This is a genomic window from Vibrio sp. 10N.239.311.G01 (genome assembly GCF_041465805.1).
Classification (GTDB): Bacteria; Pseudomonadota; Gammaproteobacteria; order Enterobacterales; family Vibrionaceae; genus Vibrio; species Vibrio crassostreae_C.
In genome coordinates this window covers 25,279-133,296 of sequence record NZ_JBFSRM010000005.1, presented here as the reverse complement: position 1 = coordinate 133,296, position 108,018 = coordinate 25,279, and the positions used below count along the sequence as shown (strand labels likewise).

At 43.9% G+C, this 108,018-nt stretch carries 78 protein-coding genes, 1 tRNA gene and 3 pseudogenes; 53 read left to right on the top strand and 29 right to left on the bottom strand.

The genetic code is table 11. The features are described 5' to 3' along the window. From AB6D06_RS05805 to AB6D06_RS05745, 13 genes are all read left to right on the top strand, one after another. Positions 1-968 (top strand): chemotaxis protein CheW (locus tag AB6D06_RS05805; RefSeq protein ID WP_372110029.1); only part of this gene is annotated, 968 nt, incomplete at its 5' end. Positions 969-1,040: 72 nt separating this feature from the next. Beyond that, on the top strand, positions 1,041-1,535 hold the full coding sequence (locus AB6D06_RS05800; RefSeq protein WP_017064109.1) for a chemotaxis protein CheW: 495 nt from the start codon (positions 1,041-1,043) through the stop codon (positions 1,533-1,535). After that, positions 1,535-2,047: a DUF2802 domain-containing protein gene (locus AB6D06_RS05795; RefSeq protein WP_372110028.1), complete on the top strand. Its 513-nt coding sequence runs from the start codon at positions 1,535-1,537 to the stop codon at positions 2,045-2,047. Before AB6D06_RS05800 ends, AB6D06_RS05795 begins: the two co-directional genes overlap by 1 nt. A 278-nt stretch (positions 2,048-2,325) precedes the next feature. Then, positions 2,326-2,943, top strand: a complete 618-nt coding sequence (ccmA, locus tag AB6D06_RS05790) for a cytochrome c biogenesis heme-transporting ATPase CcmA (protein WP_017060659.1) — start codon at positions 2,326-2,328, stop codon at positions 2,941-2,943. A 1-nt stretch (position 2,944) separates the two neighbouring features. Next, positions 2,945-3,613: a heme exporter protein CcmB gene (ccmB, locus tag AB6D06_RS05785; protein WP_017060658.1), complete on the top strand. Its 669-nt coding sequence runs from the start codon at positions 2,945-2,947 to the stop codon at positions 3,611-3,613. Positions 3,614-3,761: 148 nt separating this feature from the next. Next, the gene (locus AB6D06_RS05780) at positions 3,762-4,502 is read left to right on the top strand and encodes a heme ABC transporter permease (protein WP_372110027.1); all 741 of its coding nucleotides are present in this window, start codon (positions 3,762-3,764) and stop codon (positions 4,500-4,502) included. 14 nt (positions 4,503-4,516) lie between these two features. Then, complete coding sequence (gene ccmD / locus AB6D06_RS05775) at positions 4,517-4,723, top strand: heme exporter protein CcmD (protein ID WP_009848525.1); 207 nt, start codon at positions 4,517-4,519, stop codon at positions 4,721-4,723. Further along, positions 4,720-5,202: a cytochrome c maturation protein CcmE gene (ccmE, locus tag AB6D06_RS05770; RefSeq protein ID WP_017064106.1), complete on the top strand. Its 483-nt coding sequence runs from the start codon at positions 4,720-4,722 to the stop codon at positions 5,200-5,202. The genes ccmD and ccmE overlap by 4 nt, the downstream gene beginning before the upstream one ends. Then, entirely contained in the window at positions 5,199-7,169 is a 1,971-nt protein-coding gene (locus tag AB6D06_RS05765; protein WP_136979573.1) for a heme lyase CcmF/NrfE family subunit, read from the top strand. Before ccmE ends, AB6D06_RS05765 begins: the two co-directional genes overlap by 4 nt. 5 nt (positions 7,170-7,174) lie before the next feature. Then, a complete protein-coding gene (locus AB6D06_RS05760; protein ID WP_017060653.1) occupies positions 7,175-7,726 on the top strand; it encodes a DsbE family thiol:disulfide interchange protein in 552 nt (183 codons plus the stop codon). Beyond that, positions 7,723-8,214, top strand: coding sequence for a cytochrome c-type biogenesis protein (locus AB6D06_RS05755; protein ID WP_372110026.1), 492 nt, complete (start codon positions 7,723-7,725; stop codon positions 8,212-8,214). Before AB6D06_RS05760 ends, AB6D06_RS05755 begins: the two co-directional genes overlap by 4 nt. Further along, positions 8,214-9,434, top strand: a complete 1,221-nt coding sequence (gene ccmI / locus AB6D06_RS05750; protein ID WP_372110025.1) for a c-type cytochrome biogenesis protein CcmI — start codon at positions 8,214-8,216, stop codon at positions 9,432-9,434. Before AB6D06_RS05755 ends, ccmI begins: the two co-directional genes overlap by 1 nt. A gap of 124 nt (positions 9,435-9,558) precedes the next feature. Beyond that, positions 9,559-10,344 (top strand): VacJ family lipoprotein, encoded by a 786-nt coding sequence (locus tag AB6D06_RS05745; protein ID WP_132942091.1) that lies wholly within the window; start codon positions 9,559-9,561, stop codon positions 10,342-10,344. Positions 10,345-10,433: 89 nt separating this feature from the next. Here AB6D06_RS05745 and AB6D06_RS05740 read toward each other — a convergent pair whose 3' ends face one another. The 4 genes from AB6D06_RS05740 to AB6D06_RS05725 all read right to left on the bottom strand — a co-directional run bounded on the left by AB6D06_RS05740 (position 10,434) and on the right by AB6D06_RS05725 (position 14,869). After that, positions 10,434-11,738, bottom strand: coding sequence for an outer membrane protein transport protein (locus AB6D06_RS05740; protein ID WP_372110024.1), 1,305 nt, complete (start codon positions 11,736-11,738; stop codon positions 10,434-10,436). A gap of 295 nt (positions 11,739-12,033) precedes the next feature. Beyond that, the gene (locus tag AB6D06_RS05735) at positions 12,034-13,302 is read right to left on the bottom strand and encodes an outer membrane protein transport protein (RefSeq protein WP_372110023.1); all 1,269 of its coding nucleotides are present in this window, start codon (positions 13,300-13,302) and stop codon (positions 12,034-12,036) included. A gap of 297 nt (positions 13,303-13,599) precedes the next feature. Then, positions 13,600-14,328 (bottom strand): DUF3379 domain-containing protein, encoded by a 729-nt coding sequence (locus AB6D06_RS05730; protein ID WP_372110022.1) that lies wholly within the window; start codon positions 14,326-14,328, stop codon positions 13,600-13,602. Beyond that, positions 14,321-14,869 (bottom strand): sigma-70 family RNA polymerase sigma factor, encoded by a 549-nt coding sequence (locus tag AB6D06_RS05725; RefSeq protein WP_017060646.1) that lies wholly within the window; start codon positions 14,867-14,869, stop codon positions 14,321-14,323. The genes AB6D06_RS05730 and AB6D06_RS05725 overlap by 8 nt, the downstream gene beginning before the upstream one ends. A 552-nt stretch (positions 14,870-15,421) precedes the next feature. Between AB6D06_RS05725 and fadI the strand changes: the two genes are divergently transcribed. Continuing rightward, positions 15,422-16,729, top strand: a complete 1,308-nt coding sequence (gene fadI, locus AB6D06_RS05720; protein WP_017060645.1) for an acetyl-CoA C-acyltransferase FadI — start codon at positions 15,422-15,424, stop codon at positions 16,727-16,729. Then, positions 16,729-18,945 carry a fatty acid oxidation complex subunit alpha FadJ gene (fadJ, locus tag AB6D06_RS05715; RefSeq protein ID WP_102332825.1) on the top strand — a complete coding sequence of 739 codons (2,217 nt, stop codon included), beginning with the start codon at positions 16,729-16,731 and terminating at the stop codon, positions 18,943-18,945. The genes fadI and fadJ overlap by 1 nt, the downstream gene beginning before the upstream one ends. Before the next feature lie 303 nt (positions 18,946-19,248). Here the strand turns inward: fadJ and AB6D06_RS05710 are convergent, their stop codons facing one another. Next, on the bottom strand, positions 19,249-22,026 hold the full coding sequence (locus AB6D06_RS05710) for an insulinase family protein (protein ID WP_102320194.1): 2,778 nt from the start codon (positions 22,024-22,026) through the stop codon (positions 19,249-19,251). Between the two features lie 305 nt (positions 22,027-22,331). On the opposite strand from AB6D06_RS05710, the gene sixA reads away from it, so the two are divergent. Then, the gene (gene sixA / locus AB6D06_RS05705) at positions 22,332-22,796 is read left to right on the top strand and encodes a phosphohistidine phosphatase SixA (protein WP_017064097.1); all 465 of its coding nucleotides are present in this window, start codon (positions 22,332-22,334) and stop codon (positions 22,794-22,796) included. Positions 22,797-22,907: 111 nt separating this feature from the next. On the opposite strand, the gene smrB is transcribed toward sixA, so the two are convergent. Beyond that, a complete protein-coding gene (smrB, locus tag AB6D06_RS05700; protein WP_372110021.1) occupies positions 22,908-23,438 on the bottom strand; it encodes an endonuclease SmrB in 531 nt (176 codons plus the stop codon). 62 nt (positions 23,439-23,500) lie between these two features. On the opposite strand from smrB, the gene prmB reads away from it, so the two are divergent. The 10 genes from prmB (at position 23,501) to hflX (ending at position 35,760) form a co-directional block, all read left to right on the top strand. Continuing rightward, positions 23,501-24,433 carry a 50S ribosomal protein L3 N(5)-glutamine methyltransferase gene (prmB, locus tag AB6D06_RS05695; protein WP_017060640.1) on the top strand — a complete coding sequence of 311 codons (933 nt, stop codon included), beginning with the start codon at positions 23,501-23,503 and terminating at the stop codon, positions 24,431-24,433. Between the two features lie 253 nt (positions 24,434-24,686). After that, positions 24,687-25,328: a LysE family translocator gene (locus AB6D06_RS05690; protein WP_061024970.1), complete on the top strand. Its 642-nt coding sequence runs from the start codon at positions 24,687-24,689 to the stop codon at positions 25,326-25,328. A 478-nt stretch (positions 25,329-25,806) separates the two neighbouring features. Further along, entirely contained in the window at positions 25,807-27,264 is a 1,458-nt protein-coding gene (locus tag AB6D06_RS05685) for a protein adenylyltransferase SelO (protein WP_372110020.1), read from the top strand. A gap of 157 nt (positions 27,265-27,421) precedes the next feature. After that, the gene (locus AB6D06_RS05680) at positions 27,422-28,150 is read left to right on the top strand and encodes a response regulator (protein WP_017076788.1); all 729 of its coding nucleotides are present in this window, start codon (positions 27,422-27,424) and stop codon (positions 28,148-28,150) included. 72 nt (positions 28,151-28,222) lie between these two features. Next, positions 28,223-29,668 (top strand): ATP-binding protein, encoded by a 1,446-nt coding sequence (locus tag AB6D06_RS05675; protein WP_017076787.1) that lies wholly within the window; start codon positions 28,223-28,225, stop codon positions 29,666-29,668. Positions 29,669-29,779: 111 nt separating this feature from the next. Further along, complete coding sequence (locus AB6D06_RS05670) at positions 29,780-31,027, top strand: ABC transporter substrate-binding protein (protein ID WP_004736057.1); 1,248 nt, start codon at positions 29,780-29,782, stop codon at positions 31,025-31,027. A 181-nt stretch (positions 31,028-31,208) separates the two neighbouring features. Further along, positions 31,209-32,147 (top strand): carbohydrate ABC transporter permease, encoded by a 939-nt coding sequence (locus AB6D06_RS05665; RefSeq protein WP_372110019.1) that lies wholly within the window; start codon positions 31,209-31,211, stop codon positions 32,145-32,147. Continuing rightward, complete coding sequence (locus tag AB6D06_RS05660; RefSeq protein WP_372110018.1) at positions 32,144-33,001, top strand: carbohydrate ABC transporter permease; 858 nt, start codon at positions 32,144-32,146, stop codon at positions 32,999-33,001. The genes AB6D06_RS05665 and AB6D06_RS05660 overlap by 4 nt, the downstream gene beginning before the upstream one ends. A gap of 6 nt (positions 33,002-33,007) precedes the next feature. Beyond that, positions 33,008-34,120 (top strand): ABC transporter ATP-binding protein, encoded by a 1,113-nt coding sequence (locus AB6D06_RS05655; RefSeq protein ID WP_372110017.1) that lies wholly within the window; start codon positions 33,008-33,010, stop codon positions 34,118-34,120. Between the two features lie 272 nt (positions 34,121-34,392). Further along, positions 34,393-35,760, top strand: a complete 1,368-nt coding sequence (gene hflX, locus AB6D06_RS05650) for a GTPase HflX (RefSeq protein ID WP_102513119.1) — start codon at positions 34,393-34,395, stop codon at positions 35,758-35,760. 97 nt (positions 35,761-35,857) lie between these two features. Here hflX and pfaD read toward each other — a convergent pair whose 3' ends face one another. The 4 genes from pfaD to AB6D06_RS05630 are packed head-to-tail and all read right to left on the bottom strand — an operon-like array spanning position 35,858 to position 53,354. Then, a complete protein-coding gene (gene pfaD / locus AB6D06_RS05645) occupies positions 35,858-37,495 on the bottom strand; it encodes an eicosapentaenoate synthase subunit PfaD (protein WP_372110016.1) in 1,638 nt (545 codons plus the stop codon). Positions 37,496-37,525: 30 nt separating this feature from the next. Beyond that, entirely contained in the window at positions 37,526-43,474 is a 5,949-nt protein-coding gene (locus AB6D06_RS05640; protein WP_372110015.1) for a beta-ketoacyl synthase N-terminal-like domain-containing protein, read from the bottom strand. Continuing rightward, positions 43,471-45,528, bottom strand: coding sequence for a PfaB family protein (locus tag AB6D06_RS05635; protein ID WP_372110014.1), 2,058 nt, complete (start codon positions 45,526-45,528; stop codon positions 43,471-43,473). The genes AB6D06_RS05640 and AB6D06_RS05635 overlap by 4 nt, the downstream gene beginning before the upstream one ends. Continuing rightward, positions 45,528-53,354, bottom strand: coding sequence for a phosphopantetheine-binding protein (locus AB6D06_RS05630; protein ID WP_372110013.1), 7,827 nt, complete (start codon positions 53,352-53,354; stop codon positions 45,528-45,530). The genes AB6D06_RS05635 and AB6D06_RS05630 overlap by 1 nt, the downstream gene beginning before the upstream one ends. A gap of 721 nt (positions 53,355-54,075) precedes the next feature. Between AB6D06_RS05630 and AB6D06_RS05625 the strand changes: the two genes are divergently transcribed. After that, positions 54,076-54,888 carry a 4'-phosphopantetheinyl transferase superfamily protein gene (locus AB6D06_RS05625; protein ID WP_371724570.1) on the top strand — a complete coding sequence of 271 codons (813 nt, stop codon included), beginning with the start codon at positions 54,076-54,078 and terminating at the stop codon, positions 54,886-54,888. 75 nt (positions 54,889-54,963) lie between these two features. Here the strand turns inward: AB6D06_RS05625 and AB6D06_RS05620 are convergent, their stop codons facing one another. Next, positions 54,964-55,371 (bottom strand): thioesterase family protein, encoded by a 408-nt coding sequence (locus AB6D06_RS05620; protein WP_004736070.1) that lies wholly within the window; start codon positions 55,369-55,371, stop codon positions 54,964-54,966. 346 nt (positions 55,372-55,717) lie between these two features. On the opposite strand from AB6D06_RS05620, the gene AB6D06_RS05615 reads away from it, so the two are divergent. The 3 genes from AB6D06_RS05615 (at position 55,718) to AB6D06_RS05605 (ending at position 58,897) form a co-directional block, all read left to right on the top strand. Continuing rightward, positions 55,718-56,713, top strand: coding sequence for a TRAP transporter substrate-binding protein (locus tag AB6D06_RS05615; protein WP_016788636.1), 996 nt, complete (start codon positions 55,718-55,720; stop codon positions 56,711-56,713). 64 nt (positions 56,714-56,777) lie between these two features. Continuing rightward, positions 56,778-57,533: a TRAP transporter small permease gene (locus tag AB6D06_RS05610; protein ID WP_029235189.1), complete on the top strand. Its 756-nt coding sequence runs from the start codon at positions 56,778-56,780 to the stop codon at positions 57,531-57,533. Positions 57,534-57,535: 2 nt separating this feature from the next. After that, positions 57,536-58,897, top strand: a complete 1,362-nt coding sequence (locus tag AB6D06_RS05605; RefSeq protein WP_017060625.1) for a TRAP transporter large permease — start codon at positions 57,536-57,538, stop codon at positions 58,895-58,897. A gap of 54 nt (positions 58,898-58,951) precedes the next feature. On the opposite strand, the gene AB6D06_RS05600 is transcribed toward AB6D06_RS05605, so the two are convergent. The 3 genes from AB6D06_RS05600 to AB6D06_RS05590 all read right to left on the bottom strand — a co-directional run bounded on the left by AB6D06_RS05600 (position 58,952) and on the right by AB6D06_RS05590 (position 62,403). Next, on the bottom strand, positions 58,952-59,125 hold the full coding sequence (locus AB6D06_RS05600; RefSeq protein WP_017060624.1) for a hypothetical protein: 174 nt from the start codon (positions 59,123-59,125) through the stop codon (positions 58,952-58,954). Between the two features lie 78 nt (positions 59,126-59,203). Next, positions 59,204-60,553, bottom strand: coding sequence for a sigma-54-dependent transcriptional regulator (locus tag AB6D06_RS05595; RefSeq protein ID WP_372110012.1), 1,350 nt, complete (start codon positions 60,551-60,553; stop codon positions 59,204-59,206). Positions 60,554-60,582: 29 nt separating this feature from the next. Next, complete coding sequence (locus AB6D06_RS05590; protein ID WP_372110011.1) at positions 60,583-62,403, bottom strand: ATP-binding protein; 1,821 nt, start codon at positions 62,401-62,403, stop codon at positions 60,583-60,585. A 163-nt stretch (positions 62,404-62,566) separates the two neighbouring features. On the opposite strand from AB6D06_RS05590, the pseudogene AB6D06_RS05585 reads away from it, so the two are divergent. The 8 genes and pseudogenes from AB6D06_RS05585 to AB6D06_RS05550 all read left to right on the top strand — a co-directional run. Further along, positions 62,567-62,749, top strand: a pseudogene (locus AB6D06_RS05585) (hypothetical protein); the annotation flags it as partial. Between the two features lie 294 nt (positions 62,750-63,043). Then, positions 63,044-64,342, top strand: coding sequence for a trigger factor (gene tig / locus AB6D06_RS05580; protein WP_017060621.1), 1,299 nt, complete (start codon positions 63,044-63,046; stop codon positions 64,340-64,342). A gap of 105 nt (positions 64,343-64,447) precedes the next feature. Further along, positions 64,448-65,074 (top strand): ATP-dependent Clp endopeptidase proteolytic subunit ClpP, encoded by a 627-nt coding sequence (clpP, locus tag AB6D06_RS05575; protein ID WP_004736080.1) that lies wholly within the window; start codon positions 64,448-64,450, stop codon positions 65,072-65,074. A gap of 81 nt (positions 65,075-65,155) precedes the next feature. Continuing rightward, positions 65,156-66,436, top strand: coding sequence for an ATP-dependent protease ATP-binding subunit ClpX (gene clpX, locus AB6D06_RS05570; protein WP_009847283.1), 1,281 nt, complete (start codon positions 65,156-65,158; stop codon positions 66,434-66,436). Positions 66,437-66,568: 132 nt separating this feature from the next. After that, on the top strand, positions 66,569-68,920 hold the full coding sequence (gene lon, locus AB6D06_RS05565; protein ID WP_017060619.1) for an endopeptidase La: 2,352 nt from the start codon (positions 66,569-66,571) through the stop codon (positions 68,918-68,920). A gap of 168 nt (positions 68,921-69,088) precedes the next feature. Further along, complete coding sequence (locus AB6D06_RS05560; RefSeq protein ID WP_012604504.1) at positions 69,089-69,382, top strand: HU family DNA-binding protein; 294 nt, start codon at positions 69,089-69,091, stop codon at positions 69,380-69,382. 218 nt (positions 69,383-69,600) lie between these two features. Beyond that, positions 69,601-71,466, top strand: coding sequence for a peptidylprolyl isomerase (ppiD, locus tag AB6D06_RS05555; protein WP_372073000.1), 1,866 nt, complete (start codon positions 69,601-69,603; stop codon positions 71,464-71,466). A 224-nt stretch (positions 71,467-71,690) separates the two neighbouring features. Beyond that, on the top strand, positions 71,691-71,990 hold the full coding sequence (locus AB6D06_RS05550) for a helix-hairpin-helix domain-containing protein (RefSeq protein WP_017060617.1): 300 nt from the start codon (positions 71,691-71,693) through the stop codon (positions 71,988-71,990). Here the strand turns inward: AB6D06_RS05550 and rrtA are convergent. Continuing rightward, complete coding sequence (gene rrtA, locus AB6D06_RS05545; RefSeq protein WP_017060616.1) at positions 71,981-72,529, bottom strand: rhombosortase; 549 nt, start codon at positions 72,527-72,529, stop codon at positions 71,981-71,983. The genes AB6D06_RS05550 and rrtA overlap by 10 nt on opposite strands. Before the next feature lie 9 nt (positions 72,530-72,538). On the opposite strand from rrtA, the gene AB6D06_RS05540 reads away from it, so the two are divergent. Then, positions 72,539-73,138, top strand: a complete 600-nt coding sequence (locus AB6D06_RS05540; RefSeq protein WP_017060615.1) for a tRNA-uridine aminocarboxypropyltransferase — start codon at positions 72,539-72,541, stop codon at positions 73,136-73,138. Positions 73,139-73,164: 26 nt separating this feature from the next. Here AB6D06_RS05540 and AB6D06_RS05535 read toward each other — a convergent pair whose 3' ends face one another. After that, entirely contained in the window at positions 73,165-74,508 is a 1,344-nt protein-coding gene (locus AB6D06_RS05535) for an anti-phage deoxyguanosine triphosphatase (RefSeq protein WP_017060614.1), read from the bottom strand. 55 nt (positions 74,509-74,563) lie between these two features. Beyond that, a pseudogene (gene yfbR, locus AB6D06_RS05530) lies at positions 74,564-74,923 on the bottom strand (5'-deoxynucleotidase); the annotation flags it as partial. Positions 74,924-75,232: 309 nt separating this feature from the next. Here yfbR (AB6D06_RS05530) and AB6D06_RS05525 point away from each other — a divergent pair. The 5 genes from AB6D06_RS05525 to AB6D06_RS05505 all read left to right on the top strand — a co-directional run bounded on the left by AB6D06_RS05525 (position 75,233) and on the right by AB6D06_RS05505 (position 83,211). Next, positions 75,233-76,180, top strand: a complete 948-nt coding sequence (locus AB6D06_RS05525) for a ComEC/Rec2 family competence protein (RefSeq protein ID WP_372110010.1) — start codon at positions 75,233-75,235, stop codon at positions 76,178-76,180. Continuing rightward, a complete protein-coding gene (locus tag AB6D06_RS05520; RefSeq protein ID WP_372110009.1) occupies positions 76,174-77,490 on the top strand; it encodes a hypothetical protein in 1,317 nt (438 codons plus the stop codon). The genes AB6D06_RS05525 and AB6D06_RS05520 overlap by 7 nt, the downstream gene beginning before the upstream one ends. Beyond that, on the top strand, positions 77,483-77,944 hold the full coding sequence (locus tag AB6D06_RS05515) for an ABC-three component system middle component 1 (RefSeq protein WP_372110008.1): 462 nt from the start codon (positions 77,483-77,485) through the stop codon (positions 77,942-77,944). The genes AB6D06_RS05520 and AB6D06_RS05515 overlap by 8 nt, the downstream gene beginning before the upstream one ends. Beyond that, complete coding sequence (locus AB6D06_RS05510; RefSeq protein WP_372110007.1) at positions 77,944-80,862, top strand: AAA family ATPase; 2,919 nt, start codon at positions 77,944-77,946, stop codon at positions 80,860-80,862. Before AB6D06_RS05515 ends, AB6D06_RS05510 begins: the two co-directional genes overlap by 1 nt. Positions 80,863-80,937: 75 nt before the next feature. Further along, positions 80,938-83,211 carry a hypothetical protein gene (locus tag AB6D06_RS05505; RefSeq protein WP_372110006.1) on the top strand — a complete coding sequence of 758 codons (2,274 nt, stop codon included), beginning with the start codon at positions 80,938-80,940 and terminating at the stop codon, positions 83,209-83,211. Between the two features lie 73 nt (positions 83,212-83,284). Here AB6D06_RS05505 and AB6D06_RS05500 read toward each other — a convergent pair whose 3' ends face one another. Continuing rightward, positions 83,285-84,454, bottom strand: a complete 1,170-nt coding sequence (locus AB6D06_RS05500; protein WP_372110005.1) for a hypothetical protein — start codon at positions 84,452-84,454, stop codon at positions 83,285-83,287. Between the two features lie 530 nt (positions 84,455-84,984). Between AB6D06_RS05500 and AB6D06_RS05495 the strand changes: the two genes are divergently transcribed. After that, the gene (locus AB6D06_RS05495) at positions 84,985-85,827 is read left to right on the top strand and encodes a DNA sulfur modification protein DndB (protein ID WP_372110004.1); all 843 of its coding nucleotides are present in this window, start codon (positions 84,985-84,987) and stop codon (positions 85,825-85,827) included. Positions 85,828-85,962: 135 nt separating this feature from the next. Here the strand turns inward: AB6D06_RS05495 and AB6D06_RS05490 are convergent, their stop codons facing one another. From AB6D06_RS05490 to AB6D06_RS05460, 7 genes and pseudogenes are all read right to left on the bottom strand, one after another. Then, on the bottom strand, positions 85,963-87,246 hold the full coding sequence (locus tag AB6D06_RS05490; RefSeq protein ID WP_372110003.1) for a site-specific integrase: 1,284 nt from the start codon (positions 87,244-87,246) through the stop codon (positions 85,963-85,965). Between the two features lies 1 nt (position 87,247). After that, a complete protein-coding gene (locus tag AB6D06_RS05485) occupies positions 87,248-88,351 on the bottom strand; it encodes an AraC family transcriptional regulator (protein ID WP_280601914.1) in 1,104 nt (367 codons plus the stop codon). Next, positions 88,348-90,285 carry a tyrosine-type recombinase/integrase gene (locus AB6D06_RS05480; RefSeq protein WP_372110002.1) on the bottom strand — a complete coding sequence of 646 codons (1,938 nt, stop codon included), beginning with the start codon at positions 90,283-90,285 and terminating at the stop codon, positions 88,348-88,350. Before AB6D06_RS05480 ends, AB6D06_RS05485 begins: the two co-directional genes overlap by 4 nt. Further along, on the bottom strand, positions 90,282-92,135 hold the full coding sequence (locus AB6D06_RS05475) for a hypothetical protein (RefSeq protein ID WP_280601916.1): 1,854 nt from the start codon (positions 92,133-92,135) through the stop codon (positions 90,282-90,284). Before AB6D06_RS05475 ends, AB6D06_RS05480 begins: the two co-directional genes overlap by 4 nt. A gap of 8 nt (positions 92,136-92,143) precedes the next feature. Then, positions 92,144-92,743, bottom strand: coding sequence for a 5'-deoxynucleotidase (gene yfbR / locus AB6D06_RS05470; RefSeq protein ID WP_017085779.1), 600 nt, complete (start codon positions 92,741-92,743; stop codon positions 92,144-92,146). An 89-nt stretch (positions 92,744-92,832) separates the two neighbouring features. Beyond that, positions 92,833-93,063, bottom strand: a pseudogene (gene yfbR / locus AB6D06_RS05465) (5'-deoxynucleotidase); the annotation flags it as partial. Between the two features lie 331 nt (positions 93,064-93,394). Next, positions 93,395-94,627: a pyridoxal phosphate-dependent aminotransferase gene (locus AB6D06_RS05460; protein ID WP_017060166.1), complete on the bottom strand. Its 1,233-nt coding sequence runs from the start codon at positions 94,625-94,627 to the stop codon at positions 93,395-93,397. 296 nt (positions 94,628-94,923) lie between these two features. On the opposite strand from AB6D06_RS05460, the gene AB6D06_RS05455 reads away from it, so the two are divergent. From AB6D06_RS05455 to AB6D06_RS05425, 7 genes are all read left to right on the top strand, one after another. Then, complete coding sequence (locus AB6D06_RS05455; protein WP_065583685.1) at positions 94,924-96,231, top strand: isochorismate synthase MenF; 1,308 nt, start codon at positions 94,924-94,926, stop codon at positions 96,229-96,231. Next, complete coding sequence (gene menD / locus AB6D06_RS05450; protein ID WP_372099415.1) at positions 96,228-97,952, top strand: 2-succinyl-5-enolpyruvyl-6-hydroxy-3-cyclohexene-1-carboxylic-acid synthase; 1,725 nt, start codon at positions 96,228-96,230, stop codon at positions 97,950-97,952. The genes AB6D06_RS05455 and menD overlap by 4 nt, the downstream gene beginning before the upstream one ends. Positions 97,953-97,961: 9 nt before the next feature. Further along, the gene (gene menH / locus AB6D06_RS05445) at positions 97,962-98,759 is read left to right on the top strand and encodes a 2-succinyl-6-hydroxy-2,4-cyclohexadiene-1-carboxylate synthase (protein WP_017071715.1); all 798 of its coding nucleotides are present in this window, start codon (positions 97,962-97,964) and stop codon (positions 98,757-98,759) included. 105 nt (positions 98,760-98,864) lie between these two features. Beyond that, positions 98,865-99,731, top strand: coding sequence for a 1,4-dihydroxy-2-naphthoyl-CoA synthase (gene menB, locus AB6D06_RS05440; protein WP_017064079.1), 867 nt, complete (start codon positions 98,865-98,867; stop codon positions 99,729-99,731). 75 nt (positions 99,732-99,806) lie between these two features. After that, positions 99,807-100,814 (top strand): o-succinylbenzoate synthase, encoded by a 1,008-nt coding sequence (gene menC / locus AB6D06_RS05435; RefSeq protein WP_017060171.1) that lies wholly within the window; start codon positions 99,807-99,809, stop codon positions 100,812-100,814. Positions 100,815-100,878: 64 nt separating this feature from the next. Further along, positions 100,879-102,312, top strand: coding sequence for an o-succinylbenzoate--CoA ligase (gene menE / locus AB6D06_RS05430; RefSeq protein ID WP_372110001.1), 1,434 nt, complete (start codon positions 100,879-100,881; stop codon positions 102,310-102,312). A gap of 165 nt (positions 102,313-102,477) precedes the next feature. Beyond that, complete coding sequence (locus tag AB6D06_RS05425; RefSeq protein ID WP_048664248.1) at positions 102,478-102,645, top strand: hypothetical protein; 168 nt, start codon at positions 102,478-102,480, stop codon at positions 102,643-102,645. Positions 102,646-102,778: 133 nt separating this feature from the next. Here AB6D06_RS05425 and AB6D06_RS05420 read toward each other — a convergent pair whose 3' ends face one another. The 3 genes from AB6D06_RS05420 to AB6D06_RS05410 all read right to left on the bottom strand — a co-directional run bounded on the left by AB6D06_RS05420 (position 102,779) and on the right by AB6D06_RS05410 (position 106,328). After that, on the bottom strand, positions 102,779-103,699 hold the full coding sequence (locus tag AB6D06_RS05420) for a YeiH family protein (RefSeq protein WP_017060176.1): 921 nt from the start codon (positions 103,697-103,699) through the stop codon (positions 102,779-102,781). Positions 103,700-103,845: 146 nt separating this feature from the next. After that, positions 103,846-105,720, bottom strand: a complete 1,875-nt coding sequence (locus AB6D06_RS05415) for an MFS transporter (protein ID WP_102320179.1) — start codon at positions 105,718-105,720, stop codon at positions 103,846-103,848. Positions 105,721-105,737: 17 nt separating this feature from the next. After that, positions 105,738-106,328: a TetR/AcrR family transcriptional regulator gene (locus AB6D06_RS05410; RefSeq protein ID WP_048613073.1), complete on the bottom strand. Its 591-nt coding sequence runs from the start codon at positions 106,326-106,328 to the stop codon at positions 105,738-105,740. A 196-nt stretch (positions 106,329-106,524) separates the two neighbouring features. Between AB6D06_RS05410 and AB6D06_RS05405 the strand changes: the two genes are divergently transcribed. Beyond that, positions 106,525-107,433 carry a Tim44 domain-containing protein gene (locus AB6D06_RS05405; RefSeq protein WP_372110000.1) on the top strand — a complete coding sequence of 303 codons (909 nt, stop codon included), beginning with the start codon at positions 106,525-106,527 and terminating at the stop codon, positions 107,431-107,433. Positions 107,434-107,924: 491 nt separating this feature from the next. Here the strand turns inward: AB6D06_RS05405 and AB6D06_RS05400 are convergent. Further along, positions 107,925-108,009: transfer RNA gene (locus AB6D06_RS05400), tRNA-Tyr, on the bottom strand. Positions 108,010-108,018: the final 9 nt, after the last annotated feature.

Here is a 108,018-nt window from a genome sequence, read left to right as displayed (position 1 = left end):
ATCCAGAGCCAGAGCCAGAGCCAGAGCCAGAGCCAGAGCCAGAGCCAGAGCCAGAGCCAGAGCGCCAATTTTCGAGTCACCACTCAAGCTACGCAGAAATACGCGCGGCTGAGTTTGAGGTTCCTAACCTTGAGGATGTTCAGAAACTACTGAGTCGTTTAGAGGCGACCAATGTTGTTGATGAACTGAACCTTGATGAGTTGATGGATCAGAACACCCGGAAAATCGCCCAGCAAGCTGACATGCAAATGTTTGATGCTGCGGTTGAGTCTGTTCAAGTGTTTGAAGAGCCAGAGATTCAAGATTGGAATCTTCCAGAACCCGATTTATCAATTGTTGTAGAGCCACCTGTTGAATCGCAGCAAATTGAAGAGTTACAAGCTGAATCGCTGGAGACGGAACAAGTAGAAGTTAAGGCTGTTGAGCCTGAACTTGACGTTCCTGATCCCGAGACAGTTATTGAACCCGAAACTCAAGCCGGAGGTGCTGACCAGTTTACCTCTTGGGAAAGTACGGTTCGCAAAGAAGACTTTCAAGTCTTGTATTTTGATGTAAACGGCGTGACCTTTGCGGTGCCACTTGATGAGCTTGGCGGCATCCATCGCCTTGAAGAGTTAAGTCATATCATTGGTAAGCCAGCTTGGTATTTAGGTTTACAAACCAACCGTGATAGTCAGCTAGATGTGGTCGACACCGCAAAATGGGTGATGTCTGAGAAACTATCAGGTGACGAATACAAAGAAAACTATCAATATATAGTGATGCTTGGAGAAAGCTTGTGGGGCCTTGCGGGCACAGAGCTCAAAGGCACCGAGCTACTTAATACAGACAAAGTACGTTGGCGAGAAATGGCAGGGAAACGCCCATGGCTCGCTGGTATGGTAAAAGAAAAAATGTGTGCTTTGATTCATGTTGAAGCATTAATCGCCATGCTAAACGCAGGGCTAGATGTAAAAGCATTAAGCTAGTAATAAGCATTGGGCTAACAATAAGCATCAAGTTAATAATAGTGGTCGGTAACGACGGCAAGAGGATTATCTATGTCTCATATGAGTGAAGTTGAAGTAAGAAAAGAGCAAACGAATGATGAAGTACTTCAATGGGTGACTTTCCAGCTAGAAGAAGAAACTTACGGCATCAACGTAATGCAAGTACGTGAAGTACTACGTTACAGCGAAATTGCTCCAGTACCGGGTGCTCCAGATTACGTTCTAGGTATTATTAACCTACGTGGTAACGTTGTTACTGTTATCGACACTCGTTCTCGCTTTGGTTTGATGCAAGGTGAAATCACAGACAACACTCGTATCATCGTTATTGAATCTGAGCGTCAAGTAATTGGCATTCTAGTAGATAGCGTTGCTGAAGTGGTTTACCTGCGTTCTTCTGAAATCGACACAACGCCAAGTGTTGGTACTGATGAAAGTGCTAAGTTCATCCAAGGTGTAAGTAACCGAGATGGCAAGCTACTTATCTTAGTAGATCTAAACAAACTACTAAGCGAAGACGAATGGGATGAGATGGCTCACCTGTAATGTTTGAAGCGCTTCCTTTAAGCCCTGTCGCTCTGATATCAGGCGTTGGGGTTTTTACGTTATTTATCCTGATTTTGATTAGCAAAGTAAAACGTGCGATTCAAAAGCAGCTCGATAAGTCACGCCTGCAAGTTCGTAACTTGGACAAAGAGCTTCAAAAATCGAGTAAGCAATTACTTGAGGTTCGCTCTGTTGTGGTTGGCCTTGGCCAGAAAGTGACTGAACAACAAGATCTTATCAAACATTTGAATGAACGTATTGTTGAGCTGGAACATGCGGATACCGATGGACGTTTGTACACACGTGCAACGAAAATGGTTCAGCTTGGCGCTGGGATTAACGAGTTAATTGAAGAATGTGAATTACCCAAAGCAGAAGCTGAGCTGATGATGTCTCTGCAGAACAAGCTTGCTGGTAAAGAGAAAATTCCTTCATTACGAAGCGCCCCTTCATCGTACGATCAGCACCCCGATGCCTCTCGCGATCGCAGAGCCCCGCCTCGACGTCGTTAAATTGAGCGCTTAATTCGTATTGAGCAATTGATGTTTATTACGTATTCCTCTTAAAAGAAGCTTCGGCTTCTTTTTTTATGCCTGCCCGGTCTATATAGAACGATGTTTATAAGTGCTTGTATCTACGACAATATCTTGTTTGTTGATGAAAATGTGTAAATTGTGATGAGGTGGTAACAGTTTCTTACCGACTTTGTTCTATCGAAAACGCCTAGTCCTGTTTTGTCACCATGTTGGTGTGCTACTATAGCGCTCTCATTACTCGACTAAATTTACCTATGCTAGAAGTCTCAAATTTAACTGCTATTCGTGACGACAGGATTCTGTTTGAATCGTTGTCTTTTCAATTGAAACCAGGTGAGCTGGTTCAAGTTGAAGGTCGTAACGGTACCGGGAAAACGACACTCCTTAGGATTATTACTGGCTTAGGCGATCGCGATGACGGCACTATCTCTTGGGATGGTGAGTCTATTGAATCGAGTCGAGATGTTTATCATCAAAATTTACTTTTTCTTGGTCACCAAACAGGCGTAAAGCGCGAGCTTAGTGCTTATGAGAATCTGAGCTTTTATCAGTCGATTCACAGTGGCGGTACCAGCAAAGAAGAGCTTTACCACGCGCTGGCTCAAGTCGGGCTTGCGGGCAGAGAAGACGTACCTGCGGGGCAACTTTCAGCAGGCCAACAACGCCGAGTTGCGTTGGCTCGCCTTTGGTTGAGCAAGCAAATGTTGTGGATTCTTGATGAGCCGCTGACTGCCATTGATAAGCAGGGCGTGAAAGTTCTCGAATCTCTTTTTTCTCAGCATGCAGACAACGGTGGCATTGTGTTGTTAACCACACACCAAGATATGTTTGCTGATAGCCCGAAACTAAGAAAAATAAAGTTGGGTGAGTAATATGATCTCTTCAATGACCACGATTATCCGACGCGAACTGCTTATCGCGTTTCGACGTCAAGCGGATATCTTTAACCCTTTGTGGTTCTTCATCATTGTTATCACGCTTTTCCCTTTGAGTATTGGCCCAGAGCCAAACCTACTTGCGCGTATTGCTGCGGGTATTGTTTGGGTGGCCGCTTTGCTCTCTGCATTGCTCTCTTTAGAGCGTCTTTTCCGTGATGATTTTCAAGATGGCGCCCTTGAACAGATGATGCTGATGCCAATCCCGTTGCAGTTGGTAGTATTGTCCAAAGTCATAGCACACTGGTTGTTGACCGGGTTACCATTGATTTTAATCAGCCCATTATTGGCTGTTTTGTTGTCTTTAGATTTTGATACATGGCTCTCAGTTGTGTTGACCTTGCTGGTAGGAACACCCGCATTGAGTTTTATTGGTGCGATTGGTGTTGCGTTAACCGTTGGGTTACAGAAGGGCGGAGTCCTGTTAAGCCTGTTAATCTTGCCGCTTTACATCCCCATTTTAATCTTCGCGACGTCAGCAATTGACGCTGCGGCTTTGGGCGTTGCATACAACGGTCAATTGGCGGTGCTTGGGGCAATGTTAATGGGTGCGATGACTATGACGCCTTTTGCGATCAGTGCCGCACTTAGAGTAAGTGTGAACTGATTGGGGTTCCGTTATCGTATAGCCAATGTGAACCAAATGTGTCGATTGGACTCATAGAGTCAATAAAACTGAAAGCAAGACAAATAAAATTATTATAATTATAGCTTTAATAGCTGTAAGCAATATGAAGTAAGAGTGAGATTACAACATGTGGAAATGGCTCCATCCCTATGCCAAAGCAGAAACCTCTTATCAGCTTGCTGGTAAACTTTTGCCATGGTTTTCGATCCTAGCGCTATTGTGTCTATCCGTCGGTACCGTGTGGGGGCTTGCATTTGCGCCTTCTGATTACCAACAAGGCGATAGCTTCCGTATCATCTACATCCATGTTCCGTCTGCAATCTGGTCGATGGGCGTTTACATGTCGATGGCGATTGCTGCCTTTATCGGTTTGGTATGGCAGGGAAGGCTATCAGACATGGCCGCACTGGCGATGGCACCGATTGGCGCTGTGTTTACCTTCATTGCGTTACTAACTGGCGCAGTTTGGGGTAAACCAATGTGGGGTGCTTGGTGGGTTTGGGATGCGCGTTTAACCTCAGAGCTGATTCTTCTATTCCTATACTTGGGTGTGATCGCACTACACCACGCTTTTGACGACCAAAAAACAGCAGCGAAAGCGGCGGGTATCTTGGCTATCGTAGGCGTGATTAACCTCCCTATCATTCACTTCTCTGTAGAGTGGTGGAATACACTTCATCAAGGCGCGACCATTACTAAGTTCGCAAAACCTTCGATCTCAAGTGACATGCTATGGCCGCTTCTTCTTAACATCTTCGGCTTCGCCTTTTTCTTTGGTGCTGTGACTATGGTTCGTTTCCGTAACGAAATCATCAGTAAAGAGAGTCACCGTCCATGGGTTCGCAAGCTTGCGGCCGAAAAAGCGTAGTAGGGTAGGTAATTATGTATTTTGAATCTTTGAGTGATTTCTTTGCCATGGGGGGCTACGCCTCATATGTATGGAGTGCATTTGGAATCACATTTCTCGCGATGATCATTTTACTGGTCGTAAGCGTTCGTCGTGGTAAGCAATTACTAAATGAAGTACAAGCTAAGATTGATCGTCAGGCTCGTATCGATGCAGCAAAAAATATGGAGAACACTCTATGAACCCAAGACGTAAAAAGAGGCTGGGCATTGTCTTAGCGATCTTTTTTGGTATCAGTGCGACTGTTGGATTGATGGTTTACGCACTTAACCAGAACATGGATCTGTTCTACACACCAACTGAGCTGGTCAACGGCAAAGATGGTAAAAAACCTGAAGTTGGTCAACGCCTACGTATTGGTGGCATGGTCGTAGTCGGCTCTGTAAGCCGTGACAATGAATCACTACGTGTAAGCTTTGATTTGCAAGATGTAGGCCCTAAAGTAACGATTCTATACGATGGCATCCTTCCTGATCTTTTCCGTGAAGGCCAAGGTATTGTTGCTCAGGGTGTCCTTAAAAATGCAACGACAATCGAAGCGTTTGAGGTGTTGGCAAAGCACGATGAAGAGTACATGCCTTCTGAAGTTGCGGAAGCAATGAAGAAAACCCATGAGCCTTTGCAATACACGACTGAACAAAAAGAAGGAAATGCTCAATGATAGCCGAGATCGGCCATTTTGCGATGATCCTGTCCTTGGGACTTGCATTGCTGCTAAGCGTGCTCCCATTGTATGGAGCCGCTCGAAATAACACATTATTGATGAACAGCGCACGACCGTTGTCGTGGGGTATGTTCGGATTCTTAGCGATTTCGTTCTTTATCTTGTGTTACGCGTTCTACACCAATGATTTTACGATTCAATACGTAGCAAGTAACTCTAATAGCCAACTGCCTTGGTACTACCGAATTACGGCGGTTTGGGGGGCTCACGAAGGGTCATTACTGCTTTGGGTTCTTATCCAAGCGGGTTGGACAGTTGCAGTAGCGACGTTTAGCCGTGGTATGCCTCAAGAGTCTGTGGCTCGCGTTTTGGCTATCATGGGTCTGATTACTGTCGGCTTCTTGCTGTTCATTATCGTGACGTCTAACCCGTTCTTACGTACATTGCCTTTCTTCCCTGTTGATGGCCGTGACCTGAACCCACTACTGCAAGATCCGGGTTTGATTATTCACCCGCCAATGCTTTACATGGGTTATGTAGGTTTCTCGGTAGCGTTCTCTTTCGCCATCGCTTCTCTAATGAGTGGTCGTTTAGATACGGCATGGGCTCGTTGGTCTCGTCCTTGGACAATCGCAGCTTGGTTATTCCTAACAGTAGGTATCGCACTAGGCTCTTGGTGGGCTTACTACGAACTTGGCTGGGGTGGCTGGTGGTTCTGGGATCCAGTAGAAAACGCTTCATTCATGCCTTGGTTGGCTGGTACTGCGCTGATGCACTCACTAGCGGTAACAGAAAAGCGTGGCACATTTAAAGCTTGGACAGTATTGCTGGCTATCTCTGCATTCTCGCTAAGCTTACTAGGTACATTCTTAGTTCGTTCAGGCATCTTGGTATCGGTTCACGCGTTTGCGTCGGATCCTGCTCGCGGTATGTTTATCCTAGGTTTCCTAGTCTTCGTTATCGGTGGTTCACTGCTGTTGTTTGCTATTAAAGGCGCATCGGTTCGTGTTCGCGGTAACTTCGATCTGGTTTCTCGTGAAAACGCACTGCTTGGTAACAACATCTTACTGATTGCAGCGCTTGTCGTTGTGTTAGTAGGTACGCTACTGCCATTAGTTCACAAACAGTTAGGCTTGGGCTCGGTATCTATCGGTGCACCATTCTTTGATATGTTGTTCTTCTGGTTAATGATCCCGTTCTCGTTCCTGCTTGGTATCGGTCCTCTGATCCGATGGAAACGTGACAACCTGTCTAAGCTTGTTAAACCAATGCTGATTTCAGGTGCACTCTCACTTGGCTTGAGTGCGCTAATGGTTGCTCTACTGGCTGACCGCTTCAGTGGTACTGCGTTTGCTGGTTGGGTAATGGCGTTCTGGATCATCTTCATGCACGGCTTTGAGCTGCATGAGCGTGCGACTCACCGTCATACATTCTTGAAAGGTCTAACTAAGCTACCTCGTAGCCACTGGGCAATGATGTGTGGTCACATAGGTTTAGCCGTGACAGTGATTGGTATCGCGATGGTGCAAAACTACAGCATCGAACGTGATGTACGTCTGGCGCCAGGTGAAAGCTACCAGCTTGAAGAATACAGCTTCCTGTTTACAGGGGTTCGTGACAAAGATGGTCCTAACTACGATGGTTACATTGCTGACTTTGAAATTACTAAAGAAGGCAAATACATCAACACGCTTCACGCTGAAAAACGTTTCTACACCACAGCTAAGTCTATGATGACAGAAGCAGCGATTGACCGTGGCGTAACGCGCGACCTTTACATTGCAATGGGTGAACGTTTAGACGACAACAAATCTTGGGCTGTACGTATCTACTACAAACCATTTGTACGTTGGATCTGGGCAGGTTCTTTGATTATGTCGATTGGTGGCGCTATTGCTATCAGTGACCGTCGTTACCGTTTCCGTAAGCCAATCAAAAAGTCGGCTGAAGAGCAGGAGGCTTAATTCGAATGAACAAGAAGATTTTATTCATTCCATTGATTGCGTTCATGGTTCTAGCTGGAATCTTTGCAACGCAATTAATGCGCAACCAGTCGGGCGATGACCCAACTAAGCTAGAATCCGTATTGATTGGTAAGCCTGTTCCTGAGTTTGGTCTAGAAGACTTAGAACAACCAGGTAAGTTTCATGATCAAGCGATCTTTAAAGGCGAGCCACTGCTTCTTAACGTGTGGGCGACTTGGTGTCCTACTTGTTATGCAGAGCACTCTTACCTGAACAAGCTTGCGGATCAAGGCGTTAAGATCATTGGTCTTAACTACAAAGATGATCGCAACAAAGCGGTTGGTTGGCTAAAAGAGTTGGGTAACCCGTACCTAATTAGCCTGTTTGATGGTAATGGCATGCTAGGTCTTGACCTCGGCGTGTATGGCGCACCTGAAACTTTCCTAATTGATGCTAACGGTGTGGTTCGTTACCGCCATGTTGGTGATGTGAACCCGACCAACTGGGCATCGACGCTTGAGCCGATGTATCAAGAGTTGTTGGAGGAATCGAAATGATTAGAAAGGCATTGATTACTCTATTTGCTACGTTCGCAATCTCAGCGACGGTTTCTGCTGCACCTATCGAATTTCATGAATTTGATACCGTAGATCAAGAGCAGCAGTTCAAAGAGCTAAGCAATACATTACGCTGCCCTAAATGTCAGAACAACACGATTGGTGATTCGAACGCTGAGTTAGCGGTCGACTTACGTCAAAAAGTGTACGAGATGACAAAAGACGGTAAGTCGAAGCAAGATATCATTGATTACATGATTGCTCGTTACGGTAACTTTGTAACGTACAACCCGCCACTGACCTTAGCTACATCGATCCTTTGGATTGGTCCGTTTGCGGTTGTTGTGTTTGGATTTGGTTTGATTATTTTACGAAGCAGAAAGTCAAAATCAAAAGCAGCAGTAGAGTCAGATAAAGGCTGGGATGCAGACAAAGAAGCTCGCTTAAAAGCGTTACTCGATGAAGAGAACGACGGAGATAAGAAGTAATGACTCTATTTTGGATTTCTACCATTATCCTTTCGCTAGCGGCAATTTTCTTAATTGTTCTGCCTTTCATTAACAAGAAGGCAAACAATGACGAGATGCTTCGCGACGAGTTGAATAAAGCGTTCTATAAAGACCGTCTTGTCGAGTTAGAAGTAGAAGCAGAGGAAGGTCTTGTTGATAACCAACAAGAACTGATCGCTGATTTGAAACAGTCTCTGCTTGATGATGTTCCTGCACAAGAAGAGATGAAGAAAACTCAAATCTCTACGCTTGGTGTGGTTGTACCGTCGATCATTCTTGTCGTGGCTGTGACTTATGGTATGTACTTTAAGTTCGGTGCATTGGACAAAGTTCAACACTGGCAAGAAGTGAGCTCGAACCTTCCTGAGTTGTCTAAAAAGCTAATGTCATCGGAAGGTGGTGCACTAACGGATGATGAACTGGAAGATTTGACTCTGGCGCTTCGTACTCGTCTGCATTACCAACCAAAAGATTCAACAGGTTGGTTACTACTCGGTCGTATTGCACTGGCTAACCGTGATGCTGAAACAGCAAAAGATTCTATGGAGCGAGCTTACAAGCTTGAACCTAAGAATGAAGATGTTCAGTTAGGTTTCGCACAAGCACTGATGCTTTCACCTGATGAAGCGGATCAAAACCAAGCTCGTTTGATTTTGAGCCGTTTGATTCAAAACGATTACGTCGACCTTCGTGTGTTCTCACTGCTAGCGTTCGATGCATTTGAGCGTCAAGACTACCCGGGTGCTGTGAAGTACTGGAGCATCATGCAACAGATGATTGGTCCACAAGACAGTCGCTATGAAATGCTTTCGCGCAGTATTGAAAGTGCTCAGAAGAAAATGGGCGACATTATGGGTGTCGACCAAGGTAAGACTGTTGCTGTAACGCTCGATCTATCTGCAGACGTGAATGCTGACCCTAACTCAGTGTTAATTGTGTCAGTACACAGAGCTGATGGTTCTCCAATGCCTATCGCAGCGGCACGCTACCCACTAGGGACTTTCCCTCGTACGGTTGTGCTAGATGACGGCAACAGCATGCTGGAAGGGCAAGAGCTGTCTAGCCTTGAAACACTGATGGTTAGAGCTAGGCTTGATACAGATGGTAACGTTTCAACTCGCGATGGTGATTGGTACGGTGAAAGTGAAGTGGTTGAACTGGGTGCTCCAGTGACCATTAATATAGATAAGCAATATTAATCATCACTTTGCATAGGTGTTAGCTATTCCGATTTGCAGATAAACGGTATAGACTTAGCCAAACAATTGAGGCCAGCGATTGCTGGCCTTTTTTATTATTTGAATTCCTTATGGAAAAGGTGATATGTCTGTCAGTGTTTTAAGACTCTCGAGTTTACTTTTTATCGCAAGCTTAACGGTTGGGTGTTCAAGTGCGCCGGACGAAAGTGTTAACGATGATAACCTCGAAACCTCTGAATACGTCGAAGAGTCCCACCCGAATGATCCTTTTGAAGGTTTCAACCGAGCGATGTGGGATATCAACTACGAATATCTAGATCCTTATTTAGTTCGCCCTGTTTCCCTCGCTTATGTTGACTACACCCCTGTGCCAGTACGTTCTGGTATATCCAATTTTCTAGCCAACTTAGACGAACCATCAAGCATGGTGAATAACCTTATTATGGGCAATGGTGAAAAAGCACTCGACCATTTCAATCGTTTTTGGATTAACTCAACGATTGGTTTGTTAGGCTTAATCGATATTGCCAGCGAAGCGGGGATCACCAAATACGATGATAAGTCGTTCTCTGATGCGATTGGTCATTACGGGGTAGGGAATGGTCCCTACTTCATGGTGCCGGGTTATGGCCCAATAACAACGCGTGAAGTAACTGAAACCGTTGATGGTATGTATGTGCCTCTGTCTTTCTTGAACTTCTGGGCTAGCTTAGGAAAGTGGGCATTCGAAGGCATGGAAACTCGTGCTCAGTTAGTGTCACAAGAAGCGCTGTTGGATGACTCGCCAGATCCATATGCGTTAACGCGAGATGTTTATATTCAACGTCGTGACTTTAAAGCCGAGATCGAGCCTGAAGAGGTCGACCTTGAAGAAGAAGATTTGATCGATGGTTATCTAGAAGATTACTAGAAACATGATTTAGAAAATCGATAAAAGAAAGGCTCGATGTTGATGCAACATCGAGCCTTTTTAATGCTTTCTACTTTTAGGGAGGTAGATTAGAAGCGGTAGTTAGCTTGGATACCTACTAGCCAGATGCTACCTGTTACTTCACCTTCGAAGTCACCACCAAATGGTGCAGAACTTGCGTCATCTTCAACCATTTTTGCGTCTTTAGCTAGAATGTAAGTGAAGCCAGCATCTAGAGTTAGTTGCTCAGACCATTGATATCCAGCACCAATGCTTAACCAAGTGCGGTCTGTTTCTGGGATCGTTGCCGTACGGTGCTCATCGCTTACCGCTGAAGTATCGTATGCGATACCAGAGCGTAGAGCTAACTTAGGCGTCATTTGGTAAGTAGTACCAAGAGCAAATCGGTAGTTATCTTCCCAGTTCTCTTGCTTGATATCTTGAGTTCGAGCAGGACCGAATTCAGGGATGTCAGCTACTAGTTCTTTAAAGCTGCTCCAGTTAGTCCAGTTAACGCTCGCATGTACAGCGACCTTATCTGATAGTTGATGGAAGCTTGCTAGCTCGGCGGTAGCTGGCAATGCAAGTTGCATTGAGCCGTTATATTTTGACTTCACAGGAGTACCTAAAGCGCCAGCAACAGCATCAAAAGCGACACCATTTGCGTGGCCTTCAAGCGTTAGGTCTACTTCTGACTTGTAGGTAAAACCAAGGCGGTTGTTTTCATTGATCTGCCAAGCGGTACCAACTTGCCAGCCCCACGCTGTGTCATCACCTTCCATGTATTTTAAAGCTGTACCTTGAGGCATAGGAACTAGAGAGTTAACTGTAGATACCGCTCCAAAGCTACCTTCAGCCATGATGTAACGAATACCACCACCAATAGATACGCTTTCAAGTACTTGGTAAGCCGCGTTTAGGTTTAGCTCCATCGTAGTAACACTTGCTTCGTTACCGTGGTTTGCGCCACCAAAGTCTTTACCTAGGTCTGTTTCCATACCGTAGTTAGTGCCAGCAGCAAAGCCTAATGCGAACTTGTCGTTGTACTTATGAGAAACATAAAAGTTTGGGATTACTGCACTGTGCGCAAAATCGCTAGAATTTGACGAAGTAGATTGTCCCATCATGGACGTAGAAGTACCCTCGATATCGATGTTAGGGTCAACATAGATAGCGCCAACAGAAACTTGTGTGCCTTCTAGGTAAGTCAGCATTGCAGGGTTACGCCATTGAGCATCTGCACCGTCTGCCATTGCAGCTTCACCAGCATACGCGCGGCCTAAGCCTGTTGCTGAGTATTCTGCTAGTTGAAAACCTGCCGCGTGAGTTACGGTAGAAGTCGAAAGTAGTCCAACTGTCACTGCAGCAGATAGAAGAGTCTTATTCATTTTCATTATTATGTTCGCTGAATCATAAGTATTTAGTGTCGTGATTCTACGTTTAGAGTTATTACTTTAAAAATGAAATTCGAATAAAACAGTGTTTTAGGGATTAAATGAGTAAATGTGTTTAAGAATTAGAGAAATCATCCAAATGTTTCGGCTGTGTTGCGAAGTTTGAGCGTACACTTGTAGGCATATTTTGCCTCTGCAGGCTACAGCTGTAAGCTTAAATTGATGTTGGTCAGTGGGTTATGCAATAAAAAAGGGTCGCATAATGCGACCCTTTGGGATTATTACTTCGATTATATTAGAAGCTACGGCTGTACTGCAGACCCAGTAGGATTGCATCAGCGTGTGTAGTACCAGTAATTGATGAAAGGTATTGTGGTTGACCTGGTGCACCAAAGAATGGGTTTTCAGTCTTCTCTTCTACGTCAACATCATCACCCATTAGGTAAGTGAAACCAAAGTCGATGTTCGACTTTTCGTCTAGGTGATATGTGAAGCCTGCAGAGAACCATTGACGATCTGAGTCTGGAACTGAAATTGAAGTTAGCTCATCCTGTGCGCTTGTGTCGTACATGTAACCCGCACGTAATGTCCAAGTTTGGTTTAGGTAGTATGTACCACCGATGGCATAGTGCATACCGTTTTGCCATTCGTAGTCATTCAATACGCCAGCATCTTTAGCTTCTAGCTTGTCAAAAGAGCTCCAGCCGATCCATTGAACAGAGTAGTGTACTGCAAATTTTGTATCTTCAATGCGGTGGTAACCAGAGAACTCAAGAAGATCTGGTAAAGGCATGTACAACGTGTCGTCTTTGTACTCAGTACCTAAGTAAGAGATATCGCCTTCAGCTTCTAGCTTCGGAGAGTAATGATAAGCTAGACCGAAACGGTTGTTCTTATCTAGCTCAAATACGGTACCTAAGTTAAAGCCTAGAGCCCAACCATCTGCATCGACATTTAAAGCATCGCCTTGCATGCCCAGAGGGTTTGGTCGCTGAAGCTCGCCTTTTCCGTAAATTAGGTCAAGGCCAGCACCAAAGCTCCATTGTTCGTTCAGACGGTATGAACCAGCAAGGCCAAAGTTAACACTTTGTACATCTGTTAGACCGCCATACTCGTTACCAGCGTAATCTGAAGAGAACTCAGTTTTAGTGCCGAAGTTAGAGTAAGCGTTGATACCCCATGCAAACTTTTCATTAACAGGAACAATAAGGTGGATGTTTGGAGCGATAGAAGTATCACCAGCATCATCGTAGTTTGCATTTGAAGACAAAGGAGAAGAAACTCCACCTGGATTGTAGCTAGCGTCTTTAACTTCAATCATAGAAGTGATGCTTTCAAAACCAAGAGATAGTTCAGTTTTGTCAAACAGTGCCATTGCCGCAGGGTTACGTGCCATTACTGACGCGTTATCTGCGATTACTGCATCACCAGCGAAAGCACGGCCGATACCGGTAGCTGATTGTGCGTTAAGTTGGAAACCTGCTGCCATCGCTTGCGAAGACGCCAGTGTAATTGTTACTGCTAAAAGAGACTTTTTAAACAGACGCGTGTTGTTGGTAGTCATTCATTTATTCCTTTATATATCCGCCTCTACAGGGCGATTAATTTGAGCAATTGCTCAATGGTGGCTGATCCTATTCGCAAGTATACGATATACAAATCCGACCATTGGGAATTTTGAGTGGAAAATTATGGAAATGACGCCTATCTGGCACGAAAATGGTGTGAAATGCTGTTTTTTAGAGTTTTAACTCTAGAGGTATTGGTGGTGTGAATGGTTTTGTGGTTTATTTATAAATAAAGCCCAGCAATATCAGTAATATAATTGCTGGGCCTTTTGTGACGGGGCTTTAAGAGCGAATCAGCTCATTGGTTTGATCATTTTTGTCAGCTTTTCGGCGATTTTGGAAACATCCTCACCATTTTCACCCACAAGGATTAAGCTGCTGCCATCTACGGGTGTTACCGAGCCGGACATGCCTTTTTCATCAAAATCGATAGGTTTGTCTGTTGGAATACCGGTTAAAAACAGTGTTACTTTGCCTTTTGCGCCTTGGAAGACCATATGTACTGCGTTGGATTTACCAAAGCCACAGTGGTTTAGGTAATAAACATGGTAAGGGAAAGCGTCATCAAGCTGAAAAGCAAATGGGTTCATTTTTGCGTTGATCTGCTGCGATGTAACCTGTTCATCGATGCTACTAACAAAGCTCTTCTCATCAACAACATGCTTCATCGCTGTATCAACTAAACTAGCTTGCGCAGGTGAAACGAATGCATTTCCCCAATTCACTTGGCCAACTAATAAACCTGCAACGAATGCTACTGAGGCGGCCATTGCCATTGCTCGTCTCGCAAACGTTGGCCTTACTACTTTGCTTTCTTCGCTTGAGGTCTGATTGAACAGAATACGATCAGCAAGATCGTCTGGCACATCCACATTCATCGCAGAGTGGATCTGTTTATCAAGCGCTAGTACATCGTCTAAGAAGTTACTATTGGCTTCGCTATTCGCGGTCGCATCAACAATATCTTGTGTACGTTGTTTAGGTTCCGACAATACACGACGACGAAATTCCAAATCATCCATTATGTTGCCCCCTCTCTGCCTCTTCTGTATCCAACAGCTCTTTCAACTGATTTCGAGCTCTGAATAAACGTGTCATCACCGTGTTTTTGTTGAGATCGAGAATATCGGCAATCTCATCACCACTAAAACCACCAATCACTTGCAAGAAGAGAGGTTCACGGTAATCAATTTCAAGTTTCATGATCTGGGCTTGCAACCACTGATGCTGATGGTGCGGGTCATCACTGACACTAGCATCGTTACCGTGATCGTCGATATCAACCAGATCAAACTGTTTGCGTTCAAAACGTCGAGCGTTCTCGCGTCTCAAGATGGTAATCAGCCAAGATTTGGCGGCTTTTTCATCTTGAAGGCTATCGAGTGACTTCCATGCACGAAGGCAAGTTTCTTGAACTAAGTCTTCGGCAATGCTTTTGTCTTTGCATAACCAATAGGCGTAGCGAAAGAGGTCACGATGATAGGCGCGCACAAGTGCTTCGTATTTTCTTTGTTTGTCCATATCAGAGTTGACCGGACGCTTGGCTGTTTTCTTTCCAAACATTTTTATTATTGACACACGAGCCTCCATAATTGCTCTGCGTATAGCTGTCCTCTATACGTTGTGCTTCGTTTTTATATTTTTAGAGCTAACGATCGGCAGGAAATCGTAAAATCACATTAAAATTGATCTACTTCAAAATCTAAGGCCTCGAACTCGTTATAGTACACCTTGTCGTCTAGTTAGTCATTCGTGGCTAGCATGTTGAGCAAGACGACACTTCCTTTTGAAGGCTGACTTTACTTTCTCCTAATCAGGAAACTGATTATTTCAATTGGCGCTAAGTTAATTGCTTTATATACATTCCGACCACACAGCTTTGTGTGGTTTTTTTTTGCCTCAAGAAAACCATTCCCTACACAGCGATAACAGTCTTTGCTTACAATAGTTTAGTCTCTTACGACAACCTTTCCCCCAAAAAGGTTCGCCTGAATGCGCAGTTATATTTTCAAACAGTGAGATACTCGTATCACGTTTATTTAAACGCTCGTTTGATTTAATTAACAACTTCTTTACAATGCTTCAGGTCAGACCTCTTAACTTTAAGGAGAAACCATGGGCAAACAGGAAGTCAAAACGCGTTCTGGAGAACGTGTTGCCGTTGTCGCTGGATTACGAACCCCATTTGCTCGTCAGAGCACAGAATTTAGCCAAGTGCCTGCGGTTGACCTAGGCAAAATGGTTGTGAGCGAAATGCTTGCAAGAACGGATGTCGATCCTGCGCTTATCGAACAAGTTGTGTTCGGCCAAGTAGTGCAAATGCCAGAAGCGCCGAACATTGCGCGTGAAATCGTGTTGGGCACAGGCATGAACATCAATACCGATGCCTACAGTGTCACACGAGCATGTGCGACCAGCTTCCAAGCGGCAGTTAACGTGACCGAAAGCATTATGGCTGGCACGATTGATATCGGTATTGCGGGCGGTGCGGACTCTTCTTCTGTATTGCCTATCGGTGTTTCGAAAAAGTTAGCGGCAAATCTATTAGCGCTGAGTAAAACGAAAACTATGGGTCAAAAGCTGAAAATTCTTAAAACACTTTCCGTAAAAGATTTGATGCCAGTACCACCTGCAGTTGCTGAATACTCGACCGGTTTATCCATGGGACAAACGGCTGAGCAAATGGCTAAGACGCATGGTATTACTCGCGAAGCTCAAGATGCACTTGCTCACCGTTCTCACTCTTTGGCTTCTCAGGCATGGAAAGAAGGCAAGATTAAAGACGAAGTGATGACGGCATTCCCGGCACCTTACAAAAAGTATCTAGCGGAAGACAACAACATTCGCCACGACTCAACGGTTGAAGGATACGCCAAGCTGCGTCCTGCTTTTGATAGAAAGTACGGCAGTGTAACGGCAGCCAATGCTACGCCTCTTACCGATGGCGGTGCAGCAGTGATGTTGATGCGCGAAGGTAAAGCGAAAGAACTAGGCTTAGAAGTGCTTGGTTATATTCGTGGTTATGCGTTCTCAGCGATTGGTGTTGAAACAGATATGCTGATGGGCCCGACTTACGCGACCTCACAAGTATTAAAGAACACCGGTTTAGAGTTGTCAGACCTAACACTGATCGAAATGCACGAAGCATTCGCTGCCCAAGTTTTGGCTAACGTGAAAATGTTCGCAAGCGATGAGTTTGCACAGAAGAATCTTGGCCGCGATAAAGCGATCGGTGAGATTGATATGGAGAAGTTCAACGTGCTGGGTAGCTCGATTGCTTACGGACATCCGTTTGCAGCGACTGGCGCACGCATGATGACTCAAACATTACGTGAACTGAAACGTCGCGGTGGCGGCTTGGCACTGAACACAGCGTGTGCGGCTGGTGGTTTAGGTGCAGCAATGATCTTGGAGGTAGAATAATGTCTACGACTCTTGATGCAACAACAGAAAAAGAAACAGTCGCTCAACCAGATTCAACCTCTGCGACTGAATCAACCAAAAAGAAAGCGACAGCATTTACTCTCAATATCGATGAGCAAGATATTGCTTGGTTAGCGATTGATGTACCAAACGAGAAAATGAACACGCTGCAAGCGGCTTTTGCTGAAGAAATGAAAGCCATCTTCGAGCAACTCAAAGAAAAGCAAAGCCGAGTTAAGGGCCTAATCGTTCATTCTCTTAAGCCAGATAACTTTATCGCTGGTGCTGATGTAAGAATGCTTGATGCGTGTAAAACGGCTGACGAAGCACAGTCTCTGGCTCGCCAAGGGCAGGAGATGTTCCAAACGCTTTCTGAACTACCGTACCCAGTAGTCGCAGCGATTCACGGCCCATGTTTAGGTGGTGGTTTAGAGCTTGCACTGGCGTGTGATTACCGTGTATGTACCGATTCAGATAAGACTCGCGTTGGTCTGCCAGAAGTACAGTTAGGTCTGTTACCAGGCTCTGGCGGTACACAGCGTCTACCTCGCCTTATTGGTTTGTTGCCATCTCTTGACCTAATCCTTACGGGTAAGCAACTGCGCGCTAAGAAAGCGAAATCGCTCGGTGTTGTCGATGCTTGTGTGCCTGAAACTATCCTGCTTGAAGTCGCTAAAAGCTTTGTTGAAAAGAATACGGGCAGTAAAAAAGGTAAGCGCCTTGCGTCGAAAAGCCAAGCGTCGACCAAAGAAAAGCTGATTTCACGTAACGGCCTTGGTCGTAAAGTGATTTTTGAACAAGCTTCTAAGAAGACCAATCAGAAAACACGCGGCAATTACCCAGCAGCGGATGCGATTTTAGACGTGATTCGTTATGGCCTTGAGAACGGCTTTGATAAAGGTCTTCAGTATGAAGCGAAGCGTTTCTCAGAACTGGTTATGACTTCAGAGTCTAAAGCCCTTCGTTCGATTTTCTTTGCAACCACGGAAATGAAAAAAGAACACGGCGCAGACGCAGAACCCAAAGCGGTTAAGCGTGTTGGTGTGCTAGGCGGTGGTCTTATGGGCGCAGGCATCAGCCATGTCAGTGTTGCTAAGGCGAAAGTGCCTGTACGCATTAAAGACGTATCAAATGAAGGTGTACTGAACGCGCTTAACTACAACTTCAAGTTGTTCGATAAGCAGCGTAAACGTCGCATTCTGAGCCGAGCGGGCCTTGAAAGTAAGATGCTTCAACTGTCTGGTGGTATCGACTTTACGAGCTTTAATCACACCGATGTGGTGATTGAAGCGGTATTTGAAGACCTCGACCTTAAGCAGTCAATGGTTGCGGACATCGAAGCCAATGCCAAGCCAGAGACTATTTTCGCGACGAATACGTCTTCATTGCCGATCCATAAGATTGCGGAGAAGGCGCAGCGACCAGAAAACGTGGTCGGTCTTCACTACTTCAGCCCAGCCGAAAAAATGCCGCTAGTAGAAGTTATCCCTCATGAAACTACGTCAGAAGAGACGATTTCTACGGTTGTTGCATTAGCGAAGAAGCAAGGTAAAACGCCGATTGTTGTGAAAGACACGGCTGGTTTTTATGTGAACCGTATTCTTGCTCCGTACATGAACGAAGCAGCGCATTTACTGCTAGCGAACGAGCCGATTGAAAAGCTCGACAGCACGTTATTGGACTTCGGTTTCCCGGTTGGTCCTATCACTTTATTAGATGAGGTGGGTGTTGATATCGGTGCGAAGATCATTCCGATTTTAGTGAATGAGCTTGGCGATCGTTTCCAAGGTCCTGATGTGTTCGATATTCTTTTGAATGACAATCGTAAAGGCCGCAAGAGTGGTAAAGGTTTCTACACTTACAAAGGCAAGAAGAAGGAAGTGGATAAGTCAGTTTACAAGCTGCTTAAGCTGCAACCAGATCCTAAGTTGAGCGATAACGATATCGCGATGCGCTGTGTGTTACCTATGCTAAACGAAGCGGTTCGTTGTCTAGACGACGGCATTATCCGCAGCCCTCGTGATGGTGATATCGGTGCGATTTTCGGTATCGGTTTCCCGCCATTCCTAGGTGGTCCGTTCCGTTATATGGATCAAATCGGCATTAAGTCACTGGTTGAGATGATGAACGATTTCGCTAAGAAGTACGGTGATCGTTTCGCGCCATGTGATGGCCTACTGACACGTGCTGGATTGGGTGAGTCTTTCTACAAGTAACTCTCTAACTCATTGATTAAGAAGCCCGTATCAAGCAATTGATGCGGGCTTTTCTGTTTTATGAACGAGTGTGAAAGGAATGAGATTCCCGACTCAGTCGTTCCTCCTTCTCGGGAATGATGATTGAGAGATAAAAAGTAAGTTATTGCGTTGATTAGAAAGGTGGTCAAACACACGTCAATCAAAACTACCGTCATCTCCTAAAGCGACGAAGGAGCGTAATAGGAGATCTGCTTTTGGGCTGCATCCAATAAAAAAGGTTGATGCTTTCACATCAACCTTATGATTTTCATTCCAGCTTTATCAGCCTAGCTCAGTATCTTTCGGGCGTAACTGAAACTCATCAATAGAGCCAATTTCAACACCTGCTGACAGCTTCTCTTCCTCATTATGAGCATTACCGTGAGCATGCATAATCAGGCGATTTGCCGTGCGTGGTTTTAGCTGGCTAACCACAAAACGCATCATGTCTGAGCGAGTTAACCCCTTAAGGTCTTCCAATACGCGCTCTCTCTGGTTGAACTCAACATCCTTATTGCCTATCGCAACCCATAAGCGCTGAGCTCGCCCTCGCAAAGTCGTATCTGGTGCCGAAATCTGATTCCAGAGACCGCGCTTACTGCTGTGCCATTGATAGTCGTTAAGCTCCAACAGCACCATGTAAAAGGCATTGAGGAACTCATCTATTGAAGCTAACAAGTCAGCAGGGGCGGCATTCGGTGATTGCACATACAACACAATACCAGGGTGTCGGTTGAGCGGCATATTGCCAGTACCGACCATGTAACCTAGCTGCTGCTTGGTTCGTATCTCATGGAAGAAAGTGGCCGACATCAAATGGTTTGCCAATGAATACAGCGCGATATTTTTAGGTGAAATATCAGGGCATTGGTAATAAACCACAATTGCTGAATCATCTTGGTTACACACCACTTCACGTTGGAAGCTGCCGTTTTCACCGAGCATGATGAGCGGACGCAGTGATTCTTCGTAAGCCTGATCTTGAACACGCAGTGCATCTTTTAGCGTTTCAGCCATCTTGTGTGCATCGGCTTTTTTCCAGTCGCCATACACAAACATCTCAACATGAAGTTCCGCCAAGATTGCTTGAACAAAAGAGGAGAGCTCATCGACCTCTATCGTTTCTAGGGCTTCAATTAACACGGAATAAGGCGGGTTATTTGGTTGAAGTATCCCAGTCATTGCATTAAACAACTGCGAAATAGGGCGATCTTGCGACGCGTTGTTCCAGTTTCTGAGCAATTGATGCTTGATGGTTTCGAAGCGTGTTGGACTAAAGTCGCGTGCTTGGAAACGTTCAAGAATCATATTGAGCAGTTGTGGCTGTTTCTCGCTAAACCCGGACAGAGTGAGCGTTACACCGCCCTGATGGGTGTACATGTTGTAGCCCATTCCGGCGATTTCAGCCTGATACGTATCTTTTTCGAGTGAGTCTAAGAACATCTCTACGCACAAGCGTGTTTTAACGATATTTCTTGGGCTAGCAACTGAGTGCGGGCTATCGATAGCGACATACACCACACCTTTAGGAACTCGAAATTGATGGTCTTGCAGGTGCCACAGCTTAAAGCCGTCGAGCTCTTCTAACAGTTGTGGGAACTTAGCGTCACCTTCCAGTTCAGTCGGGTCTAGATCGTAGCAAATAAACGGGTTTTTGCTTGGGAGTTCAAACTGCCAACCGGGGTTAATGCACGTAAAGCATTGAACTTGTTCAGCGCTAAAAGGTGTGACCGAGTAGGGAGTAAAGTACCACTTCGCTTCCCTGTCATACTCGAATCCCTGAGCAACAATGGTCGCTCGCATGTTGTCTACGGTTAAGTAAGGCAGCAAAGAACGCTGTAATTCGTCATCGAAATGCGACATTTTGTAATCGCCATACACCACATCTTGCTCTTGGTAGTGCTGCATGTTGATGACGAGGTGGCTGACGACATCAAGCGGTCTTGCTGGCTCTTGAAAGCGGAAAGCAGACTCTAAAACGGCGCGTTTTTCTAGGTAGCGCCACTCTTCTATGCCTTGTTGTTCGACTAACTTGATGTACTGAAATATCGCTTGGATGATGTTATCGGTTTTGGTTAAACCTTCTATGGTCAATGAGCAACTGACTGTGAAATCACGGTAGTTACTGCCACTCGCGCCACCACCTGCAGAGAGAGATGTTATCCAGCCTTTCTCTTTGAGTTGCATCATCAAACTGCCTTCACCTTCGTAACCTAAAAGGTGGGCAAAGAACGACAAAGGCTTAACGCCGTAGTGTTCGTCCATGCTTGGCATCGGGAAGGTTAAGATCAGTTTGCGTACTTCTTTAATTGGCTCAACACGCACTTGTACGCCTGTGCTCAACTCGCCAACAATCGGTACTTCAACCTTTTTGCCTTGTAGGTTGTGATTGGTGATCGAGCTAAAGCGATCCTCAACCCAGCTTTGCATCTCATCTAATGACTGATTGCCAGACAGTGTCAGGGTCATTAAGTCAGCAGAGTATTGTTGCTGGTGGAAAGCTAAAATCTCTTGTCGAATCGTCTCGCCGTTTCTGTCGCCCAACGTATCGATATTACCGACAGAAAACTTCGAGAATGGGTGATTGTGATTCACCAGTTCTTTGGTAACTTGGTACAAGCGTCGTGAGTCGTCGTTGAGTTTCATCTTGTATTCGGAGTCAACGGCTTGGCGTTCTTTATCTAATGCTTCTTCGTTGAACAGGGGAGCAGTGAAAAATTGGCTGAAGCGATCGAGTGCGGTTTCAAAGGCATTCAATTCAACATCAAAAAAGAAGCAGGTGTGCTCGGTTCCTGTCCAAGCGTTGTTGCTACCGCCATGCTGGCTGATAAAACTTTGGAACTCTCCGACCTTTGGATACTTTTCAGTTCCCAAAAATAGCATATGCTCTAAGTAGTGAGCTAAACCCTCTCGGTCTGTAGGGTCATCAAAATGCCCCACATTGACGGCTAATGCGGCTGCTGCTTTTTGAGCATTTTGATCCTGAACTAACAGTACACGTAACCCGTTATTTAAGGTTATGTAGCGGTATTGATGTTCATCATTTGGGCTTAAGTGCACAGGAGCATCTCCAGAGAAGGTGGTTTTTAAATTATGTACCCGATGATTCGGCGTGCAAACCTTGTGATCATATTTTGGGATATGAAGTGCTTTTTGGCGATTTCTAAATCACTTTTATCGATTTTTATCAGTAATTTATTTTCTTTTAACAAGATTGTTAAGAAAGTCGAACTCTTTGGCAAGTGACTTGATATAATTATTTATATTGACTGCGGTTTCTCTGGATTGAGAGCCAAACCTAAGTAGCGTTTCGCTGATATATGGGATATATCGACTTTCGACATGTTACGAAGACAGGATTGAACATGAAAATATTCATTATGCGCCACGGTGAAGCAGAACATTTTGCCAACTCGGATGCAGAAAGAGCGTTGACCAAGCGCGGGAAAATGGCTTCTCTTGCCGTGGCACAAGCTGCAAATGAGCAGGGGATTAGTCAATTCGATAAAGTGCTGGTGAGCCCATATTTAAGGGCACAAGAAACGTGGTTAGAGATCTCTCAGGCGTTTTCTGGAAAGAAAGTAGAAACCTGTGATGATATTACGCCTTATGGAATGTCCGACGATGTGTTTGATTTGACCTTAGCAATGGCTGAAGTAGAAAAACTAGAGACCATTTTATTTGTTTCTCATTTACCTCTAGTGGGCTACCTAACTGCAGAGTTTGCAACAGGCATGGCGCCGCCTATGTTTCCCACTTCGGGCCTAGCGTGTATCGACTTCAACCTTGAGACACAAAAAGGTGAGTTGCTTTGGAACATCAATCCATAAGCTCGTTGAGCTCTGTTTGATGACAAAGTTGCAGACAATTAGAAAGGGCATCTCAATATGATTGGGATGCCCTTTGTTGTTTTTTGGTGAGAGAGAGTTTGTTAACCAGAATTACTTCTCAGGAACCGAAAGCAAGACTAACAGCGCGCCATTGCCGCCAAACTCTAACGGCGCTTGGTGGAAAGCCATCACGTCTGGGTGCTGTGCTAACCACAAAGGCACCTTCTGTCTAAGGATGTGTTTACCGATACCGTGTTGAACGCAAGCACACGCCACGCTCTCTTTCACGCAGTGCGCAATCATCGCGCCAAGCTCACGTTTGGCTTCTTGTTGAGTCATACCATGCATATCGAGATACACGTCAGGCACGTAGACACCACGACGGAGGCGCTTGACCTCATATTTAGAGACATCATCACGCGCATAACGCGTCGGACCGTCTTCGCTAAGATGCGGAATGAACTCATCCGAGAAATAAAACTCGCTATCACTGGCTTGTCTTGCCGTTCGAGTAATTTCTTTTTGCTTGGCATTTCTTTTTGGCTGCTGGACTATGGTATCCTGTTGCAACTTTTTAACGCCCTTTACTGCATCGTTGAACAGGGCGAAATCGTCATCGAAGTCGGTGTCTTTTTTGCTCATCAGGTTATGAATTCTAATTAGAAACGTAATTAGCAGTATTGTAGCGCTTTTCGGAGACAATTTTGGATAAGATTTTTGTAGAAGAAGCGGTATCAGAACTACACACGCTTCAAGATGTGATTCGTTGGACTGTTAGCCGCTTTAACGCAGCGGGCCTATTTTATGGTCACGGCACTGATAACGCGTGGGATGAGGCAGTACAACTTATCTTACCTACTCTTTATCTGCCGATTGATGTTCCTTCGCATGTGATGAACTCTCGTCTAACGAGCAGCGAACGTCTACGTATTGTTGAGCGCGTAATCAAGCGTATTAATGATCGTACACCAACGGCTTACCTAACCAACAAAGCTTGGTTCTGTGGTCTTGAGTTCTTCGTTGATGAGCGCGTTCTTGTGCCTCGTTCTCCAATTGGTGAGCTGATCGAAGCTCAATTCCAACCTTGGTTAACTGAAGAGCCAACTCGCATCATGGATATGTGTACGGGTAGTGGTTGTATCGCTATTGCTTGTGCTCACGCATTCCCAGACGCTGAAGTAGATGCGATTGATATCTCTACTGACGCATTGCAAGTTGCAGAGCAGAACGTTCAAGATCACGGCATGGAGCAGCAAGTGTTCCCAATCCGTTCAGATCTTTTCCGTGATTTGCCAAAAGAGAAATACAACCTGATCGTATCTAACCCACCTTACGTGGACGAAGAAGATATGAACAGCCTGCCAGATGAGTTTACTCACGAGCCAGAACTTGGCCTAGCAGCGGGTACAGACGGTCTGAAATTGGTTCGTCGCATCTTAGCTAATGCACCAGACTACCTAACTGACGACGGTATTCTTATCTGTGAAGTTGGTAACTCAATGGTTCATATGATGGATCAGTACCCAGAGATTCCATTCACTTGGATTGAATTCTCTAACGGTGGTCATGGCGTATTCATGATCACTCGTGAGCAGCTTGTTGCTTGCGCTGATGAGTTCTCTATCTACAAAGACTAGGTTTCAATTATTAGGTTAGTGCCCCTATCTTAGGGCTGTAAGCTTAGAACCTGACATCTAGTAAGACGTTCGATTTGAAACGTTTTTATTTAAACGCCATGCAGCAATGCATGGCGTTTTTTATTGCCTAGATTAAAGATGTTTGCATTTATATCGAAGACGTTAAGCGCAATATTTAGTTGATTAATATGAGGGCTTATTACATATTGGTGTTTAATATTTAGTCGTTTTAGTGAGTTAATGAGGATTCACGATGAGCTTTGATACATGGATTTATTATTTATTAGCGGTGCTAATTTTAACGGCATCACCAGGCCCAAGTTCTTTATTGTGCATGACCAAAGGTGTGCAATCTGGCTTTAAATTATCGATATTTACTGCCTTGGGGAGCTTAACTGCGATTACTGGAATTCTAACGTTATCCTTTACCGGGCTGGGTGTGATTATCGCTTCGTCTGAGGTGGTGTTTAATGTCATTAAATGGACCGGTGCTGCTTACCTAATCTACCTTGGTTGGAAGTCGCTACGTTCTAGTCAGCAAGATTACGACAACCTATCCAATCAACAATCCGATTCTAAATCTGTTAATGAAAGTGCTGCGCAGCATTACTTAAGTGGCTTCATTGTTGGTGCGAGCAATCCCAAAGCTATTCTATTTTTTACCGCACTTTTCCCACAATTTATTGACCCGTCGATCGCTCTGGTTCCACAGTTCACCGTGTTTGCTTTGACCTTCGCCGTGATGGAATTATCTTGGTTAATGGTGTATGCCTACTTGGGCGCGAAGTCGTCAAATTGGTTGTTTGCTAAAGGCCGAGCCAAGGTATTCAATCGTGTCACTGGAGGTGTCTTTATTGGGGCTGGTGCACTGCTTTCGACGACAAGTCGAGCATAGCTTTCGATTTATCAAATTGTTGAATAGTTACAGAAGTTTCTTGGTGTTGTAATAAAAGGTTAATATTAATGTGCTTGCTGATATCGGCATAAAGTCGATATATTGGTGTTACACCATCACGTTCTCGAGGAGAGACATATGCAGCATCAAGAAATGATTCAACACAGTAATTTTGGCGTTATCAGTCGCACTTGGATTTTCTCTACCCTTTCTCTAATGGGTATTCTTGCTCTAATGTAGTCAGTTTTATGGCTCAATATTTTCAGTTTTTATTATGAATACACTTGTTAAAAAGTCTTCAAAGTCAGAACTCTTACTCTCGTAAATGTGGCTCTTCTCATCAGTCTAGCCACTTAGCTTTTCCTCTTCGTAAAACAGCTAATCAATCTTCTCTCATAAGCTCATCGCGTAACCTCATCTGAAGTTGTTATCAAACTGTGATAATCTTAAATCATCTTTTATCTACAGTGTGCCTCTCATGTCTGTCTGGGATTCTATTTCATTTAACAATCGATTTACCGCATTACCTCGACTGTTCTATACCTCAATTCAACCTACACCGCTCAGCAATGTCCAATGGCTCGCATGGAACCATAATCTTGCGAATGAACTTGGCTTTCCGTCATTTGAAAACGCTTCCGAGGAATTGCTTGAGACGTTATCTGGCAATGTTGAACCTGAGCAGTTTTCGCCTGTAGCAATGAAATACGCAGGTCACCAGTTTGGCTCTTATAACCCGGACTTAGGTGATGGAAGAGGGCTGTTATTAGCTCAAGTTGTGGCGAAAAGTGGCGAAACGTTCGACTTACACCTAAAAGGTGCAGGCAAAACACCTTATTCACGTATGGGCGATGGTCGTGCAGTTATTCGCTCAACGGTTCGTGAGTATCTATGTAGCGAAGCGATGGCGGGTCTTAATATCCCAACCACACGTGCGTTGGCGATGATGACCAGCGATACGCCGGTTTATCGTGAGAAGCAAGAGTGGGGCGCATTGTTGGTGCGCGCTGCTGAGTCACATATTCGTTTCGGTCACTTTGAACACCTGTTTTATACCAATCAGTTGGCAGAACATAAATTATTGGCCGACAAAGTCATCGAATGGCACTTCCCAGAATGCCTCGATCAAGATAAACCCTACGCAGCCATGTTTAATGAGATTGTTGATCGCACCGCTGAAATGGTCGCATTGTGGCAAGCGAATGGTTTTGCTCACGGAGTCATGAATACCGATAACATGTCAATTATCGGGCAAACCTTCGATTACGGCCCATTCGCGTTCCTTGATGAATATGACCCAAGATTGATCTGTAATCACTCGGATTACCAAGGTCGTTATGCTTTCAATCAACAGCCTAGAATTGGATTGTGGAACCTATCGGCACTGGCGCACTCACTTTCGCCTCTGGTAGATAAAGCCGAACTTGAGGCGGCACTCGAACAATACGAACCACAAATGAATGGTTATTTCAGTCAGATGATGCGTCGTAAGTTGGGGCTGCTTTCGAAACAAGAAGGTGACAGTCGTTTGTTTGAATCTATGTTTGAGCTGATGTCGCAAAACAAAGTCGACTACCCAAGATTCTTTAGAACGCTGTCGAACTTGGATACCTTGCCGCCACAGGAAGTGATTGATTTGATTATCGACCGCGAGGCAGCAAAGCTATGGATGGATAACTACTTACAACGCTGCGAATTAGAAGAGAGTTCAGTGGCAGAGCGCTGTGAAAAGATGAGACAGGTAAACCCTAAATACATCCTTAGAAACTACCTAGCTCAGCTTGCGATAGACAAAGCAGAGCGTGGTGATAGTAGCGATATTGAAGCATTAATGGTGGTTCTGGCTGACCCTTATGCAGAACACCCTGATTATGAACATCTGGCAGCTCTGCCTCCTGAGTGGGGCAAAGCAATGGAAATCAGCTGTTCCTCTTAACCTTCTATGATTCTTTGAGTCGCTAAGTACAGGTAGAGGTCACTAAGATGTGATCTTTATCTGTTTGTCCGTCTAACTTTACAAACATGTCAATAATCAAATAATCGGCCAGCCTATACACTATGTGAATAAGTTGTAAATTTAATAGGTTTGGGCGATGCCAACAAATACTCGAATTCTCGTGGTGGATGATGATCAAGAAATCCGCGAGCTGCTGGAAGAGTACCTCACAAAATCGGGTTTCGATGTCTCTTCTGTTGGAGACGGTGTTGAATTAGAAACCCACCTGCAAAGCCAAGGTTATCCAGACCTGATTCTGCTCGATGTTATGCTCCCCGGTGACGATGGTTTTACTTTGTGTCAGCGAGTTCGAAAGCAATCCAATGTGCCAATCATCATGCTGACAGCGGTATCGGATGAAACCGATCAAATTATTGGTTTAGAAATTGGTGCCGATGATTACATTGCGAAGCCATTTAGTCCGCGCCAATTAATGGCTCGTATCAAAGCACTACTACGCCGTGTTCAAGTGGTGGATGACAAGCCAAGTGATGCACTGCCAAAGCAGATTATTTTTGGTGATTGGACGCTCGATACACTAGCGCATCGAATCTCCCACAATGAAAATTCAGAAGAAATGGACTTGTCAGGCAGCGACTTTTCTTTGTTAATGCTGTTCTTAACTCGTCCTAATGAAGTTCTCGACCGTGACACCATCTCTTTCGCCACCAGAGGCCGCGAAGCGCTGCCTTTTGAACGTGGTATTGATGTGCAGCTTAGTCGTCTGAGAAGTCGGCTGGGCGACAGTGGTAAATACCCTCACTACATCAAAACTATGCGCGGTAATGGCTACATTCTGGCTGTGCCGGTTCAGTATGAACACTAAGCATGACCTACTGTTAATGAAGTAATGCTAATAAAGTATTTCCAATGAAGTATTCCGGATGAAATATCTCGTATGAACTGGATGAGTTGGTTGAAACCAAATTCGTTAGTCGCAAGAACCTTATTGTTGACGCTGTTAGCCGTGGTGATAGCTCAGGGCATCGCAACGTCTATATGGTATAGCGAATCAAAACACAAAGAGCTGGAAGGGATTCGTTCTGCTTCGTCGAGCATGGCGAACATGTTTGCTTCAACGGTGACTTTTTTCCAATCTCTACCCGTTAAATATCGTCATATCGTGCTGGATCAAATCCGCAATATGGGGGGAACGCGTTTCTTCGTTTCTTTCAATAAAGAGGCTTTGATTGTCGAACCGATCCCCGATACCCGCTTAAAAACCGCCTCGATTGAAGCGATAGAAAGTGTTTTGAGTAGCAAACTCAATAAAGTGGCGTCAGTGCGGGTTGACTTCTCTCGTCCTGAACACCTTCGTTTGCTAAAAAATGACATCTACTTGAGCGATCTCCCGCGATCTTGGGCACATCATACTTTAACGTTAGAACCGCTGAATCCACCCATTCTGGTTGTACAAATCGAATTGACCAGTCACGAATGGGTATACATTGCGGCATTGTTGCCTGCTCCATATGTGAAACTCGACGATACGATTCTTGGCAGAGAGCAGGTGATCTTCTTAGTTTCTTCAACGCTTATTCTGCTGGTTCTAACTTACTTGATGATTCGTCGCCAAGTGCGTCCTCTGAAAAAGTTAGCAAGAGCAGCTAATGAGATGAGTATGGATATTCAGCAGCCCCAACTGAAAGAAGAGGGGGCGACTGAATTGGTCACCGCGACGCGGGCTTTTAATCGAATGCAGCAACGGATTCGTCGCTATGTTGCCGACCGTGAGCACCTTTTCTCTGCTATCTCTCATGACTTAAAGACGCCAATAACGCGGCTTAGGTTACGAGCTGAGTTGTTGGAGAGTGAAGTAAAGAAAGACAAATTCAATAAAGATCTCGATGAGCTTGAAATGATGGTCAAAGGTGCTCTTCAGGCCGTAAGAGATACTGACTTACACGAGAATAACGCCATTATTGACCTCAATGAAATGGTGCTCTCTGTGATTGAATCTCATAACCAATACCAAACAAAGGTAGAGTTCGAGCCGGTCGTCATTGAGCCATTGGTCGCGAAACCACTGGCGATTAAGCGTGTACTGACCAACTTAATCGACAACGCAGTTAAGTATGGTTCATCTGCCGTAGTGGAAGTTAGTGGTGATGAGCTTTGGGTGGTCGTGACTATTCAAGACCGTGGTAATGGCATTCCAGAAGACAAACTAGAGATGGTCTTTGAACCTTACTTTAGGCTTGCAACCGACGACCAAGGACACGGACTTGGCCTCGGGATCTGCCGAAATATCCTGCACGGACACGGCGGAGATCTCATTATTCGCAACTCCTCTCAAGGCGGCTTAGAAGCCAAAGTCTATATCCCAACAGGCTTAGAAGTGTAATGTAACAATTGTGTTACATAGGGCTTACCTTTTGTTTCAATCTTATCAATCAGAATAAGTAGACTCTTTATTGAACCGGACGTCGAGTCCGCTAAAACATGGAAGATAATAATGAAAATCAATAAAACCCTACTTACTCTATCTCTTCTTGCTGCCTCAACATTTTCTCAAGCTGGTGAAGTGGAAGTGCTTCACTGGTGGACTGCCGGTGGCGAAGCGAAATCCGCAGCGGTACTGAAAGAGATGATTGAAGAACAAGGCCATACTTGGAAAGATTTTGCTGTTGCTGGCGGCGGCGGTGAAAGTGCGATGACTGTTTTGAAAACTCGAGCAGTATCGGGCAATCCTCCATCTGCCGCGCAGATTAAAGGTCATGATATTCAGGAGTGGGGTGGTTTAGGTTTTCTAACGTCTCTCGATGCGACTGCTAAACAGGAACAATGGGATGAACTACTACCAGAAGTAGTGACTAAAGTGATGAAGTGGGATGGCGAATATGTGGCAGTTCCTGTCAACGTTCACCGTGTTAACTGGCTTTGGGCTAACCCTGTTGTTTTAGAAAAATCAGGCGTGACGGTTCCAACTACGTTAGATGAGTTCTTTGTTGCTGCAGACAAGATTAAAGCGGCTGGCTTCATTCCACTGGCTCACGGTGGTCAACCTTGGCAAGACGCAACCGTATTCGAAGCGGTGGCTCTCGATGTACTAGGCAGTGAAGATTACAACAAAGCGTTCGTTGATCTTGATATGGACGTATTATCGGGCGACAAGATGGTGGAAGTGTTCACCAAGTTCAAAAAGATGCGTGACTACATCGACAGCAACTCTCCAGGTCGTGATTGGAACGTCGCAACTTCAATGGTTATCAATGGCGAAGCCGCGATGCAAATCATGGGCGATTGGGCGAAAGGTGAGTTTACTGCTGCAGGCAAAGTGCCGGGTAAAGATTACATCTGTGCACCAGCTCCAGGTACTGACGGCCAATTTACCTTCAACATCGATAGCTTTGCGTTCTTTGAGTTAAGTGACAAAGAAAACCAAAAAGCGCAGCAAGATCTAGCGAAAACCATTCTTACTAAAGACTTCCAAGAAGTCTTCAACCTTAACAAAGGTTCTATCCCTGTACGTCTAGATATGGACATGTCTAAGTTTGACCAATGTGCGTTGGACTCAATGGCAACCTTCAAAGCGAGTGCTGAATCTGGCGATCTTGTTCCGAGTATGGCTCACGGCCTAGCGACAACAAGCTACGCTCAAGGCGCGATCTATGACGTAGTGACCAACTTCTTCAATGAGAAAGATGCAGATCCGAAACAAGCGGCAGCTAAGTTAGCAAAAGCAGTGAAAGCGGCTATCTAATCTAACTTGATAAGCGACACACAACGCACGTGAGTGACGGGTTGTGTTGCTTTATCGAACCCCCAGGGTGGGTAGGCTCGTAGGGAGCCTATCTGCTCTTCACTCCCAATTCTAATATGCGTGATGCTGATGTGGTGCCGAAAGGTAAGCCATTGGCTCGATTGTGCAACAAGGATAAGTTATGGAGCATGTTTTGACTGAGTCGACTCCAAAACCCACAAGGAGCCAGCCTGCACCGAAACCGAGTTTTGCTGACAGGTTGCAACATTGGTTACCTAAAATTGTGCTGGCGCCAACTGCGTTAGTGACCGTGGTGTGTATCTACGGTTATATATTTTGGACGGCCGCATTGTCGTTCACCAACTCTCGATTTCTTCCGAGCTTCAACTTCGTTGGTTTAACCCAATATGAAAAGCTGATGGATAACGATCGCTGGATCACCTCGATCATCAACCTCGGTGTGTTTGGTTTTCTATTCATGGCGATTGCTATCTTGCTAGGTGTTGGTTTAGCGGTATTGCTTGACCAAAATATCCGCCAAGAAGGCGCGATTCGCACTATCTATCTCTACCCAATGGCGTTGTCATTCATCGTGACGGGTACGGCGTGGAAATGGATTCTTAACCCGGGTCTTGGCATTGAAAAGTTGATGCAAGACTGGGGATTTACTGACTTCAAATTTGACTGGCTCGTCAATTCTGAAATGTCGGTTTACACCTTAGTGATTGCAGCACTTTGGCAGTCTTCTGGATTCGTGATGGCGATGTTCTTAGCAGGTCTGCGTGGCATCGATTCTTCAATCATCAAAGCGGCTCAAATCGATGGGGCAAGCTTACCCACTATCTATCTCAAAATCATTCTACCTTGCTTGCGCCCTGTGGTTTTCAGTGCGGTGATCATTACTTCTCATATTGCAATTAAGAGCTTTGACCTTGTGACGGCAATGACGGCAGGTGGCCCCGGTTATTCATCGGATCTTCCTGCGCTATTTATGTACGCACACTCCTTTACTCGCGGACAAATTGGCCTTGGTGCTGCCAGTGCCATGATGATGCTTGCTGGTATCTTAGCGATTCTCGTGCCTTATCTTTACTCTGAACTTAGGGAGAAAAAGTCATGATGAATAACATCAATTTTGCTCGAATCTTTATTTATTCAGCACTGCTTTTCTTCTGTTTAGTGTACCTAATGCCATTGTTCGTAATGGCGCTGACGTCATTCAAAACTCTGCCTGATATCAAGGCGGGCAACCTGATGAGCTTGCCAAAAGAGTGGGTGTTCGACGCTTGGTATAAAGCGTGGGACACCGCTTGTACAGGCGTGAAATGTGAAGGCATCAAAGGCTACTTCTGGAACTCGTTCCAAATGGTGATTCCTGCGGTTGCGATTTCAACATTGCTCGGTGCATTCAATGGCTATGTCGTGACGAAATGGCAATTCAGAGGTTCAAACCTGTTCTTTAGTTTGTTGTTATTTGGCTGCTTCATTCCATTCCAAGTGGTGCTACTACCAATGGCAACTATGCTCGGCAAGATGGGGCTAGCGAACACAACCATCGGCTTGGTGATTGTGCACGTTATCTACGGTATGGCATTTACCACGCTGTTTTTCCGTAACTTCTATATCTCGACTCCTGATGAATTGATCAAGGCGGCAAAGCTTGATGGTGCTGGCTTCTTTACGATTTTCTTCAAGATCTTATTACCGATCTCGACACCAATCATCATGGTGACGGTGATCTGGCAGTTCACTGCGATTTGGAATGACTTCTTGTTCGGAGTGGTCTATTCCGGCTCAGATACTCAGCCGATCACCGTGGCATTAAACAACCTAGTCAACACCAGCACTGGCGTTAAAGAATATAACGTCGACATGGCTGCCGCGATCATCGCCGCACTGCCAACTCTGTTGGTGTATGTCTTCGCAGGAAAATATTTTGTTCGTGGCCTAACGGCAGGATCAGTAAAAGGATAATTACCCATGGCAACATTAGATTTAAAACAGATCCGTAAAACCTATCGCAACGCGGACAACGAAACGTTAAAGGGCATCGACATCAGTATCGATTCGGGGGAATTTTTGATACTTGTCGGCCCTTCGGGGTGTGGGAAATCCACCTTGATGAACACCATTGCTGGGCTAGAAAATATTAGCTCGGGTGAGATTGTAATTGATGGCATAGACGTGGCGCAGGTTGAACCTAAAGATCGCGATATCGCGATGGTATTCCAGTCGTACGCCTTGTATCCAAACATGACGGTGCGTGGCAATATCGCTTTCGGTTTGAAGATTCGTAAGATGCCGCAGCAAGAGATTGATGCTGAGGTCAATCGAGTGGCTAAAATGCTGCAAATCGAACAACTGCTTGATCGTAAACCATCGCAGCTTTCTGGTGGCCAGCGTCAACGTGTCGCGATGGGACGCGCTCTAGCTCGTCGTCCTAAGCTGTATCTGTTTGATGAGCCGCTTTCTAACTTGGATGCCAAGCTGCGTGTTGAGATGCGTCATCAGATTAAACGTCTGCACCAGAAGCTGAATACCACGATTGTTTATGTAACCCATGATCAAATCGAAGCGATGACTCTCGCTGATCGCATCGCAGTAATGAAAGACGGTGAACTGCAGCAGTTAGGCACACCACAAGAGATCTACACCAAGCCAAACAATATGTTCGTAGCGGGCTTTATGGGGTCACCATCAATGAACTTCATTAAAACCATGGTGGACTTGGATGAGGAACAGAATCCGATCATCAAAGTAACTGGCACGGCAGAGCAAGAACACCACATTCGATTGCCACAGAGCATGCGTGACCAAGATGGCAAGGAATTGGTGATAGGGCTGCGTCCTGAGCACATTACCGAGCAGCAGGGTGACGATGCTTCTGCCTCTACAAAGCTAGACTTACAACTAGAGGTATTGGAACCAACAGGGCCAGATACTATTGCGATGGTCAAAGTGAACGATCAAGAAGTCGCGTGTCGTTTATCGCCAGAATTTGAAGTGTCGGTTGGGCAAATGGCACCGCTTCATTTTGACTTATCAAAGGCGGTATTCTTCGATGCTCAAACCGAAGCGAGAATCGACTTCTAGTTGCTGAGTTAGTTTAACAATCAAAGTTCATGTCTAAATCAAAGGCAGTATCACCAACTAGTAATAAGTAATGTGATGCTGCCTTTTTCGTTGTCTATACTTGCTTTTTATCCCTTATAAAAACAGAGGGATAAACGATATATATGCTTCTACTGCAATAATATCTTGATTTAGTATCCCTTAGCTCTATAAAGCTGACGTAGAAACGCGTAGGATCACACTACTTTAGACCAAAAACTAGGTTGCACCTTGGTGCATAAACAGAAGAATACATGAAACTAACAGCAAAACCAGCGGCGAATAACGCTTTACTTATTTCTATTACGACACCGGATTTTAAAGGTGACGAAGCAAAAGAGTCTCTTGCCGAACTTGCTCGCTTAGTGACAACCCTAGGGTTTAAAGTCGTCGGTACGCAATCGCAACACCACAGTTCATCTCAAAGACAGAATGTGTTGGGTGCGGGTAAGCTTGCCGAAATTGCACATCTAACTGGTTACCAAGGCTCTATTGAAGAAGCTGAAGATGAAGATTTTATTGATGAGTCGTTTGATTTTAGTTCTGAAATCGATGAGCTAGATTTTGATGATCTTCCAACGGGCAACTTCCAATACGGTGCCGCTGATGTTGTGGTATTCGACTGTGATTTAAGTCCATCTCAAATGCGTACTGTTGAGGCGAGTTTGGGTGTGGAAGTATTTGACCGCACCGGCATCATCATCGAAATCTTTAGCCGTCACGCTCGTACTCGTACTGCTCGTCTGCAAGTTGATATCGCTCGTCTAAACTACTTAGTGCCACGACTTCGTGAAACGGCTGAGGGTGATAAAGAACGTCAAATGGGTCAGGGCGCAGGTGAAACTTCACTAGAGCTTGACCGTCGTAACGTACGTGACCAAATTGCTGCGCTTAAGCGCGAGCTAGTAAGCGTACAAGATGAAATGAAGACTCGACGCACAAGGCGCGCAGAGCTTTTCACTGTTGCTTTAGTTGGCTACACCAATGCCGGTAAGTCTTCGATGATGCGTGCAATGACGGCAACCGAAGTGGTGGGTGAAGATAAACTGTTCGCAACGCTAGACACCACCGTTCGCGCACTTCAGCCAATTACTCAACCGCGTATCTTGGTTTCAGATACCGTTGGTTTCATCAAGAAACTGCCACACGATCTGGTTGCTTCATTCCACTCAACGCTAGCAGAAGCGCATGATGCTTCATTGCTGCTTTATGTCGTTGATGCTTCTGACGTTTCATTCCGCGCACAACTTGATGTGGTACACGACGTATTAGCACAAGTGGGTGTTGAAGGCAGCGAAAAACTATTAGTGCTGAATAAGTGCGATAGATTGACTGAAGAACAGCAATTAGAGCTGATCGAAGAATTCCCAGATGCGATGCTAACGTCGACTCGTGATCCGCTAGATATTACGAAACTGCACAAGTACATCGTTGGTGTTGCTGAAGAAGGCATGATCGAAGAAGAGATCACTATCCCTTATTCTGGCCAAGGCATCATCGGTGAGATTCGCTCAAACATGAGTGTGGTTAAAGAAGAGTACGATTACGAGTGTATTAAGTTGACCGTTCGCTCTAGTGAAATTGACTTAGCTCGACTGAAAAAGCGTATGCAGAAGTCTTAATCTTTTAGCTAGCTTAAGAAAAATGACCAAAAGAAAAGCGACCCGTTAAGGTCGCTTTTTTTATTCGTTGAGCTTAATTAACTCTGTATTGAAATGCCTACGCCATTCTTTGAGTCGGCTTCCAACGTGCTAGCTCTGGATCAAGCTTGATGCCTTGTGAGGTCAGCAAGTTAACGCGAGCCAAGTAGGCTGCTCCATGCATTAGGTGTTTTGCTAGATCAACGGCATTACGCTGTTGGTAATCGTCTAGATAGCTGTCTTTTGCCCATGCGTTGAATGCGCCAAGTGCAGGGCCTGCCCATACTTGGTAATCCATTTCACGACCTTGTTCACCTGTGTTTGACCAGCGGCTAGAAAGCCCTAAGTACCAACGGAAGATCAACGCCATCTTGCGCTTCGGGTTGCCTTCAGCACGTTCGATCTGTTTAGGGTCGCGCTCGTTAAAGTGCGCCACAGTTCCCGCCCAAATGTCGTCCAGTGTTGAACGGAATACTTGCTTCTCAAGCTTCAGGCGTTCTTCTACTGGAATCGCTTCAATAGAATCGTAACGCGTGTATAGCTCGTACAGCTTGTTAGCACGCATCGGGAACAAAGTACCGCGCTTAACCACTTGTAGCTTCACGCCCATTTCGAACATGTCGGCCGCCGGGGCCATAGTCACGTCAGCCATTTCGGTTGTTGAAAGCAGCTTACGAGTGTGTTCGCTCGCGCCAGCCTCAACACACGCTTGGTTGATAGAGCCGGTAACAATGTATGCCGCACCCATGTTAAACGTCGCTAGAGCAGCGTCAGGTGTTCCTACGCCACCACCACAACCGACACGTAGCGGTGTTTTGAATTGATATTGAGCTTGGATTTGCTCTTTCAGCGCAAGAATCGTTGGCAGTAGAGTAACCAGTGGGCGGTTATCGGTGTGACCACCAGAATCCGCTTCTGCGGTAATGTCATCAGCCATAGGAACCAGCTGTGCCAGTTCCATCTGTTCTGCTGTGATTCGGCCTTCATCAACCAAAGCTTGCAGCATTTTTACAGGAGCGGGCTGCATGAACTTACTTGCGACTTCAGTACGGCTTACCTTAGCAATAACTTTGTTGCCAATCTGAATCTCACCTTGTGCATCGCGGCTAAGGCCCGCGGCACGGTAGTGAACGATCTGCGGTGTTAAACCTAAGAAGGCTGAAGCCTCAACGGTTTTCACTTTGTGCTTCAAAAACAGCTCTACACTGCCGCGCTCTAGTGCGGGTTCGCTTGGGCTGTGAATCAGGTTAAACGCATAAGGGCCGTTTGGCAGTGCTGCTTGAATGCGATTGATCGCTTGCTCAACACGAGACGGGATTAAGCCCGCAGCGCCAAATGAACAAAGAATGCCAGCTTGGCCAAGGGCAATTACTAACTCTTCAGATGAAATGCCGTTTGCCATTGCGCCCGCATAGTAAGCGTATTTCACGCCATGACAGCGACGAAAATCTTCGTCGCCTAGGCTTTGTGTACCAAGAGCTGGAGCAAATGCGCTAACAGGTTGGTTGTTCGCTGAACTTGCTGAATAACCCGATGCAATCTCTGCTTGTTGGCTAACGCCTAAACCTTTTTCTGGGTGGTTCACGACGTAACAAGCAAGGCTTAAGTCTTTCAAGATTGTCGACATTGCCGCGTTATCAAAGCGAGTTGTGCTCTCTTCGATCTGCCAAGGCCACGGAGATAGCTTTTCGTTATTGATTGTAGTTTTAGTTGTCATAATTATTTCTTTCCTAGTCCCGTGTCAGGCTTATGCTTCTTCGATACAAATTGCGATGTCTTTCACTTCGTAAATACGCAGACCATCTTTGCTTAGGTTTGCGTCGCCAACGATGATGCGTTTGCCGTCTTCGTCTTTGATTGCAGTGATGTGTACATCCAGTGACATCTGTTTGTTCAGAGGGTTAATCTGACCACGGTATTTCCATTTCACTTCAGATTGGATTTGACCAAATTTCGGATTGTGGAAGCCAGCGCCAAGGTCTTTGTTTAGCGCGTAGGTTTGCATCAGTTCGATGATCGCTTCGACACCTAGAGAGCCTGGCATTACCGGATCTTGATGGAAGTGGAACTGGAAGAACCAATCGCTTGGGTCAATTGTACGCTCAGCGTATAGGTAACCCAGACCGTCTTTACCACCATCGCTGGTGATCTGCACGGTATCGATAAAGTTCAAACGACCTCCAGCCAGTTGGTAGTGCTCTTGCACTTCACCAGTAGCAGAAACGGGCGCATTGAAGTAACGCGTCGTTTTGTCTAGTAGGTTGATGTTTACATCCGGCGTGCGGTTGTTATCAACGTGCCAAGGGTGAGTTACTTTACCGTTATCTAAACCAAGCTGGTCTTTCAGTGCTGCGCCCTTGAAGTAACCAAATACCGCTGTACCTTGGTAGAACGGCACGCCGTCAGTGCTCAGTTCGAAGCTGAAGCTCTGTACGATGTTGGTGCCCATCATTACTGTTGAAAGCAGACGAGAATCGTTGGTAATTGTTTTGCCACGCAAGTCGACGTTACGCAGCATTTTGCCGCTGCCATCTAGGTTGCGGAAAAACAGTTCTTCACCTGGGAAGCCCAGTGTTGTGCCCATGTAGCCAGAGATAAAGCCGTTTGGCTGCAGTGAAATCTCCATCAACACCGAGTAAGGCATTAAGGTGTGGTGGCTGTTTTCATCAAAGAACCATGCATTTTCTGGCACTTCGTATTCAGCGATACACGATGAAGGCTTCTTGAAGTCGCCACGCTTACCGTCGATCTCAACAACACGAGTAGTGAGCTGTAGGTCGCCACACGGAGTACGTGGTGGAATCATGCCACGGTAGATAGAGAAATCAGGACCGAAACATTTCTCGATATCGCCAGTCGCGAATTCGAACATATGGTATGGCGTGAACGGAACCGTATCGGGTGTGCGGTTCGGGTAATCAGGAGTCACCGGCGCTTCAACGTGTTGAAGAGGAACGACACCTTTGTTTGGTGCAGTTTCTAGGTCTTCAATTTGAGCCATCAATGGCGCATTTGCTGAAGCTTGTTGGTTCACTGCTGGTGTATGGCCCAAGCTTTTATGGTCCAAGTTTTCGATAGCAGGGGTCGCGACAGCTGTTTCTAAAGAAGGCAGATAACGAGTACATTCGTCGTCTTCTTTGATCATCACACCCAAGTTTTGGAAATCAACAATCACTTTGCCGTTCAGTAAAATATCGATGTTAGCTTTCGCGTATGGGCGAGGGCTTAGACCAATCTCAGTCACTTCCATGCGGTAAGTCAGCTCTGCCGATTGTGGTAGCACTTGTCCACGACAACGTACTTGTTGAGGCGCATTTTCAAGCGGTTGGAAACGACCATTTTGAACAAGCGTATGCATGCCAAGGTGCATCATAAAGAATTGCAGCAGTTGACCACAACCCTCTGCCATCAAAGAACCAGCCATTACTGAGTCATCTTTGAAGTGACAAGGGAAGTACCAGTGTTCAGGCTCTAGTTGTTTATGACCTTCAATCAGACCAAGTCCCCATGTGCCGCCTTGCGGTTCAACACGGCTAACCTTTTCGATCATCATGAACTTCTCTGAGCTGAAGCATAGAGAAGGCTGGTGGCTATTGGATTGGTGAGTTGGGCCAAAACACTCTGCAATGTTGGCAGTCAGTAGATGACGCAATTCTTGGTGGTTAAACTGCGTTTTAGGGCAGTGCAACATAGGGTCGAAGCGTTGCTTAGTTGCAAGCTTACGAGCCTTGATTTCATCTTCAGTGTGAATCACACCTTTGCCGTCTGCTAGCTCTTCATCAGTGAAGAAGCCTGCACAACCGTTATCCATTTTCAGGATCATCTTGTTGCCAACGAAACATTCGTACGAGAAGAAGAACAGCAGCGTGTCGCCATTACGAGCAAAGCTGTTGATTGAGATATCGTAACGCAGCGTATCGCCACCACGAGGCAAGTCACCAAGGAAAGTCAGCGTACAATCAAGCAGGCGATAAACTCGCTCGCCTTTGTTTTCAAAATCGATACCTAAGTAGCTGATCAGCATTAGGTCGCATTGACCAGATTCTACCGCCACTGCCCAAGGGATCTGACCATCAACAAGATACGGCGCATCAACTGGGATGTCGTATTCGGTGGTCATGGTGCTTGGCTTGTACTCGTTGACTGTCGCGTTGAGCTTAGTCACACGAGATACCAATAGGTAATCGGTGGTTGGTAAACGAACGCGGCGCGAGTAGCTATCGATGATCGCGTAATCAGGGCCAAATACGTTTGCAATATCACCTTCAGCGTATTCAACCAGATCATCGTAATCCCAGATACATGGCTTACGGATAGGTTTTACTGGTGCTGGCGTCGCAAGTACGTTGACTGGCACTGACTGAACCTGAGCCGGTTGAGCTTGCCCAGGCTGAGCTGACGTTTGTTGACCATTCGTTTGTTGAGAAAGGGCATTGCTATCTAAACCAGACGTAATTGCGTTTAACTGTGCTTTCAATAGTGCATCAGCCATTTGCATGCCTTGGGCACGAGTGTGCAGGAATGCTATGTGTACTTGCTGCGCTGCTTGTTGGTTTTGAGCAAAAGCTTGGCTGTGTGGTGTTACAGACGGCTGTAATGCTGCATCCGTATTAGCGTCGATTTGAGACGCGCCATTTTTAGCGGATAGGACATGAGTCATATTGCTGTGGTTACCTGTTAGCTGACTGTGGCGAGTTGGCGCCAGAGTAGGGGATACTGATGTAGGAGTTTCGATGATTGGCTCTACCGCGTTTTGCGCTAATGCTTTCTTCTCTAACTCTTTTTGTGCAAGAGCTGCTTGAATGCTTGCAGTCGTTGGAATCGACGCCACTCTTGCTGCTTGTTTACCAGAAGCTTTCTGTTGAATCGTTGCCAAGTTGGTTACTGGGGTTTGGGCAATATGTTGATAGATATCGCGACCACCAAGAGTCACTTGTTTAACCAATTGACGTTTAGCATCGCTCGCCAGTTCATTGCTTAAACGAACAGAAAGTGATTGAGATTCAACACTCGATTGGCTTAGTAGCAGCTGTGAACATTGTCCTTCGCTGATGTTGGCAACAATCGCGCTCTTAGAACTGACATTCGGATTCAGAGGTGCAAGGTTCAGGTTGAGCAGACCGTGTAGCAGGCTTGCCATACCAGAAGCAGCAGAGCAATGACCCACACGTTGACTTGCTTGAGTAGTCTTTGTGTTCCCTAAACTTAGAGACGAAAACTGATGAGATGAAGATTCTGGTGCATGGTTAAGCTCAAGCAGAGAAACATCGTTCGAGCTCATACCGACTTGAGTCAGTAACTCATCAACAACGGCGTTGTTACGCTCGTTTGAACCAAACGCTAATGCGTTGATGCTGCCGTAAGCCGCATCTTGGTTGCTCGCTACTTGGTTTTCTTCAACAAGAACAATCGCACCTGCGCCTTCACCGACATTCCAACTGCCATCTTGCAGCTGTCCGAATTTTGGAGCTAGCGTCACTGGGCTTACGCTGTTCTTCAGAATCACATGTTCTGCACTGCCGCTAAGGTCAACGGCTGCAATCACGACTGCGTCCATGGATTCTTGCGACATCAAGTTTTGTGCAACATCAATACAACGAGCAACCGACTGTTCAGCAGCTGAAATCGTAAAGGCAGGGCCATTAAAGTCCCACAATGAAGAGATACGCGAAGCCATGATATTGCCGATGAAACTGGTGTATTGGTTCAGCTTGGCTGCGTCCATCACACTGTCCATCGCGATGGTTTCTAGCGATTGGTATTCGTCTTGTGTTAGCTCAATACCCATGTTGGCAAAGCTGTCAACCAGTTGGCTATGCAGGTTTACGCGTCCACGGAATTGGTGCATCTCAAGCTCTGTTTCCATCGCAACGAGTACTGCAACCTTTTGGCCTGCTACAAGCTTGGCATCTTTGATGGCTTCGTCTGCAACTTTCATCAGTAGCAACTGCTGAGAGATCAAACGGTCATCTTCGTTTGGCGGCACTTTGAAGCGCAGGAAGTCGAGATCGAATTGATCGATGTACGCTCCATTTGGAATACCGTGTAAACCAAACTGATTCAGTAGTTCTGGATGTTGGTCTAAGCCTTTCCAGCGTTTCTTAGGCAAAGCAATGAAAGCATCGTTGTTGGTTTCAATCGCAGTGCTCAGCGCGTTGATACTTTGCAGAGAACCGAAGTGAGACGCGAGGCCAGTAATGCTTAAATTAGACGGCTGTAGGCTTGGAGACGCTGACTCTAAAGTCTGGTTTACATGACTGGTGTCAGAATATGCTTCAAGCAGTAAGTGAGCGTTACAACCACCGAAACCAAATACAGAAACGCCCGCACAGCGCTCTGGGTTGCCCGCTTTACTTGGCCAAGGTTGAACCTGTGTTGGCAGAGTCTGTGAGCCAAATAAACCTTCTGGCGACGATAGTGGCTTGTCTAAGTTAATACTTGGAGGAAGCACGCCTTCTTTCATCGCAAAGATCATCTTCATGATCCCCGGCATACCCGCCGCAGTCAGCAAGTGACCGAGGTTGGACTTCGCAGAGCCAATTAATGGCGGGTTAGAACCATTCAATTTGTCAGCAAAGAAACGCTCCATTGAGGTTAACTCAACCTTGTCACCTAATGGTGTGCCGGTTGCGTGACACTCAATCACTTCGATGCTGTCTGGGGTTAGGTTTGATGCCTCGTAAGCGCGTTCAAAGGCTTGTACTTGTCCTTTGCTATTTGGGCTTAATACGAACTGGCCACGGCCATCGTTCGACAAGCCAATACCGCTAACGACTGCGTAGATGTTGTCGCCATCTCGCTCTGCATCAGCTAAGCGTTTTAGGACTAAAACACCGGCACCTTCGCCAGCAAATAGACCTTTACTATTGCTATCAAACGGAACCGAAACACCGTGGTCAGGGTAAGCGTGGAAGATGGAGAAACCCATGTTGATAAAGAATGGGTCAGCACCGGATACCGCGCCTGCCAACATCATGTCGGCTTTGCCCGTGTTCAAGTAATCACACGCTAACTTCAATGAATACACTGAGCTTGCACATGCCGCATCTAGGCTAAGTTGCACGTTGCCTAAACCTAGCGCATCAGCCACTAACTTCGAGGCGTTGTGTGCTGCAGCACCATTGATCGGATTAAGGTCTTGCGCGGTTTCATTGGTTGGTAGCAGTGAAAACTGGTCATTAGCCAATTTAGCTTGTAGTGCCTTTTCGACCACCGAGTGATACATCGGCAGAAACAGGTCGTTTGAACGTGTGGTTGGGAACGAAAGGGCACCCATGATCACGCCTGTACGCTCTAAAACATCGGCATTTAAATCAATGCCGGCGTCAACTAACGCCTTACGACTGGTATCCAAAGCCCATAGGAAACTCTGGTCAACACCGTTGAATGATTCTGCTGTCAAGCGGTAGCCATTGCTGTCGAAATTGAAGTTTTCGATGTAGCCGCCTTTATCACAGTAAAAGCGGTCTGACTCACCTTGCACGCCCTGATAGCTTTCAGGTTCAGCACCTAATTTTTCAGCGCTTAATGTGGTTCGAGAATCTTTTTTATCCAGCAAGTTTTGCCAAAAGTCTTTTGGCGTATCAGCTTCTGGGTATTGGTTAGCAATACCGACAATCGCGATCTTATTGCACTTCACTTGCTGCTTATTCTGAGCCTGATATTTATATTGAGATGGTTTCGATTGAGAACTCATACTAGCTCTCCTTGATGATTCACTGCGCTGCCTTGAGACACACCACTTAATTGCTTAGCTGCGGTGATCTGTTGTTCTAGCCCTTGGATAAGAGGCTCGACAGACAATGGGATTTGATGAGTAATGAGCTGACCAATGCATTTGATGAGCGTGACAACATCGTCACCGCCTTTGGCATTGGAAGCGATTGTGCAGTATTGGTCTGCTACGTTGTCGCTACGATTGATCTTGTCGATCAATGTGCTGGTTTGACGATCGGCACCCACTTCGACAAACAGACGCGCACCTTGTTGACGTGCGCTTTGGATCAACGCGGTGAAATCCAGCGTCGAACAGAAAGTGTCGGCAATCGAAAGGGCGATGCTGTCGCTGTCGATATTGATTGGTGCGCCAGTCGGTAGACCTGCTGCGCTGATAAAGCGGATATGCTTTGGCAACTTGTCGAACAGTGGTTGCGTGTAAAAATCACGTACTTGGCTATGCTGGCTCAATGCTGGTGTGGTGTGCATTGCGGTAACACGATTCGCGGCAATGCCACGTTTACCCAGTTTTTTGAGTAGTGCACGACATGTGCTTTCACAACCTGCCAGTACGCAAGTGTCACCTTGGATGATGGCGAGATAAGCGCGTGGGAATTCTGGTAACAGAGCCTCAATCGCTTGTGTATCACTGCGAACCACAAAGCTATTCCATTGGATGCTTTCGTCGCTGTTTAGCTGCCAATCTTGACGTACTGCGGTGAGTTCACCAGAAATAGCCGTCGTGAAAATAGGGCTAGTTTGAGTCATCTCAATCAGCGCATGTGGTTTTTTCCAAACATTCAAGCTGGCCCACATGGAAGCTTCACCCTTGGAGTAACCCAAAGCGAAATCTGGCTGTACTTTGAATTCATCACATAGCAGTTGTGTTAATAGATAACTACTGCCCACACCTGCAATGGCTAATTCACTGAGTGACATTTCTTGCGAGTCTTCAGTGTAGGTTTTTTCAGCCTGCAGCATTTCTTTCAAGTCACCTTCTCGCTCTAAGCGGGCAAATAACTGTGGGAAATGGTGGTGAAATTCGCGCAACATACCGGGATAAACCGTGCCAACACCAGGGTAAACAAATGCAACACCACCTTTGCTTTGAGGCTTCGGTGAGAAACAACTGCCCGCAGGAGTTTTGTATTGGCTATTGTCAGCCATTACTTTTGGCAACGCATTTTCTAGCGCTGTGATCTCTTGCAATGCAGCCTCAATTGAGGCTGCTTGAATCACGATATTCGCGCCAAGGTCAACATTGTGTTGAGCGCTTTGGAAGTGGCTTAGGTTTGAAAGCATCAAGGTGGCGATAGCAAGCTCGCTGTCCGCCGAATCGCTAACGCATTTAAGCTCTGCTCTGAGTGAGGCTAGCTTAGAAACTAATTCAGCTTGGTCATTGCCAGAAACCACAAACATCAAACGCTCGCTCGATAGCAATGGCTTTGGTTCTTGCAAACCGGTCGCTTGAGTCAATATCAGGCTGGTGGATTTCTGGTTTTCTTCGCTGAAGGTTAACGCAGCAACACGTGCTTTGTTCGGCTCAGTGAACCAATAGTGGCTCGGTAATGAATAGCTCGGCAATGAACGGCTCGATATCGCATTAACCATATTCAACAATTCATCAAACTGCTGCGAAGCAGATAGGGTGGAGTATTGCTGTTGATGGCTTAAATCTGAAGCGGGGCGGCGTGACATCTCTAGAGCAAGCTGAACGCTATCTCCATTATCTAGATCGAGAGTTTCGGCAAAGCCCGCTAAATTCGCGTGTGGGTGGATCTTATTCTGAGCAGCGTTCAGCGCACTTAACATCAACAATGATGGTGAGTGAGAATCCAAACAGAGCTTAACAACATTACCTTGATTGACTGTCTCGATGGCGTGAGCAAGTGCTTGATTAAAATTGCCATCAACCACGACAGTAACAATCTCTGGAAGCGAAGGTGATAAGTCGGCAGAAAGCTCAGCCGCATTTGCTGGCTGAGCTAAAAGAGCGATGCGCAATGGCATCGCTTTATTAGTAGGAACAGTCACTATGACAATTGCTCCTTTTCTGGGTTCTTAGTCGCCTCTTTCTTCGACACTGCTGAGCTAGATTTTGGTAAAAATGCGTCATTTAAGCTCTTGCTGATGGTGACTTTCGCACCTTCCATTACCGCACTTAAACGACCATCTTGGTGGTAAAGCGAGATATCAGCCTGCAGTGAACGAGCCGTGCTTTTTATCACGCTCAGTTCTAGCCAACCTTGGTCACCATTGTGCATCGGTGCGTAACAAAAAAATTCACCAATTGCAGACGGTAGACTTGCCGCGCCGTACTTCAATCGAGCCCATACCAGCATTGCTTGCAACAGATAATCTTCAGCAAATGGTTGGCTATCGCCAAAGCCTTGCTTAGGAATAAATGATCCGCAGTCGCTGTTTTCAATCTGAGGCAACTGGCATTGAGCCAATAAGCCTAAGTCGTCAAAGCGTTCAACTGAGGTAATACCTTGTAATCTTGGTCCATGAAACAGAGTGCCGTCACTGTATAGAGCTTGTGCCGTTGTTACTGGTGTTGAAGAGTTAGCTTCAAAGCGTTTTGTCGACGCTTGTTGAACATCTTCAGACACTTGCACAGAGGCAACTTGCAACTGAGCTTGATACTGTGGTCGCCCTTGGCAGCTGATTACTGCTTTTAGCTGATCTTTTGATTTAGCGTCTGAAGACAAGACAAGCGTTAGCTCTTGCACTTCATCAGTATCAAAAATCACACCCTTAAGCAGTTTATAGTTGTGAACGCTAACGTTCACCCCTAACAGTTGCTCTGCTATTTCACGCATCCATTGGATAGCACACACTGTCGGTAACACTGGGTTACCGGCAATGCAGTGATCTTGAATGAAAGGTAATGCCTTCGGATCAAGATGACGTGTCACAGTGATGCTTGTATTCAGCGGACTCTTTGCAAGATGCACAGACTCCGCATTAAGCTTTTTTACAGCAGCTTCCTTGTTGTCAGAACCTTGCATGCTCGTGCCAACCAGCAGTTGAATGCCAGTTTCGTTTAGTAGTTGAGAACTAAATAGCTCTGCACCCGCCTGAAGAGGAATCACGTACACACCGCGCTCTGTGAACATACGTTTCAGTGCTGCGTTGACCATGCCACCGTCCCACGGTCCCCAGTTGAAGCTCATCACTTTCGCTTGAGGGTTACGTGCAGATAGTTGTAGAGCTGCTTTGTTTAGAATCTCGTTAGACATCGAGTAATCACTTTGGCCAGTGTTTCCGTAGAAACCCGCCGCCGAAGAGAACATCGCAATCAGTTTTAACTTACTGCTATCAAGACCACCAAGAACCGCTTCTAGTCCGCCCACTTTCGTGCCGTAAACCATGTTTAGCTCATCAAGCGTTTTGTCTTGAATGTGTTTGTCAGCCAGTACACCTGCACCGTGGATAAGACCTGTAATGTCGTCGAAGTTTACCAGTGTTTTCGCTACTGACTCATGGTTCGACACATCTAAGCTTAGGTATTCAGCGCTCGCGCCAATCTCGTTGAAAGCGGCAAGTGCTGCGTTGATTTCAAGGCTGCTCAATACCGGTTTTAGCAAGGTATCAACTTTCTTCGGCGTTGGTTTGTCACCTGTTGCTTGTAGGTGAGCGATAGCCGCTGGTTTTAGCTCTTTCTCTTGCTTGCCTTGTGCCCACTGAGGTAGCTCAGCTGAAGTAATATGCTTACTACGACCTGCAAGAATGAAGTGAGACTTACATTGCTTAGCAAGCGTCAGTGCACATTCAAACGTCACGCCTTTAGCGCCACCCGTCACCAGAACTTTGTCGCTCTTGGTGAGTTGAGCGCCTGTGTTTTTAGTTTGTGCAGCACCTGGTGTTGTCGCAATCAATGTTGCACGACCAGATTCACCGTTTTCCGCATGGCTAAGGCCGATTTCAACCGTGTTGGTATCGATATCGAACAGTTCGCCTGTGATAGCTTCAGCTAGGTGACGAGCATCAATAGAAGCGTCAGCATCCAATGCACGGCAGAATACGTTTGACCATTCATGGCTCAGTGTCTTAGTTAGACCAGATAGAGCCGCTTGGTTAAGTTCTGCATTCGCTAATCGCTTAGTATCTAGGTAACCAAAGCCACCATCGATACGGCTTAGTGTGAAGAACACGCTACGACCAGAAACCGCATTCAGTTGGCCATTTAGGTGCTTGGCGAATAAGAACGCTGTCGTCAGTGAAGCTCTTGAGTCTGCATTCAAGTTAACCGCTTGCTCGTTGCTTTGTTTAGCATCAACGATAGCTTGTAGGTGAATGAAGCCCGCAATCACTTTGTTCGACGTTTTAAGGTCTGCTTTGATGTCTTTAATAACCGCAGTTACACCAGCATCATCGACGCTGTTGAGTGTGTAGCTTGCGATTTCACTGTTTAAAGGTGACGCGGCAGAAAGAGCACTACGCACTACAGCAACTTGAATGCCGTTAGCGGTCAACTTTTCTGCTAGAACACCAGCGTTGTGACCATCATCTGTGATCACGACACAAGCGTCTTTTGAGAAACAATCGACGAGTTTATCTGCCGCTGGTAGCTTTTTTAGCGCTACCTCATTGTGTGGAGGAAGTTCCGCTGTCGCTGTTTCTGCGATAGGCGTTACTGATTCAGCTTTAGCAGTCGCTACAGGTGCAGCTACGGATAGCTTGCTTTGCATGTAGGTAACGATTTCACCAAGCGTACGACACTCAGCTAAGTCTTCAGGGTTTAGCTCTGGCAGCGTTGGTAGCTGGTCTTGAACTGTACCTAGGATCTCAACGCGTTTGATAGAGTCGATACCAAGGTCTGCTTCCATGTCCATCGCTAGGTCGAGCATTTCTGCGGGGTAGCCAGTTTTATCGGCAACCACTTCCATCATTGTTGATTGAACATGAGCAGGATTTAGGTCGTTACTTGCGCTTTCTACAGCGGCTGTAGCTGTTTCTGGAGCGACTGTCGCAGCTTCTGAGCTAGGAGCTAATTTGCTGTTCATGTAGTCAACGATTTCGCCAAGAGTACGACACTCAGCTAGATCTTCAGGGTTCAGCTCTGGCAATGTTGGTAGCTGGTCTTGAACTGTTCCAAGGATCTCAACACGTTTGATTGAGTCGATACCAAGGTCTGCTTCCATGTCCATTGCTAGGTCGAGCATTTCTGTTGGGTAGCCAGTTTTATCAGCCACTACGCTCAGCATTGTGCTTTGAACTTGTTCTGCGTTTAAACCGTTTGATACTGCTTGCGCTGGTGCAGATACTTGAGCTGCTGCTGGAGCAGAAGCCGGAAGCTTGCTGTTCATGTAGGCTACGATTTCGCCTAGAGTGCGACATTCAGCCAAGTCTTCAGGGTTTAGCTCTGGAAGAGTCGGTAGTTCGTCTTGAACCGTACCTAGAATTTCAACACGCTTGATTGAGTCGATACCAAGGTCAGCTTCCATGTCCATTGCTAGGTCTAGCATTTCAGTCGGGTAGCCCGTCTTCTCTGCTACCACTTCTAACATGGTTTTCTGAACGACAGCTGCATCTAAACCGCTAGCTGCTTGAACTGAAGTTGCTGCAGTTTGAGCGACTACAGGAGCAGAAGCCGGAAGCTTGCTGTTCATGTAAGCAACGATTTCGCCAAGAGTTCGACACTCAGCTAAGTCTTCAGGGTTTAGCTCTGGAAGAGTAGGCAGTTCATCTTGAACCGTACCAAGAATCTCAACACGCTTGATTGAATCGATACCAAGGTCTGCTTCCATATCCATTTCTAGATCAAGCATTTCCGTTGGGTAGCCTGTCTTCTCAGCAACCACTTCTAGCATGGTTTGTTGAACGACTTTCGCATCAAGACCGTTAGCGGCTTGAACAGGAGCAGTTGCGCTTGGCTGTGCTGCAACAGGCGCTGATACTGGCATCTTGCTGTTCATGTAAGTAACGATTTCACCAAGAGTACGACACTCAGCTAAATCTTCAGGGTTCAGCTCAGGTAGGTTTGGCATTTCGTCTTGAACGGTACCAAGAATCTCTACGCGTTTGATTGAGTCGATACCAAGGTCTGCTTCCATGTCCATTTCTAGATCAAGCATTTCCGTTGGGTAACCCGTTTTCTCGGCAACGACTTCCAGCATCACTTTTTCAGCGTCGGCTGTTTGTACTGCTACTGGTGCAGCCACAGGAGCTGGTTGCGCTTTAACTGGCACAGGCTGAGCTGCAACAGGTGCTGCTGCTTGAGCCGCTACTTGTGGTGCAGGAGCTGCTTTCTGTACTGGTGTAACTTGAACAGACTGAGCTTGAACTGGCGCGGCTTGTACAGCAGTCGCTTGTACTTGAGCTACAGGCTGTTGAACGATAGTTGTTGGAGTCGCTTGAATCGCTGGCTGAGCATTTACAGAAGCAACGAAGGTTGGTTGTGCCGTTTGTACTGAACCTTGCGTCAGCATATTAAGTGCTGAGTTGTTGCTGTGTGCTTGCATCTCTAGGTAATGAGCGTGAGCTTTTAGCGTTTCAGCTTGGTGCTGGTGGAACATTTCCATAGAACGCTGTAGGTTCTCAGGAATTGCTACGCCTGCTGTTGCCATTTTCGCTTGCTCAGACATTAGGGTGTTGAACGTGTCACCGTATTGCTGAGGAATCGCCAAGAATTGCTGATGTACTTCTGCTGCTTGTTGTTGAGCATTGAAGAACGATTGCAGTGAAGATTCATCAACTGTTACTTGAGCTGCTGGCTGAATAGTCGCTGGTGCAGGTTGCGCCATTTGAGGCTGCTGAGCTGCTGTTGCTACTTGCACACTTGGTGCTGTTGCAACTGACGGTTGTACATTTGAAGCTTGAGGAGCAGCAACAGGTACTTCAACGATTTCTCTTTTAATCACTTCTTTTTCCACGATTTTCTCGACTTCAACTTTCACTTCAACAATCTCAGTCTTTTCGGTGACGTTGCCCGAAGCTAATGATTGATCCATTTTCTTACGAGTAGCTGGGCTGATGTAGTTGGTTGCATTCAGCTTTATGTTCATTGGTGATGCCTTTGCAGGTTCAGCAATGTCAGCTTGGTAAGGGTCAATGTTGTCTAATGAAACACCTGCCACACACAGTTGAACCGCAGCTAAACGAAGCTGTTGGTCACTGTCGCCTTTAGGGCTTGGGTTGATGCTGATTGCGTAAAGTTCTTCGTTCTTATCAGCCAGTGTTTTTTCAACCAGCTTTTGAAGAATGTTTTTAGGACCGAACTCAACGAATACGCGCGCGCCGGCTTCATACATCGCTTCAATTTGTTCGCTGAAACGAACCGATTGCAGCATGTGCTGTTTGAATGCTTTCTTAATCGCTTTAGCGTCTTTGCTGTGCAGTTTGCCCGTTGCGTTTGAGTAAAGCGGCAGCGTTGGAGCGCTAAATGAAGCTTTATCAATTGCAGCTGCAAATGGCTTTTGAGCATGAGCAACAAGCGGGGTGTGGAAAGCACCAGATACTGGCAGAGCAATTGCTTTGAAGCCTTGCTCAGTTAGCGCTTGGGCTGCCTGCTGAACGGTTGCTGTTGGACCAGCAATAACCAATTGAGTCGGAGCGTTGTAGTTGGCAATGCTCACGCCTTCGAATTGGCTGATGCAGCTTTCAACGGCTGGAAGTTTGTCTGCGTCTAGAATGACCGCAAACATAGTACCGCTGTCGCCTTGTTCAGGTGTCGCCGCCATCGCATCGCCACGAGCGAAAGCTAGTTGGTAGTAATCGTCTTGCGAGATAACACCCGAAGCACATAGTGCGCTTAGTTCACCAAAGCTGTGGCCTGCAACCATGTCTGCTTTGAAGCCAGCTTGAGTCATGATGTCGAACTGACCCATAGACACAGTACCAATTGCACTTTGCGCATTGGCCGTGTTGGTTAACACCGCTTCTTGAGCTTTGGTTGCTTCTGGTGTGAAGGTTGGAATGGGGAATAGAATTTGGGACAGAGCCGTCTTCTTGTGCTGACCAAATACTTGGTCCGCTTGAGCAAGCTGTTGGCGCATCTCTGGGTAATGACAAGCAAGCTCGCGACCCATGTTGAGATATTGCGAACCTTGACCTGCAAATAGCGCTGCTACTTTACTAGTGCCGTTTTCAGCAATCAGTGCTGACTCACGGTAGCTAGTACCGTTTGGCATCTGCCAATGTGCTTTGGTTTGGCTCTCAAGCATAGGAATCGCTTGAGTCAGTTGCGCTTGAAGGTCTGCTTGGTCAGTTACAACTAAACCAAGACGAGCATGCTTAGCGTCAACTTCGCGTAGAGCGTGTTGCTCAGCAAGCGCTTCCAGTTTGAACGCTGCATCTGCAGTTTGAGTTGAAACCTGTTTAAGTTCATTGATCAGTGCTTGACGAGATTCTGCGCTGAATAACAGAGTTTGCGGCACTTGGCGTTGACGGTATTTGTCACCGCGAGTGTGCTCTGGTGTGTACTCTTCCAATACCACGTGGAAGTTAGTGCCACCAAAACCGAATGAGCTGATACCTGCACGGCGTGGTGTGCCGTCGACACGTTTCATCCAAGGGCGCGTTTGTGTGTTTAGGTAGAACGGCGAGTTTTCGATATCCAGTTTAGGATTCGGAGCCGATACGTTAATCGTTGGCGGCAGTACTTTGTGGTGCAGTGCTAAGGCAGCTTTGATTAAACCTGCAGTACCCGCGGTTGATTTAGTGTGACCAATTTGAGATTTCACAGAGCCTAACGCAATGTGTTGCTTCTCTTCATTGTTCTCACTGAATACCGAGTTTAAGCCACCAAATTCAGCAACATCGCCTGCTGCAGTACCTGTGCCGTGCGCTTCTAGTAGGCCAAGCGTGTGCGGTGCGAAACCTGCATCATCATAAGCACGTTTGAGTGCTTTTGCTTGTCCTTCAGGGCGAGGCGCGTAAATACTCTTGAACTTACCATCCGAAGAAGAACCGACACCTTTAATCACTGAGTAGATTCTGTCGCCGTCACGTTCAGCATCTTCAAGGCGCTTAAGAGCAACCATGCCGATGCCTTCACCAATCATCATGCCTTTTGAATCGATGTCGAAAGGTTGAATGGTTTCGTTTGTAGTGAATGCTGGGGTTTTAGAGAAGCTCATGTACATGGTTGGTGAGTTATCAGTACACACACCACCAGTGATCATCATTTCACTGCGGCCTTCAACCAGCTCGCTCAGTGCCATGCGCATTGCGGCTAGAGAACCTGCACACGCAGCATCTACTACACAGTTGATGCCACCAAGGTCAAAGCGGTTAGCAATACGACCTGAAATTACGTTACCTAATGAACCAGGGAATGAGTTCTCTTCCCAGTGGATGTATTGGTCTTGGAATTTTTTGATCAGCATTTCGCTGTCTTCGTCGTTGATGCCACTGCTCTTGAAGACTTTTTTCAAAACAGGGTATTGAAGACGAGCATTCAAGCTTTGAGCGATCTTCTGACCACCGCCTACACCGAGTGTAATACCGATCTTATCGCGATCGTAACCTTCAGGAAGTTTCGCATCTTCAAGTACTTCTTTTGCCACGATCAGAGAAAGCAGCTGTGACGTATCAGTCAGTTCTAGGATATTTGGCGGAAGGCCGAATTCCATAGGGTTGAAGTCAACTTCTGGGATGAAGCCACCGCGCTTACAGTAAGATTTGTCTGGCGTAGTACGATCTGAATCGTAGTAATCTTCTGGGCGCCAGTGTGTATCAGGCACTTCGGTAATTGCATCGATCTTTTCGCTGATCAAATCCCAGAATTTGTTTAGGTAGCGAGAGTTCGCAAACATGCTTGCCATACCAACGATAGCAATAGGCATGTCTTTAAGACGTTTATTAAGTCGAGTGTCGTCGACTGATTCCGGTGTATTTTTTTCGGGTTGGCTCATTATGAGTCTCCACTTGAAATCACTGAGGGCGATGTCGTGTTTTGAGGCTGCGCTTTTAATTGAATCGAAAATAAATCTGAAACAGATTTGGGCAAACGCAGCTGAAGAGTAAGGCTGCCGAAAGTTGGCCACCTGACTGAAATAGGGGGTGCGAAGTTCATTGACTTGCAGACGTTGAGAACGTGTTTCATGCGTGAAGGGGGTATTCGAATGTGAGGTTAATGTCCATTTAAATCCTGTCCAAAGTACTGCTTTATGCAAAGCAGGTATCCGCAATAAAAACGTGTGAATTTGTTTAATGGTTGAGCAGGCTACCCGAGGTGAGTGGCCGATACAATGCTCCCAGAGGCCACTATGATCTGTTCAGACCAGATGATTTTACTGAACTTTTGTTTTTTGTATTTTTAATGCAATTAACTTATTGATAATTAATGGATATGAGTAGTTTTTTAGTGTTTATACTCTATTTTTTGACTTGGTGAGATCTATGTCAGATTTTTGTAAGTAACATTTAATAGATGACTGTTCCGTAAGGCTAAGTGTGATCTGTGTTTTAATTTGTTATTATTTGAAAAATTAGTTTTAAGTCCGCATATGAAGGGTGTTTCCTGCCCAAATTCTCTATGTTTCTCTCAAAACATAGGTGAGTTAAATTTGTTCGTTTTGATGTTTTATTGATGGCTTTATGAATAGTGATTTTTAAGAAGTGAGTACTCAAAAGATGGAAACACCAGTCGTTGATTTGTGGCTTTGTTCTCTAAGCAATTTGGATGAAGGTACTGATCATGTGTCGTGCCTTAAACAGAAACTGACCGACGATGAAGTCGCTAAGGTTGAGCGTTATCGAATGCCTTCATCTCAGATCCAAGCGTTCTATGTTCGTAACTACTTACGAGAGGTTCTGTCGATCTACTCTGATTTGACGGCTGAAGAGTGGCGATTTGAGTATGGTGAAAAAGGCAAACCAAGCTTGATTGCAGAGCAGCAACACAAAACCGGACTGAATTTCAATATTAGCCACAGTCAAGATCATTTACTGATTGCTGTCTGCCGAACGAAAGGGCAACCACTACAGCTTGGGGTGGATATAGAACATGCAAGAAGCTCGACCAACATCGCGGCGATCATGAAGCATTACTTTTCGGAATTTGAGATTAACGATTTACTCGAGCTGGATGAGGTATCTCAAAGAGAACGTTTTTTTGATTTGTGGGCACTGAAAGAGTCGTACATCAAAGCGACAGGTAAGGGGTTGGCCACATCATTGAAAAGTTTTTCGTTCGATTTTTCCAATCTAACTCAACAAACGCTGCCAGTTCATTCGTCGGGTTTACGACCAGAGTTACATGGAGGAATCATTGTCCATAACGGTGTAGGGTTGGATGCTGCTGAAAATGACAATACTTCAACAGATTGGCAATGCAGTTTAGGAAGGCTGGATAACCAGTTTCGATTTGCCGTGACGCTTGGTGGTGCAACGCTTCCTATGCAATTAGAGATTAAGTGCTTCCCCAAATCGAAGCTACTTGGCTGAGTTTACGTTCGTTACACTAGAACCTTTAGCTTCTAATCTTGAACACGGCTCGCTCTCAGCCATTCGTAATATTGGCTAACTCGTTTCGCCAAGCATCGCTTTTAATACTTCTGCGGGTACAGGCTGAAGTTGTTTGTCTTTATCTAGGCAAACCATCTCGATATCACCAATCACGGCAGGTTTGGTTGCATCTTTACGCCATACCTCTTGTCGCCATAAGGTTTTGTATTTGCCATCGAGCTCAAAAGAGGTTCGGATATCGCAGATCTCTGCGAACTCAACGCCGTCTTGAAAGGTCATATTGGCTTTATACACCGCAAACCCCAGTCCATGTTCATTCCACAACTCTGCCAGTTTATCGCTGCCCAACACATGCTCGCGCGCACGCTCAAAGTATTTAAGAAAGTTAGGGTGATAAACCACACCTGAGTGATCGGTATCTTCGTAGTAAATCTGTACTGGGTGATGGTAGATCTGACTCATGGGTAGCAACTCTTGGTAAGTAGTGGATCAGTAAATCTGACTAAGTTGTGCAGCACTCTACAGGATAGGTTGAAATTACTTCAAGGCATCATCGTGAAAGGGGCTTTTGGTCAGACCTCATTTATCACTGATGCTTTGGTCAACTCCCACCCATTTACAAATATTCTATGTGTCATTTTCCACCCATTAATTTTTGTAGCGAGTTAGCGACAACTGCAGGCAGATCTGATGAAGCCTTGCGGTTAAAGGCTTGTTAATGAATTGTGTCAATATGGCGCGCTAATTGCCTTAGTGAAAGCACGCAGTTCCCATTGAAGGGCTGCTTTGTTTACTAAGGAGAATAATAATGTTTAAGCCTCTTACCCTGCTGTCTGTATCTGCTCTGGCGCTCACAAGTTTTAATGCTGCTGCAAACTGTGACCCTGGTGAAATCGTGATTAAATTCAGTCATGTAACCAATACCGATAAGCACCCGAAAGGCATCGCCGCTTCTTTACTGGAAGAGCGAGTAAACACAGAAATGAATGGAAAAGCTTGTATGCAAGTTTTCCCTAACTCAACACTTTACGATGATAATAAGGTACTGGAAGCCCTGTTAAATGGTGATGTTCAAATGGCGGCGCCATCGCTGTCAAAATTTGAGAAGTTCACTAAGAAATACCGCATTTTTGACCTTCCTTTCCTATTTGAAGACGTAGAAGCCGTTGACCGTTTCCAAAACTCAGAATCTGGTGAAAAGCTGAAGAACGCGATGAAGCGTCGTGGCCTGCAAGGTCTTGCGTTTTGGCACAATGGCATGAAACAGATGTCGGCGAACAAACCTCTTATCAGCCCTGAAGATGCAAAAGGTTTGAAATTCCGTGTTCAAGCATCGGATGTATTGGTGGCTCAGTTTGAACAACTAGGCGCTAACCCACAGAAGATGTCTTTCAAAGAAGTGTACGGTGGCTTGCAAACTAAAGTTATCGATGGTCAAGAGAACACATGGTCAAACATCTACGGTAAGAAGTTCTTTGAAGTACAAGACGGCGTGACCGAAACTAATCACGGTATCTTGGATTACCTAGTTGTAACGTCAAACGACTTCTGGAAAGACCTACCTGAAGATGTACGCACACAGCTTGGCACTATCGTTCAAGAAGTGTCTGAGACGCGTAACGCAGAATCTTCAAAAGTTAACCTAGCGAACAAAAACAACATCATCGAAGCGGGTGGTGAGGTTCGTACACTTACGCCTGAACAGCGTGAAGCATGGGTAGCTGCACTTCAACCAGTATGGAAGAAGTTTGAAAAAGACATCGGTTCAGACCTTATCGATGCAGCGTTAGCTTCAAACCAATAACACCGCTAAGGGAGTGGCGAGTATTCGTCACTCCTTATTAAAACAATTATAAGCGGAGTCAATTATGGAAAAGCCTCAAATGGAACAACCAAATTCTAGCGAATCAGCACTGGAAACCTCTCTTTTTTCCAAAGTCGGAAGAGTTACGGATGTGATTGAAGAGTCACTAATCGCATTTTTCCTTGGCGCAATGACGCTACTTACTTTTGCCAACGTGGTATTTCGATACGCATTCAATGACAACATCTTATGGGCACTGGAACTGACCGTGTTCATGTTTGCTTGGATGGTGTTAGTGGGCGCATCTTATGGCGTTAAAAAACACTTCCACATTGGTGTTGATGTGATCATCAACCTTGCCCCAGAAAAGCTACGCAAAGTGTATGCGCTCATCGCCGTGACAAGCTGCCTAGCATTTTCAATCTTACTTCTTATCGGTTCTTGGAATTATTGGTACCCATTCGCGACCGATCGCGCATGGTACGAGACCGACGATATTCCAATGCCAGAGATGCTTCAGTTTCTTGCTGACTGGCTGAATGAAGGCGAGCGATACGAGAAACTGCCACGTTTTATTCCTTATATGGCGCTGCCGATTGGTATGGCAATGCTAACGTTCCGTTTTGCTCAAGTTGCTTACCAAGTCGTCACAGGCAAGCTTGACCGCATGATTGCAGGACACGAAGCCGAAGAAGAGCTGGATGCGTTGAAAGCAGACGTGCTAGCGGGCCCTGACGAAGATGCAACAGCGGTATTGAATTCGACTCCGCAGAACAAAGCGAATGAGTCGAGTACAAAATCTAACGGTAAGGAAGACTAATCATGGCAATGTTATTTCTATTTTTAATGGTAATTGCTTTCATGTTGGTCGGTGTACCAATTGCAATTTCCCTCGGTTTATCGAGCGTAATATTCTTATTGATGCACTCAGATGCGTCATTAGCTTCAGTCGCACAAACGCTGTTTAATGCATTTGCAGGCCACTACACACTCTTAGCGATTCCTTTCTTTATCTTGGCCTCTAGCTTTATGTCTACTGGTGGCGTGGCGAAACGTATTATCCGTTTTGCTATCGCGATGGTGGGTTGGTTCCGCGGCGGCTTGGCGATGGCGTCGGTTGTGGCATGTATGATGTTCGCAGCCCTTTCTGGTTCATCTCCTGCAACGGTAGTGGCGATCGGTAGTATCGTTATCGCAGGTATGATCAAAAACGGTTACTCAAAAGAGTTCGCGGCAGGGGTTATCTGTAACGCGGGTACTTTGGGTATCTTGATTCCGCCGTCCATCGTGATGGTGGTTTACGCGGCTGCGACCGATGTATCGGTAGGTCGTATGTTCTTAGGTGGCGTTATTCCTGGTTTGCTGGCGGGTGTGATGTTGATGATTGCTATCTACATCGCAGCACGTATTAAGAAGATTCCGGCACAGCCATTTGTGGGCTGGGGCGAGATGTTCGCAGCTGCGAAAGATGCGAGCTGGGGCTTGCTGCTGATTGTCATCATTCTAGGTGGTATCTACGGCGGCATATTTACTCCGACAGAAGCGGCGGCAGTGGCTGCGGTGTATGCCTTCTTCATTGCCAACTTTATCTATAAAGATATGGGGCCTTTCGCTGACAAGAACAATACAAAGCCTGCTTTGGTTAAGGTGTTCCAAACGTTTTTCCATAAAGACACCAAAGACACACTTTACGATGCAGGCAAGCTGACGATCATGCTGCTGTTTATCATTGCCAATGCTCTGATTCTTAAGCATGTACTGACCGAAGAACGCATTCCTCAAATGATCACTGAGTCTATGCTATCTGCGGGCTTGGGTCCGATCACCTTTTTGATTGTAGTAAACGTTTTACTCTTGATTGGTGGGCAGTTCATGGAGCCATCAGGCTTGCTGATCATCGTTGCTCCTTTGGTATTCCCAATTGCAATTGCGCTCGGTATCGACCCAATTCACCTAGGTATCATGATGGTGGTGAACATGGAGATAGGGATGATAACGCCGCCTGTCGGGCTCAATTTGTTTGTGACCGCAGGTGTCGCGAAGATGTCGATGATGAACGTGGTAAAAGCCGCATTGCCGTGGGTTGGGGTGATGTTCTTATTCCTGATTATCGTCACTTACGTACCTTGGGTATCAACATGGTTACCAACCACCTTGATGGGACCAGAGATCATAACCAAGTAGCTATTTGAGTCATTCACTGACATGGAATTTAATCCATAAAAAATGAGGAGGTCGCTAGACCTCCTCATCTATATTTCTGCCACGATTTGAATGAGGCTTTATCTGCTCATACAAAGCGCGTTTTGCCTCTAATTCTGGCGTGTGTAGATCGACATGATTGTCAGCATAAAAAATACCATCTATCTCGAAAGTATCGGTAATCGATGGCACTTTTGTTTTCTCACCCATAACCACTTCCTTATTATATTTATTGCATAACATCCTGTTGTCGAAATAAGTATAGGTGATCTTGCTCCCAAATCTAATTTAGTTTGGTTCTACCTTATAAGATTCTTTCGTTAGCTGGTGCTTTTGCATCTTATCGTAGAGGGTTTTCCTCGGTAATTGCAGCCTCTCCATGGTCTCTTTTATACTGCCATTGCATTCAATAAGTGCCTGCTTCAACGTGTTTTTTTCAAAGTCAGATACCAATTCTGCCAAAGACAGTTCTTGAGTAGTTTCAGTGGCGCTGTCTGATAAGTGAGAAAGCTTACCTAAAAGTACAAAACGCTCTGCAGTATTACGTAATTCTCGAACATTTCCCGGCCAATCATGAGCCAAAAGTGCGTGCAGCTCCTTTTGTGGAAGGGCAGGGGCAGTCTTGCCATAACGCGCCGCAGCGACCAGTAAGAAGTGGTGGAAGAGTGCTGGGATATCTTCTTGTCGGCTTCTTAACGGCGGTAAATCTAAGGTCACAACATTGAGTCGATAATAGAGGTCTTGGCGGAAAGTGCCTTCTTCAGCGGCTTTCTTTAGGTCGACTTTAGTTGCCGCAATCACTCGAATGTCTAGAGGGACTAAACCATTAGACCCAACTCTTTCGATGACGCGTTCTTGCAAGACGCGCAACAGGCGAATTTGTGCCTGCATTGGCATGGACTCAATTTCATCTAAGAATAGAGTTCCGCCCTGAGCAAATTCAAATTTACCGACACGTTTGCTTTCTGCGCCAGTGAATGCCCCTTTCTCATGGCCATACAGTTCACTCTCAATCAGATTTTCAGGTACTGCGCCGCAGTTGACTGCGACGAAGTTTTGTTCTCGCCTGCTGCTTTGTTCATGCAGAGAGCGTGCAACTAATTCTTTGCCAGTGCCTGTTTCGCCAAATAGCAATATGTCGGCATTGGTATCGGCAACGTGAGTGATGATAGACCGCAGCTCCCTCATTGATTGCGTGTCACCAATGATCCTTGGACCAAGTGCTTGGCTGGCTTTAAGTGAACGTTTTAACTCAAGGTTCTCGAGGGTGAGCTGACGTTTTTCTATCGCTCGCTTAGTGGTTTCGACTAGGCGTTCATTAGCGAAAGGTTTTTCAATGAAGTCATAGGCGCCGTATTGGATGGCTTGAACGGCCATTGAAATATCGCCGTGACCAGTAATCATGATCACAGGGATCTCTTTGTCTTTGTGCATTACGGTGTTGAGCAGATCATGCCCGGATAGACCCGGTAAACAGATATCAGTGATGATCACGTGAGGTAAGCCGTTTTCTTGAATCGCGAGCAGAGCAGACTCCGCGTCGGGAAAGAATTCGGCATCAATGTTGGCGAGCTCGAAGCTCTGTTCTATCGCCATTCTTAGGTCGGATTCATCATCAATGAAATAGACGTGACACATAGTGATTCCTTTACTTCTTTGTATTCTGGTTATTGCTGAGTTTTTGCTTGCTGTTCTTGTTCAACAAGGGGCAGCTCTATGCTGAATCGAGCACCGCCTTGAGGGCTACTACCGGTAACGAGCTTGCCATTTATTCCGCTGATTATTTGTTGAGAAATCGATAGCCCAAGTCCAAGTCCGTTTTTCTTGGTGGTATGGAAGGGTTCAAAAAAGTGTCCGTTCGAAGGGGAGGTGAAGCCGGGACCATTATCATCGACATGAATTAGCAAGGTATTGGCTTGTTGATGGTCGGACTCTCTAATCTCTAACAGAATAGCTAATTGTTTGTCATCTTGTTGTTCCACCGCCTGAATCGCGTTGGTCAGCAGGTTAATGATCACCTGTTCCAGTTGAATGGCGTTGGCGAGCACGCAAGCATCAAAGGTCTCAGGGAGTTCGTTGACCTTAACTCGCTCGCTCTTGAGTTGTGGCTTCATCAGCTCTTTCGATGAATGTAAAACTGGGAGTATTTGTAAGGTGTGTAGCTCTTCCGAAGTAGATTTTTTGGCGAACGAGCGAAGCTGGTGGCTGATTTTCGCCATACGATCAGTGAGTGCCGAGATTCGCGATAGATTGTCATCGACACGATCGGTTTTTTCTTTGGCAAGAAACAATCGGCCGTTGTCGGCATAACTGCGAATCGCGGCAAGCGGGTTATTCAGTTCGTGACTGATGCTCGCTGACATCTGCCCTAGCACTGCTAGTTTGGCGGCTTGGATGAGCTCGTCTTGGGTTTGCCTCAGAACATGCTCGGTTTCGATACGGTGTTTGATCTCAACATGTAACTCCGATGTACGTTCAAGCACTTGAAATTCGAGTTTTTGCTTGGCTTCGGATTGCAGCCTGTCTATCTGTGCTCGTCTTTGTTGTCTATGGTGGTTGAGCTGCATTGTTAGATAAATAATCGCAAAGATTAGGCTCAAAACCACAAGGTAAGCAACCAAGTCCCACCAAACTAAGTGGGTTGGAGAAAATACCCGTATGGTGAGTCTTGGTTCGGCTAGGAAACGCAAAGAACTAAAGAACTGCTCTTGGACGAGTTTGTGTGGCGACTCAATACGACTGGTGGCACTGTCTAAATCGCCGGAGAAGTGCAGGCTTTCTATTTTTGTATCGAGATACTGCCTGCTTTCTTGAATTCGAGTGTGTTGTACTTCGCTTAGCGGCTGAAGGCTTTTGAACAGCCACTCAGGGTTACTCGACATAAATACAATTTGATCTTTATCGTCAGCAACAAAAAAACTCTGTTTGCCTTTCCAACTTGCTTCAATCAGCGATAAATCCATCTTTACGACAATGACGCCAATAATCTCGGCGGCATAGGAGACGGGGTAAGAATAATAATAGCCTCGCTTTCCAGAGGTTGAACCTAGCGCAAAATATTGATTTTCATTGCCAATAATCGCTTCTTGAAAGTAGGGGCGGAAAGCAAAGTTACGACGAATAAAAGAACGCGGTTGATTCCAGTTACTGGCTGCAATGGTGGTGCCGATACTGTCTAGTAGGTAGGTGTCGGATGCTTGAATCACCGAGTTTACGTGCTCTAGATAACGATTAGTGAGTTCGATTTGCGCAGAGTTACTTGGAGAGTGCAGGGCATCGACCAGCTCTTTGTCTTTTGAAAGCAGCTCGGGAATGTGCGCGAACTTATCCAATTGGCTTGAAATATGAACAGAAAAGCGGTCCAGCTTAGATTGATGATCATTTAACAAACTTTCATGGCTCGTGCTCCACACCCAATGACCGCCAAACACCATCAGTAAACTGTATGTAACCATTAACAGTATTGGGATTTTAAAAGCTTGAAACATGAAGGCTCTCCGCTGATTTCTTTGGTAAACAATCAAGCCTGTCTTCTCTCGTTTATGGTAGCAAATAGCGGTAGTTTTTGCTGAAAGCAGAGAGTGAACAGATGGATGTAGGTTAAGGGTTTGTAACGGGGATTGTTGAAAAAGTTATCGACTCTGAGGGGTAAAACAAGAGCAAGATCTCTTTTTAAGGTTTTTAGCAAAAAAAGCCCTCGATTCCCTTGAAAAAGTCGCTATTGTCCCCATTTCTGTTGTGCTAAGTGATGATTTGATCGTTTTTGTATCACTTAGTTGGACGAATTTAGAGCATTCATCATCATGCAGAGGTGAACGGCTCGACAGAGATTAAACAGATCGCTAGAATGTCGCGTCTAAAATTTCTGTCCTGAGGCTAATCGGAGATACCTTTCTTGTTTCTGAAAACAAGCTTTATTGCGTTTTAATCGACGTGTGAAGAACGAAGATATCGCTGATTAGTCTGGTGTTTGGTTGAATAATCAATTCAGACATCAATGCTCGATTTTAAATTAGGTGTTCGGATAGAGCACTACACAAGGATGCAGCCAACAACGTCTGCTTTTGAATTAAAGCTAAGTTACGGCTCATATGCTCAGATTACTGAGCCAGTTTTGAGGTTTATATAATGCAAGTTACTGTTGAAACGCTAGAAGGCCTAGAGCGCCGTCTTAATATTACTGTTCCTGCTGCTAACATCGAAGATGCAGTTACAGCTGAACTACGCAACATCGCGAAAAACCGTCGTTTCGATGGTTTCCGTAAAGGCAAAGTGCCAATGAAGATGGTTGCTAAAATGTACGGCAAAGCAGTACGTCAAGACGTGATGGGCGAAGTAATGCAACGTCACTTCATCGAAGCGATCGTTAAAGAGAAAATCAACCCAGCTGGCGCACCTACTTTCGCACCAGTTGAAAACAACGAAGGCGCTGACCTAGTATTCAACGCAACTTTTGAAGTTTACCCAGAAGTTGAGCTGAAAGGTCTAGAAAACATCACTGTTGAGAAACCAGCAGTAGAAGTTAAAGAAGCTGACGTTGAAGAGATGATCGAAACTCTACGTAAGCAACAAGCAACTTGGACTGAAGTTGAAGCTGCTGCTGACGCTGGTTCTCGTGCAACTATCGACTTCGTTGGTTCTATCGACGGTGAAGAGTTTGAAGGCGGCAAAGCTGAGAACTTCCCACTAGAGATGGGCGCTGGTCGAATGATCCCTGGCTTCGAAGACGGTATCGTTGGTAAAACAGCAGGTATGGAATTCGAAATCGACGTAAACTTCCCAGAAGATTACCACGCTGAAAACCTAAAAGGTAAAGCAGCTAAGTTTGCAATCAAAGTAAACAAAGTTGAAGCTCGTGAACTTCCAGAACTAAACGAAGAATTCGTTGCTAAGTTCGGCGCAACTGACGGCGTTGAAGGTCTTAAAGCTGAAGTTCGTAAGAACATGGAGCGTGAGCTTAAGCAAGCTGTTAAGAACCGCATCAAAGAGCAAGCTATCGACGGTCTAGTTAACGAAAACAACATCGACGTACCTTCTGCTCTAATCGATCAAGAGATCGGTGTTCTACGTCAACAAGCTGCTCAACGTTTCGGTGGCAACACTGAAGCTGCTGACCAACTTCCACGTGAGCTGTTCGAAGAGCAAGCTAAACGTCGCGTAGTTGTAGGTCTTCTACTTGGTGAAGTAATCAAGACTGAAGAGCTAAAAGCTGACGACGAGAAAGTTAAAGCTATCATCGAAGAGATGGCTACAGCATACGAAGATCCAACAGAAGTTATTGCTTACTACGAGCAAAACGAGCAAATGATGAACAACATGCGCAACGTTGCTCTAGAAGAGCAAGCTATTGATGCAATCATCGCTAAAGCTCAAGTTTCTGATAAAGAAGTTAGCTTCAACGAGCTAATGAATCAGCAACCTGCTTAATATAGTAATATCTGACGTAGAAGGTTGACGTACGGTCAACAATTCTGCTAACAATGGTCCGTATGATTTAATCATTCGGGCCATTTATTTTAGGGACATAAGAATATGAGCTACCAAGAAAAAAATACAATGCCATCGATTATGGACGCACTAGTTCCTATGGTGGTTGAACAGACTTCCCGTGGTGAACGTTCTTACGATATTTATTCTCGTCTATTAAAAGAACGTATCATTTTCTTAACAGGTCAAGTGGAAGACCACATGGCAAATCTTGTCGTGGCTCAACTGCTTTTCTTGGAATCAGAAAACCCAGACAAAGATATCTATCTTTACATCAACTCACCTGGCGGTAGCGTAACAGCAGGCATGTCTATCTACGACACAATGCAGTTCATCAAGCCAAACGTGAGCACAGTATGTATGGGGCAAGCTTGCTCTATGGGTGCATTCTTACTAGCGGGTGGTACTCCTGGTAAGCGTCACGTGCTTCCAAACTCACGTGTAATGATTCACCAGCCACTTGGCGGTTTCCAAGGCCAAGCGTCTGATATTCAAATTCACGCGCAAGAGATCCTAACGATCAAACAAAAGCTAAACAAACTATTGGCAGAGCACACAGGTCAGCCTCTAGAAGTTGTTGAGCGCGATACAGATCGTGATAACTTCATGTCTGCTGATCAAGCAGTAGAATACGGCTTGGTGGATTCAGTTCTTAATCACCGCGGTCAATAATTGCAGGGCAATTGTTTAACGCAAAGTGATTCAAATTGATATACACTCAAGCATAGAGAGTTAAGGCTAAGAGGTTAGCGAATGACAGATAAAAGCAAAGAGGGTGGTAGCGGTAAACTGCTTTACTGCTCTTTCTGTGGCAAAAGCCAACACGAAGTTCGCAAGTTAATCGCAGGTCCTTCTGTTTACATTTGTGATGAATGTGTCGATCTTTGTAACGACATTATTCGTGAAGAAATTAAAGATGTTCTTCCTAAGAAAGAATCGGAATCGCTGCCAACGCCGCGTGAGATTCGTGAGCATCTTGACGACTATGTAATCGGTCAAGAATACGCGAAGAAAGTGCTAGCAGTTGCAGTTTATAACCACTACAAGCGTTTACGTAATGGTGATACGACAGCTGAAGGCGTAGAGCTAGGTAAGAGTAACATTCTTCTTATCGGTCCTACTGGTAGTGGTAAAACACTACTGGCTGAAACATTGGCTCGTTTCCTAGACGTTCCTTTCACAATGGCAGACGCAACAACACTAACCGAAGCGGGTTACGTGGGCGAAGATGTTGAAAACATCATCCAGAAGTTGCTTCAGAAATGTGATTACGACGTAGCGAAAGCGGAACGCGGCATTGTTTACATCGATGAAATCGACAAGATTTCTCGTAAAGCTGAAAACCCATCAATCACGCGTGACGTGTCTGGTGAAGGTGTACAGCAAGCTCTACTAAAACTTGTTGAAGGTACAGTAGCTTCTGTTCCACCTCAAGGTGGTCGTAAGCATCCACAGCAAGAGTTCTTGCAAGTGGACACGTCTAAGATCTTATTTATCTGTGGTGGTGCGTTTGCAGGCCTAGATAAAGTGATTGAACAGCGTGTAGAAACAGGTTCAGGTATCGGCTTTGGCGCAGAAGTGCGTTCAAAAGATGAAACCAAAACTATCGGTGAATTGTTCACTCAAGTAGAACCTGAAGATCTAGTGAAATATGGTCTGATTCCAGAATTCATTGGTCGTCTACCTGTGACAACAACACTGACAGAGCTTGATGAAGAAGCGCTAATCCAAATCCTATGTGAGCCAAAGAATGCACTTACAAAACAGTACGCAGCATTATTTGAGCTTGAGGATACAGAGCTAGAATTCCGTGAAGATGCTTTACGTGCCATTGCTAAGAAAGCAATGAACCGTAAAACAGGTGCTCGTGGTCTACGTTCTATCTTGGAGGGTGTTCTACTAGAAACTATGTACGAACTGCCATCTTCAACTGATGTAAGCAAGGTTGTGATTGATGAGTCGGTAATTAATGGTGAGTCAGAACCACTATTAATTTACAGCAACTCAGATAACCAAGCAGCTGTTGCAGAGTAGGTCTTTTTTAGACAAGTCACTCAAATTGAAAAAGGAGGTAAGCAATTACCTCCTTTTTTTTATTCTTCCATTGAATCCAGTCGTTTAAGCCCCATATACTGCTTTATAAGTTAAAGCGGAAGAGAGAAATATATGAACTTGGAACGTTCCGAGCGTATCGAAATCCCCGTGCTACCTCTACGTGATGTAGTGGTTTACCCACACATGGTTATTCCATTGTTTGTTGGTCGTGAAAAATCGATTACTTGCCTTGAATCGGCAATGGAAGCTAACAAACAAGTACTACTTGTAGCGCAGAAAGAAGCGGACACTGATGAGCCTTCAATTGACGACCTATTTAAAGTAGGAACTGTCGCTACCATTCTTCAGTTACTAAAGCTCCCTGATGGTACTGTTAAAGTGCTTGTCGAAGGTCAGCAGCGTGCAAAAATTCACCAATTCAAAGAAAGTGAGTTTTTCTTAGCGGACGCAGAATACGTTGTAACCTCAGAACTTGACGAAAAAGAACAAGAAGTGGTTGTTCGCAGCGCGATCAATCAATTCGAAGGCTTTATTAAGCTGAACAAAAAGATTCCACCAGAAGTTCTAACATCTCTGAACGGTATTGATGAGGCAGCTCGCCTTGCTGATACGATTGCTGCACACATGCCACTTAAACTGGTAGACAAGCAGCACGTTCTAGAAATCTTAGATGTGACTGAACGTCTGGAATTCTTGATGGGCCAAATGGAGTCAGAAATTGACATCTTGCAAGTTGAAAAACGCATTCGTGGCCGCGTTAAGAAGCAAATGGAAAAATCTCAGCGTGAGTACTACCTGAATGAGCAAATGAAAGCGATTCAGAAAGAACTTGGCGAGATGGACGACGCTCCTGATGAATTCGAGACTCTGAAGAAGAAGATCGAAGACTCTAAGATGCCTCAAGAAGCTCGTGAAAAAACCGAGCAAGAACTGCAAAAACTGAAAATGATGTCGCCAATGTCTGCTGAAGCAACAGTAGTACGTAGCTACATTGATTGGATGGTGGGCGTTCCTTGGGCTAAGCGTTCAAAAGTGAAAAAGAATCTAGCGAAAGCGGAAGAGATCTTAAACGAAGACCACTACGGCTTAGAGCGTGTTAAAGAACGTATTCTTGAATACTTGGCAGTACAAAACCGTATCAACAAGCTAAAAGGCCCAATCCTTTGTCTTGTTGGTCCTCCTGGTGTAGGTAAAACCTCGCTAGGTCGTTCGATTGCTGCGGCAACGGGTCGTAAGTACACGCGTATGGCACTTGGTGGCGTTCGTGATGAAGCTGAGATTCGTGGTCACCGTCGTACGTACATCGGTTCACTTCCGGGTAAACTGATCCAGAAGATGTCTAAAGTTGGTGTTAAGAACCCACTGTTCCTATTAGATGAGATCGATAAGATGTCTTCTGATATGCGTGGCGACCCATCTTCAGCACTTCTAGAAGTTCTAGATCCAGAACAAAACAACGCATTTAACGATCACTACCTAGAAGTAGATTACGATCTGTCAGATGTTATGTTCGTGGCAACATCGAACTCGATGGACATTCCTGGACCTCTACTGGACCGTATGGAAGTGATTCGTCTATCTGGTTACACAGAAGATGAGAAGCTGAACATTGCTAAGAGCCATTTACTGGACAAGCAAGTTCAACGCAACGGTCTTAAGCCTCATGAAATTGAGATTGAAGACTCTGCAATCATCGGCATCATTCGTTACTACACGCGTGAAGCGGGTGTACGTAGCCTAGAGCGTGAAATCTCAAAGATCTGTCGTAAAGCAGTGAAGAACATCTTGCTAGACAGCGATCTTAAGTCTGTAACGGTTAACATTGATAACCTGAAAGAGTACTTAGGTGTTCAACGCCACGACTTCGGTAAAGCGGATGAAAGCAACCGTATCGGTCAAGTAACAGGCCTAGCGTGGACTCAAGTGGGTGGTGATCTACTGACTATCGAGACCGAAGCAATGCCGGGCAAAGGTAAGCTAACGCAAACTGGCTCACTTGGCGACGTGATGAAAGAGTCGATTCAAGCGGCAATGACAGTGGTTCGTTCTCGTGCTGAAAAACTGGGTATCAACTCAGATTTCTACGAAAAACGTGACATTCACGTTCACGTACCAGAAGGTGCTACACCGAAAGATGGCCCGAGTGCGGGTATCGCAATGTGTACTGCACTTGTCTCTAGCTTGACGGGTAACCCGGTTAAAGCAGAGGTCGGTATGACAGGTGAAATTACCCTTCGTGGTGAAGTTTTACCTATCGGTGGCTTGAAAGAAAAACTGCTTGCTGCACACCGTGGCGGCATCAAAACTGTACTGATCCCTAAAGACAATGAGCGTGATTTGGAAGAGATTCCAGACAACGTAATCGCTGACTTGAAGGTGATCCCGGTTCAGTGGATTGATGAAGTACTCAAAGTCGCGCTAGAACGAGATCCGTCAGGGGTCGAGTTTGACGTGAAAAAATAGTGATGCATAGCAAAAATAAGTAAAGAATTACGCTGATAGGCCCGAAAAGGCTTGTCAGCGTTTTTTTTGGACGCTAAGTTATTGATCAAAGCGGCAGCCCTTTTGCAATAAGGCTTGCGGCTAAATTAAAACCAAAATGGAACGTACAGTCATCAGAAGTAGTCACAGATGACACATAGGGGAAAAACAGTGAATAAAACACAACTAGTAGAATCAATCGCAGAAAACGCAGACATCTCTAAAGCTTCAGCTGGCCGCGCTCTAGACGCATTCATCGAAGCAGTTGGCACAACGCTACAATCTGGTGACCAAGTTGCACTTGTTGGCTTTGGTACTTTCAGTGTTCGTACTCGTGCTGCTCGTACAGGTCGTAACCCAAAAACTGGTGAAGAGATCCAAATCGCAGAAGCTAAAGTACCTGGCTTCAAAGCGGGTAAAGCACTTAAAGACGCATGTAACTAATTTTCACTGCTGAAACCTCCATTTAAGAGGGGAAGGCAGTAAAATGCGTTTACTGTTTGAAAAATGATGTTTCATTCTTAAACAGTATGTGTACAAAGCACATTGAACTTATTTAAATTATGCGCATCCTACTGATGCGCATTTCTTTTTCTGATAATATCGCGTGAATAGATTTTTATTTTGAAGCCAATGCTTCATATCCGGAGAGCACTTAAATTATGATGGATCGATTACGCGAAGGCGTGAATAGCATCGCGGTAAAAATTATCCTTGGGTTGATTATCCTGTCATTCGTATTCGCAGGTGTAGGCAGCTACATCACCGGTGGCGGTAACAACGCAGCAGCTAAAGTTGGCAACACAGAAATTGCTCGTGGTGAGTTCGAACAGGCTTACCAAAACGAACGTAATCGTATGCAGTCTCAACTTGGCGATTACTTCGCGCAAATGCTTGCAGACCCTGCTTACGTAGAGTCTTTCCGTAAATCAGTACTTGATCGCATGATCAATGACGTACTGCTTGAGCAGCAAGCTGAGTCTCTAGGCCTACGAATCAGTGATTCTCAAATCCGCACCATGATTCTAGAAATGCCTCAGTTCCAAACGGCGGGTCAATTCGACCAAGAAGTTTACCAATCGGCACTACGTCGTGCAGGTTTCAGCGCAGAGAGCTTCGCTGAATACATGCGTCGTGACCTTATGCGCAACCAGCTTGTGACTGCACTTCAAGGCAGTGAATTCGTTCTTCAGGGCGAAATCGATACTCAGAGCAAGCTTATCGCACAAACTCGTGACATTCGCACAGTGACACTGTCTGTTGCTGACCTTGCAAAAGACATCGAGTTAACTGACGAGCAAATCGAACAGTACTACCAAGAGAACCCAGCAGCTTACACTCGTCCAGAGCAAGCTAAGGTATCTTACATTGAGCTTTCTGCTGAAGCGCTTAAGTCTCAGCTTGAAGTAAGCGATGAAGAAGCACAGAAATACTACCAAGAGCACCTAGACAAGTACTCAACGGAAGAGCAACGTAAAGTTAGCCACATCCTAGTTCAAGGCGATGACGAAGCGAAAGCTCAGGCAATCCTAGACGAGCTAAATTCAGGCGCTGATTTTGCTACGCTAGCGGAAGAGAAATCTGACGACTTCGGTAGTGCAGACGTTGGCGGTGACCTAGGTTGGATTGAGCGCGATGTTATGGACCCTGCATTCGAAGACGCGGCTTTCGCTCTTGAGAATATTGGCGATACTACTGGCCTAGTTAAATCTGATTTCGGCTACCACATCATCAAGCTAGACGAACTAAAAGCGTCTCAAGCTCAGCCTTACACTGAAGTAGCGGCAGAGATTAAGACAGAGCTTCTAGACCAACACGCAGTTGATCAGTTCTACGAGCAACAAACTGAGCTAGAAAAAGTAGCGTTTGAATTCCCAGATTCTCTAGATGATTCTGCAGAAGCTATCAACGCGAAGATCACAACGACAGATTTCATCTCTCAAGTTGACGCTCCAGAAGTTCTGATGACGCCTGCAGTTATGCAAGCTATCTTGAGCCCTGAAGTGAAAGAAGACGGTCTAAACTCGGAAGTTATCGAAGTTGCACCTGAGCACGTAATTGTTGTTCGTGTAGAAGAGACTCGTGATGAGACAGTTCTTCCTCTAGCTGAAGTGAAAGATCAAGTTGTCGCTGCACTGTCTGCTGTACAAGCAGAGCAGCAAGCGGTTGAGCTAGGTGTTTCTCTAGTGAACGAACTTGAGCAAGGCAATGAAGCAGTACTAGCGGACAACAACCTTGAGTTCACTGAACTTGAAACGATTGACCGTAACTCGCCATTAGCGGCATCTGTATTCGCTCTAGCGAAACCAGAAGCAGGTCAAGCTGTGTTCGGTCAATCTAAAGACCAAGACGGTAATATCGTTGTTGTTGAGCTTTCTAAAGTAACGGCTGAGATCAACCCAGCCTACAGCACTCAAATTGGTGCACAGTTGGAGCGAGTTGGTAACCAGCAAGACCTGACTAACGTATTAAACGTACTTCGTAAAAACGCAGACGTTGAATACTACGTAGTGGGTCAAGGTCAGTAAGCGTTTGATTACCTCAGTAGCAAGCTCAAGTTAGAGCTTACTACTGAAATCAACACGTGATTGTTAGGCTTTAATTCAGATTTGTGAGCCAACAAACAAGCTGATGAAAATAAGATGTATAACGAAGCGGGTCACTTAGGTGATCCGCTTTATTTTTATCTGGTGATTGTGTTATCTAGCGCGGCAAATGCATAAGTTACGTTTTTTGAACAAAGGAACTATTTATGCGCACGATATATTCAACACTAATTCTTTCATTTCTGATGCTCTTAAGCCCTGCCGTGTTTGCAGACAGCCCAACCAAGGCTGAGCTTTACGAAGGCATTGAGATTACGGTCAACATCAATACCGCGACGGCAGAAGAACTTTCAGCACTATTGGTTGGCGTGGGTGACAAGAAAGCCAAAGAAATCGTCGATTACAGAGATCAGAACGGGGCATTTACTACTGCTGATGATTTGGTGAGTGTCAAAGGGATAGGTGAAGCGACGGTTGAAAAGAACCGCGAAAGAATTCAACTTTGACCCGTTTTTCTACTTGTTAGAAATGAAGCGATAGATATGAAGCCTCCGGCCAATGCACCTGCTAGGTGGGCTTCAATCGCGATACGAGCATTAATCAGTTCACCAGTCGTGCTAGAAGGGCCAATAAGCTGCTCCCAAGCGATTTTAGCGACTAATCCGAATACTAACAGCCAACTAGACTTCCTGCCGTTTAAAGCCTCTCTGAGCGCGAATAAGCCAAACAACCCATGCAAAGTGCCCGATAGGCCAACGTAGATCTGAATACTTGAAAACAACAGAGCGACGCCAGTCACTAAACTGATCACAAGCAAAGCAACAACAAGCTGTTTTTTACTCGGTTGAAACAGGTAGCTGATGATCCACAAGCCTGCTAGATTCATCAGAAGATGCGAGTAGTTGGTATGTGAAAAGTTTCCTGTTAGGATTCGCCACCATTGCCCATCGGCAATCGCATTGCTATCCCAAACGACCCAAGCTTGTATTGGCTCAAATTGGAATAAGACGCATAAAAGTGAAATGAAAATTAAAACAGGGTACACATTAAATCCATGTCTCGTTATTGCCCCCAATGCAGCAAGGCTTTGAAAGCTTGTATTTGTCAGTGGGTTACACCACTCGAATCGAATGTTGAGCTTATCATTCTTCAGCACCCATCAGAAGAGCATCGTCCGATGGGAACAGCGCGTATTCTCTCGTTATCTCTTAATAACAGCGTGACGTTTGTTGGCGAAGACTTTTCAGACAACGAACAACTCAACGCATTGTTGTGCGATGAACAGTATCAACATGTGATTTTATACCCAAGCGAAAACTCTGTTTCAGTTGAGTCGGCGACATCTCCCAATAAGAAGCTGCGTGTGATTTTATTGGATGGCACGTGGAAGAAAGCATTCAAGATGTGGCAAGTATCGAGTAACTTGCATGCGTTGAACACGGTTCATTTACCGAAAGATCTCAAGGGTAATTACCGAATTCGCAAAGCACCCAGTGAAAATAGCCTTTCAACCGTTGAAGCTGGCTATCATTTACTTAGCTTGTTAGAGCGTGATGGCGACTTTAGCCCTTTGCTAACGGCATTTGACCAAATGATTCAGTTTCAAATCAATCAAATGCCGCCGGGCGTGTTTGAGAAAAACTACTTAGATTAAGCCGTTTTAGTAAAGTGAGTCAGGAATTAAAACTCGGTATGAGCTGAGAACAGTTGCTGATGCATTTTCTGCGCAAGATCATCAGTCATCGATGAAATGTAATCGGCTATCACGCGCATTTTTCGAGACTCATCTTGATGTTGTAGCCATTGCTTCTTGATGGGCAGTGGCAGCAAGCGTTCAGGATCTGCGCTGAATGCTTCAAACATATCCATGATGATCTGTTGACCTTTGTATTCGATGACCTGAACCTGTGGCACTTGAATAACGAACTCGCTGACAAAGTGTTTCAGCTTATCGAGTGTGCCGTCCATGCTCGGCTCGAGCACCGCATTGTAAGCCAACAGTACATTCTCAAAGTTAGCCTCCACTCGCTTAATCGAGATACTGGTCAACAGTGCGTTGACTATCCCACCAATCGCATCCTTTCGACGATACTGTTCACCAGAGAAAAGCATCTCTGTAATTGAATCTAGGTGTTCACAAATCCATGGGTCGGCCATCTCTTTCAGTTGAGGGTAAGCCGATTCGACCCACTGAGCTTTGGTCACAGAGCCAAGCACAATCGCATCTTCTAAATCGTGCACGCCATACGCGATGTCGTCAGCAAGTTCCATGATCGAACAATCCAGTGACTTATATTTGGTCTTGTTGTGCTCAAGTGGCTCGGTATGCGTTTTTCTTTTCTGTTTTAGGAGCTGTTGGTCGCTGCTTGAAAGCGGTTCAAGCACCCAGTTAAACAACTCTTCATCATGATCGTAGATGCCTTTTGCTGGCATCCAATCTTTAGCTCGGAGTTGTCGTTGATGCTTAACGGGTTCAGACTGCAATTTAGCTTGAACCTCACTCAGCAGAGAAGGGTACTTAATTAGACCTAACAAAGTGCGTCGAGATAGGTTCATCCCGTGATGTTCAGTGTAAGGTTCTAGCTGTGTGACTATGCGAAACGTTTGAGCGTTGCCCTCAAAGCCGCCGTGGTCGCGCATCATGTAGTTGAGTGCGACTTCGCCGCCATGTCCATAGGGTGGATGACCGATGTCGTGAGCCAAACACAGTGAATCAATCAAACTGTCTGAGGGTAATAGGTCTCGAAATTCGGGCTGCTTTTTCTTCAGTTGAGCGACGATACCGGTGCCAAGCTGAGCGGCCTCAAGAGAGTGGGTAAGGCGCGTTCGGTGAAAGTCGTTGACCGTGGTGCCATGGATCTGGGTTTTCGCTTGTAAGCGACGGAAAGCAGCAGAGTGAAGCACGCGCGCACGGTCACGCTGATACGGGCTGCGGTGGTCATCCCGTCTTATTTTATGTTCATCGTCATTTCGATGCTGCCATTCTTGTTCGAGTACAAAGGGTGGTTCGAGTTGAGAATTCAAAATAGCACCTATCAAATTGATTTTATTTAGCTAATTAAAAACAACTTATACCCAGCTAGCTTATCTCGTCTAGTGATAATTCAAAGCTCGGTGCGAATGTGGTGAGAAAGTAGTCCATTTCTGGGCTTTTGCGTTGTTCGAGTGTCTCTTCCAATCGGCGCTTGGCTTGCTCGTATTCATGATTGCCCGCACTGAGCTCTTCCAAGCATTTCAGGTACGCACAGATAGTATCTGCCTGCTTGACGATGCTTTGCTCTTCTTTACTCGCAGTACCAGATATTAAGAAGGGGGCGAAGTCGTCTCTGAACTCTTCTGGCAACATCGAAAGCAGTCTTTGTTCTGCAGCGGCTTCTATCTTCTTATACTCTTGTGCAATATCCGGGTTGTAGTATTTAACAGGCGTTGGCAAATCGCCGTTAGTTCGCGTTTTAAGTAAGCTTTCTAAGTCTCATAAAATAAGCACTTTAAATTCAGTGTCTTACTGATTTCCTGCCATGGGTTGCTAACAATTGTTTACATTGATTGATTCATGCTAAATAGAAGCTTCGAGTATACAAGATAGACGAAAATGAATTGAATTTAGAGGTCTAAAATCAAATTGTGAGAAAAAATGATCAGTTAGATGACATAGATGCTCAAATACTCATTAAGTGAGGTGTATAATATGCAACTACAGCAAAATCTTGATTAGTATAAGAAACATAGAAAAAGTGAACAAGAAAGCATGAAACTGATAACTCTAACAGAATCAAATTCAGATTCTTTCCTGATTAAGGTCGAGGGCAAGGAAAGGCAGCATCATATCCTTATTGATGGGGGGTACAAGCAGAATGCAAAGAAGGCTTTAAGGCTCCTCGAAAACATCATCGAAGAACATCAGATGATCGATCTAGTTATACTGACCCATGTAGATACAGACCATATAAACGGGCTGCTAGCTATTTTTAAAAGCGAAAAAATTACGTCCTCAACAGTTGGTAAGGTTTTGTTCAATGTGCCTCACAGCGCTATAGAGCTAGAATCTATTAAAGAAAAACCTACCCAATGCGGGTATTCAGATGGAAATGACCTTTTAAAGATCATTGTTGATAAAGGTATTAACTTAGAAAGTGCTGTCCAAGGAGATGTATATAAAGTTGGGGATGATGTCACAATTGATATCCTCGCCCCGACCTTAAGTGCCGTTGAAAAAGATCATAAAGAGTGGCGAGATACTAATATTGGTTATGAAGCAGAGCCTGAATACGACAAAAAGAATCTTATTGCAGAAGTACATCGAGAGGACGACAAACCACAGAATGTGTCTAGTATAGTTTGCCTAATTAAGTCATCCAATAAAAGTGTACTCATGTGCGGTGACAGTGTACCTAGCCAGATAATAAATGGTGTTAGTGACATTACACCAGTAGATTTAATGAAAATTCCTCATCACGGTAGTAAATATAATATTAACGATGAAGTGTTAAAATTTTTTCCAACGAAAAAGTTCTTAATTCCAGGAAGCAGAACTGGATATCCCAATTACTACACAATTGCTTTGATAGAAAATTATCATGAAAATTCAAGTGTTTATGTTCCTGGTCGTAGCTGGGTGCATAAGCCTGAATTAAACGGTGGAATTGAGTTAAATTTTGTAGATTATAAAGTTGGGACAGAGATTGAACTATGTTAATAAATGCTGAGGAAATGCACTCTTCTTTAGTTAAAGTATCTGCAAAGCTAACTGGTAGTGGTGTATGGGTTAATATTGGACATTCAAATCATTCCTACGTGTTTACCGCAAAGCATAATATTACTTCTGAAAAGGTCGTTGTTACTGATTGTGACGATGAAAAACTTGAAGTCATTGATAAAATTCCATTAGCAGGAATAGATATATCAGTATTAAAGATTAAAGGTCGATGTAAGACCAACATAGAGTTATGTATAGATAAATTTGAAGAACTATCAAAAGATAGCTCTTGTTGGGTTCTTGGTCACCCCAAATCTCTAGCAAACAACCAAGAAAATCAAGCAATTGAGCATCAAGGGAAAATAATTACTAGTTCAAATAAAATTTATTTTCAGATAGATGATATTCTACCAGAATATAGAGATAAGGAACTCGTTGAAGGGTTTTCTGGTGGCCCTATCTTTGAAATAGATAATAATAAGCTCTATTTAAAAGGAATTGTTACCGATAGCTTCGACAACGACTTTAACTATCAAAGAATAGTAGGTTTGAGGTTAATAGACATTTACAATGCACTTCCACAAACTATTGTTGATGAAATTTGGTGTGAAGATTACTTGATGAACTTAGTAAGGGACTCATGTAATTCGTTGGGAGATCATTTAAAAGAATATATAGTTAAAAATGGATTTTTAAAAAAACTAAACTCTTTAGATATTAATGCACTTAAACAATGTGAATATTTTTACTTACCAGATGATAAGTCAAGAGCAACTCAGCATCTATCGCTATTAAGAAGTAACAAAACGATCCAATCCTATATATACTCAAGGGTTCTTGCAAAAGTCATGAACAATAAATTAACTGAGTTTAGTTCCAATCCAGTTGTATATGGGAATGAGAAGGTTTACACGATACATGTTACTGATTTTACAAAAGAATATGAACTAATATCCCAACTGATATTACAACCGAATAGTATTGATTATGACAACTCAATTATATTAGTTATCTATGCTGATGAGAATAGTGATCTTAGCTACGTCCAACGATTACGAATTGAGAGAATGATTGCTAACTTTACTGAAGAGCCTACATTATATGATAAAAATGCAGATATATTCGAAAATGAAGGGGTAATCAACTTCCTTGAATCTCATAAAGAAAAGCGAGTCAAGTTTTCTATTATTAATATAAATTTCTTAATTAATGCGATCCTTCCAAAGCTTAGAAATGAGTTGTATCGTGTCGAATATCAGAATGCCCTCATAGAAGAGAAGGTAATATCTCAGGTGCAACAGTATGCGTAAAATAAATTGTAATGAATTAGATTTCGTTGATCAAGAATCTGCAATTAAATTTGTTGAGAGGAATGAAATTGAAGTATTTTCTGATGATGGTGATATAGATATTGCCTTGTGTTATAGATCTACAAAAGAACAAATAAAATCAAATTGGAAAGATATATCACTACAAACAGCATTATATTTTCAATCAAATTTGAAAGACGAGGTTATCGGAAGAAATATGATTCTAGTATACATGTCACAAGGTGATTTGGATATAAATGTGAAGAAAGAGATTCAATCGAATACCTATTGCTGTAGAAAGATAGTTAGATGTAATGTTGATGAGACAGAGTCCGAAATTAATGAGTTAATGCTAAATAATATTAATGGGATTTACAAAGAAAAACACTACAACTTAAAAGAACTAATTAGGATTAATCACCCAGAAGTGTTTAGTTTAATAGGTGAAAAATAATGTCTAACAAAATTAAAGGTATTACGTTAACAGGATTTAGAGCCTTTTCTGATGAAAGGAATTTGAGTTTCGAAACGCAAAATGGTGTTGCTGATATTGTCGTTATTCATGCTCCAAATGGAACAGGAAAAACAAGCACCATAGAGGCCATGGAATGGGCTGTGACTGGGAAAATATCCCGAATAAAAGACATAGCACAGAATACAGGAGGTAAAAATTTCAAGCCAAAAGAAGGCTACATATTAAAGAATAGAAATTATCAGGGATTAACGGGTAAAGTTAATATCGAGTTGGACAGTGGTAACCGTATAATAAGAAAGACTTTACCTCTAGCTAATAAAAATAGTGATTACAATCCAGGTGAAGTCCTTAGTTTTATAGATAATATGAAATCCTTCAAAAATAACATATTAAGTCAAGGGTATATAAGCAAATTTTCATATGAAGCAAGTAATGGTAGTCTATTTAAGTCACTTATAGAAAGTCAGAGTAAGGGTAATAGCGAAGATATTGTTTTATATGATAAAATTAACGGCCTAAAAAGTAAATTAGACGCTGCAGCTCAAGCGAGAGAAAGTGAGATCCGATATATAGAAAAATCAATTTCTAATAATGAAAACGAATTAAAAGAACTAAAAGACAAAGTGGTTATTAATAGTGATTTTTCAAAATCAAGTGATTATGACTTTTTCAAACAAAACTTTTCACTATATAAAGATATATCAAATAAAAACTACGATGAATCTGTAAGCTACTTAAAAGGGTTACAACCTGGACTTACCAATTTAAAAGAAAAACTTTTGAATTTTAATATTGATGACTACAAGGTTTCTTTCAGGAGTTTTCTTAAATCAAATAAAATAATATCACTAAACACAAAAATCGATGAGGCTAAATCTAGGAAGGAAAAATTAGTCAAGGAATCTGAACAGGAATACCTTGAAAAAGAGATTATTTCAAAGTATCTATTAGAAAGTAATCTTAAGGTCTTAGTTAGTGATACTAAGAAATATGAAAGAAACACAAGTAAGATATCTGAGTTAAATAAATCAATCAACAATAAGAGAAAAGCATTATCTTCAATATCTCAAAAAATGTCCAATATTCGATTTGACAAATTACACGGTCAAAGTGAAGTTATAGAAGGTATTGAAAGTGATTTGGATACTTTGTTTCCTGACCCTAGCGAATATTCTGACATTGTTTATGACCCCGAGGAAATGTTGAAGAATAACAGTAGTGTAATTACGTCTAAAAGAATAGAGTTGTCTAGATTAGACTTTAATTATTTTTTAAGTCTTAAAGCGAATGAAGATATATCCAAAGAAATCTCTGACAAGCGTAAACGATTTTCTGGGCTTGAATCAAAATTAAAATCTTTGATAGAGGAGAAAAAAAACACAGTTTCTTTTGAAGAGAAGCTCGCACTGATTAAATCATATGTGGTTGAAGCCGTTAACGATAAGAACTTAACAGATTGCCCTGCATGTGGATTTGGTTACGTAAATAAAGAGTCTCTTTTAGAAGCTGTTAATAGCCTGGAATTGAATTCTAAGTCGCTTTTAGATGGAGCGATAAACAATCTCACTGACGAGAGAAATGAGGTTTCAAATGAAATTTCTCTATTGAATGATAAAGTTGAACAAGCGCTATCTAACGAGAGAAGCTTACTCAATGATCATATTAATAATTTAGGCGATCGAGGGGAAAAATTGGAATCCCTGTTTTCGGCTATCCGTTCACTTGGCATTGAACCTAATCGAGAAGTAAACTTACAAGAGGTGGTGCAGTTAGTTTTCGATAAAGAAGCCTTCCTAAGAAAATTGATTTCGATATCATATAAAAGAAAGAAGAAATATGAAACTTGGCTGACAAGCCTAGAACACTTACTCATAGTAGATAAATCCCATTTACAGCACTCTTCATTAATACAACAAGAGATTCAGACTTACTACTTAACGCATATGGGATTAAATATAGATAAAGTCATTTTAGATGTAAACTATCTCCATGTAACGATGTATAAACAGTATTTAAGTTCTAGTAAATTGAAGGCCATTGAAAATAAGATTTATGAAGTTGAATCTGAGCTTAAAAATCTACATGTAGATTTGAATACTTCATCAACTAACTTTTCTTATCTAGATCATGATGACTGTGAGGAAATTTCAAGAAACAGCCTTGTTGAAATAAAAACGATTCGTGCTGATTATAATTTCATAAAAAGAAATATAAATGAATTTAAAATATCAACATCTGGAGATATGATAGATTTTATTCTTAGATTCAATGAGTCTGTAACAGTATACTTGTCTCATATTCTTGTGTTACAAGACATAGAGGTGAAAAGTACTATAGTTAATGAAAGCACTGAGGATTTGGAAAGGATTAGAAATGAACTGTTAGAGACAAAAAATACTTTGGGCAAAGTTAAGCTTTCTATAGATGAGACAAAAGACTACTTTACGATGGTTGCGAGCGAAAGTATAAATAACGATATATTAAATGATATGTTCATGTATGTGGAGCCTCATCTTAAATATGATAAAATAACATTCCGTGTGGATATTAAAAATAAAAGCAAAGGTATTTATATTCAAGCGGGGTCGTCTTCGTCAAATGAACAAAACACTCCAGTTTATTATTTAAGTGAAGCACAAATCAATATATTGTCCATCTGTATTTTCTTAGCTCAGCACGCAAGAAATGTTGAATCTTCGATCAACACAATTGTAATTGATGATCCCGTACAAAGTATGGATGATTTAAATAGTTATGCTTTGATAGATTTGTGCAAAATTTTCTCAAGACGCTTTAACAAACAAATAATAATAACTACTCACAATAGAAGTTTCTTTAATTTGTTCAAAAACAAACTTCCTGAAAATCGTTACCCAACAAAGTTCATTAGTCTGTAGTTTTAAAAGAGTCAGTTATTGACTCTTTATTTTAAAGTGATTTATTGCGAAGTTTAACAGTTTCTGGAGAAGCTAATGGGGCGAGTGGGGAAAAAAATAAAAATGAAAGTACTTAGGGAATTCTTAAATGAAAAATCGACTTGTATTTCTAAGGCTGATTTTCCTATTGAAGATATAGTCAGGTTATATCCAAATATTGCAATGACCTCAGTTCTTCATATTTTAATTGTGCCTGATTCTGAAGATGTAAATAATTATTCACCATTTCAAGGCTATAACTTAAATCTATTTGACCCTAAATATCCAGCTCTTTTACATCTAATGAGTATTATGCCTTCAACTGCTAATGAAGTTTATATGAATCAAGATGATTTGATTGACTTTAGGAACGGTTATAGTACATGCACACACTTAGTGCTCGATAAATCAAGTTTTACTAAGAGGATAGGTGTTTTCGAGGGACTACCTTTCATCTATTGCTACTGTATAGATGAAGGTGCAGTACAGCATGTTAATGATGTTTGTAAGGGTTTTAAATATCAGCCAATAACTGTTGGATGGGATGAAACTTGCAACGTGGTTATTGATGACGACTTCGGAACTTTTTCTTTGGATGAGTCAATATGTGAAAGATTAAGTGTTGTTAGAACTGATGGGGTATTGCCAGAGAAAGCTGAATCCTTTTTTTATGACTCTTATAGGCGAAAGGGTGTTTTTCATGATATCAATCTACCATCATACAATCATGCTGTAACCAATCCCAATGAAGCAGTCTTGTATAGTTTGGGCTTTAAATTACTTAATCAAGAGAAACTGAAAAGTGGGGCTGACAAGAGTCCATATATCGAGGCGATGATTAGCAGTTCTAATACTGTTAAAGAGTTTGGGAATACTCACGTTCAATCATCTTGTAAGTCAGACTTAGTTTTATACTGCCCTAGCATTTATACCCACTTGTATGATTTCAACAGCCAGTTCTGGAACAACATAAAAAGGAAGGAAAAGAGTAAGGTAGTTAGAGATTTTATAATGAATGGACTATTCAAAAATCCAAATTATTCAGGATTTAATTTCTCTTTAAAGAACGAACAACAATCTAAAGAGTTGCAAAAAAGTGGTCTTGTCAGACAAATAGCTCAGATCAGAAAGTTTGAGCTGCAATTCTCTTCAGCAGCTATTAACTTTCTGGCCGTATCCAATAATGCACCAGCACTTCGGTTGCCAAATAAGTTGAATTTTTATCATAGTAGTTTGAGGGACATCGAAAGTCTGTCAAAGTCAGGCTCACAACAATCTGAAATAAAGCTTAAACGAAAATTCGACCAGTTGACTTCTAGCATGAAGGATGAAATTGGAGAAGAACTATGCGGGTATATAGTTGCGAAGTCTTCTTCTCTGACTCTTTGCTCGGACTCTATATTAGAGTGGGTATGCCTTGACCGAATTCCTCTCATGTTCACACATGAGATCTCGAAGATCTCGACTACTCCTGGCAACAAGTTTCTTCAAGAAGCAACAAACTTTTCGAGTTTTTCTCTGTCTAGAAAGCAAATAAACTCGATCACAGTCATACGCTCATTTAATAGTAATGACCCTATAAAATATGTTTTAGAAGAGGTCATAAACACCTACATAGACGATGAAAGCCCCCTTAAGATTGAGTTTAAAGATGTATCTAATGTAGAGGAGTTTGTTGAAGCAGTTAATAGTTGTAGTGATAATATTCTAATACTTGACTGTCACGGTAACCATGGTGGGGAGGATTCTCATGGATGGTTACAGATAGGTTCTGATCGAGTAGACACTTGGATTCTACCAGTTATCTATCCTCCGATTGTTATATTAAGCGCTTGCCTTACGGCTGCAATTGGGGGCTCCCATGCTTCTGTTGCTAATGGTTTCCTAAGTAAAGGGAGTTTATCTGTCCTTGGAACTCTGTTGCCCGTAGATGCCTACAAGTCAGCAAACTTCATTGGCTCGGTTCTCTCGCGCATTAGTAACTATCTAAATGAACTCGTCAAACTAGACGTACCAATGATTACTTGGAGAAAGTTTTTAACAGACTTTTTGAGAGTATCGTACTGTCATGACTTTTTGTTATCATTTCGTGATGAAACCAAGATTATCTCTCATGAGCTATACATTGAGCTCTACAAGTGTTGTCAAGAGATAATAATCTCCCGACAAGAATGCTGGTACGACAATGCATTGATTGCTATGCAAGAAATATGCGGTATTGAAGCGAACGTATTGGATCTTGAAGTTCAGAAATTAGGATTAACAGAAACTATGCTCTATTCACAGCTTGGTCGACCAGAAAATATTATAATCGATCTAACTATATCTTAATTTTATTGATTTAGGGGCTAAATGAAACCTTTAAACTTATTTACAATGAGGCTTAAAGGTTTTAGCCTATTTTTTATCCGTGTTCGATTACATTGATAAAATATATAGCTACTTCATCACGAAAAGTTCGCCCACCACCTGTTGCGTTTATCCAAAAGCTATTCGTTGAGTCCATTTTAAATGCTTTGCAATTTCCCCAATGCGGAGCGTTTTTTTGATAATCAAGCTGTGCCAGTTTATGCCCCGCTATATAATAACCTTCTAGACTGAGATTCTGGTTTAACTTTAAGTGGTAAATAACAAGGCCTAGTGCTTGCCAGATTTGCATCGATTGATGGAAGCCATTTTTATTCTGTTTAAAATCTTTTTGTAGGCCACTTAACCAACCATCCATAAACTGTGTTATTTCAGAAATTACACTATTAACAAGGGTTGTATTTATAGCTTGTTTATCTTGTAGATGGGTTGGAAGATACTTATCAATTCTTAAACCTTTTCCTCCTAGACTTCCTAAGATTATATATATGAGAGTATTTTGTGTTGTTATGTAAGTATCTGATTTTGTTAATTTATTTATCTTTGAGACACCACCAAGCCTTTCTAGGTTTAAGTTTACTTCGAGTTGATGACAACCACTCGCTAAAGGAGAGTTCGACTCCTTGTTTACAAGGAGGTTTTGTGAGTAAACTCTAGTGTCATTTGTATTTATATCAATGAACAATTTATAAATATCAGAATCACTAATTCTATCAGAAATGGGATACATGACATTTAGTTGAACGTCCATTTCGCATAGAAAAATATTTTGTAAAGCTGTGAGCTTTCTTTGATTAGTTATTGTCTTTTTAGTGAATGGATTATCCATACCTTTAAGTTTCGCTATAGCACTAATCAAATTAAATCCATCTAAAAGTAGAGCTTTATCTTTTTCAAAAGAGATTCTTTTTAGATGTTCTCCCAAGTCTCTCTCTTTAACTTGTCCATTAAAAAAAAGCGTAACCCTCAATACGTCTGTTGGACTATTTCTCTCGATAGATTGCCCAAGATATTCAGTAAGTTGAGATACTCGTTTCTTGTTGGTCGGGCGATCAAAATTAGAAGAAATAGTGTCAAACAGTACATGATGATCAGGTAGTAATTCGAATAGCTCTGTTACTTTTACCACAGACTGAAACTTACATATGCCACCTGTTGTATTCTTGGAGCACAGGCCGTTAATACTAATCTCACTTGAACTATTCATAAATCCATTAACGTATTGTTTTTTATAGATTGTACAAAAAAGGTCAACAAACCTCTTGAATGGGGCGTCGCCCCGATCAAAAATAAGGGTTGAAGTTGTTAATTTTTAGAGGTGCTAGTGATAGAACAACAGAGAGAGAAAGTACGTTTCGGTGTGACTACAAAGCAGATTTTTGGAAACGTAACGCATACAAGTTTTAACGGTGTTTACACTATGTCAACGGTGATGCCCATAGGTGATCTGTTGAGAACTTGTTCATTAGAGTTTTTACCAAGTCACTTGAAAAGTATGTACTCGGAAATTCAGAGGGTAGCAAGCCCGCAAAGAAGGAATGGCTTTGAGGACTATTGTTTTAAACATCTAACGAGTTCTATGGATGTTGGTGGCGTGATTCCACCTGTACTTATTGGGTGTATGTCACAGGTGCAATGCGAATTATCTAATGAGCCTCGTCATAATGATGTACTTTTACAGTCCAGCCTGAACAAAATTTCATAGTTGATGGCTTAAACCGACTTTCAACAGCGGCAATGGTGTTAGGCGATTGTGATAACAGTTTAATTAAAAAGGGAGCAGACTCAGACGCTAGACGTCAAAGAAGGGCTAAGCTTTCTGTGCTGCTTGAAAAACTGAGTGTTCAAGTTGTGTTTATTTTCAGAAAAGACAAAGCTCTAGAGGCTAATGATTTTTCTCAGATCTTTGCTGATGTTAATGGGCAGCAGCAACCGATGAGCACTAACAAGTTGATGAAACTTACTAGATCTGATGAAGTTGTTGTATTTGCAAGAGAACTTGGTTCATTGCCTATTGTTACATCACATGGTGGCATGAGTCTTGACTCCAGCAGAGTGTCTGAGAAAAGCGAATTTATTATAACTTTAAATACATTGACTCGATTTGTCTTAGGGGCGCTTGGTGGGTACAAGTTGCAAAGCAAGGTTAGGGGAGTTCGAGAAATGGCTGATGGGGGAATACTTACAAACAAGCACGTAGGCCAAATAAAAAAAGATCTATCGCTTTTTTTTGAGACATGGATTGAAAACCAAGGTGACAGTTATTCAGATGATAGGAATGGGTTTCAGGTTGTGACAACACTAGTACAAGCTCTTGGGTTGGTCTTTCATAAACTTTGGCATACCTGTGCAGATCTTCTTCCCGCAGAGCGAACTAATATCATCTATCAGTCGGCCAAGGCTTTAGGAAAACTCGATTACTCGCGTAGAGCCGAACATTGGCGAAACTGTGACTGTGTCGCTCTTACTGAAGATGGGTCTTATAAAGTTGTAACGGGAGGTGCTTCGTCACGGGTTCATTTTGCTAAGCATTTATCAAGCAAGGCGGGTGTTAGTTACACATTAGATTCAGGACGTTGATCCTTTGTGAGGTCGTAAACTAGGTTGAACGACCTCAAAAATATTTTTAGTGATAGATATACACAGTATTGTTCGCCTGCGTGCTGTAAAGGCTTTTAAGTTGATAGTTTAGATTTTAAAAGTTTAGTTGTTCTATTAGCGGTTTATTTCATTCCAAAATTTTTCATTTTTACCTAGCGAAAAGTCTAGTTTCCCGCTTTGAGTTGCGAGGAGTAACGATGCAACACGTACATAATGCATATAGGTTGTTCTAATGTCCTCATGTCCTAGTTGTCGCCTTAGAGCGCCTTCAATAGCCGCATCATAATGTGAGGTATTTATCTGCTCTGTGGTCAAGTGTTTTATGATAAAAGAGGTCGCGTACCAGTCTCTTGTGTTGTGGAATGACCAACGGAAATTTTTGTCATTCAGTTTTTTTTTCGCTGAGTAAGTTCTGTCAGATATCATTTTAGGTGTTACAGGGATTCCAGCCCTATTTAGAAAAAAGGTGTTATCAGGTCTATTTCCCGAATTTTTGTTTTGGAATATTTTTCTTCTTTCGTAATAGAACGGTAAATATGAAGCACAGATTACCTTCCAGGCTGATATGTTTACCTCAAGTGTTCTAATTTTGTTCCCTTTTTCCAATACAGTGAAAGGAAATGTTTTTGGTTCCCCGCCATTTTGTTTGCCTTGGGGCAGATTATTAAGGATTTCTGGGTAACTACGAATGTGGTCGTTGTTACCAATACCTATATATGGGAATGAACACACCCCTTGTTCACGCATTCCAGTCGCTAGGGCTAGCATTAACATAGCGGGGTAAACTGGGTCGTTATATGCCTTTATTAAGCGCTGGATATCCTGAGTACTCATGATCGTAACCTGTTGATTCTTTCTAGAGCACCTAGACATATGCCCCCGCTTTATACCTATGTCGATATTAGAATAATCAGGACGCTCGCCAGCGAATACATTGATGGTACTAAGAAGCTTGCTCTCGTCTCGATAGATATACTTCCAACTTGACGACGTGATATTGGTAAGTGTCGGGAAATTGTTGTTTTGTGCCCAAGAGTAAAAATCGAATACTATAGATGCATCTTGGAAAATTGTCTCATCATTGGGCCTTTTCTTCATTTCTGAATCTCGTTTTTTTACGATTGAATTTTGCCATTCTCTGATATCACGATTTCTCACGTTCCTCCAAAATGTTGAATCAGCACAATTCCCCTTTGAAATTACAAATTCTAAGAATCGTTTTATTGCAGATGAATAACGCTCGCTAGTCTTGATACTTCTGAACGCTCTGTCTTTTAGGTACAAATTTACGGCACTTAGAAGTACTTCAGTTCCATTGTGGCTTTTTAGTATCAGCACGTTATGTTTGAGGTTTCTTTCTTCAAAAGTATAACTAACTAAGGATCGTTCAATTTTCATTTCACTTGGCCATTGCTAAGAAGGAAGGTGGTGTAATTGTAGTTACTGACCAGAAGCCGTCGGCAAGTTCAGGGTATGAGAGTAGCCCGTATAGCCTATCAATGAACGCATTATTAAATTTATTAGGGAAGCTCTTCCTACAGTAATACTGAGCTAATTGGGATGTTTGTCCCTTGGCTGAAACAGCGAAAATCGGTGTGTTGGGAAGTTTTTCTAATAAAATTTGAAAATGTTTTGCTTGTGGGTGATTACTTTCAAGTACTAATATCTTCCCTTGCGGTAGCATCATTTTTAATGACTTAAACTCGCAACTTAAGAATGGTTGAAAGAAAACTATGGCGTCTGGCTTAGATGAGTAGCATAGTACAATAGCCTCTTTTAGAGCAGAGTCTTCTGCTTTTAAAAAGAGCTTCATCATAGTTGACTCATCCATATTACTAGATAGAGCACTATAATTAGGCGAAACATTACATAAGAGTTGTGAATTGGAAGATGAGGTTATAAGAGAGTTTTTCTCTTGCTCATTTAATAATGAACGCATCTCAGCTAGTTCACCAATTAATTCTAAATTGGATTTTGCCATTTCATCTATTTGATTTTGTAATCTAGTTAGGACAACCCTATCTTCATTTGCTTCAAACGAATACGCGTCCATCTTCATCAAATCCGAGTAGACAACCTGCCTAAACCGTTTGTGTTCAGCATCCTTATCTTTTGTAAATTTCGCTATTTCATCTTTAAGTAACTTATTCTCATGTTCTAGTCGAATTGCATCATTGGCTTCAATGTCCACTGAGGCTTCACCGCGAATAAATGGAAGCATACACTTATAGTCTCTAGATATGCATTGCCTTGTTATTCCCGCAGAGCTAGCAACCTCAGAAATCGTAAACGAGGTTCTTCCAGTTTGAGCTTGTAAAGTAAGTATTGCTCTTTTTATCTTTTCTTCTGTGTTAGTTGATCGCTTTGGCATCAGGTGGCTAAATTTGCTGTAGAGAAAGGTTCGGGAAACACCGAGTTCTTTTGCTAATGTTGACACAGAAAAAGAGTCGGATTTTTTAAGTACCTCTATAGCTCTGGCTATATCTTTTTCGTTTAGTTTCATTTTTTAGTGCTCCAAGCATTTGGGATCGAAGCTTTGTGAGATAGTTTTTTTAATAACTGTTTGTGAGATATAACCTGGTTTTCATAGTATTCAGCAACACTGGGGCTGATACACTCGTCGATATACTTTAGTTTTTGCTTGTAGTAATTGAGTTGAGCTTTTATGTTGTTGACCGCATCTTCCGTGAGGAGGATATGGGGACATTCTTTGTAGTCACAGAACTCGACATCAGGGTAGCTTGAACCAGTTGCCTTCATGCAAGGTGGAACTGATTTATCATCTCCTGTCTTTAAGCAAAATCCACCTATTGGCACCTTTGAAACGAAGAGCGGAACCCCTGCCTCTAAAGATACGCGGACATAAGCTTCTATATCTGTTGTCAGTATTTGCCCTTTAAAGTGGCGACTATAAAACCGTTTTCTAATTTTAACTGACAGACGCCCATAGGTATTATTGTTCGATATCTCCTCGAAAATATCTATGAGATCTTCAGTGTAGTTATGTTCGATTAACTCTACGACACTTTCAACCATCAGCTCGTTTCTAAGAATGTATCGCATTGTCATTCCGTAGCTTTTATGTCCAAATAGTTGGCGTATCAATTCAATATTAGACTCACTCTTAGAGATAAGTAGCCAAGCAATAGTCTTTCTTAGTTGATGAGTATGGGTATCATCTATGCCTGTTACTTCAGCAATAAGTCCTTTAATGTCTTTGCCTATAGTGTTCAATTTAATCTTCTGATATTTCTTGCAGCTCATAATGTCAGAAACTAAAAGGTACTCGCTCTCCAATTTATTGCGATTACTTTCAAAGAGCTTTAGTAGGACGTCAATTGCATCTCTGACAATAACTGGTACAGGTATTGAATCACTTTCACCTTCGTCATCTTTTGCCGTTTTATATCTAATTATATCAAGATAGAGATCACCATTTTTTATATATGCTTGCTTTGCCTTTAACTCAGCAATCTCCTCTCTTCTTAATCCAGTGAACAGAGCAATGATAAAAATGCAACATCGTTTTAGTTTAATCACTGAGGGACGTACTTCAGTAATATCGATAGTAGTTCGATACTGCCAACCACAGGAATAACCGAGACTAGCTACTTTCTTCGTAATTGGTTTAAAATCATAAAGCATCACCCCATTTGATACTTCAGGGATAGGGATATTTTGTAAGGTTTTGAAAAGTTGCTTTGTTTTGCCATCTTGCCGAACTGCCCCATAAGATTGTCCTTCACCTAATCGGACTCTGTTTCTTATCAGGTTTGAGCATTCAACAATAGTTGGTGAAAGGTCTTGTATGTATGTTACTGACTCATCAAAAACAGATTTGATTACGTCAGCTGAGAGAGGTCTCCATGGAGAAGTGTTCGTCTCTTTAAGTTGATGGATCTCAGAACGTAGTTTTTTGTCAATTATTGAGTATTTACTGTAAGGGGTTGTGAGTTGAGAGGGTAATAAACCTTTCTCTGTTAAATCACACCATGTATCAAAAAAAAGTATTGCACTAGAGAGCTTTAGAGAAGATCCGACAACGTTATTTCTATATTGTTCTACGCATTGGTCGATGTATTGTTTACATTGCTTTTGAGTGATGTTTGATAATACTCTACTAGTTGTGACTCCTTTATTGATAAGGAAGTATTTAGCCGTAGTCACGAACATACTGAATCGACTACCTGAAGTCTTCCAACTAGTGATATTCAGGTTGATTTGTTTTGGGAAATTGTAATATGTGAAGATTTTAACAATTGTGACAATATCTCTGATATTCGACAAATCTCTTCGACTGGTGATCCTATCGAAGTTCATTGTTAGATGCTCTGACTGTGCATGTTGTATACGCCAGCTATCTTCACTGAATTTTATACCGTCTAAAACCTCAAAGTCTTCACTTAGGTCAGCTTGACTAAAGTCTATAAGCTTCATGTGTAATTCTCCGAGATAATCGGTGGGAGCAGGTATCCTTCTGATGCACTTCTAAGTTCTGCCTCTTCAATTTCTTCTTTATAAGGCCAACAGTTAATAACTTCTTTTGTTGCTTTGAATTCATCACCATGGATGGCTTCAAAGTGACTATCGCGTGAGGTTCGGCGTATTTGATCTAAATATAAGTATCTATCAACAATAAATGGGATGTTGTTACTAGTAACTGATGATTGAGAACAAAGGAGGCATTTGTTGAATTGTCTACAAGGTGTTTTAATTTTTCCGTGAGTTGCTTTCCAGTCTGGCCTCATAGGGTTATTACATATTGCCAGTGGAGATTCCCCGCACTGATTAGAGTAAATAGTGAGTATTTTCTTTTGAATAGACTGGTGTGTACGTAGGGGGATTAAATTGCCTTTGAACGAACCATCACTAATACTTGCTGCTATGTTATCGAGCTCATTAGATAGTTTGTCTTTTCGGATTTGGTTGAAATGAGCGTTATCTTTATAGATACCATCGGTAATCGCCGATGTTGAATGACCAAATAAAATTACCTGGAGCAATAGTGGCAGGTTGTTTTCGACTTCATTGAGGTAAAGTCTAGTTGGCCTAAGTTGACGAAGATCTAAGTTAAACCCAAGTTCATTGGCTAGATATTTCTGTGTGGCTTGACGATTTACTGCACCTCTGGCTGGGTGAGAGGCGATAATTTGAATTTTCGTATTAGTTGTAAAACTGACAAAAGCAGGTGGAGCATTAATGTCTGAGATAGCTATTGAGTACAAATGCCCTTGTCTAAGTCTAGACGTCCTTTTAACAAGTAATTTCATTAAATTGTACGCGCTGTATCGATTTTTTTTTGAGCTCGGATGAATCATTTCTCGTTGCTCTCGTATATGGGAATTCTTATTTAATGCTGCCCCTTTAGCCTTTGTTGACTTAATAAAGATCCAATCACTTTCTATAGGGATAGGCTCATATGTAAAATCGTATGGATTAATTCTATCTGCGATATCTGGCGACCATCCTGTTTCGAGGCAAATAGCCGTTTTTATGGCTGCCATCTCTCTAAAGTCAGGATAAAGATATGAGAGAATCTCCTGGTTGTTTAAACTTGGTTCATTGGGTATGAAGGGTGCGTAAGACTTGACGTTTTGCATTACGATACGCTTCATTATCGTAACAATAGGGTTATTAAGATTGGTATAGGTAAGGTCTCTAGGAACGTAGTACTTACCACCTGTTTTCTGCATTTCCCGAGTAACATTATTAGGGTATTCAGGATGAGCAGAGTAGAAAGTTGCTAGCGTGTCAGTTAGGTTACTAGTCCAGTTTTTGAAGCGAGGTAAGTTGTTATCTTGGTTATCTTTTCTCCAAAAATCCAGGCCAGTTGTAGTACTTGGTACTCCTGTTTTTATTGCGACTGACGTTATAGACTCCTTTTGATAGGCTAAATCTATTTGTTTCTTTAGAAAGGTTCTGAGTGTATCTAGTTGTTCGGTCGATAGTGGTTCAAAGTGTGATGGCTTGGGTTTCGGTGGGGTAGGCCATGAGCTTGGGCACCTTGTAAAACAATTAAATCTAGAATTTACATTTTCAAACACTCTTCTTACAGTTGTCGATATAACATAGCGACGTTTTGAGGACTTAGATAATGATAAATAATGATTAAATTCAAGGAAATGGATCTCGCAGAACTTTGACAACAAAAAATCTTGCACTTTACTAGTTCTCAAGAACTCTCGAAAAACTATCAATGACCACTTTTCGTGAGACGTTAATTCTACTTTGCTACCACTAATTACCGCTTCGGTTAGTTGATTAATAGTTAAGTATTCTTGTGTCATTCAGGTATCTACCCAGAGATTTTATCAAAAGTTGTCGTACAACTTTCGCAAAACACATCCATAAAATCTTGTACTTCAGGCATATCCGCTTTGAGTTGTTCTATGCGTAATGCTAACCCTTCTTCTACATGTAGAAACTCATTGTTGTGAAATCTTAATTCATTAATAGTTTTGATATATGCAGCTAGAATATCTGCCGCTTTTACTATTGATTTATATTGGGGATCAACATGTCTTTGAACGATTAGTCCCTTAAATTCCTCGCGTAAGTCTTCGGGTAGTGTATCTAAGCATTCTAGTTCTGCTATATCTTCAAGTTTTTTAAACGCTGCTGTGAACTCGGGGCTGTGATACTTGGTTTTTGAGTTGATGTCTTGCAATTTAGTCTCTGAGATCTCGTGATATATAGCTATCACAGCCGCTCTGTCTGGATTAAGTGTTCCTCCATACCGTTTATTCTTAATGACAGTAAGCAAATGAGCAATGACTGATACTTGATGGCAGTGTTCAGAGACATTCTCCTCCTGAAAGCAATGCATCAAAGCCCATCTTTTGATTAGAGGTAAACGAGTTATCCAAGCCATGAATGTGCTGTTTCTCTCTTTCACTTTATGCTCCTTAATTTACTGTCATATGTAAACATAGTACAAAATACGAACTAAGATAGTGTTTTACGAAAAAAAAGAAATACGAATTAATCACCCGTCAGTACCTCACTGGTGTCGTGGTACATGCCAAGCAGAGCAATGTGCTCGGGGTTAAGCTGACCATCAAACTTCTTGTTTTTGATCAGTGCCAAGGCGTGTGCCACGAAAGCAACCTGTAGGCTATGTTCTGAAATGTTCTCGCTTGATACCGAACGCATCAGGGGCCAGCGTTGAATTAGCTTCATGCGTGCGAGATGGGCAAAGAAATGGCTCTGTTTCATAAATGTCCTTATAGTACCAATCGTAGTAAATAACTGGTCATCCTAGCTTGTTAAAAAACTCGATAACTATGTTAGAATTTTTGATTGTAGAATAACTACTTATCGAAAAATTCTGCCTTGTCCTCAAGCTTTTTCCCTACGCTATTTCTGAACACTTACTTACTGTGATTGGTATAAACAATACTCCACTCGTATCTTGTGTTTGCACAGGGATACGAGACAGCGGATACAAAAAAGGCTCCTAAACAGGAGCCTTTTAAGCATAGAAGTGAATGAATACAAGTTAAAGTCTTTTAAAACAGCAAATTGTAGCCATCTTTCTTTGTGCTCATTAACCTTCGATGAGGTCGTCTTGGCTGTAAGTCTGTAAGAAGCGCTCTAAACGACCAATTGCGATTTCTAGATCTTCGATGTGCGGCAGAGTCACGATACGGAAGTGATCCGGTTTCGGCCAATTGAAGCCCGTACCTTGAACCAATAGCACCTTCTCTTGCTTAAGGAAGTCGAGTACAAACTTCTGATCGTCTTTGATGTTGTACATGTTGGTGTCGATTTTAGGGAACAGGTACATTGCACCTTTCGGTTTCACACAAGAAACGCCAGGGATCTTGTTGATCAGTTCCCATGCACGGTCACGCTGTTCAAGCAGTCGACCGCCTGGAAGAATCAGCTCATTGATACTCTGATAGCCACCGAGTGCGGTTTGGATAGCGTGTTGCATCGGAACGTTGGCACACAAACGCATTGAGGCCAGCATTTCTAGTCCTTCAACGTAGCCTTTCGCTAGGTGTTTAGGGCCTGTTAAGAACATCCAACCACCACGGAAACCACATACACGGTAAGCTTTAGATAGGCCGTTGAACGTGACCATTAATACGTCTTCAGCAAGCGTTGCCACTGAAGTGTGTACCGCACCGTCGTAAAGTACTTTGTCGTAGATTTCATCGGCGAAGATGATCAAACCGTGCTCACGAGCAATCTCAACCACTTGTAATAGGAAATCACGGCTGTATACCGCGCCTGTTGGGTTGTTCGGGTTGATAAGAACGATGCCGCGCGTCTTTGGTGAGATCTTCGCGCGCATGTCGTCTAAATCTGGATACCAATCAGCATCTTCATCACACATGTAGTGAACCGGTGTACCACCAGAAAGCGCAACAGACGCTGTCCATAGTGGGTAATCCGGAGCGGGAACTAAGATTTCATCACCATTATCCAGTAGCGCTTGCATAGACATAACGATAAGCTCTGATGCGCCGTTACCAATGTAAACGTCTTCTACATCAAGGTTACGTAGGCCTTTTTTCTGGTAGTGCTGAACAACCGCTTTGCGGGCTGAATAGATGCCTTTTGAGTCGCAGTAACCTTGAGATGTCGGTAGGTTACGGATTACGTCAACAAGGATTTCATCAGGGGCGTCAAAACCAAATGGGGCGGGGTTACCAATATTAAGCTTCAGTATTTTATGCCCTTCTTCTTCCATGCGCTTAGCATGTTTGAGTACAGGCCCCCTGATTTCGTAGCATACGCTGTTGAGTTTTGACGACATCCCGATATTTTGCATTGCCGATTTCCTGAAATTAATTTAAATACTTTATTAAAGTACCGCAAAATGGCGTTTGATAGAATAAAAATCTGATGAATGTCGCATTTCAGTGTCACGTTTAGCCTTTTTGTTGTCACTCTTTTCTAAATTTTAATTAATCGCTTTCTTGGTTATTGGCTAAGATGAATAAAGGGGCGGGATCGCTTAAAATCACAGGAATGTTGAAAAGATATAGTACATTCTTGATCTAAGTGGGTACTGCCCATAAAGTATCAAACTAATATAATAATAATTTAGATGTGAACGAGGTCGATTTGTCACATTTCCAGCAAACTATCTCCGCTTTGATTGAGCGAGTACAAAATGCCCAAGCAAGCGAAGTTCGTTGTGTTGAAGTTCTAACGCAAAAACCATCGTTTGCATTTATAGAATGGCTTCATGCTCAACCGCTCTTTCCTAAGTTCTACTGGCAGTCACGCGACACTCGTGAAGAGGTTGTTGCGCTCGGACAGTTACATACGTTTTCAGATCCTGCACCCGCGTACGCTATTCTTGGTGAAGACCAACGAATCTGGGGTGGACGCTCGTTTGATGGGCACACCGCAAAGAACCGTCGCTGCATGGAGTCGTTTTTCTTCCTTCCTCAGGTTGAATTGATCCGCTTTGACAATACTTGGTCGCTGGCGGTTAATTTGTCCCCTGATCGCGTTTCTTCTATTAATGCTTTGAATAAGCTTTCTGTAGAAGCCGCGATATTGGCGCCTTTGTCTGCCCATATTGAACAGATCAATCACGTTCCAGAAAGAGAGCAGTGGGGCAACCTTGTCGATAAAGTGCTGCAAGGCATTAGCGATGAAGAGTACAAAAAAGTCGTTTTAGCACGTAAAACCACACTGCAACTCGATGCGCCTATCTGCGCAGCTCAATTACTTAAAGCCAGCTATCTGCAAAATCACCACAGTTTCCACTTTATGTTGGTGCTGGATTCTAAACACAGTTTCATTGGCTCGACACCAGAGCGCTTATATAGCCGACATGGTACGGAGCTTGATACCGAGGCGCTTGCTGGAACCATTGGTCGCGGAGAGAACGCTACTGAGGATATGGAACTGGCCAACTGGCTTTCTCAAGACAGCAAAAACCTCAATGAGAACCAGTATGTGGTCGACGACATCATTGAGCGTCTCACTCCTCATTCTCAAACGGTCCATGTTGAAAAGGATGCGCGTCTAGTGCGCTTGCGTAAGGTGCAGCATTTGAAGCGCAATATCCATGCTCAGCTCAACAATGGCGTTAATGGTGTGCAGTTGCTTGCTGCCTTACAGCCAACTGCTGCGGTGGCGGGTTTACCTCGTAAAGAGGCGATGGATTTCATTCTTGAACACGAACCGTTTGCACGAGGTTGGTATGCAGGCTCTGTAGGCTATATCAGTCATCAGCGAGCGGAATTCTGCGTGGCGATTCGAAGCGCCTTGATTGTAAACGATCAAGTACAACTGTTTGCTGGCGCGGGGATCGTGCCGGGATCGGTTGCCGAACATGAATGGCAAGAGCTGAACAAGAAGATGTCTACTCTGCTTAGCTTAATTTCAGATCACCCTCCATTGGGTGTCGCGTCATGAATCACGACCAAGCCGTATTAAATAGAGTTTGGTGTCACACGTTACTTGAAGAGCTTGCACGCAATGGCGTTGAACATGTTTGTGTTGCTCCGGGCTCTCGCTCAACGCCGCTAACTCTCGAAGCTGAAGCCAACTCCAAGTTAACCTTACACACGCACTTTGATGAGCGTGGTCTTGGGTTTTTAGCTTTAGGCTTAGCAAAGGCTAGCAACAAACCGGTTGCGGTGATTGTGACATCAGGAACCGCTGTGGCGAATTTGCTTCCTGCGACGGCTGAATCTGGGCTGACCCGAGAGAAGCTGATCTTGCTAACCTCTGATAGGCCCATCGACTTGGTCGACTGTGGTGCCAATCAAGCGATTCAGCAGCATGGTATCTTTTCTTCCCATGTAGAAAGTGCTTTAAACCTGCCAAGCCCAACCACACAGATTTCATTGAATTGGCTTCTAACATCGGTTGATAGCGCGCTTGCGAAACAACGCAATGTTGGCGGTGCGATTCATATCAATTGTCCGTTCCCAGAGCCGTTCTATTCTAAGAGTAGTGCTGAGATGTATGCGGATTATACAAAGAGCGTGGCAGCTTGGAGAGCTTCAACCTGCCTTTACTCGAACACTTATTTGCCCAGTCATTTAATCGATCAGCCTGTCTCAGCAAGTGATTATGTCGCTCGTAAAGGCGCAGTGATTATTGGTTCTATCGAGAATGAAGCCGCAATTAAAGCCAAGCAGTTTGCGACAGCTTTGGGCTGGCCAGTATTCTGTGACCCTCAATCGGGTGTCAGTAGTGACTGGAAACACTATGATTTATGGATGCAAAGTGACGCAGCCAAAGCACAGCTTAGTCAGTGTGATTTTATTATCCAGTTTGGTGAGCGCATCGTATCTAAGCGTCTTAACCAATGGGTAAAAGAACAAGCTGCCACATTTTGTTCATCGCAGTACATCGTTGTTTCACCAGATGCACATCGTATTAATCAAGATCATCTGCCTCAAACTCATATTGTCGCTGATATCGAACATTGGTTATCAGAGCAACATCTACCAACGCTGTTGGGAGAACATGCTGGCTGGGCGGCATCTTTGGCGGAAGTCGCGAATACGGTTCAGCAGTTAGCGTTGGCGCAAATCTCTAATAACGACCAACTGACAGAGTTGAGTGTTGCAGTTGACTTGTCGTCTAGACTTAAAGACAGAGAGTTATTTGTGGGAAACAGCTTGATGGTAAGGCTGGTGGATATGCTGTCTTCAATATCTGCGAATCGGGTTTACAGCAATCGTGGTGCATCGGGCATTGATGGCTTGGTGGCGACGGCTGCGGGTGTAGTGAAAGCCAACCAGAACCCCTTATTGATGTTGATTGGCGATACTTCTTTGCTTTACGATCTCAACTCACTGGCTCTGCTGACTCATAATTTAACGCCGATGGTTATTGTTGTGACCAACAATGATGGTGGTGCGATCTTTGATTTATTGCCGGTGCCAGAGCAGCAGAAACAGTCACTTTATCAAATGCCTCATGGTTTCAGTTTTGAACACGCTGCTGCGCAATTCCAGTTGGGATACGCTGCGCCAGAAACCTTGAATTGCTATCAAACCATTATCGAACAACATTTCGAACAGGGTCAGGGTACCTTGCTCGTGGAAGTTAAGACGCCTCCCGAACAAGCGTCTACTTTGCTGAAACAATTCAGTTCAATGCTCACCGAGGCATTAGCCTAAGGACTTTACATGCTTTACTCCGATTATTACCCAGCTGTACAAGATTCTTCTGACAAACCTTTGCTTGTTTTCTTACATGGTTTACTCGGAAGCGGGGATGATTGGAGTGCATGTCATCCATTCCTCGAGGATTTTCCTCTCCTTTGCATAGATTTACCCGGACACGGACAAAGTCGCTTTATCGATCCGGTAGGGTTTGATCATTGCTGTAAGAAAATTGTCCAGTGCATCACATCCCAACTGGCTCTCAACGATCTTCCTGTCGATTATCCTATCGTGGTGATTGGGTATTCTATGGGGGGAAGGCTTGCCATGTATGGGGTAACTAGCCCTTGCTTCGAAACTCTTAACTTAGAGAAAGTCATCATTGAAGGTGGCAACTTTGGCTTGGAATGTGATGAAGAAAGAGCACAAAGGTTAGTACACGATACGCAATGGGCTGTTCGCTTTGCACAGCAGTCGATTGAAGATGTTTTAGACGATTGGTATCAACAAAGCGTCTTTTCTTCACTAAATCATGAGCAAAGACAAACTTTGGTCATAAAGCGTAGTGGTAACCTTGGAGTATCCGTAGCAAATATGTTGTTATCTACTTCGTTAGCTAAGCAACCGGATTTACGTGCCACATTGAAATCTCATGAGCATTTATTGCATTATGTATGTGGAGAAAAAGATCGTAAATTCATGGAGCTAGCTGAGAATAGTGGCTTTGAATATAGTCAGGTGGATTACGCGGGTCATAATGTTCATTTTGAGCAACCAGAGATGTTTTCAAATCTGATCATCCAATGTATCGCCAGTCGTTGATGAACTGACTGAGCGAACCTCTCGTATCAAGCGCTATAGAAAGCAGAGCAACACCGTCGCGACTCTACGCTAGTCGCGCTCTCTAATAGAACAATGGGAATCATCATGGCTAAAACAGTAGGCATCACAGAAGAAGAACTTTACGCAGCCGTTAACTGGCGCGATGAAAGCAGTCAATATGAAGATATTCAATACCACAAGTCTGATGACGGTATTGCGAAAATCACGATTGCTCGCCCTCAAGTGCACAATGCGTTCCGTCCACAAACCGTAAAAGAGATGATCAATGCACTGGCTGATGCTCGTTATGACGAGAAAGTTGGCGTAATCATTTTGACTGGTCTTGGTGAGAAGGCGTTCTGTTCTGGTGGTGACCAAAGTATCCGTGGTGACTACGGCGGTTACCAAGATGACTCAGGTACGCACCACTTGAATGTACTTGATTTCCAACGTCAAATTCGTACTTGTCCAAAACCAGTTATCGCAGCGGTATCGGGTTGGGCAGTCGGTGGCGGTCATGTACTTCACATGATGGCAGACCTTACTATTGCAGCTGAAAACGCGCAGTTCGGTCAGACGGGTCCTAAAGTGGGTTCTTTCGATGGCGGTTGGGGTGCTTCTTACATGGCTCGTATCGTTGGTCAAAAGAAAGCACGTGAAATCTGGTTCTTGTGCCGCTTCTACGATGCACAAGAAGCACTGGACATGGGCCTTGTAAACACCGTTGTTCCTGTTGCTGACCTAGAAAAAGAGACAGTTCGTTGGTGTCGTGAAGTGCTTCAACACAGCCCAATGGCACTGCGTTGCTTGAAAGCGGCACTGAACGCTGACTGTGATGGTCAAGCAGGCTTACAAGAGTTGGCTGGTAACGCAACCATGATGTTCTACATGACAGAGGAAGGCCAAGAAGGCCGCAACGCATTCAACGAGAAACGTCGACCGGACTTCGACAAGTTCCCGCGTAATCCATAGTCTTTCTCCTCTTCAAAATGAGTCGCTAATAGCGGCTCGTTTTGTTTTGATGTTCCCCGTTTTTTAGGAAACTTTATGAACTCAGTGAATTCTCAGCGTCACGCTAAACTTTACCGTTATCAATTACCTATGGATAGTGGTGTGGTTCTTCGTGACAATAAGTTGAACGAACGTGTTGGCTATATCATCCAACTTGAGTGTGATGGTAAAACTGGTTTTGGCGAAGTTGCGCCTTTGCCCGGTTTTAGCCAAGAAGATGCCGAACAAGCTGGCATTCAGCTTCAACACGAATTAGAGCTTTGGAGCCACAATAAGCCTCAAACGCCTTTCGACGAGCTGTATCCTTCTGTCGCGTTTGGCTTTTCAATGGCGATGATGGAATTGCGAGGCGATCTTAACGCTCAAGGTAACTACCAAGCGGCGCCTTTGTGTACAGGCGATCCAGATGAACTGATTCCTGTATTGAATGAGATGGTAGGCGAGAAGGTCGCGAAAGTGAAAGTCGGCCTCTACGAAGCGATTCGCGATGGCATGTTGGTTAGCTTATTCCTTGAGTCGATCCCTGATTTGACTCTAAGACTTGATGCCAACCGTGCGTGGAAGCCAGAGAAAGCGAAGCAATTCATTAAATACATTTCGCCGTCAATGCGCCAGCGTATAAGCTTTATCGAAGAGCCTTGCCAAAAGCCAGAAGACAGTTTGGCCTTTGCCATTGACCATGGTGTGGCGATTGCGTGGGACGAGACACTGCAAGAAGCGGTGCGCAGCCCGGAATTTGATCTTAGCGACCTTACTGGTGTTAAAGCAGTCGTGATCAAGCCAACTCTTATTGGTTCTGTCGAGCGTTGCGTGGCAATCATTGAGCGAGCACAGAAGCTTGGAATGAAACCTGTATTGAGCTCAAGCATTGAGTCGAGCCTAGGTCTGACTCAGATTGCTCGTCTGGCGCAGCAATATTTGCCAAATGAAGTGCCGGGGTTGGATACGATTGGCTTGTTCAAGCAGCAGCTAGAGGTTTCTTGGCCGGGCTGTCAGTTGCCTGTCTCTACGCTTGAAAAGCAACAATTGATTTGGTCTTCTTAGACCGAGCTATTTGAATGGCTATTTAGTTAGCTTAACAAGTTCTTAATCTATTTTTGGTTATCATATGATGCGCCCACAATCTAATCATCCCCCGCTCTGGGTAAAGTGGGCGCAGCAAAACCCACTTCAACCAGCGTTAGTGACCACTCACCGCACTTATACTTGGCAGCAAGTGTTTGTGTTGGTTAGTGAGTACCAACAACAGCTATCTCATCAAGGCCTATCTGAAGGTGATGTACTGACGATTGTTGGTAAGAATCAAGCTGAAGTGATCCCTGTTTATCTTGCCGCACTCAATTTGGGTGTGGTTTGTGCGTTTACGATGCCTCAGCCTAGTTTACGCCTGAAGCAAAAGCTCGATTCCTTATATCAAGCAGATCAACAGAGCTACCTTTGGCTCTTGGGCAATAGCGGAATAGAGCAATCAGAGACTGCCGATTTGAATACTCAGTTGGTGACCTTGCCTTGCCTAAGTGAACTGAAGTTTGATGGTGATGATGAGCAGATAACGACACCTCAAGAATCCAATTTCAATCCGCAAAATCTAGCGAGCATCGTATTCACTTCAGGTTCTACCGGAAACCCAAAAGCGGTCGCTCATACACTTGAGCAGCACCTATGCTCTGCGTCAGGGCTGCTTGAGGTGTTTCGTTATCAACAAGGTGACACGTGGTTACTGAGTTTACCTATGTACCATGTGTCGGGGCTGGCGATAGTTCATCGTTGGTTGGCGGCTGGTGGTTGCATCAAAATAGGCACAGGTCAGCTTGAAACCGATATAGAAGAATGCAGTCATGCTTCATTGGTCGCTACTCAACTACATCGATTGTTAAAGAGTAAGCAAGCACTTACTTTAACGCATGTACTTTTGGGTGGTAGTCATATACCAGAAGCACTTGGGCTCGAAGCTCAACAAATGGGTATCGAAACATGGCTTGGCTACGGCATGACAGAAGCGGCTTCAACAGTGACTGCGAAGCCCGTTGATTCTAGTAATACTGCAGGTATTGTTCTCGATCAACGCCAGTTAAAAATTGAAGATCAACGTATCTTTATTGGTGGCGAGACGCTCGCTTCCGGGTATTACTATCAAGGTAAATTGACGCCATTAGTTGATAAGAACGGCTGGTTTGATAGCAAAGATCTTGGAGAGTGGGTTGATGAGCAAGTGTCGATTATTGGTCGGGCTGATAATCAGTTCATTTCTGGTGGTGAGAACATTCATTGCGAAGAGATTGAGCGAGCACTCAATCAGTTGTCTGTGGTTAATCAGGCGTTTATTGTTCCTATTGAAGACGATGAGTTCGGGTTTCGACCTGTCGCTATTGTGGATTGTGCTGATTTGCCAACCAAAGAGTGGTTTGTTGAGCAATTGAATGGCCGTCTTGAACGGTTCAAATTTCCTGTTGAGTATTATCGAATGCCTAAGCAAGAACAACAGGGTATTAAGGTCTCACGCGCTGGATTGGCATCTTGGTTGTCTCAGCATAGGAGTTAAAGGTAAGCGCTTACCTCGACGTTATTTGCGAAGTTGTTAGGTGACTAAGCTGTCAGGCGGTTAGTTAATTTAGCAATTAGATAGTTCAAAACAGAATTTATTATCTTTATAACCATCCATCATAATAAGCCCTATAAATAACGGATTATAGAATAAGGTCTTATTATGAAAATTGCCCTCATCATTGCGGTTTTACTGCAGATAGGCCAAGCGGTCACTTCGTCAGGATTGACTCGCTCGTTGGCTGAACTCACCGCATTTGTGTTGGTTGTGGTACTTGTTTTAATGAAAAGAGAGAGCAAGAAGAGTGATAAGCCCCTGTTTGATTCGTGATTGTTACAACAAAGAATACCCTTACCACAAACGATAAAGGCAAAGCCCATTGGAGCTTTGCCTTTTTGTTTTGTTGCTCGCTAACTTGAGTGTCTAGTTCACCGAACAAACATCTAAAGCGTTTCTATGCGGGCTAAGCGAGAGTTAACCACGCCAATGAACCCGTTGAGATCATGACCCACATTGTAATACCAAACATCAGTGGTTTCGGCCCTGCCGCTTTTAACTTCTCAACTGAAATACCACAGCCAATTAAGAACAAACACACGACCAGTGCTCGCTTAGACACATCAAAGATTCCTTGATAGACCATCTCAAATTGTGGCAGTAAGTCACTCACCGCGATAGCGGCGCAATAGAAGAAAATGAAGTAGGGAACCGTAATCTTCTTTTGATCGTTCTTGAAGATCATCGCACTAATTAAAGCGATAGGGATGATCCAAAGTGCGCGAGCGAGCTTCAATGTTGTCGCTGTCGTCAGTGCTTCTTCGCCATACGCTGAAGCTGCACCTACTACAGAAGACGTATCGTGAATCGCTATCGCTGCCCAAGTACCAAATGTTTGTTGGCTGAGCTCAAGCGCGTGACCAATCATCGGGAATAAGAATAGAGCAACCGAGTTCAACACGAATACGGTAGCTAATGCCAAGCCAATCTGTTCATCGTCTGCTTTGATCGCGGGTGCCACTGCTGCTATCGCGCTACCACCACAAATCGCGGTACCAGAAGATATAAGATAGCCCGTAGTGCGGTCTAGCCCCATTTGTTTCGCCAAGAACCAACCAATGACTAATGTACCGATAATCGTCGTTACAATGAGCCCAATACCATCGCCTGTTACTGCTAATGCTTTTTCAAACTGAATACCAAAACCCAAGCCAACAATAGAGTAGGCCAGTAGCTTTTTGGTAAGCTTGCCGACTTCCAAGTGTTCAGGGACTAATCCTAAACTAGCAAGCAGGAAACCGATAACCAGGGCTGTCGGTGAGCTAACCCAAGGCGTTAAGCAAAACAGTGCAGCAAGATAAAATGGAACGGACTTTTTTAGGTTCATTGTATTTAGAGTCTTGTTTTGTTGTGGCGTTATTGTGATGAGACCACTATACGTTCAATAAAATGATAAGTAAGTCTAAATGAATTGAACAAACGTTAAGGAAAACTTAACGCTTGTTCAACTGATATGAATAAAGGGCTGGTTAACTAGCGTAATGATCCGCGAAGGTCAGAGACTGACTGTCGAAGCGTTTCACAAGAGGCTTGTTTAGGTGAAATCGGCTCGCCAGCTTCTATCTCTAGCTTAGTCCAGAAGCGAGTGGGTAACCCTTTGCAGGCACGGCCTTTGTAACGACTAAAGTAGCTACCCCATAATCCTTTAAGAGCCATAGGAATCACTGGGACAGGGGAACGTTTGATGATCAGCTCCATACCACGCATGAACTCAGCCATTTCGCCATCAGAGGTGAGCTTTCCTTCTGGGAAAATACACACGATGTGACCTTCATGCAGGGCACGCTCTACTTCTTTGAAAGCGTTTCGAATCGAGTTGCGGTTGGTCGCGGAGATTGGAATCACCCCAGCTCTTTTCAAGAAGCGTCGAATTGGCGGCAACTTGGTGTAATCCTCTTCCATCACAAAACGGATCAAGCGAGGGCAAACCGCACTCAGCAGCAGTGCATCCATATAACTCACATGGTTGCAGACAATCAACGCACCGCCCTTTTCTGGCAGGTGATGTAAGTTCTTATGTTTAACTCTGTACATGGTGTGAGTGACCACCCACGTAAAGAAGCGGAAAGCGTAGATAGGCACCTGATAAAACAGGTACAGCATCACCAAAGTGTTGCCCACTGCGAGCAAGATAAACAGCTGCGGAATTGAAAGATCTAGAACACTAAGGCAAACAATACCTAATACCGCACTTCCCACCATGAACAGTGAGTTGTAGATATTGAGCCCGGCAATCACTTGGGCACGCTCGTCGGGCTTGGCACGTAACTGCATCAGTGAATACAGAGGAACAATAAAGACACCGCCAGAGATACCCAGAAGCAGAAGGTAAGCAAACAGTGGCCACAGCTCTGAGTAGGTTACGAATTGATGGAAAGAACTAAAGTCAGGCAAAGACTCCGGGATGGATATCGCCATCAGAAGACCGAAGATCGAGATACCTAAGCTGCCCATTGGCACGATGCCGATTTCAATTCGGTGATTAGATAACTTATCACAAGCTAAAGAGCCGATTGCAATGCCTACCGAGAATAGTGCCAGTAAAAAGGCGACGGAGCTTTCAGTGCCGTTTAGATGCAGTTTAGTGAAGTTGGGAAACTGAGTTAGGTAAGCCGCACCAAGGAACCAGAACCAGCTGATAGACATCAGAGCTTGAAAGGTCGGGCGATCTTTTTTTGCAATCGCCAGTGTCGCGCGGGTCAGTTTTACAGGTTGCCACTTTACTTTAAGGTCTGGTGCATTACTTGGCGCTTGTGGGATAAACCAGCTTGATACATAGCCAAGCACGGCGAACGAAACAATACACACCGCAGCAATGAGCTTCGCGCCTTCTTCAGATGCAATGATGCCTGCGCCGAGAGTACCAATCAGGATCGCTAAGAATGTACCTGTCTCGACGAGAGCGTTACCAGATACCAGTTCTTTTGTTTCTAATTGTTGTGGAAGCAGGGCGTATTTCACCGGGCCAAAGAAAGCACTCTGCGTTCCCATAAGGAACAGGAGCAGAAGTAATATTCCGTAGCTTTCGTAGATGAATCCGATCGCACCCAGTGACATGATCACTACTTCGAGGAGCTTAACTTTACGGATAAACCACGATTTTTCGTATTTGTCGGCCAGTACACCAGCCAAAGCTGAAAATAGGAAGAAGGGCAGAATAAAAAGGCCAGCGGCCAAATTAATGAATAGATTGCTGGAAATAGGCAGCGTGTCTACGCTTGCGAAAGCAACAAACAGTAACAGGACATTTTTGAATATGTTGTCGTTAAAGGCTCCTAGAAATTGGGTAATAAAGTAGGGTAGGAACCTTTTTTGCGTTAACAGCGAAGATTGGCTGCTGTTGTTCATTGTCTTTCCTTGGATGATTACCAGTTGGTTAAGTAGTTTGAGACTAGGTTATTGATCAGCTCTTTACCATCAATAGGCTCAGAGGCGAAAAATTTATCATCAACGCTAAGTAGAGTAATTCCGTGTACTCCAGACCATAATACACGGCTGGCTTTAACGACTTCGCTTTTCGTATGTTCAGGAGCAATCGCTACTAGCAACTGTTCTAGCATGCCTGTCATTCTATCGATGCGGTTCGATTGCCATTCAGGAAGGTTTTCACCGTTCATGTTGTGCTCAAAGATAAGCTGCCAACGGTGAGGGTGTCTCTGTGCAAAATCGTGGTAGCAGTAGGCAAGGTTGAATAGAGCTTGTTGAGGGTTGCTCGATTGTTCAACAGTTGCAGCGGATTCTGACGCCAGTTCATCTAATGTTTGAGCGACCACATGCAAAAGCAGTAGGTTGTAATTACCAAATACATTTACTAAGGTACTTGGAACGTAACCAATCATATTGGCGATTTTACGTAGACTTAGCTCGTGATAAGAGTGCTCTTCTAAGAAGTCGGTTACCGTTTTTAAGGTTAATTGCACTAATTGTTCGCGAGTATGATCGTTTCGTCTTGCCATGGGGACTTTCTATTAAATGAACATCGTTCAATATTTTAATGCTGCCCCAGAGTGCCGTCAATCCCTTCGCTAGTTTAGTAATCAATTAATAGCCGCAATATTATGATACATGTGTAAACACGGTGAATATTTCATTGTTCTTTGTTAACGAGTATGATTAAGGTGTCGAAAGATAAAAAACCTATAAAGGATAATAATGAAACGATTTTTCTCACTAGTCGCGATCCTGTTGGTAACAGTCGCGGTGACGCCAATCGCGGAAGCGAAAAAGTTTGGTGGTGGTAAGTCATTTGGCAAAAGCTTTAAAACGGCTCCAGCACCAAAACAACAAAACACGAATTCGATCCGTCAAGATCAAACGGGTAAGAACACAGCAGCTAACTCTAGCAAGAAAGGCCTTATGGGCGGTCTGCTAGGTGGTTTACTTGCTGGTGGTCTTTTAGCTGCATTCTTTGGTGGCGCATTTGAAGGTATCCAGTTCATGGATATTCTGATTATGGGTCTGATTGCTTTCCTAGCGTTTAAATTTCTACGCGGAATGTTGGGTGCGAAGCAGGGCTCAATGAATCAGCAGAATGCACGTGGTCAACAGCCAGCATTCGGCGGGATGGGTCAGAACAAGTTTGAACAACCTAAGCAACAGCCAAATGTTCATAACTTCGAGCAAGCACAACCTCAAACACAAGGCGCTGCTGGTGGTTTCGGTTTTGGTGCACAAAGCGATGTTCCACATAACTACCCACCGGGCTTTGATCAAGCGGCATTCATCAACGGTTCTCGTGAGCACTACCGTACACTGCAAGGTGCATGGAACCACAATGAGCTAAACACGATTGAAGAATACGTATCTCCAAGCCTATTTGAAGACCTAAAAGCTGAGCGTAATAAGCTAGACGGTGATCAGCACACAGACGTAATGTACGTTGATGCTGAAATCGTTCGTGCAGACCACGATGGTAGCAAAGCACAGCTAAGCCTTCAGTTTAGCGGTCGTTACCGTGACACAGCGGATGGCGTTGAAGAAGATATCACTGATATCTGGCACCTAGAGCGTGACCTAACAACTAACAATGCACCTTGGTTAATTGTTGGTATTCAAGGTTAATTCCAGGATTTAACTCAACATCAATAGGATGTAGTTATTCGGAATGACACCAAATAATAGAAAGCCCCTGCTGAGAAATCAGCAGGGGCTTTTTTGCGTCTAATGATATGTATCTTAGTTAAAGATTGGATTAACCTGAGACTAACTAACTGATTTTATTTGGATGTAATGAGTAATGACAAAGTTCTTTGAACCCGTATTGGAGCCTGAGGTTACTTTGCAGCAGAAACAGATAATTGCGAACGAATGCGAAGAACATATATCGACCCATTGTTTAGGCTGCGCTGCTTATCTGGCTTGTGAGCGTCATGCAGAAGTATGGGATCACTGATGTTTGAATGGGCTAGATCGCTTAGTTATTTGTAGGAGCGGGTTAGTGTTTAGGAAGTTGAGGGTTGTTTTAGAAGACACGTTTAGTAAGAGATAAAGCTCAGAAACGAAAAAAGCCAACTCAATGAGTTGGCTTTTCGATTTTCCAATTAAGGAGAATATGGTGGAGGGAGACGGATTCGAACCATCGAAGGCAGTGCCGGCAGATTTACAGTCTGCTCCCTTTGGCCACTCGGGAACCCCTCCAGGGTGTGT

Bases quoted from the DNA above. Each gene is read 5' to 3' on its own strand.
- AB6D06_RS05610 (WP_029235189.1), top strand. From the start codon at position 56,778: ATGGAAAAGCCTCAAATGGAACAACCAAATTCTAGCGAATCAGCACTG.
- AB6D06_RS05670 (WP_004736057.1), top strand. From the start codon at position 29,780: ATGAAAATCAATAAAACCCTACTTACTCTATCTCTTCTTGCTGCCTCA.
- AB6D06_RS05480 (WP_372110002.1), bottom strand. From the start codon at position 90,285: ATGAAGCTTATAGACTTTAGTCAAGCTGACCTAAGTGAAGACTTTGAG.
- AB6D06_RS05520 (WP_372110009.1), top strand. From the start codon at position 76,174: ATGTTAATAAATGCTGAGGAAATGCACTCTTCTTTAGTTAAAGTATCT.
- pfaD (WP_372110016.1), bottom strand. From the start codon at position 37,495: ATGACAACTAAAACTACAATCAATAACGAAAAGCTATCTCCGTGGCCT.
- AB6D06_RS05755 (WP_372110026.1), top strand. From the start codon at position 7,723: ATGATTAGAAAGGCATTGATTACTCTATTTGCTACGTTCGCAATCTCA.
- ppiD (WP_372073000.1), top strand. From the start codon at position 69,601: ATGATGGATCGATTACGCGAAGGCGTGAATAGCATCGCGGTAAAAATT.
- AB6D06_RS05680 (WP_017076788.1), top strand. From the start codon at position 27,422: ATGCCAACAAATACTCGAATTCTCGTGGTGGATGATGATCAAGAAATC.
- AB6D06_RS05725 (WP_017060646.1), bottom strand. From the start codon at position 14,869: ATGTTTGGAAAGAAAACAGCCAAGCGTCCGGTCAACTCTGATATGGAC.
- AB6D06_RS05625 (WP_371724570.1), top strand. From the start codon at position 54,076: ATGGAAACACCAGTCGTTGATTTGTGGCTTTGTTCTCTAAGCAATTTG.
- menE (WP_372110001.1), top strand. From the start codon at position 100,879: ATGATGCGCCCACAATCTAATCATCCCCCGCTCTGGGTAAAGTGGGCG.
- AB6D06_RS05495 (WP_372110004.1), top strand. From the start codon at position 84,985: ATGGTGTTAGGCGATTGTGATAACAGTTTAATTAAAAAGGGAGCAGAC.
- AB6D06_RS05780 (WP_372110027.1), top strand. From the start codon at position 3,762: ATGTGGAAATGGCTCCATCCCTATGCCAAAGCAGAAACCTCTTATCAG.
- AB6D06_RS05590 (WP_372110011.1), bottom strand. From the start codon at position 62,403: ATGTTTCAAGCTTTTAAAATCCCAATACTGTTAATGGTTACATACAGT.
- ccmI (WP_372110025.1), top strand. From the start codon at position 8,214: ATGACTCTATTTTGGATTTCTACCATTATCCTTTCGCTAGCGGCAATT.
- AB6D06_RS05765 (WP_136979573.1), top strand. From the start codon at position 5,199: ATGATAGCCGAGATCGGCCATTTTGCGATGATCCTGTCCTTGGGACTT.
- AB6D06_RS05675 (WP_017076787.1), top strand. From the start codon at position 28,223: ATGAACTGGATGAGTTGGTTGAAACCAAATTCGTTAGTCGCAAGAACC.
- AB6D06_RS05410 (WP_048613073.1), bottom strand. From the start codon at position 106,328: ATGGCAAGACGAAACGATCATACTCGCGAACAATTAGTGCAATTAACC.
- clpX (WP_009847283.1), top strand. From the start codon at position 65,156: ATGACAGATAAAAGCAAAGAGGGTGGTAGCGGTAAACTGCTTTACTGC.
- AB6D06_RS05640 (WP_372110015.1), bottom strand. From the start codon at position 43,474: ATGAGTTCTCAATCGAAACCATCTCAATATAAATATCAGGCTCAGAAT.
- AB6D06_RS05420 (WP_017060176.1), bottom strand. From the start codon at position 103,699: ATGAACCTAAAAAAGTCCGTTCCATTTTATCTTGCTGCACTGTTTTGC.
- AB6D06_RS05405 (WP_372110000.1), top strand. From the start codon at position 106,525: ATGAAACGATTTTTCTCACTAGTCGCGATCCTGTTGGTAACAGTCGCG.
- AB6D06_RS05505 (WP_372110006.1), top strand. From the start codon at position 80,938: ATGGGGCGAGTGGGGAAAAAAATAAAAATGAAAGTACTTAGGGAATTC.
- AB6D06_RS05655 (WP_372110017.1), top strand. From the start codon at position 33,008: ATGGCAACATTAGATTTAAAACAGATCCGTAAAACCTATCGCAACGCG.
- AB6D06_RS05500 (WP_372110005.1), bottom strand. From the start codon at position 84,454: ATGAATAGTTCAAGTGAGATTAGTATTAACGGCCTGTGCTCCAAGAAT.
- fadJ (WP_102332825.1), top strand. From the start codon at position 16,729: ATGTCTACGACTCTTGATGCAACAACAGAAAAAGAAACAGTCGCTCAA.
- AB6D06_RS05630 (WP_372110013.1), bottom strand. From the start codon at position 53,354: ATGAGCCAACCCGAAAAAAATACACCGGAATCAGTCGACGACACTCGA.
- AB6D06_RS05460 (WP_017060166.1), bottom strand. From the start codon at position 94,627: ATGCAAAATATCGGGATGTCGTCAAAACTCAACAGCGTATGCTACGAA.
- smrB (WP_372110021.1), bottom strand. From the start codon at position 23,438: ATGAGCAAAAAAGACACCGACTTCGATGACGATTTCGCCCTGTTCAAC.
- AB6D06_RS05730 (WP_372110022.1), bottom strand. From the start codon at position 14,328: ATGGATGATTTGGAATTTCGTCGTCGTGTATTGTCGGAACCTAAACAA.
- AB6D06_RS05665 (WP_372110019.1), top strand. From the start codon at position 31,209: ATGGAGCATGTTTTGACTGAGTCGACTCCAAAACCCACAAGGAGCCAG.
- AB6D06_RS05510 (WP_372110007.1), top strand. From the start codon at position 77,944: ATGTCTAACAAAATTAAAGGTATTACGTTAACAGGATTTAGAGCCTTT.
- AB6D06_RS05475 (WP_280601916.1), bottom strand. From the start codon at position 92,135: ATGACACAAGAATACTTAACTATTAATCAACTAACCGAAGCGGTAATT.
- AB6D06_RS05690 (WP_061024970.1), top strand. From the start codon at position 24,687: ATGAGCTTTGATACATGGATTTATTATTTATTAGCGGTGCTAATTTTA.
- AB6D06_RS05595 (WP_372110012.1), bottom strand. From the start codon at position 60,553: ATGTGTCACGTCTATTTCATTGATGATGAATCCGACCTAAGAATGGCG.
- AB6D06_RS05660 (WP_372110018.1), top strand. From the start codon at position 32,144: ATGATGAATAACATCAATTTTGCTCGAATCTTTATTTATTCAGCACTG.
- menB (WP_017064079.1), top strand. From the start codon at position 98,865: ATGGCTAAAACAGTAGGCATCACAGAAGAAGAACTTTACGCAGCCGTT.
- AB6D06_RS05795 (WP_372110028.1), top strand. From the start codon at position 1,535: ATGTTTGAAGCGCTTCCTTTAAGCCCTGTCGCTCTGATATCAGGCGTT.
- ccmD (WP_009848525.1), top strand. From the start codon at position 4,517: ATGTATTTTGAATCTTTGAGTGATTTCTTTGCCATGGGGGGCTACGCC.
- AB6D06_RS05415 (WP_102320179.1), bottom strand. From the start codon at position 105,720: ATGAACAACAGCAGCCAATCTTCGCTGTTAACGCAAAAAAGGTTCCTA.
- sixA (WP_017064097.1), top strand. From the start codon at position 22,332: ATGAAAATATTCATTATGCGCCACGGTGAAGCAGAACATTTTGCCAAC.
- AB6D06_RS05490 (WP_372110003.1), bottom strand. From the start codon at position 87,246: ATGAAAATTGAACGATCCTTAGTTAGTTATACTTTTGAAGAAAGAAAC.
- tig (WP_017060621.1), top strand. From the start codon at position 63,044: ATGCAAGTTACTGTTGAAACGCTAGAAGGCCTAGAGCGCCGTCTTAAT.
- AB6D06_RS05560 (WP_012604504.1), top strand. From the start codon at position 69,089: ATGACACATAGGGGAAAAACAGTGAATAAAACACAACTAGTAGAATCA.
- hflX (WP_102513119.1), top strand. From the start codon at position 34,393: ATGAAACTAACAGCAAAACCAGCGGCGAATAACGCTTTACTTATTTCT.
- AB6D06_RS05515 (WP_372110008.1), top strand. From the start codon at position 77,483: ATGCGTAAAATAAATTGTAATGAATTAGATTTCGTTGATCAAGAATCT.
- AB6D06_RS05540 (WP_017060615.1), top strand. From the start codon at position 72,539: ATGTCTCGTTATTGCCCCCAATGCAGCAAGGCTTTGAAAGCTTGTATT.
- ccmB (WP_017060658.1), top strand. From the start codon at position 2,945: ATGATCTCTTCAATGACCACGATTATCCGACGCGAACTGCTTATCGCG.
- AB6D06_RS05620 (WP_004736070.1), bottom strand. From the start codon at position 55,371: ATGAGTCAGATCTACCATCACCCAGTACAGATTTACTACGAAGATACC.
- AB6D06_RS05525 (WP_372110010.1), top strand. From the start codon at position 75,233: ATGAAACTGATAACTCTAACAGAATCAAATTCAGATTCTTTCCTGATT.
- AB6D06_RS05600 (WP_017060624.1), bottom strand. From the start codon at position 59,125: ATGGGTGAGAAAACAAAAGTGCCATCGATTACCGATACTTTCGAGATA.
- menH (WP_017071715.1), top strand. From the start codon at position 97,962: ATGCTTTACTCCGATTATTACCCAGCTGTACAAGATTCTTCTGACAAA.
- AB6D06_RS05615 (WP_016788636.1), top strand. From the start codon at position 55,718: ATGTTTAAGCCTCTTACCCTGCTGTCTGTATCTGCTCTGGCGCTCACA.
- AB6D06_RS05735 (WP_372110023.1), bottom strand. From the start codon at position 13,302: ATGACTACCAACAACACGCGTCTGTTTAAAAAGTCTCTTTTAGCAGTA.
- clpP (WP_004736080.1), top strand. From the start codon at position 64,448: ATGAGCTACCAAGAAAAAAATACAATGCCATCGATTATGGACGCACTA.
- AB6D06_RS05760 (WP_017060653.1), top strand. From the start codon at position 7,175: ATGAACAAGAAGATTTTATTCATTCCATTGATTGCGTTCATGGTTCTA.
- lon (WP_017060619.1), top strand. From the start codon at position 66,569: ATGAACTTGGAACGTTCCGAGCGTATCGAAATCCCCGTGCTACCTCTA.
- ccmA (WP_017060659.1), top strand. From the start codon at position 2,326: ATGCTAGAAGTCTCAAATTTAACTGCTATTCGTGACGACAGGATTCTG.
- ccmE (WP_017064106.1), top strand. From the start codon at position 4,720: ATGAACCCAAGACGTAAAAAGAGGCTGGGCATTGTCTTAGCGATCTTT.
- menC (WP_017060171.1), top strand. From the start codon at position 99,807: ATGAACTCAGTGAATTCTCAGCGTCACGCTAAACTTTACCGTTATCAA.
- AB6D06_RS05550 (WP_017060617.1), top strand. From the start codon at position 71,691: ATGCGCACGATATATTCAACACTAATTCTTTCATTTCTGATGCTCTTA.
- AB6D06_RS05800 (WP_017064109.1), top strand. From the start codon at position 1,041: ATGTCTCATATGAGTGAAGTTGAAGTAAGAAAAGAGCAAACGAATGAT.
- AB6D06_RS05425 (WP_048664248.1), top strand. From the start codon at position 102,478: ATGAAAATTGCCCTCATCATTGCGGTTTTACTGCAGATAGGCCAAGCG.
- AB6D06_RS05740 (WP_372110024.1), bottom strand. From the start codon at position 11,738: ATGAAAATGAATAAGACTCTTCTATCTGCTGCAGTGACAGTTGGACTA.
- menD (WP_372099415.1), top strand. From the start codon at position 96,228: ATGAATCACGACCAAGCCGTATTAAATAGAGTTTGGTGTCACACGTTA.
- AB6D06_RS05485 (WP_280601914.1), bottom strand. From the start codon at position 88,351: ATGAAACTAAACGAAAAAGATATAGCCAGAGCTATAGAGGTACTTAAA.
- fadI (WP_017060645.1), top strand. From the start codon at position 15,422: ATGGGCAAACAGGAAGTCAAAACGCGTTCTGGAGAACGTGTTGCCGTT.
- AB6D06_RS05685 (WP_372110020.1), top strand. From the start codon at position 25,807: ATGTCTGTCTGGGATTCTATTTCATTTAACAATCGATTTACCGCATTA.
- AB6D06_RS05605 (WP_017060625.1), top strand. From the start codon at position 57,536: ATGGCAATGTTATTTCTATTTTTAATGGTAATTGCTTTCATGTTGGTC.
- AB6D06_RS05745 (WP_132942091.1), top strand. From the start codon at position 9,559: ATGTCTGTCAGTGTTTTAAGACTCTCGAGTTTACTTTTTATCGCAAGC.